General features: G+C 40.2%; 83 protein-coding genes and 1 other annotated feature (1 of these 84 running past the window's edge). Of the genes, 43 read left to right on the top strand and 40 right to left on the bottom strand.

Translation table 11 applies throughout. The features are described 5' to 3' along the window. Window positions 1–37: 37 nt before the first annotated feature. From I585_RS15455 to I585_RS15315, 29 genes are all read right to left on the bottom strand, one after another. Window positions 38–1,162: an aminotransferase class V-fold PLP-dependent enzyme gene (locus I585_RS15455; RefSeq protein WP_010741602.1), complete on the bottom strand. Its 1,125-nt coding sequence runs from the start codon at window positions 1,160–1,162 to the stop codon at window positions 38–40. A 34-nt stretch (window positions 1,163–1,196) separates the two neighbouring features. Next, window positions 1,197–3,086 carry a selenocysteine-specific translation elongation factor gene (gene selB / locus I585_RS15450; RefSeq protein ID WP_010741601.1) on the bottom strand — a complete coding sequence of 630 codons (1,890 nt, stop codon included), beginning with the start codon at window positions 3,084–3,086 and terminating at the stop codon, window positions 1,197–1,199. A gap of 4 nt (window positions 3,087–3,090) precedes the next feature. Next, on the bottom strand, window positions 3,091–3,357 hold the full coding sequence (locus I585_RS15445) for a putative Se/S carrier protein (protein WP_010741600.1): 267 nt from the start codon (window positions 3,355–3,357) through the stop codon (window positions 3,091–3,093). 145 nt (window positions 3,358–3,502) lie between these two features. Further along, on the bottom strand, window positions 3,503–4,093 hold the full coding sequence (gene yedF, locus I585_RS15440) for a sulfurtransferase-like selenium metabolism protein YedF (RefSeq protein WP_010741599.1): 591 nt from the start codon (window positions 4,091–4,093) through the stop codon (window positions 3,503–3,505). Window positions 4,094–4,106: 13 nt separating this feature from the next. Beyond that, a complete protein-coding gene (selD, locus tag I585_RS15435; RefSeq protein WP_010741598.1) occupies window positions 4,107–5,129 on the bottom strand; it encodes a selenide, water dikinase SelD in 1,023 nt (340 codons plus the stop codon). Window positions 5,130–5,318: 189 nt separating this feature from the next. Then, a complete protein-coding gene (locus I585_RS15430; RefSeq protein WP_010741597.1) occupies window positions 5,319–6,902 on the bottom strand; it encodes a hydantoinase/oxoprolinase N-terminal domain-containing protein in 1,584 nt (527 codons plus the stop codon). After that, window positions 6,890–7,987, bottom strand: a complete 1,098-nt coding sequence (locus I585_RS15425; RefSeq protein ID WP_010741596.1) for a DUF917 domain-containing protein — start codon at window positions 7,985–7,987, stop codon at window positions 6,890–6,892. Before I585_RS15425 ends, I585_RS15430 begins: the two co-directional genes overlap by 13 nt. 3 nt (window positions 7,988–7,990) lie before the next feature. Beyond that, window positions 7,991–9,283: a cytosine permease gene (locus I585_RS15420; RefSeq protein ID WP_010741595.1), complete on the bottom strand. Its 1,293-nt coding sequence runs from the start codon at window positions 9,281–9,283 to the stop codon at window positions 7,991–7,993. Window positions 9,284–9,413: 130 nt separating this feature from the next. Continuing rightward, window positions 9,414–10,907, bottom strand: coding sequence for a PucR family transcriptional regulator (locus I585_RS15415; RefSeq protein ID WP_010741594.1), 1,494 nt, complete (start codon window positions 10,905–10,907; stop codon window positions 9,414–9,416). A gap of 302 nt (window positions 10,908–11,209) precedes the next feature. After that, a complete protein-coding gene (locus I585_RS15410; protein WP_010741593.1) occupies window positions 11,210–12,091 on the bottom strand; it encodes a sulfite exporter TauE/SafE family protein in 882 nt (293 codons plus the stop codon). 18 nt (window positions 12,092–12,109) lie between these two features. After that, entirely contained in the window at window positions 12,110–13,126 is a 1,017-nt protein-coding gene (locus I585_RS15405) for a proline racemase family protein (RefSeq protein ID WP_010741592.1), read from the bottom strand. A gap of 69 nt (window positions 13,127–13,195) precedes the next feature. Next, window positions 13,196–13,675, bottom strand: coding sequence for a glycine/sarcosine/betaine reductase component B subunit (locus I585_RS15400; protein ID WP_010741591.1), 480 nt, complete (start codon window positions 13,673–13,675; stop codon window positions 13,196–13,198). A gap of 26 nt (window positions 13,676–13,701) precedes the next feature. Beyond that, window positions 13,702–14,439 (bottom strand): proline reductase cluster protein PrdD, encoded by a 738-nt coding sequence (prdD, locus tag I585_RS15395; protein WP_010741590.1) that lies wholly within the window; start codon window positions 14,437–14,439, stop codon window positions 13,702–13,704. Window positions 14,440–14,587: 148 nt separating this feature from the next. Then, on the bottom strand, window positions 14,588–14,833 hold the full coding sequence (locus tag I585_RS24005) for a hypothetical protein (RefSeq protein ID WP_208855729.1): 246 nt from the start codon (window positions 14,831–14,833) through the stop codon (window positions 14,588–14,590). A 27-nt stretch (window positions 14,834–14,860) separates the two neighbouring features. Continuing rightward, the gene (locus I585_RS24000) at window positions 14,861–15,313 is read right to left on the bottom strand and encodes a glycine/sarcosine/betaine reductase selenoprotein B family protein (RefSeq protein WP_010741588.1); all 453 of its coding nucleotides are present in this window, start codon (window positions 15,311–15,313) and stop codon (window positions 14,861–14,863) included. A gap of 3 nt (window positions 15,314–15,316) precedes the next feature. Continuing rightward, complete coding sequence (locus tag I585_RS15380) at window positions 15,317–15,622, bottom strand: CBO2463/CBO2479 domain-containing protein (protein WP_010741587.1); 306 nt, start codon at window positions 15,620–15,622, stop codon at window positions 15,317–15,319. 10 nt (window positions 15,623–15,632) lie between these two features. Continuing rightward, on the bottom strand, window positions 15,633–17,534 hold the full coding sequence (gene prdA / locus I585_RS15375) for a D-proline reductase (dithiol) proprotein PrdA (RefSeq protein WP_010741586.1): 1,902 nt from the start codon (window positions 17,532–17,534) through the stop codon (window positions 15,633–15,635). A gap of 26 nt (window positions 17,535–17,560) precedes the next feature. Then, complete coding sequence (gene prdC, locus I585_RS15370) at window positions 17,561–18,850, bottom strand: proline reductase-associated electron transfer protein PrdC (RefSeq protein WP_172463192.1); 1,290 nt, start codon at window positions 18,848–18,850, stop codon at window positions 17,561–17,563. 585 nt (window positions 18,851–19,435) lie between these two features. Continuing rightward, the gene (locus tag I585_RS15365) at window positions 19,436–20,797 is read right to left on the bottom strand and encodes a peptide MFS transporter (protein WP_010741584.1); all 1,362 of its coding nucleotides are present in this window, start codon (window positions 20,795–20,797) and stop codon (window positions 19,436–19,438) included. 27 nt (window positions 20,798–20,824) lie between these two features. Beyond that, complete coding sequence (gene pepI, locus I585_RS15360) at window positions 20,825–21,706, bottom strand: proline iminopeptidase (protein ID WP_010741583.1); 882 nt, start codon at window positions 21,704–21,706, stop codon at window positions 20,825–20,827. Window positions 21,707–21,721: 15 nt separating this feature from the next. Then, window positions 21,722–22,798, bottom strand: a complete 1,077-nt coding sequence (locus I585_RS15355) for a M24 family metallopeptidase (RefSeq protein ID WP_010741582.1) — start codon at window positions 22,796–22,798, stop codon at window positions 21,722–21,724. Between the two features lie 513 nt (window positions 22,799–23,311). Beyond that, the gene (locus tag I585_RS15350; protein WP_010741581.1) at window positions 23,312–23,776 is read right to left on the bottom strand and encodes a threonine/serine exporter family protein; all 465 of its coding nucleotides are present in this window, start codon (window positions 23,774–23,776) and stop codon (window positions 23,312–23,314) included. Between the two features lie 58 nt (window positions 23,777–23,834). Beyond that, a complete protein-coding gene (locus I585_RS15345) occupies window positions 23,835–24,593 on the bottom strand; it encodes a threonine/serine exporter family protein (protein ID WP_010741580.1) in 759 nt (252 codons plus the stop codon). 174 nt (window positions 24,594–24,767) lie between these two features. After that, the gene (locus tag I585_RS15340; protein ID WP_010741579.1) at window positions 24,768–25,838 is read right to left on the bottom strand and encodes a M24 family metallopeptidase; all 1,071 of its coding nucleotides are present in this window, start codon (window positions 25,836–25,838) and stop codon (window positions 24,768–24,770) included. A gap of 137 nt (window positions 25,839–25,975) precedes the next feature. Beyond that, window positions 25,976–27,496 carry a chloride channel protein gene (locus tag I585_RS15335; RefSeq protein ID WP_010741578.1) on the bottom strand — a complete coding sequence of 507 codons (1,521 nt, stop codon included), beginning with the start codon at window positions 27,494–27,496 and terminating at the stop codon, window positions 25,976–25,978. A gap of 54 nt (window positions 27,497–27,550) precedes the next feature. Next, window positions 27,551–28,636 carry a replication initiator protein A gene (locus I585_RS15330; RefSeq protein WP_010741577.1) on the bottom strand — a complete coding sequence of 362 codons (1,086 nt, stop codon included), beginning with the start codon at window positions 28,634–28,636 and terminating at the stop codon, window positions 27,551–27,553. A 653-nt stretch (window positions 28,637–29,289) separates the two neighbouring features. Next, entirely contained in the window at window positions 29,290–29,829 is a 540-nt protein-coding gene (locus I585_RS15325; RefSeq protein ID WP_010741576.1) for a hypothetical protein, read from the bottom strand. A gap of 12 nt (window positions 29,830–29,841) precedes the next feature. Continuing rightward, a complete protein-coding gene (locus I585_RS15320; RefSeq protein ID WP_010741575.1) occupies window positions 29,842–30,690 on the bottom strand; it encodes a ParA family protein in 849 nt (282 codons plus the stop codon). 1,088 nt (window positions 30,691–31,778) lie between these two features. Next, on the bottom strand, window positions 31,779–32,846 hold the full coding sequence (locus I585_RS15315; RefSeq protein ID WP_010741574.1) for an iron-containing alcohol dehydrogenase family protein: 1,068 nt from the start codon (window positions 32,844–32,846) through the stop codon (window positions 31,779–31,781). Window positions 32,847–32,984: 138 nt separating this feature from the next. Further along, window positions 32,985–33,219: a binding site (T-box leader), on the top strand. Window positions 33,220–33,359: 140 nt separating this feature from the next. On the opposite strand from I585_RS15315, the gene I585_RS15310 reads away from it, so the two are divergent. The 5 genes from I585_RS15310 (at window position 33,360) to trhA (ending at window position 37,191) form a co-directional block, all read left to right on the top strand. Next, the gene (locus tag I585_RS15310) at window positions 33,360–34,184 is read left to right on the top strand and encodes a MetQ/NlpA family ABC transporter substrate-binding protein (protein WP_010741573.1); all 825 of its coding nucleotides are present in this window, start codon (window positions 33,360–33,362) and stop codon (window positions 34,182–34,184) included. A gap of 112 nt (window positions 34,185–34,296) precedes the next feature. Further along, the gene (locus tag I585_RS15305) at window positions 34,297–35,340 is read left to right on the top strand and encodes a methionine ABC transporter ATP-binding protein (RefSeq protein WP_010741572.1); all 1,044 of its coding nucleotides are present in this window, start codon (window positions 34,297–34,299) and stop codon (window positions 35,338–35,340) included. Between the two features lie 80 nt (window positions 35,341–35,420). Further along, entirely contained in the window at window positions 35,421–36,083 is a 663-nt protein-coding gene (locus I585_RS15300; protein ID WP_010741571.1) for a methionine ABC transporter permease, read from the top strand. A gap of 96 nt (window positions 36,084–36,179) precedes the next feature. Beyond that, complete coding sequence (locus I585_RS15295) at window positions 36,180–36,467, top strand: hypothetical protein (protein WP_010741570.1); 288 nt, start codon at window positions 36,180–36,182, stop codon at window positions 36,465–36,467. Between the two features lie 88 nt (window positions 36,468–36,555). Beyond that, the gene (trhA, locus tag I585_RS15290; RefSeq protein WP_010741569.1) at window positions 36,556–37,191 is read left to right on the top strand and encodes a PAQR family membrane homeostasis protein TrhA; all 636 of its coding nucleotides are present in this window, start codon (window positions 36,556–36,558) and stop codon (window positions 37,189–37,191) included. Between the two features lie 66 nt (window positions 37,192–37,257). On the opposite strand, the gene I585_RS15285 is transcribed toward trhA, so the two are convergent. Continuing rightward, on the bottom strand, window positions 37,258–38,433 hold the full coding sequence (locus I585_RS15285; RefSeq protein ID WP_010741568.1) for an AI-2E family transporter: 1,176 nt from the start codon (window positions 38,431–38,433) through the stop codon (window positions 37,258–37,260). A gap of 139 nt (window positions 38,434–38,572) precedes the next feature. Here I585_RS15285 and I585_RS15280 point away from each other — a divergent pair, with 139 nt between their 5' ends. The 3 genes from I585_RS15280 (at window position 38,573) to I585_RS15265 (ending at window position 40,923) form a co-directional block, all read left to right on the top strand. Further along, a complete protein-coding gene (locus tag I585_RS15280) occupies window positions 38,573–39,115 on the top strand; it encodes an acyl-CoA thioesterase (RefSeq protein ID WP_034709075.1) in 543 nt (180 codons plus the stop codon). Between the two features lie 175 nt (window positions 39,116–39,290). After that, window positions 39,291–39,572 (top strand): metal-sensing transcriptional repressor, encoded by a 282-nt coding sequence (locus tag I585_RS15270; protein WP_010741566.1) that lies wholly within the window; start codon window positions 39,291–39,293, stop codon window positions 39,570–39,572. Between the two features lie 13 nt (window positions 39,573–39,585). Further along, window positions 39,586–40,923, top strand: coding sequence for an MATE family efflux transporter (locus I585_RS15265; RefSeq protein ID WP_010741565.1), 1,338 nt, complete (start codon window positions 39,586–39,588; stop codon window positions 40,921–40,923). A gap of 35 nt (window positions 40,924–40,958) precedes the next feature. Here the strand turns inward: I585_RS15265 and I585_RS15260 are convergent, their stop codons facing one another. Then, a complete protein-coding gene (locus I585_RS15260; protein WP_010741564.1) occupies window positions 40,959–41,831 on the bottom strand; it encodes a cation diffusion facilitator family transporter in 873 nt (290 codons plus the stop codon). A gap of 467 nt (window positions 41,832–42,298) precedes the next feature. Here I585_RS15260 and I585_RS15255 point away from each other — a divergent pair, with 467 nt between their 5' ends. From I585_RS15255 to I585_RS15245, 4 genes are all read left to right on the top strand, one after another. Beyond that, complete coding sequence (locus tag I585_RS15255; RefSeq protein WP_010741563.1) at window positions 42,299–42,997, top strand: MarR family winged helix-turn-helix transcriptional regulator; 699 nt, start codon at window positions 42,299–42,301, stop codon at window positions 42,995–42,997. A gap of 87 nt (window positions 42,998–43,084) precedes the next feature. Then, entirely contained in the window at window positions 43,085–43,525 is a 441-nt protein-coding gene (locus I585_RS15250) for a GNAT family N-acetyltransferase (RefSeq protein WP_010741562.1), read from the top strand. Between the two features lie 43 nt (window positions 43,526–43,568). Beyond that, window positions 43,569–43,733 carry a hypothetical protein gene (locus I585_RS23445; RefSeq protein WP_010741561.1) on the top strand — a complete coding sequence of 55 codons (165 nt, stop codon included), beginning with the start codon at window positions 43,569–43,571 and terminating at the stop codon, window positions 43,731–43,733. A gap of 268 nt (window positions 43,734–44,001) precedes the next feature. Continuing rightward, complete coding sequence (locus I585_RS15245; RefSeq protein WP_010741560.1) at window positions 44,002–45,147, top strand: Fic family protein; 1,146 nt, start codon at window positions 44,002–44,004, stop codon at window positions 45,145–45,147. A gap of 73 nt (window positions 45,148–45,220) precedes the next feature. Here the strand turns inward: I585_RS15245 and I585_RS23440 are convergent, their stop codons facing one another. Then, the gene (locus tag I585_RS23440; RefSeq protein ID WP_010741559.1) at window positions 45,221–45,367 is read right to left on the bottom strand and encodes a hypothetical protein; all 147 of its coding nucleotides are present in this window, start codon (window positions 45,365–45,367) and stop codon (window positions 45,221–45,223) included. A 213-nt stretch (window positions 45,368–45,580) separates the two neighbouring features. On the opposite strand from I585_RS23440, the gene I585_RS15240 reads away from it, so the two are divergent. The 15 genes from I585_RS15240 (at window position 45,581) to I585_RS15170 (ending at window position 68,883) form a co-directional block, all read left to right on the top strand. Next, window positions 45,581–46,411 (top strand): PRD domain-containing protein, encoded by an 831-nt coding sequence (locus tag I585_RS15240; protein WP_010741558.1) that lies wholly within the window; start codon window positions 45,581–45,583, stop codon window positions 46,409–46,411. Between the two features lie 102 nt (window positions 46,412–46,513). Then, entirely contained in the window at window positions 46,514–48,439 is a 1,926-nt protein-coding gene (locus I585_RS15235) for a beta-glucoside-specific PTS transporter subunit IIABC (protein ID WP_010741557.1), read from the top strand. Between the two features lies 1 nt (window position 48,440). After that, window positions 48,441–49,424, top strand: coding sequence for an ADP-ribosylglycohydrolase family protein (locus I585_RS15230; RefSeq protein WP_010741556.1), 984 nt, complete (start codon window positions 48,441–48,443; stop codon window positions 49,422–49,424). A gap of 531 nt (window positions 49,425–49,955) precedes the next feature. After that, window positions 49,956–51,059 carry a tyrosine-type recombinase/integrase gene (locus tag I585_RS15225; RefSeq protein WP_010741555.1) on the top strand — a complete coding sequence of 368 codons (1,104 nt, stop codon included), beginning with the start codon at window positions 49,956–49,958 and terminating at the stop codon, window positions 51,057–51,059. A 503-nt stretch (window positions 51,060–51,562) separates the two neighbouring features. Continuing rightward, complete coding sequence (locus tag I585_RS22970) at window positions 51,563–53,368, top strand: SpaH/EbpB family LPXTG-anchored major pilin (RefSeq protein ID WP_010741554.1); 1,806 nt, start codon at window positions 51,563–51,565, stop codon at window positions 53,366–53,368. A gap of 27 nt (window positions 53,369–53,395) precedes the next feature. Then, on the top strand, window positions 53,396–58,348 hold the full coding sequence (locus I585_RS15215; RefSeq protein WP_010741553.1) for a SpaA isopeptide-forming pilin-related protein: 4,953 nt from the start codon (window positions 53,396–53,398) through the stop codon (window positions 58,346–58,348). Window position 58,349: 1 nt separating this feature from the next. Continuing rightward, the gene (locus I585_RS15210; RefSeq protein WP_010741552.1) at window positions 58,350–59,087 is read left to right on the top strand and encodes a pilin N-terminal domain-containing protein; all 738 of its coding nucleotides are present in this window, start codon (window positions 58,350–58,352) and stop codon (window positions 59,085–59,087) included. A gap of 109 nt (window positions 59,088–59,196) precedes the next feature. Continuing rightward, window positions 59,197–60,942: a sortase family protein gene (locus I585_RS15205; RefSeq protein WP_010741551.1), complete on the top strand. Its 1,746-nt coding sequence runs from the start codon at window positions 59,197–59,199 to the stop codon at window positions 60,940–60,942. 14 nt (window positions 60,943–60,956) lie between these two features. Continuing rightward, the gene (locus I585_RS15200) at window positions 60,957–63,164 is read left to right on the top strand and encodes a glucosaminidase domain-containing protein (protein WP_010741550.1); all 2,208 of its coding nucleotides are present in this window, start codon (window positions 60,957–60,959) and stop codon (window positions 63,162–63,164) included. A gap of 17 nt (window positions 63,165–63,181) precedes the next feature. Beyond that, window positions 63,182–63,760 carry a signal peptidase I gene (gene lepB / locus I585_RS15195; RefSeq protein ID WP_010741549.1) on the top strand — a complete coding sequence of 193 codons (579 nt, stop codon included), beginning with the start codon at window positions 63,182–63,184 and terminating at the stop codon, window positions 63,758–63,760. Further along, window positions 63,757–64,530: a hypothetical protein gene (locus tag I585_RS15190; protein WP_010741548.1), complete on the top strand. Its 774-nt coding sequence runs from the start codon at window positions 63,757–63,759 to the stop codon at window positions 64,528–64,530. Before lepB ends, I585_RS15190 begins: the two co-directional genes overlap by 4 nt. Further along, a complete protein-coding gene (locus tag I585_RS15185; RefSeq protein WP_010741547.1) occupies window positions 64,530–66,071 on the top strand; it encodes a coiled-coil domain-containing protein in 1,542 nt (513 codons plus the stop codon). The genes I585_RS15190 and I585_RS15185 overlap by 1 nt, the downstream gene beginning before the upstream one ends. 48 nt (window positions 66,072–66,119) lie before the next feature. Then, window positions 66,120–66,854 (top strand): hypothetical protein, encoded by a 735-nt coding sequence (locus I585_RS15180; protein ID WP_244266011.1) that lies wholly within the window; start codon window positions 66,120–66,122, stop codon window positions 66,852–66,854. A 21-nt stretch (window positions 66,855–66,875) separates the two neighbouring features. Beyond that, complete coding sequence (locus tag I585_RS15175) at window positions 66,876–67,973, top strand: coiled-coil domain-containing protein (RefSeq protein ID WP_010741545.1); 1,098 nt, start codon at window positions 66,876–66,878, stop codon at window positions 67,971–67,973. 115 nt (window positions 67,974–68,088) lie between these two features. Beyond that, window positions 68,089–68,883 carry a helix-turn-helix domain-containing protein gene (locus I585_RS15170; protein ID WP_010741544.1) on the top strand — a complete coding sequence of 265 codons (795 nt, stop codon included), beginning with the start codon at window positions 68,089–68,091 and terminating at the stop codon, window positions 68,881–68,883. A gap of 345 nt (window positions 68,884–69,228) precedes the next feature. On the opposite strand, the gene I585_RS15165 is transcribed toward I585_RS15170, so the two are convergent. Beyond that, entirely contained in the window at window positions 69,229–70,215 is a 987-nt protein-coding gene (locus tag I585_RS15165) for a choloylglycine hydrolase family protein (protein ID WP_010741543.1), read from the bottom strand. 367 nt (window positions 70,216–70,582) lie between these two features. Between I585_RS15165 and I585_RS15160 the strand changes: the two genes are divergently transcribed. The 8 genes from I585_RS15160 to I585_RS15125 all read left to right on the top strand — a co-directional run bounded on the left by I585_RS15160 (window position 70,583) and on the right by I585_RS15125 (window position 81,042). Beyond that, window positions 70,583–71,122 carry a hypothetical protein gene (locus tag I585_RS15160; RefSeq protein WP_010741542.1) on the top strand — a complete coding sequence of 180 codons (540 nt, stop codon included), beginning with the start codon at window positions 70,583–70,585 and terminating at the stop codon, window positions 71,120–71,122. Window positions 71,123–71,963: 841 nt separating this feature from the next. Continuing rightward, a complete protein-coding gene (locus I585_RS15155) occupies window positions 71,964–73,070 on the top strand; it encodes a tyrosine-type recombinase/integrase (protein ID WP_010741541.1) in 1,107 nt (368 codons plus the stop codon). Between the two features lie 369 nt (window positions 73,071–73,439). Further along, the gene (locus I585_RS15150) at window positions 73,440–74,123 is read left to right on the top strand and encodes a WxL domain-containing protein (RefSeq protein WP_010741540.1); all 684 of its coding nucleotides are present in this window, start codon (window positions 73,440–73,442) and stop codon (window positions 74,121–74,123) included. A gap of 67 nt (window positions 74,124–74,190) precedes the next feature. Beyond that, window positions 74,191–75,270, top strand: a complete 1,080-nt coding sequence (locus I585_RS15145; protein WP_010741539.1) for a WxLIP family cell surface protein — start codon at window positions 74,191–74,193, stop codon at window positions 75,268–75,270. A gap of 24 nt (window positions 75,271–75,294) precedes the next feature. Beyond that, on the top strand, window positions 75,295–75,660 hold the full coding sequence (locus tag I585_RS15140; protein WP_010741538.1) for a hypothetical protein: 366 nt from the start codon (window positions 75,295–75,297) through the stop codon (window positions 75,658–75,660). Further along, a complete protein-coding gene (locus I585_RS15135; RefSeq protein ID WP_010741537.1) occupies window positions 75,653–80,014 on the top strand; it encodes a WxL domain-containing protein in 4,362 nt (1,453 codons plus the stop codon). Before I585_RS15140 ends, I585_RS15135 begins: the two co-directional genes overlap by 8 nt. Before the next feature lie 96 nt (window positions 80,015–80,110). Then, window positions 80,111–80,344 (top strand): hypothetical protein, encoded by a 234-nt coding sequence (locus I585_RS15130; RefSeq protein ID WP_010741536.1) that lies wholly within the window; start codon window positions 80,111–80,113, stop codon window positions 80,342–80,344. Between the two features lie 56 nt (window positions 80,345–80,400). After that, window positions 80,401–81,042 (top strand): winged helix-turn-helix domain-containing protein, encoded by a 642-nt coding sequence (locus tag I585_RS15125; RefSeq protein ID WP_010741535.1) that lies wholly within the window; start codon window positions 80,401–80,403, stop codon window positions 81,040–81,042. 137 nt (window positions 81,043–81,179) lie between these two features. Here I585_RS15125 and I585_RS23880 read toward each other — a convergent pair whose 3' ends face one another. Then, a complete protein-coding gene (locus I585_RS23880; protein ID WP_111945258.1) occupies window positions 81,180–81,272 on the bottom strand; it encodes a type I toxin-antitoxin system Fst family toxin in 93 nt (30 codons plus the stop codon). Window positions 81,273–81,617: 345 nt separating this feature from the next. Here I585_RS23880 and I585_RS15120 point away from each other — a divergent pair, with 345 nt between their 5' ends. Together I585_RS15120 and I585_RS15115 are read left to right on the top strand one after the other, a co-directional pair. Next, window positions 81,618–81,881, top strand: coding sequence for a hypothetical protein (locus I585_RS15120; RefSeq protein WP_010741533.1), 264 nt, complete (start codon window positions 81,618–81,620; stop codon window positions 81,879–81,881). Beyond that, entirely contained in the window at window positions 81,874–82,398 is a 525-nt protein-coding gene (locus tag I585_RS15115) for a DUF6036 family nucleotidyltransferase (protein ID WP_010741532.1), read from the top strand. Before I585_RS15120 ends, I585_RS15115 begins: the two co-directional genes overlap by 8 nt. A gap of 187 nt (window positions 82,399–82,585) precedes the next feature. Here I585_RS15115 and I585_RS23875 read toward each other — a convergent pair whose 3' ends face one another. The 6 genes from I585_RS23875 to I585_RS15090 all read right to left on the bottom strand — a co-directional run bounded on the left by I585_RS23875 (window position 82,586) and on the right by I585_RS15090 (window position 85,343). Then, window positions 82,586–82,678 (bottom strand): type I toxin-antitoxin system Fst family toxin, encoded by a 93-nt coding sequence (locus I585_RS23875; protein WP_111945260.1) that lies wholly within the window; start codon window positions 82,676–82,678, stop codon window positions 82,586–82,588. Window positions 82,679–82,796: 118 nt separating this feature from the next. Then, complete coding sequence (locus I585_RS15110) at window positions 82,797–83,411, bottom strand: DUF2922 domain-containing protein (RefSeq protein ID WP_010741531.1); 615 nt, start codon at window positions 83,409–83,411, stop codon at window positions 82,797–82,799. Window positions 83,412–83,461: 50 nt separating this feature from the next. Further along, window positions 83,462–83,845: a hypothetical protein gene (locus I585_RS15105; protein WP_010741530.1), complete on the bottom strand. Its 384-nt coding sequence runs from the start codon at window positions 83,843–83,845 to the stop codon at window positions 83,462–83,464. Window positions 83,846–83,905: 60 nt separating this feature from the next. Continuing rightward, on the bottom strand, window positions 83,906–84,118 hold the full coding sequence (locus tag I585_RS15100) for a DUF2922 family protein (protein ID WP_010741529.1): 213 nt from the start codon (window positions 84,116–84,118) through the stop codon (window positions 83,906–83,908). Window positions 84,119–84,141: 23 nt separating this feature from the next. Then, on the bottom strand, window positions 84,142–84,348 hold the full coding sequence (locus I585_RS15095; protein WP_010741528.1) for a hypothetical protein: 207 nt from the start codon (window positions 84,346–84,348) through the stop codon (window positions 84,142–84,144). A 269-nt stretch (window positions 84,349–84,617) separates the two neighbouring features. Beyond that, entirely contained in the window at window positions 84,618–85,343 is a 726-nt protein-coding gene (locus tag I585_RS15090) for a hypothetical protein (RefSeq protein ID WP_010741527.1), read from the bottom strand. A gap of 544 nt (window positions 85,344–85,887) precedes the next feature. Between I585_RS15090 and I585_RS15085 the strand changes: the two genes are divergently transcribed. The 6 genes from I585_RS15085 to I585_RS15060 all read left to right on the top strand — a co-directional run. Continuing rightward, entirely contained in the window at window positions 85,888–87,003 is a 1,116-nt protein-coding gene (locus I585_RS15085) for a tyrosine-type recombinase/integrase (protein ID WP_010741526.1), read from the top strand. Window positions 87,004–87,355: 352 nt separating this feature from the next. After that, window positions 87,356–88,135, top strand: coding sequence for a WxL domain-containing protein (locus I585_RS15080; protein WP_010741525.1), 780 nt, complete (start codon window positions 87,356–87,358; stop codon window positions 88,133–88,135). A gap of 66 nt (window positions 88,136–88,201) precedes the next feature. After that, window positions 88,202–89,272 carry a WxLIP family cell surface protein gene (locus tag I585_RS15075; protein ID WP_010741524.1) on the top strand — a complete coding sequence of 357 codons (1,071 nt, stop codon included), beginning with the start codon at window positions 88,202–88,204 and terminating at the stop codon, window positions 89,270–89,272. Beyond that, window positions 89,259–89,702: an LPXTG cell wall anchor domain-containing protein gene (locus I585_RS15070; protein WP_010741523.1), complete on the top strand. Its 444-nt coding sequence runs from the start codon at window positions 89,259–89,261 to the stop codon at window positions 89,700–89,702. The genes I585_RS15075 and I585_RS15070 overlap by 14 nt, the downstream gene beginning before the upstream one ends. After that, complete coding sequence (locus I585_RS15065; protein WP_010741522.1) at window positions 89,695–92,154, top strand: WxL domain-containing protein; 2,460 nt, start codon at window positions 89,695–89,697, stop codon at window positions 92,152–92,154. Before I585_RS15070 ends, I585_RS15065 begins: the two co-directional genes overlap by 8 nt. A 22-nt stretch (window positions 92,155–92,176) precedes the next feature. Continuing rightward, window positions 92,177–92,281: the beginning of a hypothetical protein gene (locus I585_RS15060; protein ID WP_010741521.1), read on the top strand. 111 nt of this gene lie beyond the right edge of the window; only the first 105 of its 216 coding nucleotides appear in the window; it begins with the start codon at window positions 92,177–92,179; its stop codon lies beyond the right edge, outside the window.

Raw genomic sequence — 92,281 nt, 5'->3', positions numbered from 1 at the left:
TTTTTTGAATCTCTTTTGACATGTGCCACCTGCTTTCTTAGCGTAACGCCAGATTTCTTAGTGCTGCCAAAACTTCGTCGACCTCAGCCTTGGTAGTAAAACTTGAAAAAGAGATGCGGACCGTTCCGCGATCAGCCGTTCCTAACGCATTGTGCATCAACGGAGCGCAATGATATCCGGGGCGAGTAGCAATACTAAACTCCTCCCACAAAAGATCACTGACGATCGCCGATTCGGCATCTTTGATATTGATAGAAAAAACATCTACCCGTGCACCAGTAAAATCCCCATAAATCGTCAAGCCGGCTATTTCCTCTAATCCTTGATAAAAATACTCACCCAGCTCCGGCCTTGCTTCTTTTGCTTGCAGCCACTGAATACTAGCAGTTAATCCAGCCAATCCAGGGATGTTCAATGTGCCTGCTTCTAATAAAGTCGGTAATTCCTTAGGCTGCACTTTTGAGAAAGACTGCATGCCGTCTCCGCCAGTCAAAACAGGTTCTATGGGCAGATTTTTTCGCAGACAAACACCGCCCGTCCCTTGCGGACCATAGAGAGATTTGTGACCGGTAAAACACACCGCTGAAATTTTCCCATCACTAAGATCGATTGGAACAACCCCGGCTGTTTGTGAGGCATCAATGATTAGATACAACTGATGCTTCTCGCAAAAATCTTTGACCCATTCAAGATCTAATAGATTGCCCGTAACATTGCTGGCATGATTGCAGATTACAGCCTTCGTTTCCGGGCGGAGATATTCCACAAACTCCCCATAATTCAAACGACCAGTCACAGCCTCGCTGGATATCACGTCAAAACTAGCACCCTGCTTCTCCAGCTGATACAACGGGCGTAAAACTGAGTTATGCTCCCAATCAGTGGTAATCACATGATCCCCTGCTTGAATCAAGCCTTTTAACACTTCATTCAATGCAACGGTAGCATTATTGGTAAAAGCCGCTTCATAACGTTGATCTGCTTGAAATAATTTTTTTACCTGTTCACGAGCCTCTTCAGCGACGCGAAAACCGGCTAAAGAATACCCATGCGCCCCCCGAGAAGGATTGCCGTACTCGCCTTGTAAAATTTTCGTCATCGCCTCTGCCACATCCGCAGGTTTTTGAGCCGTCGTGGCAGCATTATCCATATAAATCCCCATTTAATTTCCCTCCTTTCCTAATTCTATTATTGATTTAATTGGATCGATTCCCTAAAACACGATAGTTTTCTACTCGTTTTGTGATTTCTTGCTTATCCATATATTCCAAAATCAACATCGATGCTTTTCTACTAGAGTTGGTCAAATCACGAAAATCGCCTAAAGTCATCTGCTCATGTTCTGCGATATAGTCCTGAATCATTTTTACCGCTTGATCGAATACTTTGCCTAATAAAACATACTCGTGGGTCAAGAAGACAACCGTATCACCATCCAAAGCTTCTAACACTTCCTCGGCATTTTTATCCAGATCGAATAATTCTTCTTTTTTAACCGGGGTGAAGCTGTTTTTAGCTAAAACCTTTTCGATTTTTTCTTTCGCTTCCTGCTGGTATTTATTAAAGGTAACCTCGAAATCTACTAAAGCGATTTTGTCATTCGCTTCTTTGACTAAGTCCTCTTTCATCAACCCGATCAAAGCTGAAATTTCTTTTTCGGCAAGAACACTGCGCATCCGCGAACGGAATTCTTCCAAAGGCATTCCATAACGTAAACGATATTGCTTATGATAAGCAGCCAAAATTTCTGTTGAACGATCCGCTAATTTCTTGTAGCTTGCTTGTGCCAAATACCCTACTTTGGTTTCGATCACGCGACCTTCAGTAACCATCTCGGCTACAATCGGCTGCAATTCCTCTTTAGCTGTCCCCAAATATTCAAGTAATTCTTTTTCCTTCGTGAAAGGCTGTTTCTTATTGATCATGAAATCAATAATTAATTCATCCAAGCTGCCTTCTTCTTTCGCTTTTAGACTCTCAAGAATCTCAACTTTAAAGCGACGATGTTTGTGCGGTGCGGCATCTAATACCTCACCCCCAGCAATTGTGCGCATCGGTGAATACGATCGTAAGATGAATCGGTCGCGTTCCTTAACTGCGACTTGCTCTTCTAGACGCAGCTGCAAGAACCCCTCTTCACCTGGTCCAATCCAATCGACTCCTAACGGGACCGTTCGCGCCATCACTTCGCGCGTGCCAACTAATAAGCGGACACGATCCCATAAACCTATTCCGCCCTCTACTTCAGACAGGCAGGTGACTTTCACATCCAACATCCAAGTATCTTCCAGTTTTTCCGACACCGATAAAACATCGCCCCGTTGAACTTCATCAGTAGCAATATTTGCCAAATTCAAGGCCGTTCGTTGTCCCGATTGAGCACTTTTTACATCCGTCTCGTGAACTTGAATATTCCGTACCCGCGTTTTTTTCTGACTTGGATAAAGATATAGATCATCGCCTGCATTGATTGAGCCATCCAATAGCGTTCCTGTAACGACCGTACCAAAACCTTTGACGCTAAAAACGCGATCAACATTCAGGCGGGCCGAGCCGCTCCCAGAACGTTCCTTTACTTCCTCTGAATGCTCTTGAATTTTCTCCAGCAACTCCTTGATTCCGGTTCCAGTTACCGCATCTGTCTCAATCAAATCCGCCTCAGCCAACGGTGTATCCGCCAACTGCTCACGAATATCCTCAACAACCAATTCTTTCAAATCAGGATCGACCGTATCGACTTTAGTCAAAACGATCAAGAAATCGCGAATCCCCAGCAAAGTTAAAATATCTATATGTTCCTTCGTTTGCGGCATGATTCCTTCCGCCGCATCAATCACTAACAAAACCAGATTAATTCCTGGCAATCCTGCCACCATATTTTTGATAAATTTTTCGTGACCCGGTACATCAACAATCCCGACACGTTTATTGTTAGGCAGATCTAAATACGCGAAACCTAAATTGATTGACATCCCGCGCTTCTTTTCTTCGCTGGTCGTATCTGTCTCGATTCCGGTCAAGGCCTTGATCAAAGTTGTTTTTCCATGATCAATATGCCCGGCCGTTCCAATCACAATATTTGCCATTTATTTATCCTTTCTGAATCAACGTATATTCTGTCTTCAAGCCCTCTTGGATCGCATGATAAAATCCCTCTGAAGCAATCTCTCCCTCAGCGAGCAATGAGGATAAAGAGTCCTCCTCATTCAGCGGATATTTCAAAGAAAAGCCGCAACTAGCATGAATCTTTTCCGGTGTGGGAATGATTCGAACGGCAAGTTGGGCTTCCTTCGCAATTTTCTCAGCTTTCATGGCCTCCCGGGTTGAATAAAACAATGCAACTCCGTATGTCTGCATAAAAACTGCTCCTTTTTCATGATGAAGTATTAATTTCTCTTGGGAAAAATTAACCTTATTTTCAAGCCATCTAAAATTTAGTTTGCTCATAAATAATGAGCGGTTTTTCTATCTATCAGCCTGCTGCAGCGCGAAAAAGAACGTTTTATGGTTTAACAATTTTTGGCGCTTGGCGCATCATCTCTACGATGCGATACATATTAGTGACTTCACCAACCGCAGCGGTCAGCTCATAAAAGTTCAAACAAGCACCGCACGCGTAAATTTCCACCCCTTGCTCTGACAATCCTTTCAAGTCTTCCAAAGAGTCAGAATCGGCTACAACTGAATGCACACCGCCATTATAGAAAATAACCTTTTCCGGCAATACGTCTTGTTCTGTTAACGAATAAATAAAGCCTTTCAAAAGGTTTTTCCCTAATTCATCGGAACCGCGTCCCATAACATTGGTGTCCACTACTACGATATAATCGTCCACCGTAGCTGCGGGTTCAGATACTTGCAGCGTTTCGTCAGTCAGATCCGCATTCCCTTTTGAAATAACCACGATATAATGATTTGGCGCATCCTGATCCATTTGGTAAATATAGCCAAGCTGTTCCGCCATTTTCCTTAAATTTTGCGTAGCAATTTCATTATCCACTAACGTTTGCACCACTTCATGTTCCCGCAGTGCTTTTTTCGTTTCAATTACTGGTAACGGACAAGCCTTACCTAAAGCATCAATTTTAAACATATTATCCACCTTTCTAGTAAACAATTAGTTCTTTTTCTTGTTTTTCAACAACCTTACCAAAATCTTGCGCCGGAATATCAGCCGCTTGTAATTCTTGGAGTAAGGCCTCCACTTCCTCCGCCGGCACACTTACTAAAAGACCGCCTGAAGTTTGCGGATCAAACAATAATTCTTCAATACCAAAATCATCAATCTGAAAATCCATTTTATCTTCCATATAATTCCGATTCCGTTGCCCACCCGCAGTTAAGATAAACTCTTTCGCGCCTTGATAAGCTTCCGGGAAATAAGGAAGATTCTTTGATTGAATTTCTGCACTGAAACGACCATTCGTCATCTCATGTAAATGTCCAGCCAAACCAAAACCAGTCACATCCGTGCAGCTGTTAATCGAATATTTGCGAATGATATCCATCGCATACTTGTTTAATGTTTCCATGCTCGTGGTTGCTTTCACAAATGCCTCTTCACTGATTTCTTCTGCACTGTAGCCCACGGTAATGATGCTCACACCCAATGGTTTGGTTAAAATCAGATGGTCTCCCAACTGACAAGTATTATTTTGATAAATCTTATTTGGATCAATCGTACCAGTAACGGATAATCCGTACTTCACCGACTGATCATGAATTGAGTGTCCACCTGCCAAAATTGCACCGGCTTCCTGTACCTTTTCAGCGCCACCGCGTAAAATTTCCTTTAAAATATTTAAATCCTTTTCTTCTGGAAAAGCGACAATATTAAGTGCTGACAACACTTCGCCGCCCATCGCATACACATCGCTTAGAGCATTTGCGGCTGCAATTTTTCCAAAAAGATAGGGATCAGTTACCATTGTTGGGAAAAAATCTAGTGTTTGAATAATCGCTAAATCATCTCTTAATTTAATAACAGCAGCATCATCGGTCGAATCAAATCCCACCAACAAATTCTTATTCGTTGATTTTGGCAAATCTGCCAATAAATCGCCAAGATTTCCTGGCCCAATTTTTGCATTACATCCGCCGCAGACGATCAATTGTTGGACTGTCTCCATACGTTCCACCATCCTTCACGGTTTCTATTATAACAGTTTACTTTTTGTTTCTCCACGTATATTTCTACTCAATTTATAACGATTCTACTGCTTCATAAAACCGTTTTAAATACCTCTGTTCGGTTCAAGACCGATCTATCATAAAAAGCATCTCCTAAATGTTAGGAAATGCTTTTTGACTACTACATATTAAGTGAAACTTTTAACACGGTCCTTGGTTGTTGGCATTTTTGAAAAACTTAACTTACCTGCCACTTTTACTTTGATATTTACCGCTTGTTTTGGCAAATACGCCAATGGAATAACTTCCACAAAAACTGTTTTCAACGTTTCTTGTGCTGCACCAGAATGAATCGCTTCTTGTCTAGCAGAATCAATAGCAATCGCTACTACCTCTTCTTGTGTCTGTTTCTCCAATGAATACACAGAGTTCACCTCACCGGAAACTTCCCCAAGAGCTGCACCAATAGCGTTGGCAGCATCATAATTGTCTGGAATGATCACCTCAGATACTCCATCCATCGTTTGAGGCAGTATAATACTTCCTCCTCCAACTAAAATAACCGGTATTTCTTGGCTGTCCGTTTTCATTTGGTCAATCGCATCTTCGATCATTTCTTTAATTGTTTGCTTGGCATCGCAAACGATCGTTTCATCTAAACTCTGCGAAACCGCTCCGTTTACTGGGTGACTGTTCTGATTAGCAATCGCAATATCCGTCGTACACAAGACCTCTCCACCGAAAGATAGGCTTTCTTCCAGTATGCGATAGCCTAAACTATCTGGCCCGACTTTCAGCCCACCCTCTGTATGAATAATGGTTCCCCCACCTAAACCGATGGAAAGAACATCTGGCATTCGAAAATTTGTTCTAATTCCGCCAATGGTCGTCGCCAATGAGGATTCGCGTGGAAATCCTTTTTTCAATACACCGATGTCTGTTGTCGTGCCACCAACATCGACTACTAGAGCATCATCTAGAGAACTCAAATGTGCAGCGCCACGAATAGAGTTTGTTGGGCCGCATCCGATCGTGAGCACTGGATAATTTAAGGCCTTTTCCAAGTCCATCAATGTCCCATCATTTTGACAGATGAACACATCTACTTCGAGTTTATTATTTTTCAAAGCCTGTTTTAACCCGTTGATCATCTTGGAAATCGTTTGTGTAAGAGCTGCGTTTAAAATACTCGCATTTTCTCTTTCTAACAGTCCAACTGATCCAATTTCACTTGATAAAGTTACCGGAACAGACAGTTCTTCTTCCACGATTGCTGCAACTTGATTTTCCTGCACATTGCTCACTGGAGAGAAAACTCCTACAACGGCTACGGCTTCAACTCTTCCTCGCATCTGCCGGCAAATTTCGCGAATTTCATTTTCATCAACTTCAGCAATCTGTTTCCCATTATATTCATAACCGCCAGAAGCGATAAATATTTGTGTGTTCATTTGAGTCGAAAGTTCCTCAGGCCATCCCACCATCGGAGCAACCGCAGTTGTTGCCGGTTTTGCTAAACGAATGATCCCAATTTTACTTAATTCTTTTCGCTGGACAATCGCATTTGTGCAATGAGTGGTTCCTAACATCACAACATCAATTTTTTCTGTTGAAATTTTGGTTTCTTTCAAAATCTTTTTTATCGCTACATTAATTCCTTGACTAACATCCTCCATCGTAGGACTTTTGGTTTTTCCTATACAATTTAAATTCTCATCTAGAATCGCACAATCTGTGTTTGTGCCACCAACATCTATGCCTAATCGATACATATACTTTTTTCTCCCATCAATTCTTCCACAGGTTTGAACTCTATGTCGTAACCAAAGTATTTCGGACCTGCAACATCAATTCCTTTTTCAGTTCGCCATTTAGGATCACTAGGTAACGCAATAACATGAATCCGCGAACCATAGCGTAATGTCTCTGTAGTAATGGGCCGCCCTGTTTCATAATCCAATGCACAAATCAAATCTGGTGTCGAAGCAAGAACGGCACCATCCTTCTTGGCAAGTAGCAACTCATTTTGAAAAAGCAGCTCTAATGTTTCATTTTTGTTTCCGCTTATTCCGGCAAGCGTAGCTCTTCCCTTGGTAAATCCGCCCTCTACATTTCGTTCAATATGATTGATTTTTCCCTCAAATAATGAAAAACCATTCAAAATTGTTAACAGTCGATTTACAGGAGACGTGGTTTCGCTGAAACTTGTTAATTCTTCACCAATTTTTTTTGCCAATGTTAACGTTCCACCGATTCCACATTCTTTAACGATTTTCCCGGGGAAAACATTATCTACCATATTGGCACTGCCGCCCATAACGTCTGTGATCGAGCGTGCGATTTTTTCCGACCACTCTCCGTCCTTCGGATAGTAAACAATGCGATTGCCTTGACTGTCCGCCATCGCGACAATTTCCGGCTGATAGCCTTTCAAAAAGAACGTCACCATTTGTGACTCTGGAAAGGCGCGCCCCATTGCATCAGCATCAACGATCGGCAGGCCCATTTTGGCCGCACAGGCAATCGGCAACAACGAATTTCCACCACCAATTTCAATCGGCATAATCGCTTGTGTCCGTTCAGGGAAAAACTCTTTTAATACCTCTGCAGGAGCATATATTTCTTCCTCTGATGCAATTTTTTCATTGGATACAGAAGGCGCACCTATTGAGCCAACAGGCATGACTAAATCATCATCATTCAGCTCGTCTAATTGTAAAACCTTGACCGGTCCATATTTTTGAATCGCCTGTAACGCCATTAATTTGCCAACAAAGGGATCGCCCCCTCCACCGGTTCCCAACAAGGTAGCCCCAATTGAAATATTCTCTAAATCTTCTACTGTTATCCATTTCATGAACTATTTCCGTCCTTTATTCAGTTTTGTCAAAACAAAATAGCTAATTCCAGCTACTAAAATGCCATCCAGTGCAGAGACGTTCGTCAAAGTAAACAGACCAAAACCTGCAGGAGGCTGACTTGTCATAAACGCAATGGTACTGCCAATCACCCAAGAGATAATTGATATTGGATAATAATCTTGTAATTTTTCCTCATAAGAGAATTCATACTTTTCCTTATAAAAGAAATAGTCAATCATGTAGATTCCAGCAATCGGAGAAACTAAAACTGTAACAATCGACAAGAAATTTTCAAACATGCCATAAATCCCAAACATCGCCATCAAAATGCCTAAGGAACCACAAGTAACAGTAATGATTTTAGGGTTCACTCGTTTGAATACGATCGAAAAATCCAAAGATGCAGAATAAAGATTGTTTGTGTTAGTTGTCCATTGTGCCAAGGTCAAAACCAAAATAGACGGAATTCCCAGTCCTAAAGTAAAGAATACAGCTGTAAGATCAGAAGTATTCATTACTTTCACTAAGATCAATGAAATAATGATCATGAAACTATTCCCAATCGTGAAACCAACAAAGCCCGCAATCATCGCTTGTTTTGGATTTTGTGCCCAACGAGCAACATCCGGAGCCATCACCACGCCTACCATATACACCCCAATTACAAGAGAGACCGCCAGACCAAAGGAAGTAGTAGACCCCTGCGGTGGAATAGCCAAGCCTGCTGCACCGTTTTTATTTATCGACATGATTGTCGCAATAATGATCAGCGCCGCTAACAACGGAACTGAATAAGTACAAAGCTTTTCAATCGCTTGATAACCCCAAAATGCCGAAAGCATCATTAAACTGCCGCCAATCAAAGATAATAGCCAAGAGGGGACTGCCGTATTCGTCAATTGACTAATCGCAGAGCCGATGTTTTCCGCAAAGAAACCGATCTGGACACCAAACCAACCCAATGAAGAAATCCCCATAATCGCGCCCATCAATGAAGCCCCTTTTTTCCCGAAAGAAATTCTGGATATCATTCCTGTAGATAAGCCCGCTTTGGCACCGATATAGGTCGTTCCGACTGCCAAAACTCCTAGAATAATCGATCCTATCGCCACTGCGGATATCGCTGTCCAAAAGGCCATTCCTTGTGACAACGCCACCCCCATAAACATCCCAGATAAATCAATCCCAATCGCGATCCAAACCATGCTGATAGACAACCAGCGTTTTCGATCTTTCTCAGGTACCCGCTCTCTTTCATAATTTCCCGAATTTGTTTCTGCTACTTCCTCCATATATCCCCCTCATTTCTGAATATTCTGATAAATAAATATTTTATCATTATAACCAAATGAGAAAACCATGGCTATGTTATTAAGACAAAAGAAAAGAAGCTGTTTTGTCACTATTGACAAAACTAGCCTCCTATAGCCGTTTTTGGGGATATTTTCGAAAATAAATCAAGTTTTTAATCAGCAGATAGCGTGAAGCTGTATGAGAGAAAGACACTTTTAATCGCTCTTGTGCACGTTTTAAACGATATTTGATCGTATTATTATGCAAAAAAAGTACATTGGACGTCTCGTTTATATTCTCGTCGCAGTCTAAAAAATATACTGCCAGTGTCTCAATCAATTCTTCTTCCAGATAACGTTCTAAGTAAATCAGCTCTGTATCTAATGTCACATCTTGCAGTAAATATAGATCTTCTGGATAAAAGCAGTGCTTTTTGGGAAAGACCCTTTTACTGTCATCAATTTGCTTTTTTATGACCGTCATCTGAGTTGAAATAGAAATAAGACCTGTAAATTCTCCACTGATAAAGAAAAAGTCAGAATTCAACTCATTTGTAGAAAAAATGTTCTGGAGTGATTGCTCCTCAACATTTCCAACTATCCATTCTAAATCCTGCTCCTTATAATAAATTCCATTTAACTGAGAAATCCGTCCACTCCTTTTTACCTTTTCCCTTTGCATGCAATACAGTTTCAAAGGTTTACTTATGTCGATGCCTTCCTTCTGAGCCAATAAAGCGGCCGTATGATAATCACCTGTTTGGCATGCTGAAAAAAATTGTTGCCCTGTATTCAGCAGCTGCTCTTCTCCAAAGTATTTAATCGTTTTTTCAATAATCGTCTTTATTCCTGCATGCTGCTTTTCCGCTAAAGGCTCCTTTTTGAAAATGGCTAAATAATAGTGTGTTTCTAATGCGGCAAGTGCTAACCTAGTATTGGTTTGAAAATAGTAGATCTGATTTAGTTCTATCGGTGAATTTTTCGTCGCATCGCTCTCACTCTTGTCAGCAATAATCTCCCTTAAACTTTGATCTAAGCTTCTAGGCCATGCCTTCGATAATAAGACCTCATTCTCACGGCTTTTAATGAATAGACTACATTTAAATTTGTCTGACAGAATGCTCAAGGCGGTCTCAATTTGATTAGGAGCCGGCAATTGCCGAATCGTCTCAAGTAAAATATCCTGCTGAGGATCGAGCTCATTTTCTTCCCCATTGATATAGGATAAAGCCTCAGAAATAACCTCGCTATATCTTAAATCAATTCGATTAACCGGCATCAAGATCAAAATCATTTTCAGCTCATTCATCTTAGTCAATAATTCATCGGAAACCTTCGGCATGATGAGTCCGACATAATATAGAATAATGCCTAATTGGTTATGCTGGTGCAAAATAGAAACAATCTCAAGTTGCTTCTCTACATTTTCTGCAATCTGAGCAAAGGATGTAAGTACCAGTTCATTCCCGGAATACTCACCCTTAATAGGCATTTGACTATATAAGCTGGGTTCAGATACTTCTAGAACAGAGATCGTGGTGACTAAACGATGTTTTTGCGGCTCGCCAGCAATTATTTGGGCCCCTTTCATTGACGGCAATCTCAATATATCTTGAACATTCAAATGTATTCCTCCATTCTTGAAAACGTTTGGCTTATTCTATCAAAAAATGAATAAAATTTCATTGAAATCTAAATGTTTTGTTAAAATAAATCCATTCGAAAAATACATAACTCAAACCGTTTCAAGTTGTTGAGCGATGAAAATAACTACTTTGAAAAAATTATCTTGGATGAATCATGACAACTGTGAGAATCGTTTTTCTCGCTGAAATTTCTACTGAACCACTGGCTCGGCCTATGTTTATCAAAACATACAAAAAAACTATCAACTCAATTGAGTTGATAGTTTTCAAATTATTTTTTTTACGCTTTTGCTGCTGACGGCTTCATACTCTTACGAATATAAGTGATACCAGTGTAAATAATTACTAAAATGATGATATAAGTTAGAATTTCTAAATCTAAGCCAGTTACGAATTTCGCAGCAATAATTACCCCGATAATCCCACCGACAGTGATCGCTAAACTAACTTTACGCGCGTAATCACCTGTCTTAACAAAGTTCAAACTTGCGATTGGCATCAAACCTGCACATGAACCCATCATTACTGGGAAAGCAACTAGCGGGCTCAAACCTAACATATAAACCATTGCCATACATGGCGCATACAAACCAACACCGATCGTCATCAATGCTCCTAAGAAGAAGTTAATCACAACACCAATGATCAATTTAATTCCTGTCAATGCAGTCGCTGTATTATCTGCACCTAAGATATCGATCCAACCTTGTTGACGTGCGAACATCAATATAGCCGTAACAATCAATGCCCAGCCCATCCAAAGTTGAACTTTCTTTTCCGGCAAACCAGTTACAAATCTTGAACCAATAAACGCGCCGATCGTTGCAGAACCAACTAAAGCAAATAGGGTTACTGGCGATACATCAACTACCTGAGTGAAGATAAATGCTTCAACCAATACCGGAATCCCATGACCCACATTTAAAGTTCCAGGTAACAAACGGTCAGAACTTAATTGTTTTGTAAAGTCCAAAAGCAACGTTGTTGGTGCAAAACTTCCGATCCCTAACGTATCTAAAAAATCTGTAATGAAACCAATGATTCCTGAAACAAACCAATTTCCATGTCCCAAGTCATCTTTATTTTTGACCAAATCGCGTCCCATATTTGCCGTGTGTAATAAGATCAAACCAATATAAATCGCTAATAGTACTGTTACCATATTACCCCTCCTTCATCTTTATCCCAGAAGGAAACCATCCTTCAAGGAGTCTTTCGGATCAACCAAGAATGAGTTGTATCCAGTGACATACGCCGAACCTGTTACGCGAGGAATAATTGCTTTATATCCCCCAACTTCCGCTTCTTCAACAATTTCACCTTTAAACTTCGTGCATAAGATACTTTCATACACGAACGTGTCGCCAACTTTCATTTCGCCTTTGCCGTATAATGTCGCAAGTTTTGCACTTGTACCTGTGCCGCAAGGAGAACGGTCAACTTGTCCATCACCAAAGACCACAACATTTTGATATGTCGCATCTGGACTTGTTGCTGGACCATAAAATTCGACCAAATCGACAGTTTTGATGTGATCCAATGTCGGATGTTGAATTTCGATTTGTTCATTCACTGCATCGCGAATAATCATACCTAAGTCGTTAAATTTTGACGCATTTTCTGGTTTAATTTCTAAACCAACTGATTTTGCCGGCAAGATAGCAAAGAAACTGCCGCCAAAAGAGATGTCCATTGCGATCTCACCAAGTTCAGGAACGTTTACTTTCACGTTCTCTTTATAAAGGAATGATTCCACATTCTCAAATGACACTGACTCTGCTGAGTAGTCTTCATCTAAATGTACTGTACCGTGTACGATTCCCGCTGGTGTATCCTGAACAACTTTTACTTCACGGCCGCCTTCTTTAACATCAACCCAGCCTTGTTCCACTGCTGAAGTCATTGCTGCAATCGTGTTGTGACCACACATATTCAAGTAGCCGCCTGAATCCATAAAGATAATTCCGTAATCCGCTTCTTTATGGACAGGTTCAGTAATAAAGGCACCAAACATATCACGATGCCCACGTGGTTCCAGCATCAACATTCTCCGCAGGTCGTCTGCTTCTGTTTCCAAATAAGCTCTTTTATCTGCCATTGTTTCGCCAGGGAATTTAGGAATTCCACCAATAATTAAACGAGCAGCTTCACCTGCTGTGTGAGTGTCGATTGCTGAGATCATTTTTGATACTTTCATGATTATCCTCCTTGTTTCCTACTTAATTAAAAATAGTACTTTGGTGATTCATATTCATAAAAAATTACTTTAACGTAGTTGTTGATTATCTTTTCGCATTTTTAATTTGATTGACGCAAGCGCTTTTACTGCATCCCGTTGATTGATCGTATTTTCACCAACCACTTCCGTCTCGATACCGGCGGCCGATTTATTAAAGTCTAAAACGTGCTTCGTAAAGTCATTTTCCACGACAAATTTAGCTTGTGTACCAATGAACTTGAGACCGATCACGCTAATATTTCGACGGCCTATTTCCTCTAAGGTGTTCGCAAAGTCTACATCTGAATTTCCCCAGCCATCGGTTGCAGCAATCACACCGTTCGTGCGCATTCCTTCCAACCATGCAGCAGTACGCTGTCCGACTAGATATTTCATTGCGTTGCTCTGCGGGGTCCCAACTACTACGACTCCTTGAAAGTCGATATCAGGGTCCTTGCCTAAAAGGTCAACGAGCGGATCTTGAAAATGATGCAGTGATGTTTCTTTTGTTGATGGGCCAATTCCCATAACGCCACCACCTATCCGTTATTCAGTTAAACCATGGAACGAATCGCTCCATCGCGATACTCATTTGCTGATAAAAAGACAGGCATATTGTTCATGTCGATAATGGAACAGCCGCCCTTAAAACCACTCGGTTCATTTGGATAAAGCAGCATATCATACATTGCTCCCTGACCAGCCACTTGCTTAACCAAAGCAACTTTGGGTTTTCCTGGATTGCTACTCTCTTCATAGACATGAGACTCGCAAGCATCTTTTCCTTCCAGCATCTTCATTCTTTCGCGAATTTCTTGAACAAAATCATCCACGATTGCAAACATTTTGAGACAAAGCTCACGATTAAAAGGGGTCCCCTTTTTCGCTAAAAGATCCACTAAAATAATGTAATCCTCGGCTTTAGGCGTCCCTGCTTGATTCAATACTAAATGATCACGCAAAACACCCTCAGAAGAACCAAATTCATGCATTTGTTCTCCTTCTTCGATGGCTCCGGTCATAACGATCGAAACCCCTGTAAGTGTATGCGTGATCCCTGTACCCAACACACCCAACACCTTCGTAGAGATCGGAATGATATCCATGATGGTGTTGGTTTCAACATTATGTTGCTGTGGTGGGAGTAATCGAATCGTCAGCTTCTGAATAACGGCGTCCTTGCAATCAAAGTCTTGCTTGATTTTTAAACGAGTTGGTTCGACATGGAAGTCGCTACCTATGGTGACTTCTTCCATATGAAAAACTTTGATCTTTAAAGTTTCGCCTCGCATTATTCACACCTACTTTCAATGTAAACGGTGATTAAGATAAGTAGCGTCTTCAGAAATAAGCCGAAAATTCATAAAAAATTTGAAAATAATTTTAGGAATCTCCGTCTTATTTCTCGACGCTAAGCACTTATTAAATCAGCCTCTTGATCTAGACGTGGGCAATGTATTCATAAGGTAAAGGAACAATTTTCCCTGGCGTTTCGATTGATACTAGTGCTTCCAAAGTATCTTTCATGATACCTGTCTGCATTTCAATGTTGTTTGGTTCACCAGCATTGGCACCCATTGGTACGCGCGGTGCAACAGCACGTGGAGTACCGTTTTGGCGTACAACTGGTGGTAATGCTGCGATTAAAATAGTAGGAATCCCTGCTTCCTCAATAGCTCTCTGCACGATCACGGCAGTTCTATGACAGGTTCCTCAGCCAGCGGTTAAGATAACTGCGTCGACTTCTTCTTCTACTAATTTTTGTGCGATTTCAGGACCAGTCACATCGTGGAATGCATCTTGGTCTCCACCACCACCCATAAATGCGTAGTGTACAGGGGCAGATTCTTTGATGAATCCTTCCGCTGCTAATTCGTGTAGGCGATCTAATGGGAACATCGCGTTAATGTCGCGGTTCGCATCGGCATTATCGTATCCTCCATGAGAAACCATCAATTCATCTACTGATGCAGTATCTGGTACTTCACGGTAAGTAGTATCACCCGCTAGGTTAAACCGTTTATCTGTTTTCAAATGTACGCCGGCTGCAGTTGCTAATGCCACGCGCATTTCTTTAAGCTCTTTTTTAACAGGGGTAAAGACAGATTTTGGCGTAATCGGCACAAAAATTTCTGACTGTAACCCTTCAAAGACTGTTAAGCCCATGTGTTAATTCTCCTCTCTTGCTTCTTCACGTTTTTTTCTGGCCTCGGCCCGACGACGTTCATGCTCATAAATAGCAGTTTTATAATGTTCATCCGGCTCTTCTGCCAAAACTTCTGGATAAGTCATTAAAAACCCAACTTCTTGACCGATTTCTAGATTGTACTCAGAAATGATCATTCGACGAGGTATTTTAAGCTGACCCAATCGACCTTTTAAGTCAATCGTCACGCTGGCATCATGAAGTTCAACGATGATCCCTTCAAACATCTGTTCCGTCGAAATATATTTGAGTTTGTTCATTCCATCCATTACTTCACCTTTATTCTACTTCGTAAATTTCTTGGCGTTTTTTACTCTTAGGTAAGACTTGTTCGTTATCTACTAGGTCAATCTTCTTGCCTGTAGTTTTTTCAATGATTTCAATGTTGTTTGCTTTAACATTTGGATTCCATTTACGTTCGGCCGCTTTGATTGTACCGCCGCCCATCAATGTCTTCAGCATTGCTAAATCACGAATTGCGTCTTCTTTACATAGTGTGTTATTAGACAAGATCTCGTTTTCGATCCCTTGCATTGATTTGTTGTTGTCTACCATTGCAACCATTTCTGTGTTACCGACAACTAACGCACCTTGTACTGCTGAGTAAGAATCCCCGACAACTTTAATGCCGCGTTTGCCGATTTCTTCAATATGTGAAGCAAAGTCGATATGGTTGTTACCAAATCCTTCAGTCGTAACAATCGCGCCATCAACATCCATCGCTTCGATTGTCATACCTAAACGTTTAGAAACATAGTATTTTTCAGTATTCGCTTGTGGAGAACCAACAAACATAACACCGACTAAATCGATTTCTTCGTCTTCCATTGCTTCGCGCACTAATGGTTCTCTCCAGTAGTGACGAGAAGTTTCTTTTGATGCTGGTCCAATACATGTCAATGCATGAATCCCACCATCTAATACTTCAGTCGGAGCTAAAATAATTGGTAAGTTTCCTAAGTCAACGTTAGGTTTTGCTCCCAATGTTCCAACTGGTTCGATTGGCATAATCAAGTTATCGTGCATTGCACCTTGACCCATGATCTCTTTAACGACGATCACACGTTTGTTACCAATACGACGTTTTTGTACGATTTCATCTTGTTCTACAACTAAAGATTCATCCGCTTTTTTCACTGCTTCGCGAATTTCTTGAGTAATGTAGTCAGATGCTTTATGAGCGGCTAATGGTCCAGGACGTTCCATATTCGCGCCTTCTTTGATCGTTACTTGTGTTTTGATGAAGATTTCGCCTTTATCTGGTGCACCAGGACGTCCCCACATGATGTTGCGGTCTAATTCGCCTTCAGACGAACCGAATTCACCGATTTGAACACCATTTGCGTCTGTACCTGTAAGAACCATTACAACGCCATCTAGCACACGAGTAACACCATGGCCGATATCCGCGCCATCAACTTTAGCAGCGATTGGTTGTACGTCCATGATCGTTTCACTATATTCGTTGTATTTATCTGGTGTAATGATTTCAAAAGTAACACTTTCAACTAGTTCTTCTAGTTCCGCTGCTTCTGCACACATATCTTCCATTTTGCGTAGAACTAAAGTTGTTCCATCGATTTTCGTTTCATCACCAAAGATGACTTTTTCGATCTTCATGTGGTCACGACGAACCGAACGAACTACTTTTTCTTCGACTTTAGCTTCTGGAGCCGCAACTTCACCCGCTGGTGCTGCTGGGGCTTGTGCCGCTTCAACTGGAGCCATTGGTGCTGCTGGAGCTACGCCCATTTGGCCTGCGATAGACATTGGTACTTCTAAATCAATGCCGCGTCCTTCAGCAATATGGATTTTAATTGTTTGTCCGCCGACTGGCGCAACTGGTGCTACCGGAGCAATAGGAGCAACTGGAGTCGGAGCTGCTTCTTCAACAGGAGCTTCCTCTTCCGCTACTTCTTCAGTGTCTTCAGAAACACCATCTAATAATACTCTTGTTAATGGAACCAACGCATCCGTTGTTTCTTTCAATGTCGTACCAAGTACTTGTTCGATTGTTAGAGTGTTTTCAGGCAATTCTAATAGGCCTGAATCCTCTAAATCGGGGAAGATCGCTGGATCTTCTAAATCATCTGGTGCAATTACTTTGCCTGCTTCTGCACGGCAACATAGTACTGCAGGGTCTTTGGCATGTTCTTTAGCAGTTTCTGCTGTAATAGACATTCGTTAAATCCTCCTAAAATTTTAAATTAGTTTGTAGGTAATTTACGATATAGTCTGTGACCATCTGCCCGCAGTACATGATCTGTATGATGATAAACCGGAACTCCTAACCTAGGAGCTACACCCATTACGGTGTTCGTTCAATCGGAACAAGATCCAGTCATCACTACTTCTGCTCCTTGTTTCTTCAAGGACATAACAGTTGCAGCTTGACCTGGACAAATACCTGGCAGGGCACATCTATATCTTCCATTTACTTCTACCATTCGCTTGCATCTTTCAGCAGCGACAACTTCTGCGCCCATGTTGTTGGCAATCTCGGTCATACGTTCAGCAGAACCACCACATTCGCAAATTAAAAGACCGACTTTCCGACTTTCTTGCGGGAATGGCATTGCGACTAACACACCGCCACTAGTTTTAGTGATTGGTGTCATTTCATCGCCGCTTCTTCCTGTCATTGGCCCACCAACTACGATTTCACCATGAGGTTCAACGTATCCGCCAACATTGTTAATCAATGTTTTAACTGGTGTACCGATTGGCACATCAACAAATACAGTTTCTTTTTGTTTTACGCGACCCGATACGGTCACATCTTTGTCAATGAACGGTTTGCGATCTTCAATTGCTTCCGCGATACGTTTGATCGTTTCCACATTATCAATCACTGCACCAACCTCTGTTGGTAATTGACCCGGTTCTAAAACAATGTCCATTACTTCACGAACGATCATTCGCTCATCCCCAGCTGGATAGATATCCGGCAGTTGATAAACATCGAGTGTTGGTTCGTTGTCCACTGCTTTTAATAAACGTGTAACTAACATACGGTGTTTGCCTTTTACAGCGATCACACCTTTTGGAGCATTAGTCATCTCCATACAATATTTCATCCCGCGGATCAATTGATCGATGTGCTCACTCATTTGTTTCACGTTATGAGCTAGCAACGCTTCACACTCTGCACCGTTTGCGATAAATGTTCCTTCTGGAATATCACAAGCAAGTTTCAAGAATGTTGGGAAACCTGCTCCCCCAGCACCGACAATCCCGGCAGCTTCGACAGCTTTTGCATTCGATTCTGTCTCAGGGATAGGCAGATACTTAGAGAAATCTTGTTCATCATCAATCGTCAGAACAATATTGTCACCATCCACATCTACTACTTTTCCAGAAAAACTTGCATGGATATTTGCACCTAAGCCATTTGGTTCAGCAATCAGTTGTCCTCGTTGGACTTGATCACCTGCCTTCACGATTCCTTTACAAGGAGCGCCGACATGTTGTTTTAATGGTATAAGAATTTGTGTCAAATTATTTCACCTCCTCGCTTCTTCGTTTGTTCGAACTTGAGCAAATCAGCCACCCGTAGTTCAAGTAAATAATAGCATAATCACACCTCATGTAAAAGGTCGTTTCTCGATAATTTTGATATTTTCTGACAAAAAAATATAGAATAACCATATTTTTTTGAATTCTCTAATTAAATTTTCATCAAAAGCTACAATTATCCAAAAAACGTTTGCAAATGCCTTTTTTACAATATTTATACCCTTTGTATACAATCGACAATGCGATCTTTTTCTACAAATCACTGAGAACATACTGCGTTATTTCACAAATTATCTTAGAGATAATTTCCGTTATTTAATTGATAGGCGTTATCAATTAAACCCCACGACTATAAATGCATTTTATCAATTTGCAGCTCACTATTAATTTAGATTTATATGTATACCAGTTCACATTAAATAGTTAAACGAGCAGATAGAAATCAGATAGTGATAACGTTGTCTCTATTTTCTGATTTAAACTATTCGTTCATACACAAACAGGCTTATAATTATTTCTACAAAAAAAGCTCTCACCTCATTGAGGTGAGAGCTTTGATAAACAAGTTACTCAGCTGTTTCCAATTTGTCCAAAGTTTTACTACCAATCCATAACACTAATCCTAGGACAATAACGATTGCCCCAAGAACACCGTAGCCCATTTGGAAGTCGCCCGGTACATCTGTTTCTAATCTCGCATAAATGATCGGATAGAGCAATTGTGAGAAAAATACTGCAATCGTCCAGAAACCTAACAGCATTCCCATGAATTTGGCTGGTGCCAATTTTGAAATGAAGGAGTTCCCTAATGGAGAAAAGACCATTTCGCCGACTGACATCAATAAGCTGACAAGGACTAACCACAAGATACTTGCATGCCCTTTACCAACCACATCACCTAATACCATTGCAAGGTAAGAAACACCTACTAACATCATACCTAATGCTGTTTTCTTGAACATACTCATGTCACCCTTAGGACGAGCAGCTAATTTTGTCCATAAGCGTCCTAAAATTGGACCTAAGATGATACAAGTTAAGGCATTCATTGAGTCAAAATAAGAAGTTGGCACTTTGAAACTGCCCACTACCCAGTTCGCGCGCTCTAAGAATCCAGCACCATCGCCATAACCAAAATAGTAGTACGCTGGCATATATGCCATATACCACACCATCCAGAAGATTACAGAGAACATCGTTACTAAGAAAATTGCAATCATCCGTTTTTTATCGCCCGAAGTTAATTTCGTATCCGCGCCTTCTGCTTTTTTACCAGCAGATTCGAATTTACGTTGGTCAACTTTAAATGGTTTCTTCCCTGCATCTCCTAAAGAGCGTCCATTCGCAACAAACCAAATAGCATCGAAAATTAATAATAGACCACAAATCAAAAATACAAAGTTAAAGCCAAATTTAGGAATTAACAATACCAAGAACGTTGTTCCGATGAATGATCCGATATTTACGAATGAATACTGAATGGAAAAGGCTTCGTTTAAAGCTTTCTCATCATCAAAAAGTAGCCCATTGACCCCTGATAGATTTCCTTTAAATAATCCTGTTCCAAGAGCCACTAAAACAGTCATCAAAATTACCATGCTCATGGAATTTGCCCAAAAGGCTAAGGAATAGCCGGCACCCATCATTAACATTCCCACCGGTACACAAATCCGAGGACTTATCCAATAATCGGCGATAATTCCACCGATTGTCGGCGTGATGTATGTTGCTGCTACGAAATAGGCAGAAATCATTGCCCCTTGTGCTGTTGTCATTCCCAGTCCGCCAGTTGAAGCCGTTGTCCGTGTAGCGATCCAGATCGCCAACATGTATTTCGCTGTGTAAAAGGCCATACGTTCGAAGGTGAAGCCCATTGCGCAGACATAAAACCCAAAAGGTTTTTTAGTTTTTACTGGAGTTGTTTCCACTATCATTCCTTCTCTCTTTAAAAAATATTAATCGTTTGCTGCTAACCATTCTTCCAATAGTTTCATGTATTTTTCACGTTCTTCAACAAATGGCATATGTCTGCTGTAGGCAAACAATTCCCATTTCGCTCCCGGAATCGCGTCATACATGGTTTTCGCTACTAAAGGCGTACACAAATCATTTGTGCCGCTTGTAACAAGTGTTGGGATAGTGACATCAGCCAATTTATCTGTGTAGTCATACCCGTGTAAAGTACCTTCAGGTGAATACTCATTTGGTCCCCAAGCCGTTACGTAGCTTTCTGTTCCTGCAACTTTTTTACGGCGCAAAGGTTCAGGATCATCTTCGGTAAATACAGGTGCTGCATGGCGTACCATAAAGCGATCATTTGCTGCAAGATAAGCGGGATCATCATAAATGCCGGTTTTTTCGGCTTTTGCGATGGCTGCTTGATCTTCTTCCGACATGAATTTGATCATACGGTGTTGCTCCTGTGCCCACAATTTTGCAGAAGGTAACGTACTTGAAAGTACCATACTCTTAACGCCTTTCGGTGCATAGTCACAAACATAAATAATCTCTAGCATGCCGCCCCAAGATTGTCCTAATAGATGAACTTCGTCCAAACCTAGATGCTCTCTTAAAGCAATCAGTTCATTGACCCATGTTTCAGCCGTCCAAAGATCCGGCTGTGAAGGTACCGCGGATTTTCCACAACCCAGTTGATCATACATGATGATCTGGCGGCCATCGACCGCCATTTCATCTAGTACCTCAAAATAGTTATGAGTTGATCCAGGTCCGCCGTGCATGACAATCAATGGCTTTTTATTACCTGCTTGTTCACCAACAATCCGATAATAAGTTTGATGCCCTAGATAAGGCATATATCCTTCTTCGATTTTCATACGTTGCGCGGCCTCCTAACCGATTACTTCTAAGTCTTTAGGGTAATGATTCAAGTTTTCGCAACCGTCTTCTGTTACGATCACCAAGTCTTCAATCCGTACACCAACTTCTCCTGGAATATAAATTCCTGGTTCGATTGAAAATACGTTGTCAACTTCTGCAACATTGTCGTTTGCGCCGGAAACATCTCCGGTTTCATGACAATCAATTCCGATGAAGTGTCCAAGACGATGAGTGAAATATTCGCCATAGCCCTTCTCAGTGATATAATCACGAGCTGCTGCATCGATATCAGACAATTTCACGCCCGGTTTCACAGTATCAATCGCGCGTTGGTTGGCTTCCTTTACGATTTCATAAACTTCACGGCCCTTGTCAGACACTTCTTTATAGAAGAACGTCCGAGTCATGTCTGATGCATATGAGTTCTTAATCCCGCCGATATCCAAGATGACAGAATCGCCCGGTTTTACTTTTGAATCATCTGTTTCGTGATGAGGATCTGCCGCATTTGCTCCATAACCTACGATTGGATCAAATGAGAACCCCGTGTTGCCTAGGTCTTTATAGATCTCACCTAATTTGTCTGCCATTTCAGCTTCAGTTAATTCTTGCGGTAATAATTTCTTCAAACGATCGATAGCAATCTCATTATCCGCTTGTGCATCACGCATCAATTGCTTTTCTTCTTCGTCTTTAATAGCACGTACAGCATCGGTAACTTCTGAACCGTTACCTAGTTTTGCATTTGGAGCAAGTTCCAGCAGGTGCAATAAGAAATGAGCTGGCCAATTCTTATCAATACCAATTTTTTGGTCAGTATCAACATACTCAAGTACCTTCTTCACAGCGTCGTCGGTATCATCAATAAATACTTTTTCCACGCCCAAATCTTCTTCTATTGGGAATAATTTGTTAACGATCAATGTGTTTTTGTTATCCGGAGTAATCACTAATACTAACAACCGTTCACCAGGATGAATCCAGCGACCAGTTAGATAGAAAATAGTTGTTGGATCTGAAACTAACAGTTGGCCATAACCTTGTTCCTTCATTTTTTCAATTACTCTTTCAACGCGACGTTCTTTCAAAATGTTTCACTCCTTTTGATTGATATTATTTGCCTGTTGGCATTATTAAAAACAGCTCTGCTTTCACGTAGCTGTTAGTAATCTTTTTCCGCGGAGACAAACTGCTATGCAACAGTTTGAAATTAGCAATAAAAATTGTGCAACTATTCACCTATCACTAGTTTTAAAATAACCATAAAACCATTTGAATTTCAAGCCTTTCACAGAAAAAAATCAAATTTAATTATTCGTATCCGCTTCCACTAGTTTACTATATCTTTCGGCTTATTTAAATAATTCTTTAATTTTTTTTTCCAAATCGGCGCTTATTTGGAATAATTCTCAAAAAAAACGGCGCTTATTCTATTATATCTCGCGTAATTTAGCTTCCTTATTTTTTTCTCATGAATTTATTTTTCTATTAAAATAATGAGATTTTCAATAACACCTTTGAAAGCGACCATTGATTTTTTAATTGCTTCCATAAAAATAAAAAACAGCTCTGTTATACAACAAGGCTGTTTATCGTTTTATTCATGAGAGTGAATTTTTATTCTTTTTCATTTTATGGTAGGAATAGAAAAATTTGGGTGATAGCTCGTACCCTACCGTAATCCCAACTGCAATCGCAATCGCAATTTTCAAAACTTGAACACCAAGGTGAGCTGCTTTCAAAGAGTCACCAATAAAAAAATTATAGGTAAAGTTGTAAATTCCCATTCCCGGAACCAAACAGAAAATACCGCAAATTAAGAAAATCGTCACCGGCGCCTTCAAAGCAAACGATGCTTCTCGTGAAAGATAAATCAGGACCAACGAAGCAATAAAAGTTGCCGCTACCGGTGCTACCCAAAATTGCATGATTAATAAATAGATGAACCAGCCGCAGGCACCGATCATTCCGCAATGGACATAATATCGACGCGGAACTTCAAACAGCACTGCAAAAGAGATCGTTCCTAAAAAACCGGCCAAAATCTGAAACAAAATATTGATCATTGACTTCACACCTTTCACAACTTGATAGAATTTATATACTTTTCATACACCTAGTAATTTACAACATGCTAAACACTCGTAAAACTAAACCTACTCCAACCGACACACAAAGTGCCGTTATCAGAGCGTTGATCATCTGTCCCCAGCCAGAACTGTAGTCACCATCAAACAAGTAGCGAATCCCATTGACAATAGCCACCCCCGGTAAAAGCGAGATGATCCCTCCGGTAATCAAACTAGTCAACTGCAAGACTGGAACAAAATGAACAAATATGCAAGCCAAAATACTGACAAAACCACTACTAGTAATCGTAGAAATAATGTCCGACATGTTAAATTTCGGTAATAAGTATATTGAGAAACAAGCCAATAAAACGCCTAAAACGAGGGCCCCTATTGTGTCCCACAGACTTCCGCCAAAAATGAAACAAAAGCTGGCGCTCCCAAAAGCATAGGCAAAAATCTTTAACGGGTTCGATGCAAAAGTTTCGTGTTTTATTTCTTGCAGCCACTCGTTAGCATCTTCTGGACTCAATCGTTTTTCCGTTAACCTGCGTGATAAAGTATTAATCTGTTCAATCCGTCCTAGATTGATTGGGGAGATTGGAATGTCTCTTACTCGAGCCTGAACGGTTTGATCCTTCAGCCTTGCCGTCATAAATATGCCATTAATCAATACAAAGCTATCGAATTCTTTTAACTCCAAAGCCTCTGCAATGTGGCGAATAGTCGTCTCAATTCGCTTAATTTCTGCACCATTTTTCAATAATGTTTCACCAATATCATAGACGAAGTCAAAAGCTTCCCGTTCATTCATCCGTTTCCACCTCTTTTTAAATCTTTAGAATTTTTTTAGTAAAAATATGACCAGATCATAAAACTGAATATCCGTGATACGGACAAAATTTTTTATTTGAAACGGTATTACTCAACTGCTAAAAAACGACGACAGCTTTCTGCCGTCGTCGTCTTAGTATAGCCTATCTCACGCTTATAATTCAATCAAATCATGAGAAATACTGATCATATTTTCATAGCCGTCATCTGTGATCAAAACTTGATCTTCAATCCGCACGCCGCCCCAATCCGGAATGTAGATTCCTGGTTCGATGGTCATTACCATACCTGTTTCTAAAACATCGTCATATTGTTCATCGATGTACGGTAATTCATGTACGAACAAACCGATACTATGCCCAATATTACGGTAGGTGTATTGCGGATATTCTGTTCCTTCCAACGGTTTCAATGATGCTTGATAAATATCTTTTACCGCGGCACCATTTTTCATTACAGCTTCAGCCGCTTCTAAACTTTGTTTTTCTAGTTCATAGACTTCCCGCTGTTTATCGGATGCCTTGCCGACAACGACTGTTCGAGTCATATCCGACATATAGCCTTCATATTGACAACCAAAATCCATTAAGACGAAGTCACCATATTCAATTGATTTTTTCGATGGAATCCCATGCAACAAAGAAGTATTTGCTCCAGAGATCAATATGTTTCCATACGGCTGTGTATCCGCACCCTCTTGTACCATGTACATCGAAAGTCTGGCAGCCAGATCTTTTTCGGTCATTCCAACACGGATATCCTCTAAAATTCGGTTAAAAGCACGACAAGAAATCTCGCAGGCATTGCGCATGTATTGAATTTCCTGTGGAGATTTAATTGCTCGCATGCGATCAATCACGCCGCCTGCCTGTACGAATTCCGCGTTTGTTTTCGAGGTAAAATCAGAATACATATCGTAAGTTAAATAATCAGCTTCAAAAGCGATTGTTTTTATGTTCTTTTCACTAGCTAAGCGTGCCACTGTATCTCCAACAGTCCGTCCAGGCAAGCGCCAATTGATAATTTCATAATCTGATACTTCAATATCCGCTTGTTCGGTATAGCGCGGATCGGTCAAAAAGTATTGTCCCTCTTGTGTGAGCAAAATGAATGAATCGTCTCCTGTCCAACCGCTAGTAAAACGAACATTCACTCTTTTGGCAATAAAAAAAGCATCCAGTTTTTCTTTTTCCAAATACGCACGGATCTTTCCTTCGTTTAACATTGTCACACGTTCCTTTCTGTTTTGAAGATCTAGCCTTCTAATCAATAGAGTAGCAGTCAGCAGAACTTTGGTCAACGCTTTCAAAAAAATCTAAAAAAAAAGAAGGGAAAAAGTTTTTCAACTTCGTCCCCTCAATCTTATTTACGTCGATGCCGACTCATTCGAGTCATTGGTGCATCGGACGTTTTTTGATCTGTCTTTGTTTCAACTTGACTAGCTTGATCACGCTGTTTTCTAACTTCTTTACGAGCCAATATTTCTCTCTTCGGTTCAGCAACTCGTGGTTGTGATTCCATTTCTGCTGCTTTTTTACGATCAGCTGCTTTTCTTAACTCAGAAACATCTCGAGTTGCCGCCAAGTCTTCATTTTTAACTGTTGGCTTTTTCGGACGTTTCGGTAATTCAGGAAATTTGAATGATTTGATTGTTTGCTCTTCCTGGAAAAAAGGAACTCGTTGTAAAAATAGATTTCCTAAATATCCGGCTAACCAGATCCATAGGAATAATTCCACCGGAAACAATAATAAGAACAAACAGGCTGTCGCAAATGGCTGCTTCAAAATTACTGCACAAGCACTAGCCGTAAAAACTGCTACAAGTAGTCCTGGCGAATAGGGCAACAAATTAGCAAAAGCCAAGGCCACTGCAATACTGGAGAAAATCATTGGAAAGATTGTTCCTCCACGCCAGTTACAGGCCAAACAAATCATCGTAATCGCAAGTTTGCCAAAACCAATCAACAGTAGGATGAAAAAGTTCATTGTCTCTGCTTGTCTAGTAAATGATAGTAAGTTATGTTCACCAGAGAATAAGAAATACGGCGAGATAATTCCTAATACACCTAAAATGATTCCGGCAAAAATAGCTAATGGCAGAGGATTTCGAATTCGTTGGTTCAATTTCTCGCCTCTGTCTTGCAACACTAAGAAAAGCTTCCCAAAAAGTGCACCAAGCAGAATCATAGGAATAACTAATAGAAGACCCTGCCATGTAAAGCTGCTTTCCATTCTCCGAATTGCGAAGACTTGCTCTTGATTTGGAAAAACACTATAGGTTAAAAGATATCCGATAAATCCAGTAAAAGTAGTAAAAATATACAAAACATATTTCTTAAGTTTGCTTTCCGTTACAACTTGCCAATCGTCTCGTTCAACCGACCTTCCGACACCGAACAGCGGGGTCATAAAAATAACTCCAAGCGACGTACCAATTCCAAATTCAATCAAATCGGCGCGCTGCTCATCTGCGATTTTTCTTCGATCCGCAATATAGGTCACCAAACCGCCAAGAATTGCGACTAGTGCCGCTTCAGGTCCCAAACTTGCACCAAAAAGCAATACAATCAAGGAGCCTAATAAATTTCGAATCAGCTTGCCGTCATGGTAATCAATCCGCTGAGTTTCTTGATATTCCGTAAACGATTCTTGCAATGTTCGGGGATAACGCCCAAAGTTTTTTACAAAGAACCCGATGGCCACGCCCCCAATTGTACAGACGATTAAGGGATAAAAACGAGGATCCCCCAGTGCCCTTGGCAAGACCTGCCATAGAAGCTGATGCCCCAATTCCGCCAGTCCCATAAATAAAGCTACAATGATCCCAACGCCTAGACCTAAAAGTCCACTGTAGCCAAAAAATGCTAGTTTAAACTTATTCATAAAATTAACCTTTCTCTGTTAGACTCCGCTACATTATAACAAAGGTTCGGGTTCTTAGGAGACCTTTTTAGCGACTTTTTGCGTTTTTAGCGACTTTGATTGCGTATTTTTTTGTTGAATAATCAATTGAACACATGAAAGCGTTTGTTGTAATTCAGCTGTCAATTGATAATGATCTACTAGATATTGACGTGTTTTTTCAGTAAAGAAGCCCTTCATGAAGGCATAAAAGAACCCCTCAGGATTTTTTACTGTTTTAAAACGATACATTTGTTCGATCGCTTTAGCAATCGCATCTCCGATATCTGCTTTGAAATACTCATTATGCTCAAATGTTAAAACTTCTGCCTCTGCTGGTAATCCAGCTTGAATATATTGCTGAGTACTGGCATATTTTGCTTTAAAAATCGTATCAACAAACCAACGAGCCTTTTGATAATTTCCGTTACAAAATGGTAAAAAACGCTGAAAGGCTTGTTCAGGTAATAAATGTGCATAACGAGCACTTAGGCCATCAATGAGGCTCATATCTTGAGTTGATGCGGTTGGTTCAGGCAGCGTTGTTGTTACTCTTGTTGCTCTTGTGTTTTGTTTAGCTAAATTTTTGTGTGTACTTGTAAGCAAATTTTGCGCGTTCGAAGACGCAGATTCTGCTTCTCTATCCACAGTGGATAACTCCGGCAATTGTTCTTTGCTTTCTTTTTCCACAGTTTTTAGGGATTTAGTACTAGTATAATTTTTGAAAGCCAATCGCACGACGCTATTTTTTTCTGGAGCTTTGGGATTCGCGACATAGATACGATAATTTTTTAATCCATGACGAGCAACTTGAATCAAGTCAGCTTCAATCAAATTATTTTTCAAATTTGTAACTTTTCGTTCAGATACCCGCAATAAAGCTGCCGCTTCTTCGTTAGAAAAATAGATAAATGGAAGGCCAGTTTCATCTAGCCAGCTGCCATCTTTTTGAGCATTGTAAATACTACAAGTCATACGCATGGTATACAAGGCATGAAGCATCATCGCTTCAATAGAAAGAGTTTCATACTGTGGATTGTTAATTAAATTCAAATCGATCGGAATATAATTTCCGTTGGGTAAGTTAGTTGCAGTCATAATATTATCTAAGTTTGTGGACATAACAAAAAAACCTCCTTATTTATACTTTCAAAATAGTTCACGAAAGTTTTAAAGGAATGCTTACTGTCACAGGATATCTGATTGAGAAAGTAACCAAAATATGGTATACTTAATAAAGGTTAGGCAAACACCAATTTTTCTAACCCCAATAAGTTTATCTATATGTGACAGGCTAATTCGCCAAAATTAGCTCAAACCTTTGAGTTTAAAGATCGCCAAATCTTTAAACTCTTTTTTTCGCTTTTTTTCTACATGTATAGAATAATTGATTGAAAGCCTGTTGTAAAGCGATTTCCGACCAACTTTTTTTAGAGTAAACTTTTAATTTGTTTATAAAACGATTTTAGGTTTACCACAATAACGAAATAAAATCAAATAGGGTATACTTTATTAAAGGATATAAAAGTATTTTTGGTAAACTCTAATTAAAGTAATCTCTCTTTTGTTTCTAATCAAGGATGTGGATAAAAAGTAAGGTGGATAAGGGGTCTTTCAGTTATCCACAGCTTATAAAAGGACGCATCAAACTTTTCAAAAGTATACTTTTAAAGATAATTAACAATAATAAAGGTAAACTGAATTATAGGATAAACAAAAAAAAAGTAAACCGTAATGACGAGTATATCTTCCATTACGGTTTACTTTTTTTATCTTTATTTCTCATCGTTTTCTAATTCTTTGAATAATTTTTGATACTTTGGCTTCTCTTTGTACTCTTCCATAGAGGCTTCTTCTAACTGATTTAAGAAGTTTCGATCGTCTCTAGATAGTCCTTTTTCAATATAATAGTCGTATAAGAAGTCAATCATCTTATCCGGTGTATAGCCATCAAACTTAGCATTGATTAAATTTTGTATCCGAATTTTAGTGCGTGCCGAGATTTTTTGCATTTCAAGAGCTTTCAAGCGAGGATCATAATACTGACGCTTTCTTCCCCTCTTCCCTGCCTCATTCTCTTGCGATTGAAAAGTGTTTTCTTGGATAGGAGTCCGTTCATTTAAATGCCTGGGTTCTTCATGAATGGAAGAACGCCGAAAATCTGTTTCAGGACTCAATGTTCTGTTTGCTAAAAGGTCTTGAGAACTGGGCTTCTTCTCTTCTTTATCTTGATTAGAGTACTCAGACATTTTTTCAATGCCTTTATTCTTCTTATTCGCCGTTAAAAGCGAATCTAGCTTCATTTTTTTCGCCATTTAACGTCTCCCCTACTCTTCACCGCTTAATATGAGGCGATGTTCATCAATTTCGTCCAAAATATTAACGAAAACCTCGTGTGCACGCTTATCCCATTGCTCAACTTTGCCGTTTTTGTTGATATCATAGGTAATTCCAGAGCCATCGTAACGTTTTAAACGGCTTTGATTTAAAACAACTGTATCTAATAGATGTGCCCCATAGATCTCTTTCGCAGCAGTATAAATCTCTTGGTCAACGGAATCCCGCTTTTGCATCATAAAAGGAACAATCCCAACTACTTCTAAGTCAGTATCATATTGTTCAATGAAGAAACTCATGTAATCAATGTAATTTTGTGCCCCTTTTAAAGCTTTTACTTGCGTTTGCAAAATGACAATAACGTATTCTGCTACATACATGGCTGCATTTGAATAAGTACTGATTGTAGGAGGAACATCAATGTAAATTACATCATAAATATCCTTTAGTGGTTCGATAAGTTTTTCCATATATTTAAACTGGGATAGTTTATCGCTAGGATATTTTTCAATCATATAATCTGGAAAATCTGAAAAAGAAATATTTGCTGGAATTAAGTCAAGGTTTGGCATGATCTGATAGATGGAAGATTGAATGTTTCCTGATCGAACAGCTTCCCAAATTGTTGAATCAAATTCTTCTGGCAAATTCTCGTTTCCAAAATTTTCTGCAGTTAGTGACAAGACATCACTAGTGTTCCCTTGGGGGTCCAAATCGATCACTAAGGTTTTGCGATTTTTTCGGAAGGCACTCTCAAATGAAAGCATTTGAACCGTGGTCGATTTACCAACGCCACCTTTAAAATTTCCTACTACATAGGTTTCAGCTTTTTTTGGCATAAAGATTCTCCAATCATAATTTCTCAATTAAAGTTTACTATAAAGCTTTCGAAATATCAATAAGGTTTACTACAAATATTTAAAATAGGGTAAACTATAAAAAAATACTAATTTAGAGTATACCTGAATTAACAAAAATAAAGTCTACTTCAATTATTGCAATAAGGTTTACTTAAATGAGATATAAAAAGTTTACTCTAAAAGCTTAAAGGTGAACTCTTATTCTTTTGGAGGTAAACGGATATTTTTATAAAAGTCTACCTCAATTTAAGAAAGGTTTACTTTAATTAGATTTAAATTGCTTTATATCAGCAATTAACTCTTATAAAGGTATACTTTAAATAAATATAAGTTTACCTATTACTTATTAAAAGTATACTTCAATTATTCCAATATCTATTTTAAGTAAACTTTTAATTTGAGGTAAACTTTTATACAAAAATAAAAAAGTAAACTGTATACTAATAAAGTTTACCCATTTAATAAGGTTTAATTAAGGTAAACTAAATTGATTAGTATCATATAAGTAAACCTTTTATGCCTACAAAAAGTAAACTGAATATACATTTATTGAGGTAAACCTCTAAAAATACGGTATACTTTAATGAAGTATACCGTATCATATCATATTGAGGTAAACTTCATTTATCTGAATAATATGATCTACATAGAAGTCTACTTCATTTTAATTTATTAAGGTAAACTTTTTTTGCGAGCATTTGCTTTTTGAGGTATACCATAATGAAAACGTTGCTAGATAAGCATTTTGTAGAAAGTAGAATGAAGTAAACTTTAGGATAAAATAGAATTAAGGTAAACTATTTAAAATTTGATTTGAATGTTTTGACAGCAAAAAAGTATACCTTAAATACACATTTAAGGTATACTTTTTTGCTGGAGAAGTTGAATTCATGTATAAAGGTATACTTTAAATAAATACTGTAAAATACAGGTTAATTGAAGTAAACTGTTAATAGTTATTCGGAATATCGTTCATATAAAGGTAAACCTTTAGTGCTTGGTAAGAAGTAAACTTTAAAGCAAATAAAAAAACCATTGAGGTATACCTCAATGGTTAAAAGTAAACTTTATAATGACTCGACCTTTTGAATTGCTTGATAGACTTGATCTGGAGTTATTTTAGGGTCAACCATAATAAATGTTTCATTTGAGGAAGCAGCATGGTTGATTACAGGAGCCAGTGTTTCTTTAGAAATGTCTAAAACATTCAACTCTTCTAACTTCAGCGGTAGGCCTGTTGCTTGATAAAAAGGTCGTATCTTTTGTATTTCAGGTATGTCTTTTGTATGTGCTAATTGAACCAAGATACCATAGGCAACTTTTTTACCATGTAGTTGATTGTGGGTGGATTCCAGATAGGATAGTCCATCATGAACGGCATGAGCACCAGCTGATCGACCAAAGGAGGCCGCAAATCCACCAGTTTCGCCAGCCAAACCAATAATCGTGTCTGTGACCCTGCTAAAGGCGGGAGTCGCTTTATCATTCTTAAGATCTTCGATGGCAGGAATTGCGTCTTTTAGCAGGATTTCCTGAATGGCCTTGGCACTAGCGATTCCGAGACGAACATAAGCAGACTTTTCATCGTCTTGGAGGTTGCGTGTGATGCCCTCGATTTCGTACCATTTTGCTAATGTATCACCAATGCCGGCAACAAAGTAATCTTTTGGAGTTGCTAACAAAAACTTCGAATCGACTAAGGTTAGCAAAGGGGCGCGTTTCATAAAACCCATTTCCTTGAAAGTACGGTTAGGATGATAAACTGCGACGATTGGTGTGAATGGTGCACAATTAGAAATCAAAGTTGGAATCACCATTAATTCAGCGTTTAATTCTTCTGCAACCATTTTTGCAGTATCGATCACTCGTCCTGCACCAATAGCAAGAATTAGCTCGGCTTGTTCAATTTTAGCAGCTATTTCAACCGCATTTTCATGACTAGAGCTGCCATCATATCGATAGGTAGGGTAGTGAAGCTCTTTACGATAATATTTTTTAAATGCTTCAGATGATTTTTCTCCTGTGATAACAGAGATCTTTTTAAAACCAACTAAATAGCTAGGTAAATCTTGGAGGATATTTTCTCCGCTGACGTAGCGATTTGCGCCAGGACGTACTTCTGTTGTGATGTCCATTGAACTCAGCTCCTTAAGTGAGATTTCAACTAGTTTATTCTTAGTTAAAATTAAAGTCAACTGTGTTTTTAGTGATAAAAAAATGTTGACAGCTTTTGTTTTGAAGTGTAAGATACGATTTATCAATTTGCTAAACGAAGAAACGTGATGAAGAGAAAAGTATAGATTGCGAAGCATCAAAGAGAGTCCGGGCAGGTGAGAGCGGATATGTGGATGGATCTAGAAAATGGTCTCTGAATGGCATTGCCGATAAGTAGGCAGTGACGGGGCAGCGCTCGTTAACAATGCTCAAGTATGAATGCGTACTTGTTAAGGCAATAGTTGTGAGATTATTGCAAATGAAGGTGGTATCGCGAGTGAGCTCGTCCTTTTCCAACACGAATAGTGTGGAAAAGGGCGGGCTTTTTTTCTTGTTCAACTAGCACTTTGAAGAATCAATTGTATTTGCGTGAGCGACTCGTTTTACGATCACGTTAGTGCACGAAAACGAATAAAAAGCAGGAGGAAATGACAATGAAAAAAATAGGTAAAGGGATTTTATTAAGTGTAGCGGCGTTAGCAGTGAGTGGATTATTAGCAGGTTGCGGAAGCAAAAGCGAGGCTAAACCGTTGGATGAGAAGAAGGTAACTATCGGAGTAACATCAGGACCGCATCAAGAAATTTTAGAAGAGGTCGCTAAACAAGCAAAAAAGGATGGTATTGAGATTAAGGTGAAAAGCTTCGATGATTACAACACGCCCAATACTGCTTTAAATGATGGGGATTTAGACGGAAACAGCTATCAAACACTGTCTTTCTTGGAGCAGCAAGTAAAAGATAAGGACTACAAGATCGAAACAGCCTTTAAAACGGTCGCATTTCCATTAGGGGTTTACTCTAAAAAACTTTCGAATTTAAGTAAACTTCAATCCGGAGATAAAATTGGTGTGCCCAACGATCCAACGAATGAGTACCGAGCATTGAAATTACTGGAAAAAGCAGGCGTGATCAAATTAAAAGACGGTGTTGAAGTTAAGGCTACAAAAAATGATATTGATGAAAATCCAAAAAATATTGAAATTGTTGAGTTAGAGGCTTCACAGATTCCTTCACAATTAAATGAACTAGCTGCTGCTGCGATCAATACCAATTTTGCCTTCGGTGCAGGACTGACGATCAATGACAACGCGATCTACCATGAACCACTGAAAGACAATCCAAATTACAATGTATTTGCGGTTCGGACAGAAAACAAGGACGACAAGATCGTAAAAGAGATCAAAAAGTATTATCAATCGGATGAAACAAAGAAATTTATCGAAGAAAAGTTCAAAGGCTCCGTTGTTCCGGCGTTTTAAGCAAAAAATATCAAAAGAAAATGATGGGAATGTTTCGTTGAATGGTACGTGGCCTGAAAGTCGGAGGTATTCTTCTGGAAAGCATCCATACGAATGAGAAGGGATAATTCACATGATTGAACTTAAAAATGTTTCAAAAGTTTACCAACAAAAGAAACGGCGAATCGAAGCAGTCAAAGAGGTCAGTTTAACGATCGAAAAAGGGGAAATCTTTGGCGTCGTGGGGTACTCTGGTGCTGGGAAGTCTACCTTAATCCGTATGATCAATTTTTTAGAGCCGCCTACGACGGGGGAAATTTCGATCAACGGTCAGAATTTAAAGGAACTAAACAAAAAAGAATTATTGTTAACTAGACGGAAGATTGGGATGATCTTTCAAGGCTATAATTTATTATCAACAGCGACGGTTTATGAAAATATTGCCAAACCGTTGAAGCTGGAAGGTGTTTCGAAAGAGGTCATCGCAAAACGTGTTGATAAATATTTGGATTTGGTTGGTTTAACAGACCGCAAGGATAATTATCCGGCGCAATTATCCGGCGGTCAACGGCAGCGGGTAGCGATTGCGCGAGCATTAGCCCACGAACCAGAGATTTTGTTGTCGGATGAGGCGACAAGTGCGCTGGACCCGGAGACGACAGAGTCAATCTTGGCTTTATTAACAAAGATCAATCAAGAGTTAGGAATCACGATTTTTCTAATTACTCATGAAATTGATGTGGTGCAGCGGATCTGTGATCGAGTGGCGGTTATGGAGGATGGGAAGATTGTGGAGGCAGGGCCTGTGATCGATCTGTTCACCCGTCCTGAAGAGGAAACGACTAAACGGTTCATTGGAGCAAATGATGGATACAACGTCCCAGAAGACGTTTTAGCGGCGTATAAAGGGACAGGACGTCTGGTTCAACTGCAATTTATTGGGGACGATGCTACAGAGCCAGTTTTAGCAAAAGTTGCAAAGGATTTTCCACTATGTCCAAATATTCTCAGCGGCAATATCGGATACTTGAAGGAAAAACGCCATGGTCAATTATTAGTGCAATTTGCCGGAGGAACAGAACAGGATTTCCAAGCGGCCAAAGAATACATCAAAAGCCAAGGCGTTATTATCGAGGATATCAGCGGAGATTTAGGTACCGGCTCTTCAGTCAGATAGAACGTTCGGTATGATGAGAGTTAGAATCATTTATTTAGTTTGAAGAAGGATTGATTCAATACGAATTAGGAGGTCGTTTAATGAGCGAATTTTGGAATCAATGGGGAAACGTCGTGATTGAAGGCTTAGGTCAGACGCTCGTGATGGTCTGCGTAGCATTAGCGCTATCCATCATTATTGGAATCCCCTTAGGAGTGCTTTTAGTCATCGCTCGCCCGGGCGGTTTGAACAGTAACTTTACCTTATACTCTATCTTGAATAGTGTGATCAACGTGCTGCGTTCTTTGCCATTTATCATTTTATTATTTTTGATTTTGCCTTTGACAAAACTGATCATGGGAACCACGATTGGTGTGCAGGGCGTATTATTGCCGTTGATCATTTATACTGCGCCTTACTTGGCCCGGTTGGTGGAAACGTCGCTCTTAGAAGTTGATGGCGGCGTGATTGAAGCCTATCAGGCAATGGGGATCAGTCATTTTCATATAATCCGCAGCGTTTTATTGAGAGAAGCCCGAGGAGGAATTATTCGCGGGTTGACGATTGCGATGATCGGACTGATCGGTGCAACAGCGATGGCTGGTTTAGTTGGAGCAGGTGGTCTAGGCAGTATTGCCTATCAATACGGCTTTTTGCGAAATGAGCCGGCAGTGATGTATACAACCATTATTTTATTGATCGTATTGGTCCAGATCGTCCAGTCATTAGGAAATACGATCGCAAAAAGTTTAGACCGAAGTTGAGTGATTAACGATGAACCGGGAAGCATCCGAGCCCGATTCATCGTTTTCTTTTTGCTATAATGAAAGTACAAATGGGAATTAAGTGAGGTGAGAAGGGTGAGGGCCAAGGATTTATTGACGGCAATCCAAGTGGATGCAGCAGGGGAAATGAAGACATTGTCCTCTTATACCTACGTTTTTGTGAATGATGGCGAAAAGCAGACCAATCATTTAGCGGTCCAGGCAGAGGCAGAAAAAATCATTTTAAGGAAACAGTACGACCAGCTTTTAACACTGAACGAGCTAATAAAGGTGCTGAATGAGGCTAAAGAAGCGGAGCTTTTCGTGGAAGATGAGTTGGTTTTTGGCTATAAACTTGTTAAGCAAGGGATTGTCTTAGACTAAATTTATCATCTGGTTTTAAAAACTAGATTGAATTATTTCGTTAACCGTGATATATTATCTTTAATAAATAATTCGAGGTGATATGTGAATGGAAAGACAGTTTAGCCGGAAGTACTTAATCACAAATGAAGTGTTGAATGCGGTGACGCATGGTGTGGGTGTGTTGTTGAGTATTGTGGGATTCATTTTTCTGTTGAAGAAGGCCGATAGCGGGTTGCATTATGTTTCATTTATTATTTATGGTGTTTCGCTCCTGCTCTTGTTTTTAGCGTCGACCTTGTATCACAGCTTGATTTTTACCAAGGCGAAAAAGGTTTTTCAAGTCTTCGATCACTGCTCGATCTACTTATTGATCGCAGGGACCTACACGCCTTATTGCTTATTGTATATTCGCGGAACGATTGGGATCGTATTGTTAAGTATCATTTGGCTGGCAGCGATCATTGGCATCGTTTATAAAAGCTTGACGTTAAGCAAAGTAAAATCGGTCTCTAAATTGTCCACGATCATTTATAATGTGATGGGCTGGGCGGTCGTTATTGCTTTGCCAAGTCTATATCAAAGTGTGGGATTAAAGGGCTTGCTGCTGCTAGTCGGCGGTGGGGTCGCTTATACTGTGGGTTCTGTTTTTTACAGTATGAAAAACAGACGATACATGCATGTCGTGTGGCATTTGTTTGTCATGCTGGGTGCTATGCTGATGTTCTTTTCGATCTATTTATAAGAAACGTTCAGTTTATAAAATGCCAAAATGGAGCTGTATCCGATTGGATACAGCTCCATTTTTAGGTTACAAGTAATCATCCTCTGAGAACCCGGTATTGCGATAGGCCCCCTCGTCGGAAAAATATTTGTTGTAGCGTTGTTTGAATTTTCGGAAGGTGAAAACCACCAATAATTTGATCATAGAATAGATCGGAATACCGAAAATCACGCCGACCAGACCTAAAAGATCCCCCATAACCAATAAGACGATCAGGATCGTGATAGGATGAATCTTCAATTTGTCGCCCATGACGCGGGGAACGACCAAATCACCGTGAAGTAATTGAACCACAAACCAAGCGATTACGAATTTGACCACCATAAAGGTAGAATCTTGGAAGGCGATGAACAGGCCTGGTAAGAAGGCCAAGAACGATCCAATATAAGGAATAATACTCAATATTCCGGCGGCCAGTGCGATCACCGTCGCAAATTGCAACCCTAGCAGCAAGAACACGACCCAATAGATCAAACCGAGTAGTAAAGACGCAATGACTTGTCCTTTTAAAAAGGCGCCTAATTGCTGGTTGGCGATCTTGATCAAAGAACTTGAATCCTTTCTAAAGCGCGGCGGAATCAAATCAATGATTGCATTGTAGAGTTTATGGGGACTTTGGATCAAAAAGAAGGCGATGATCGGTCCGGTAAACAACGTAATTGCAGTACTAGAAACCGCTGAAAAGATCGTACCTAATCCTTTTGCACCATCTTGCCAGTTATTTCCTAAATAGTTCAGGGCTTCTTTCGTCAGCTTGTCCAATGAACTCAACGCTTGATCAGAAGATGCGGCGAAAGGAGTCGCGTCAAGAATATTTTTGATCGCATTTTGAAAATCATCGACATACTCAGGGAATTGTTTGATCAAATCCTGCGCCTGATCCTGAATCACCGGTACGAGCCTAGCTCCGCCAAAGAAAAGCAGACCGAAAATCACGACATAGGTGAGCACGATGCTGATTGTTCGCGGAATGCCTTTTTTACTTAGAAAATTGACTACTGGATTCAATAAATAGTATAGCAGCAGTGCAAAAATCATTGGCGGCAAAACGGTTGTGATGATAACCACGATCGGTCTGAATATAAATGAGACAGTATTCAATAAATAGATAGCTAAAGCACTTAGAATAATCAGCCCGATAATGTAATACGATGTTTTACCGCCAAAAAATTGAATAATTTTTGAGGGTTTTTCTTTTTCCATAGGGTAGACCTCCTTTATGAATCAAGTATACCGAATGTCCGTAAACCTGTATACTTTTCCGAATTTTTGAAAAAAAGCCAGGAAGATGGCATAATCTGTACGAAACACAGAAAAATAATGTTTAGAAAGAGTGAACTGTTTGACTGAAACAAAAACTTGCCGCGAATCTCGTGTGATTCAAACGCACCGAATTTTTCCTTTTGATTTAAATCCTTTTGGCTACTTATTTGGCGGAAAGCTGATGACGTTGATCGATGATGCCGCTTCAATCTCGATCTCACGCCATTGCCGCAGAGGTGCGGTGACTGCTTCGCTAGATAATTTGAACTTTTTGAAACCACTCCACGCCAATCATTCCGTATGTGTGAAGTGCTACGTTTCCGGCAGTCATAATAAATCGATGGAGGTCTTTGTGAAGGTAATTGGAGAGGATCTAACCACCGGCGAACGATATTTGGCGGCGACTTGCTTTACATCTTTTGTAGCGGTGCCTTCGCATATGAACGAAGAAACTGAATTTACTGTGCCGGCAGTCGTTCCAGAAACGGCAGAGGAGAAAATGGTCTGTGGCGGGTATGAAAAGCGACGTAATCATCGGCTGAAGGAACGCGATGAATACAAGAACTTTGCTGCTTTGCTATCGACGGATCTGCCTTGGTCAGATGAAGGTACAGGAGATTAATAAATGAAGATAGGGCCCATGGCAGTTCGATTGCTGTGGGTCTTTTTGTCTGTCGGATTGACTTCTTTATTGAAAAGGATTAGTCTTTTTGTATGGGGTATAGGGGTATACTCCATAAGAGAAATAAATTCGACTCTTAAAAAGGGTTTTTTAGTACGGAGAAGGAGGAAAAATTATGTCACATAGACCGGATCATCAGGTAGATAATCTTGTAAAACGGATCAATCGCATTGAAGGACAAGTCGGCGGAATCAAGAAAATGATCGCGGATGAAAAGCCGTTTGATGAGGTAATCATTCAATTAAATTCAGCGAAATCAGCGATTCAAAAGATTTCTCAAATATTGTTAGAGGCGCACGCTGACCACATGTTTATGGATGCAGCAGAAAGTGGTCAGACGGATAAGGAATTAGAAAGTTTGCGGCGGGCGATTCATCAATACAGCAAGATGCTTTAAGTGGGGTGAGCAGATGATTTCACTTAAAGAAAATAAAATTCTAGCTTTAGCAATCCCTGCGACGATCGAAAATATCTTACAGACAGCGGTGGGCTTCATCGATGCGCTGATGATCTCAAAAATCGGATTGGTGGCTGTGACAGCGGTTGGGATCGCCAACACGATTTTGAATGTTTACTTGGCTCTTTTTATCGCATTAGGTGTCGGAGCTTCTGCACTGATCGCGCAAAAAATCGGGGCAAAACAGACGGATGAAGCACAAAGAGTGACAAATCAAGCGGTTATCCTGACACTGGCGGTCAGCTTGCTGCTGGGTGTTGTTTCTATCTTTTTTGGCGAATCATTATTGCATGTAATGGGCGCTTCAGAAGCGGTTTTACAGGAGTCGCTGCAGTTCTTTACCGTTGTAGGCGGTGGGGCTGTCTTTATGGGGCTGATGACAATCTTTGGCAGTATCCTGCGAGCAACAGGGGATACGAAATCACCGATGAAAATCAGCGTAGTGGTCAATATTGGGAATATCGTGATTGATTACATTCTGATTTTTGGATTGGGTCCCATTCCTGCTTTAGGAGTTTTAGGGACAGCCATCGGGACTGTGTTGTCACGCTTGTTGGGCTGCTGGCTGCTTTATCGCAAGGTTCAGCAATCAAAAAGTCCTGTGGATCGGGCGACTCTATTCGCGTCGGGAAGTTATCGTCCATTGGTTAATTTATCGATTCCAGCGACTTTAGAACGATTGGTGATGCGGTTAGGTCAAGTGCTTTATTTCGGATTAATCGTCAGTATTAGCGCCAAAACCTTTGCGGCGCATTCAATCGCGGGAAACATCGAAAGCTTTACCTATATGCCAGCCTATGGTTTGGCAACAGCCGCTACGACATTGGTGGGAAATGCGATCGGTGCTCGTGACAGTCAACTAGCCAAGAGCTATGGTTATTCCGCCGCAAAATATGGGGTGATCTTCATGTCGCTGCTGGGAGTCATTTTGTTCTTCGGAGCCCCATTTTTTGCTTCAATGTTTACTTCGGATCAAGAAGCACTGCGTCAGATCGTAGTTGCTCTGCGCATTGATGCCTTTGCCCAACCGGGTCTGGCAATCAGCTTAATCACGACAGGTGCTTTGCAGGGGATGGGTGATACCAAGTCACCGCTGTATAGTACGGCATTCGGAATGTGGGGGATTCGAGTGGTCGGTGTGATGGTCCTGTCTAAATATCTGGGACTAGGAATTGCCGGTATCTGGCTATCCATCGCGATTGATCTGTATCTTCGGTCACTGTTCTTGGTCTATAAATTTAACCATAATCTTAGTGAACAAACGATGACGATAAAAGAGCCCTCTGAGTGACTACTCAGAGGGCTCTTTGCGGGTTGATTCATTTGCTATTCACCTGGTTCAACGTGCACATCCGTTTCGAAAATTTGAAATTTTTCCTGCAGCAGATGCTCGATTTGATCAGCGATGTCATGGCTTTCCTTGACCGTTAAATCCGGGCGCATGGTTACGGTGACATCGAGATAAATATTAGCGCCATAGTTGCGGCCTTTGATACTCTTGACCGATTGGATCTGTTTGATGCGGCGGATGGCCTGATTGTATTGATCCAATTGCTCTTGATCGAAACCATCAGAAAGGGTGAAAACACTGTCTTTAAAAATATCGATGGCGGTTTTCAAAATCAATAAAGCGACGACGATGGCAGCGAGGCTATCGAGCCAACCCAAATTGAAGGAGGCCGCAAAAACCGCGATGGCCGTTCCGATACTGGTCCAAGCGTCGCTGCGGTTATCCTTAGCGGCGGCCAGCAGACCGGGACTTTTGACTTCTTCGGAGAGTCGTTTATTGAAGAAATAGACACCATACATAATAACAGCAGAGACGATTCCTACGATGGCTGCAGTCATATCGGGCGATTCGGTCTTTTTATTGATAACGGACAGAATCGAACTATATAGAACCTGCAATCCCACCAGCAGCATGATAAAGGAAGTCACTAGACTAGCGACGTTTTCCGCCTTCCAATGTCCGTAGCGGTGTTCTTCATCGGCAGGTTTTTGCGCAATTCGCAGGCCAATCAAGACTGCAACTGAGGCTAAGATATCGGTGAAATTATTCAGTCCATCTGCTCGTAACGCTTCGGAATTTGCCAGGTTTCCTACGGTTAGTTTCATGGCAGAGACGGCAATATAAGCAACAATACTGATTACTGCCCCTAACTCTGCTTTCTTCAATTGTTCATAACGGTTATTTACCATTTTTTACACCCCAAAAAATAAAATGTTTTATCACTATACACTGTATTTCAGAAGGAAAACAAGCGTTTTTCTAAACTGTAATTATTTTGGGTCGGCTAAAATAATTAGTCAGATTTCCCCTGAAAAAACATGTTTGGAAAACTAATTTTTATTCCTAAGGACTCCCTTGCAGGAGATTCAGGAGTACGCAATACAGTAATGAAAAAAAATTTTTGCTAAAAGGACTCTTTAACAGGCTGTTGTTAAAGGTTTTTTTTGTGTTCTGTAAAATTAATAAAACATTTTTTATTTTATTTATTGACAATGATTAGGTACCGAAGTATACTGAATTCAGATAAAGGTTAGGTACCTAAAATATAGGTGCCTAAATAAACAGTGATTGATTGCAAGAGTTACTTCTTATATGAGCAGAGACCGGTAAATAGATTGAAATAGACTACTTTAAAACGAAAAAGGGGAGAAATACAATGAGCGAATACACAAAAGAATTATTAAAACGCCTGTCTTATGTGGGCAGCGCCAGTCGTCGTTTGATGGATATGGGCAATTGTCAGAAAAGTGCACCGACTCAACAGTTGGTTTTGGATATTTTAGCAGAAGAAGATGGTGTGACCTCTGGGGTTTTAGCAGAGATTTTGGATATGCGTCCAAGTTCAGTCACCGAGATTTTGAATAAATTGGAGAGCCGCGATGAGATCGAACGTCGAGAAGACGAACAGGATAAACGGATCAAACGAATCTATATCACAGAAATCGGTCGTGAAAAAGCGAATCTGAATAAACCGCAAGAACGTTCAGAAGAATTTTTTGCTGGTCTAACGGATGAAGAGCGTCAAACATTGGATCAATTGCTGAATAAAGTGATTGATGGCTGGAGTGAAGATTTTGGCGGTCGCCCTGAATTTCCTAGTGACCCATTTGAAGCAATCGAGGCACTAAAGGCGATGAAGATGCAGTTCGATCCTCATATGAAAGATTTCGGCCGTATGTCGCCAACCGAACGCCGTCAAATGAAGCGAGCATGGAAAGAACAGATGCGCAACCAATTTGGCAGAGGCGGCTTTGGCCCTGGTCCTTTTGGTCCTGGACCGATTGATCCGAAAGACGATCCGCGGAAAAAAGGCCCGCAAGATCAACCCCATGACAGTGATTGGGAAAATTGGTAAGAGATAAGAATTAAAATAGATGCCGGACTACCATGAGTATACGGCTTGAAAATCAATACAGAAATAGGAAAAAGGAGGTCGTTGACAATGAAAATTGAAATGGCTGAATTATTTAGTAAAGAACATACAGGCGCAGTGAAATTGCGCAAACAAGTATTAGGTGGAAAAATTGATTGGGATAACGAGAAAAACTTATCCGTTTTTGTTGCAGTGGAAAACGATGAAGTCGTAGGAACTGCAGCGATTCAGTTGTACCCCTTTGGTATCGCGCGTGTTCGCCAAGTGGCGGTTTCACCAGACTATCAAGGACAACATATCGGAGATCAATTGATGAGCAGCCTAGAAGAATTTGCCCAAGAACAAGGACATTTTCGAATCATCTTAACCGGACGTAAAACGGCGCAGCTGTTTTATATGAAACGTGACTATCATCGTGTATTGGGATACTTTACCAAACATGATATTGAATTTATATGGATGACAAAAGTGTTGCCAGCTGTAGAAGTCCCAGTATTTTCAGAAAATTAATGTAAAATTTGTCCGCCTCTCAGTGTTAAAGGAGGAATTGATTATGAAGGAGCTATTTGATCCAAAAAGAAAAGAAGAACCTAAAAAACATACAGCAAAAGAATTTGAAAAATTACGCATCGAACTCGAAGCGAAGTCGCGGTTATTTACCACGTCGCTAGGGATGCTGAGTTATCAAAAATACCACGATCTTTACGATCTTAATTAACAAACAGGAACGTCCGCCATCTCCTAAATATTAAAGGAGACGGTGGACGATTTTTTGTATACCCAGTTCATTTATGGTTGGCTATTTTTAAGTAACGGAATTCATTTTCTATCGATAATATAGAAGAGTATCCTCCTCCATATTATAGCTTTAATGATTTTAGGTATAATATGGATGTTTTTTTCTTTTTATATTATACTTAAATAAGAATTTTATATAATAAATCGAATAAGCGTATTCTATATTATAGAGAAAGGTCGCTGAAAAAATGGGAAGATCAGGACGTTATGAGGAAACGAGAGAAAGACACTCTTATAGGTATTTTGCACCATCACCGTTACCACCAAATCCAGAATTAAATATGAATGAATTAAGTAATACGTTGGCGGAGGCCAGTGAAGCATTAGGAAGATTAAATATGTTAAGTGAATATATCCCTGATATGTCGATATTCCTTTATCAGTATATTAGAAAGGAAGCTGTGCTGTCTTCACAAATTGAAGGGACACAGGCGACTTTAGAAGATATTCTAGACCCTGAAATTGCTGAAAATAAGGAAAAACTAAAGGATGTAGAAGAGGTAGTCAATTATATTACTGCGACCAATTTCGCTTTGGAGCTAGCAGAACAACTTCCTCTTTCCAGTAGATTTCTAAAGGAGGTCCATAAAGAGTTAATGGCAGGGGTCAGGGGGCAAGAAAAAAATCCAGGCGAATTTAGACATTCTCAAAATTGGATCGGACCTCAAGGAAGCACAGTCGCGACTGCCAAATACGTTCCTCCGACTGTTCAAGAGATGGAGAAGGCTTTAAGTGAGTTAGAATCCTATATTCATGGAACGGATACATTGCATCCGCTTGTTCAGGCAGCATTGATTCATTATCAATTTGAGACGATTCATCCATTTTTGGATGGAAATGGTCGCGTGGGTAGATTGTTAATTATTTTATTTCTTTTAGAAAAAGAGGTGATTAAGACGCCCGTTCTCTATATCAGCCTCGAGTTGAAAAGAAATCAATTTGAATACTATGATCGTATGATGGCCGTGAGAACTACTGGCAATTATGAACAGTGGGTAAAATTCTTTTTGGAAGTCGTCACGCATACAGCAAAGAATGCGACTAAAAAAATTGAACAGCTTTCAAAATTAATTGACGTGGATCGGGCAAAAATTGGTGAAAAAAGGTATCGATCAAATACCGTTAAAAATATCTATGAATTTTTATTAAAGCATCCTCTGGTTACTGTTAATGGGCTAGCGGAGTACTTTGATCTAGGCTTCGTCAGCATTAATAATGCTATCAGACAATTAGAAGAACTGGGTATAGTCATTCAAACCACACGTGGAAAACGGAACCGAGTGTTTAGTTATGCGAAGTATTTAGAGATTCTGGAGGATGATACTTTAGTGTAACTAGTGGGTTCAGCGCCAACACATTCGTAAAAATAAGTTGTCATACTAGACAACTTATTTTTACTTTTGAACACTATCTGGCATGCAGCACATGGTGCAGTAGTTGAGAAATAATGATGATAACTACGACTCCGATGATCGCTGTTAATAACGAGTGCTGACCGAACAGCAGCCAAAGGATGATTGCGATGATTTCTAATCCGAAAATAACGTATTTCATTTTGCTTCTCCTCTTTCTAGGTAAGGCAGAGACGATTTTTTATAATACCCAAAGAATAATCGCTTAATGGGATTTGCGTCAAATGGTCTGCTTCTATGAGAAAAGCAAAAAATAACGAATCGAATGTTTTACGTTACGCTTTGGCTTCTTGACAAAAGGAAAAGAACCTGTACTATAGCTTATGAATGTTCACTGGAGGAAGGGGGATGGGACTTGCTTAGAATAAAGAAGATTTTTAACAACAATGTCGTTTTGGTGATCGATACAAAAGGTCTGGAACGGATCTTGATTGGCCGAGGCATCGCGTTTCGTAAAAAGGTTGGCGAAACAGTTGAAAAAGATAAAATCGAAAAAACGTTTGTTGTGGATTCACCGAATGTCGCAGATCGTTTTGTCCAATTGATCGAAGAAGTTCCTATCAACCGACTTGAGATGGTGACATTGATCATCAAGAATGCGGAAGTTGAATTACAGAAAACTTTTGATGGCAACACCTATATCGGCTTGGCAGATCATATCAATTATGCGGTCAATCGGTTTCGAAATGGCGAGCATATTCGCAATGCTTTACTGTTGGAGATCAAGAAGTTTTATCCAAGGGAATACACCGCAGGCATGAATGCGCTAGAAAAGATTACGTATTATGAGGGCATCGAGCTGAATGAGGACGAAGCCGGCTTTATCGCGCTGCACTTCATCAACGGTGGAATGAACAATGATACTGCCCAGACTTTGCTGACGACTGAGATGCTGCAAAAGGTCGTATTGATCGTTGAAGACTGTTTGGGGATCCAGTTGGATACGGAATCGTTGAACTATGTGCGTTTCGTGACCCACTTGAAATTATTCATTCAACGTGTCATAATTAACGAACCGAGACGAGAAGCGGTGCCGGAGATGTTTGACCAGGTGGTTCAATTTTATCCGCGAGCGACGGAAAGTGTCGGTATCATCAAGCACTATTTGCAGGACAAATTGGCTTGTCAGATTTATCCGGAAGAGGAAATGTACTTAATTTTACATGTCCAACGGTTAATTAAATAAACGGGATTGTAACTGATTATGCAGGCAACACCCAAACAAGGGATGAAGAGTCTCTTGTTTGAGTGTTGCCTTTTTTATATTCCAAAAAAGGGGAGAAGCAAGATGGAAAAATATCAAGCACTCGTTTCATTCATTTTGAAAAATGTGGGAGGGAAGGAGAATGTGTTAAGTGTGACGCATTGCATGACCAGGCTGCGTTTTACATTGAAGGATGATTCCTTGGTACAAAAAGAAGAAGTCGTGAAGTCACCTGAAGTCATGAGCGCGCAGTTTGCCAGCGGCCGGTTTCAAGTTGTCGTAGGCACACATGTAGCGGACATTTTTCAAGTGGTGCAGGAACAACTGAACGGCAAATCGGTCGAGGCAGAAGAAGAAAAGAAAGGTTTAGTCAGTACACTGATAGACACGATTACAAAGGTCATTACACCTGTTTTAGGAATTTTGACCGCCTCAGGTCTATTACAGGGTATTCTAGCATTATTAACCGCAACCCATGTTTTATCGATAGATGATGGTGCCTATATTATTTTGCACGCGATGGGACAAGCGGTCTTTTACTTCCTGCCTGTTACGTTAGGCTATACCAGTGCTAAAGCATTCAAAATGAATCCTTTTGTCGGCATGATGCTGGGGGCAACGTTGTTGATTCCAGAGTTGATGACGGGGCTGGTGAGTGGCGACGCATTATACACGTTGTTCAGTGGAACATTGTTCCAAACGCCTGTTTATAATACATTTTTTGGGATTCCGATCCTGTTTCCGGCAACGGGTTATCAATACACCGTGATCCCGATTATTTTTATCGTTTATGTGGGTTCGAAAATTGAAAAATGGCTGAAAAAGGTTGTTCCAGCAGTACTGGCGCACAATGTGAATTCCTTTTTGACGATCCTAATTACGGTTCCTTTAGCTATTTTGATCGTTGGTCCAATCACGAATGTACTTAGCTCATTGATCAGCGCAGGTGTGACAGGTCTATACACGATTTCGCCAGTAATTACCTCGTTAGTCGTGGCTCTACTGTATCAACCATTAGTAATTTTTGGCTTGCATTGGCCGATTTCGGCGATCGGGATTACCAATTTGGCTCAATCAGGGATGGATTACATTTTCCCGATGTCCTTTACAGCCAACTTTGCACAAACAGCCGTGGTATTAGCTGTCTTTTTACGGACACGTTCAAAGGATCAAAAAGCGCTGGCGGTTCCAGCGATGGTTTCAGGGCTGTTCTGCATTATCGAGCCAGCGATCTATGGCTTTAGTTTACCAGTTAAAAAACGCTTCGCTTTCTCTATGATCGGCGGGGCAGTCGGCTCATTGATTTTAGCATTTTCAGCGACAAAAATGTACGCGATGTCCTTTGGGATTCTAGGTTTTGCGGCCTTCATCAATCCTAAAACAGGGAGCATGAATGGTCTGATTCTTGCGATTATCGCCACGATCGCTACCTTTGCGGTGACCTTCATTTTGACCTACATGACCTTTAAAAAGAGCGACGATGTCGTGCAGCCAGAAGAAAAAGAATTAGTCAAAGCAGAAATCCTAGTTTCACCTTTAGAAGGACAAATCAAACCAATCGAAACAGCAGCCGATCCAAGCTTTGCATCAAAAGCATTAGGCAGCGGCTTCGTAGTTATTCCAGAAAAAGGCGACGTAGTTTCACCAGTCAACGGGACTATTGAAACGGTTTTTCCGAGCGGACATGCGATCGGAATCATTAGCGATACAGGAATAGAAGTGCTGATCCACATTGGGATCGATACTGTTGAGTTGGATGGGGCAGGCTTTACCCCATTAGTAGAAAAAGGTCAGAGCGTGGTTCAAGGGGAAAAAATCCTAGAGGTGGATTTGGAAAAAATTACCAAGGCCGGTTATTCTATTGAATCCTTTGTAACAGTGACTAACTCAGACCAATTTTTAGACGTTCTTTGCCAGCAAGACGGCAGTATAAAATTCAATGATAAAATATTAACAGTGATTCCATTTAACAATCAAACAGAGCTTAATAATTTAGCGGAGGTTCAATAAAATGAGAGAGAGAATTTGGGGCGTTTTAGCAGGCGGAGCATTAGGGGACGCGCTAGGAATGCCGACAGAATGCTGGTCGCAAGAAAAAATCCGCCAGCATTTTCCCAACGGAGTAACGGAATTAATCGCCTCAAACGAAAATGACGTCTTTGGTCGTAAAATGGCAGCAGGAGCAATCACCGATGACACATTGAACGTCTTGATGATCCTATCTATGATCAAGAAAAACCAGGGACAGATCCGAGTGGCAGATTACATCGCAGAGCTGCGGGAATGGAACGACCATTCTCCCGTTTCAGCCTTTGTCTCAGGACCGTCGACACTAAAAGCGTTAGAAAAAATCGCCCAAGGTGTGCCGATCGAGGAAACAGGTGTCACGGGAACAACGAATGGTGCTTCGATGAAAATTGCGCCCATCGGCTTAATCAGCGACTATCACGATTTGCCTGCACTAGTAAAAAATGTCGCGGAAATCTGTTTACCAACGCATAATACAAAGATCGCGATCGCCGGTGCCGGTGCGGTAGCAGCAGCCGTTAGCTACACCGTTCGAGGCGGCCAATCAATCGCAGAGATATGGTCGTTGGCCTTTGAAGCGATTAATACCGCCAAAGAATACGGGTATGATTTTCCAGCAGCGTCTTTAAGCTTCCGCATGAATCAAGCACGAAAGATCCTGCGTCAAGAAGAAGACGAACAACTGATTCTCCAACGCTTATATGAAGAGATCGGTACCGGAATGGAGACGATCGAAACAATTCCAAGCGCATTTGTCATCGTGGAATTAGCCAAAGGTGATCCATTAAAAGCCGCACAATTAAGTGCGTCAGTCGGTTGGGATACCGATACCATCGGAGCCATCAGCGCAGCGATTTGCGGAGGAATGAATCCAACTCTGCCAAAAGAAATGATCCAGCAAATTGAAGAGGTCAATCAGTTAGATTTTGATCAATTGACGGAAGAATTATTGCCGTATGTGAAGTAGAAATGAATAGTAAAAGAGACGTCCAAGAGGGGCGTCTTTTTTTATTCAAAAAAAACGATCGTTATCATTAAAACATAAAAATATAGTGATTATTTGATTGCAAAAGTGGAAATAAATTAATTGATTTATTTTGTGGTAAAAATGTTACTGTCATGTTATGAACATATAATAAAAAAGCATCTTTTCTGCCGTTGAAAGGATGCCTTTTGTCTGCCTTCTTTGAAGATAGTGGCTTATCTTCTTTGAAAAGTATTCAAATACTTACCTAGTCTTACAAAAAACTAGAAATGTTTGGAACTAATTGAAATATATTAACTTATTTGTTTGATATATAAAAATCATTTCATAAGGCAATTATATATTATTGGTTAATAATAGGCAATATGATTCATAAAAATAATTATTTTTAAATAAAGCGATGATAACAAACTAAGACGTATCTATTCATTACTGTATTATTGTAAAGATAAAAATGAAAAGAAACCTAGTATACGCCGTCTGTTACGCCGTCAAAAATTGGAGGAAATAGTAGTGCGAAAAGGTGAGAATATTTATCTGCGAAAAGATGGTCGCTGGGAAGGTCGTTTTCCAAAAGGAAGAAAAAGCGACGGGAGAATAAAGTACGGCTATATATATGGAAAGAATTATTCCGAAGTAAAAAGAAAGCTTTATCCGTTACGCATCCATTATCAATCTTTGCAGCAAATTCAAGGTCATTCAGCCGAAACCTTCGAGGAATGGACATCGGAATGGCTAATAGAGGTGCAGGATGAGGTAAAACCATCCACATTGTCTAGTTACTATTATAAGCTGACGAAATATATTTTTCCTACACTAAAAGATATCCCCTTGAATGAGTTATCAATTGAAATTGGAAAAAATGTGCTTAGTGAACTTCAGAAAAAATTGGCTAAATCAACTGTCCAAGTCGTCTTTCGAATCCTTAATAAATGTTTGAATCATGCAAAAAAATGCGGAAAGCTTACAATGAATCCATTTTCTGAATTAAAGATACCAAAGGCTAAACAGAATAAAATCCGAGCATTAACACGATCAGAACAAAAAAGAATGATGGAAACCGCCACCAAAGAAAAGAAAGGCCATGGAATTCCTGCCCTATTAGCCTTGTATTCTGGGATGCGCATTGGTGAAATTGCCGCTTTAAAATGGGAGAACATTGATTTTGAGGCCAATCTAATCTATGTCAATCACACGTATCAACGAATCTCCATGATAGGTCCGTCGAAAAAAACACAACTGCTTTTAGCAGATTCCAAAACAGAAGCGTCTATCCGGGTGATTCCAATCAGTAAGACGCTAAAAAAATTACTAGTAACTCATCGTAAGCAAACAAAAGGGCCTTTTGTCTTCTCAGTAAACGGGCAACCCTGTGAACCGCGCTTATTGACTCATCATTTTCATCGGATTCGCAAAAAAGCTGAACTTGTTAACATTCATTTTCATCAACTAAGACACACCTTTGCGACACGCTGTCTGGAAGCTAATAAAGATATTTCTTCTGTGAGCGCTCTTTTAGGGCACGCATCGACACAAATGACGCTAGATACGTATGTGGATGCAATGCTGGAGCAAAGACACCGGGTGATCAAGGAATTAGATCGTTTGATCAGTTGACGAAGGATGTAACTGGTTTCAAAAAAGAAATAATGAACTTTTGGTGTATTTCTTTTTCTTTTTCAGAGTAAGCGCTTACTTTGGGTGCTTTTTTTATCAAAAGAAAGAAATACTTTAAAAAGGAGGGTTCTCAATAAATATAAAGTACAAATAATAATCGTAAAAAATTTTAGCCGTCATTCGTCGTCAAAAAGTCCTCAAATCCTTTGATACAAAAAGGATTTGAGGGCTTTTCTAGTTTTTTGTAAGACTAAGAATAAAATACGTTAGTCATATGCTGGAAATAAAGGGTTTTAACTAGAATGATGAACTTATTGGAAATTTTGAAAGGAGGTATGTTTATCGAAGGACAGACATACTAATTTTTATTGGTTTCCATTACCAAGAAGAAAAATCTTCATTATAAGTAATGGAAAATAAATGATTGAAAAATGGCGGCAACCTTTTTCATCTATTTTAACTAATTTAGGAATAAAAAACAAAGAAGAGCAAAGGAGCTTATTATGAAAAATAAGAAAAAGTGGATAAGTAAAGCAGCAATGACTTTGGGGGTACTAACAGTATTGGGGTCAGCGGGTGCTGGATTAGGATCAGTTGCATATGCAACACCAGATATTCCATATGTAAGTACTAATGCGTTATCAGATAATACTTCTGATCGTACGATTACTCTTTGGAAATATGAAATTAAAAGTTCAGCTGAATTGGGAGAACGTGGAGACGGTGAAAAATTAGATCCGGCAACTGCTCCTGATCTAGTTGGAAAAAAACTAATGGGAGATGTTGAATTTGAAATAGTCCGCGTTATTCCTAAGAAAGATGGTTCGGGTAACTATTACAAATTAGATGATCCTACAAAGCAAGTAGAAGGAACACATTATGATGTAGACTCTAGTTTCGCAGCAGTTAAGCAAAAAACTGGAGATCATACAACAGGAGCTAATTTTGGTAAAACTACTTTTAATGTTGGTAATGGAAAAGCAACGGATGGCATCTATCTGATCCGTGAAGTTCCGAATGGCAGCGGGGATTATACCTATACTGATGAAAATGGTGATTCTAAAAAGGTTGCAACTCCGATGGCACCATTCTTTGCTTATTTACCACAAACCAAACGTGACAATGAAGACAAATTAATTTATGACGTACATGTTTATCCAAAGAATATTGTCAACGATACTTCTGCTGATAAAACAGTTGAAGGACAAAAAGGTTATTCCATTAAAGCTGGACAACCCTTCCAATGGGAAGCCTCTGTTAAGTTACCAACTGGGTTGTATTTCGAAGCTAAAGAAGATATGACAATCACAAACGTATATGACAAAGACGGCAATGCATTACCGGATAAAACAGTAAGTGCGGGTGATGAAGTTTATGCTAATCACTTCTATATTCATGATGCTCTTAACAAAGCCCTTCATTTAGATGATGTTGAGGTTGAAGTTTTTGATGGTACTAATTGGGTGAAACTAACATTAAATACAGATTATGAAGTGTTTAAAAATAGTAGTGCTACTGCTGAGGCGGCTCATCCTATCACTAATACGAATGGTGCGGTAACAGACATTCAGATTGAGTTAACAGAAGCCGGGATGAAGAAAGTTGAAGGAAACTATACGGATATTCGTGCCATCTATCATACACATACAGATGTAGATTTTAATGGAGTAATCGAAAATGAATTCAATACTGGTTATTTGATTCCTGGTCAAAAGCCAGTGGATACTCCAAGTGAAAATAATCCTGAATATTTTGATGGAGGATTCACGATTGATAAGACAGAAGAAGATAAGACTCAGAAATTAGCCGGTGCAGAATTCTATATTGCTACTAGTGAACAAAATGCAAAAGATAAAAAGTTCTTAGCATCGAATGGCGAATCGTATACCCTGAATGACGATGGTTCAGCCACTCCGGCATTACCAACAGGGGTGACATTCTTAACGGATACGACTGATGCTAGTGGTCATGCACAATTTGATGGGTTAGCACTGAACTGGTATACAGATACGAACACCAATGGAAAGCAAGACAAAGATGAACCAACTTGGTCACACGCAGATATTGAAAGAGATTACTGGTTAGTGGAAACAAAATCACCAGATGGCTTTGAATTATTAAAAGATCCAATCAAAGTGACGGTGAAAATTGACCCAGCAGATGTGACTGTGCACGTAGAAAATAAATCACAAACCAAACTACCATTCACTGGTGGCACTGGCACAATGTTAATGATCATCATCGCAATTGGCGCTATCACAATTGGTACAGCAGCAATTGCCATTGATAAAAAACGTCGTCACGCTTAAAAATGGGGCAGAAAGGAAGGACAGACCATGCGCGAGAAATTCAAACAAAAGCCAATAGTCGCAGTTCTTCTTCCCATGACTCTTCTTTTGGGAGTAGTGATACTGATTGCTACTTCCATTGGTCCATTATTGAATGCCGCGTTAGAAACACCGTTGGTACTATTGGAAAATGAAGAAGGGAACCGAGTAGAAAAGTTCAAAACGAAAGAAGAATCCGAAAATCTTAAGCTGATAGCTAAAGAGGATGGAATTTTTGAGTTGAAATATGATGAAAATTTTTTTGCTGTTCCACTCAATGACAAGAAGGAAGATATTTCGTTACCAATCTATCAGAAAGCAGATCTAGAATCGCAGACAGTAAAAGATATATTCAAAAAAATAGCCGATGATGCTGCAGAATTTTACGATGGAGAGGAAAATGAAGCTGAAAAAAAGGTTACTTGTATTCAAGTGATGGAGAGTGAAACAAAAGGATCCATATACTTTGAGTTTACAAAGGATCAGAAACAGTGGGTAAAGTTTCAAAGAAAAATTTCTTCAGCGATAGATATAAAAGTGATAAATGTTAGTAATCCGAATCAGGTACAACAACTTTTTCAATTTGAAGCGTTAGATCAAGCATTGGTTGAACCAGATACTAGTCTAGAAGTAGTAGAAACTAATTCTACCCAGAAAACTGAAGAAGTAAAAGAATCCAGCAAGAAAAAAGAACCAAAGAAAGAGACGGATTCCTCTAAAGAAAAGAAAGAAGTAGCCACACTCGAAAGTTCTGAAACTTCTGACTCGAAAGTACAGGAAGAGAAGAAAGAACAATCCGAAGAAAGTAAGCAGAAAGAGCCTGGAAAAGATAAAGAAGAAACAAAAAAAACAGACTCTCCAGAAGAAGTAGAGCTTCCAAAGATAGGAACAGCCAAGAGTTATGAAAAAATCTTGGCCGTTGAAACGGTTGAAACAAAATCTTCATTGGATAAGTTATTAAAGGCTAATTATGAATCAGATGATTCACTTAAAAAGCCAAAGTATCTAACTGATTCTAATAATGATAGTAGAACAAAATCAAAGTCTTCTAAAGCAAGTAAGCCAATTATCGTTCGTGATGTAAACATTTCTGTGAGGACAGGAACAGCATCTTTTGATTCAGATAATGTAGCGGGTCATGATTCATCGGAGACGAACGATATCGTTCGTTCATTTGACCAGGTCAGCTATCTAATCTCTTTTTCAATCCAAAATACAGAATTATTAACGAAATATAAAAATATTCGGTATCGAGTAATCAGTACATTGGATAATGCGATAGAAATCAAAGATGGCACACCAAAAAACAATGGAGAGATTGCTAACGGAACTTATATAGATAAACCTGGGGGGACCGGTGCTGAATATTCAGAAGGAGTTATGGAATCAGTTATTAGTGACACTGGACAGGTCTTTGTCCCAGTCATTATGAATGTCTATGGTGCTGAAAATGGTCAAAAGCTACGTCCTGAATTTAAATTAGAGATCGTTGATGCTACAAACGTAGAATCAGGTGATCTTGAAACGTTCAATAATCAATATGATTCATCCGCTCTTTCAAAATTGAAAGTAGCCGATACAATCGTTTCTGCAAAACCATCTGTGGGTGTTCAGATGGTCGCTGGAGAAGTTGTTTCTGGGACTACTGTAGGTGTAAGTGCAAGTAGTGTTAGTGGATATGATGTAGGTGTTACTACAGCATTGAAGCCTTTACCTGGACGGGCTTCTGGAGATTACAGAGGATCAACGTATCCTAAAGGTGCAATTACTTATACGATTAAGTTAAAAGGTACTTATCAAAGAAGCGGTACAACCTACACGATGAATACTAGCCAGTACACGCCAATGTATTGTCATGGTTATGCAGCAGCGTTAAAGACGAGATCAACGGCAGACTGGACCAAAATTTCGACTGTTCAAGAAGGGGACTTTAAGAAACCTCTTGCTATACCCCATGGAATAACAAAAGGACTCTATACTTCACAACCAACGGGAGATCTTTCTAAAATAGGGGTCTATGATTCAGGAAAATTCAGTGGAGGCAATACTACAACAAGTGGAACCCCGTTCTCTAATACGGGGTATGCAGGAGTATTAAATCCCTATACGTATAACATGACGGGAAATCGAACACAGAGTGCCACAGATAAGAGTTTTTCGAGTTTGGAAGTAGTTTATGCATGGGATAAAACAACCACTTACAATTTAGGAAGTGCTAATGGTTGGAATCGATATGATATGTCACTGTATATCGATTCTGTAAGTTACGATGGGCTCACAACAGCTACAGACACGAGTGTAACCTATCCTACAATTATTACAGGTGGAGGAGGTTATGTTGGAGGGCCTATATTTACTAAAGCCACCAATCCTGATAAAACTACGGGAATGATCAGTCTTGATTTGAATCATACATGGACAGGTGTCAATACAGGAAACTCCAGATTGAATCAAGGTGATTCAATCTATCTATCTAATTTTAATATGACAACTAACCCAAGTGTCCAAGAATTGAAAGCAATACTGATGTGGGATGCAAGCGCATTTGAATATGATCAAACCAGGAAGCCCTTTATCGATACAGGAGAAGAACAAAGTAATCTGGATATAACCTATCGTTATGGTGTCGCTCGTGCGGCAACGGATACTCCTCCATACACCATGAAAGTACTCCCCTATAATACAACGAGAGGTAAATACCTCTGGTATAGTTCACCTGTTACTGCAGCAAATGCGGCTGGTGGAATATCGGCTGTGGAGATATCTGTTAAAACGTACAAGGATTCAAACTCATTGCTAGCTTATCCAAGAATCCCCGTTACTGTAATCGGAACTCCGGGAAATAAAACTCCAAAAGGGAATCCAATAACAGTGTTACAAGCAAGCCAGTTTAATGATAGAAATGGGAGTATACATCATGATCCAGTAGGGGCTTCAGGAGCTACTTACCAACCAACTATCTACGATTCCAATGGTAATGCAACATCTATTCCAGAAGGTTATTGGAGTTGGACAGGAAATACTGCCTACATCGAAAAATTTAATATCACAACTAAAACAGATGTGGAGCAATCAGTTTATCAAACGCCAGATGAAATAAAAATAAAGGTGAATGGAGTTTTGTCTGGGAGCGATTCTGTTAAATATGATGGCGCACTAAATACTACTTTACCTAAAGGAATAAACTATAAACTTGGTTCTGCAAAAGATGCATATGGGGCCCCGTTACCAGATCCTGCAGCTACAACAAATGGCGATGGTACCACAACTTTACGGTGGTCATTTAAAGAGATGCCCCTGAGTACAGGCGTAGAGGTCAATTTCTCGGCGACCTCTGATTTTACACAACTAACGTTTAAAGACACTGGTTATACTGAAAATCTTACGGTAAAAACTGTTGGTGAGATGTGGGTTACTGGTTCACCAAGTAATAAGGACAAGGCGGCGGAAAGTGTTCGTTCATCGACTGATGTGTTTATAGAACATCTGATTCAGCAAGTTGTGCTTAGTAAAACAGCGAATAGGCCATCTATTGAAGTTGGCGAAAATGATCCGGTCGGAGTAGATGGGGTGTCAATTACCTATAAAATAAATTTAGTTAATGAGAGTGTCACTCCAATTCCCAATGCAAAGCTATTGGATGTATTACCTTATGATGGGGATTCTCGAGGGACTAATTTTCATGGGAAATATGTAGTAGAAGAAGTAAAGGTAAACGATTCAAAAGCTAAAATTACGTATACAAACAATTCAATTAATGAATCAACTGATCCAAACAGCATATCAGGTTGGAGCAGCTATACACCAGGTACTAGTTCCGTTTCTTCTATAAAGAATGCAAAAGCATTTTTAGTTACTTATTCAATGCTTGGTGTAGGAGACAATATAGAATTAACGGTTAGAATTCGACCTGAAAATCAAAAGGCAGGAGACGTATACATTAATAATGCTTCAATGAATTCTGATCTAAATCTACCTGTCAATTCTCAAACGGCTGTCACACGAGTATATGGTCGTGATCTCACAGGTTATGTTTGGTATGACGATGATTATGACGGGTTGATTGGCACAAAGAAAGATGGTACTCCAGAATCACCAACGGGAAATATCCCGGTGAAATTGTATCGAACGAGTCAGTTTGATAAGTCATACAAAAAGCAGTTGGTTAAGGAAAGCTTAACGGGTGAGAAATTTGTTGATAGTTCTGGAGACTCATTAATAAAAACCGATTCAAATGGGAAATACAAGTTTGAAAATCTGCCTGAAGGGGAATACCTCGCAGAATTCATGATAGGCGATTTAGTGGTTCAAAAAATCGTGATTGTCACCAAAGATCATATCGGAAGTGACCCGAAATTGAATTCTAAAGCGGATCAAACGACGTACAAAACGCCAGAATACAATCACCCTGAGTTGAAAGATTTGCCAACGCTTCTGACCGGAACGGACAAAGTGCGCCACGTCACCGATGTGAATGCTGGGTTAACACCGCTATCCAAAATCCGTGTATTTAAGTATGAAGAAGGCACGGCTGTTGACAGCGATGGGGATGGAAAATTGAGTGAGGCGGAAATTGAAGCGACTGGTAAGCCATTAAAGGATGCAGAATTTGACCTTTACGAAGGAAACAGTACAAATGCTACGAATAAGATTGGTTCTGCTAAGACAGATAAAAATGGTTGGTTAGAGTATATCGGACTTCCACCGGGAGACTATACGCTTGTCGAAACGAAAGCACCAGACGGTTTCGAGTTATTGAAGGATCCAATCAAGGTAACCATACCAACTTATAACTATATCGCAAAAGTTCATGTTTCCGATAACGGACAGACAAAATTACCATTCACTGGTGGAACCAAAGCGATGCGCATCATCTTGATCGTATCGGCGAGTCTACTAGTGATTGGGATGACCGGAGTATTCTTGCATTTTCGACCGATCAAAGTAAGAGGAGGAAGATAAAATGAAAAAACTACGTCGTTTGTTGTTCTGTTTGTTTGTTTTCTCCCTGAGCTTTGGTGGGGTGGTGTCTGCTCATACCGAAGCAGAGACTGCGGAAAGTGTCGGAACGACTGAAAATACCGGCTCCGGGTATTCGATCTTTATCCAAAAATACAAGATCGTGGATTTTGCGAAGATCGCAGAAACAATGCCGCTTGATGGAACCAAAGTTGACCAAGTGAAAGATGCCGATGGCAAGAACCTTGATCCGCTGCCCGGAATGTCTTATGAGATTACTCGGGTGACACCGATCCAAGGCGCTTCCGGCTTTGAACCTGTTCAAGGGGATGGCGCGTTTCACACGACCATCACGACCGATGAAAAAGGGCTCGCCCATGCGGGGGAGCTGGCTCAAGGGATGTACCAGATTGTTGAGAAAGAGCACGAACAGCTCAAAGATGTGATGGAACCCGTGATCGTCGAGCTGCCCTTTCCCCAACAGACTGGTGAACCGTTGAATGAAGTTTATATCTATCCGAAATCCAGTGTCTTAGGTACGACCCCTAAATTACCTGTGACGAAAGGACCGGATGGCAAGCCGATACCTGTAGTGGTCGACGAAAAAGGCGAGATCAAGAAATTGCCGCAAACCAGTGGAAACATTGGCACGGCTCAAGTTTTATTATGGATCTTGGCGATGATTGTGACTATGGGCGGAGTTGGAATGGTGAGTATTCACCGCAAGAAAGATGTTTTTTAAGAATTAGATCATGCATCATCAGTGAAGAAAGAATCTTGGATGCGTAAGTAGTGGTGTCCTTGATTCTTTCTTTCAAATTGTAAATCTCTATTGGAAAGAAGGCCCTGTCATGAAGAAAACGAAAAGAAAGCATTCCTTTTTGAAGATTTTCGCGATCCTCATGATCGTAGGCGGCGTCTTAACCTTGCTTTATCCTATCGTAGGGAACTATTTAGCCAATCGCGAACGTAGTGAAGCGGTATCTGAATACGACGACACCATGAAAAAAATGTCGCAAAAAGAAAAAGATAAACAATGGAATTTGGCCAAGGCCTATAACGAATTTATCTACAACAAGCAAGAGGGCTCGCCTAAAGGGGAACCCGTTGTTTACAACAAAATCATGAAGCAGGGCGATGTGATGGGAACCGTCGATATTCCTGCGATTGATATCAAACAAATGCCTTTTTTTCACGGCACCTCCTTCAAAACATTGGAAAAAGGTTTGGGGCATTTTGAACCAACCTCGATCCCAGTGGGAGGAAAGAATACGCATTCGGTGATTACTGGACACAGTGGAGTTAAGAACCAAGTGCTCTTTACTGATATCCGTAATTTAAAAGAAGGCGATTTGTTTTTTATCAATATTTTAGGCAAACGCTTGGCCTATGAGATCGATTCCTTTGAAGAAATCCTGCCGAGTGATGTCGATAAGGTCAAGATCCATAAAGGCAAAGATAAAGTCACGTTACTGACCTGTACTCCGCCGGGAATTAATACCTTTCGGTTGTTAGTGACCGGGCATCGAGTGAGCTATAACGCGGCGGTTCAGAAGAAAGTCAAGAAACGCAATACGTGGAGTTATCAAAATATTGTTTTAGCGACACTGGGATTAAATGTTGCGATCTTTGCATTATTGATGGGACTATATCGACGATTCATCAAACGCTTCCGCTCCGATGATCCGGAAGTCGTTCGTAAAGCTAGGAAAAATCTGAAACGACTGTTCTTTGTTACAAAAACTCTCTTCATCCTTCTCTTTGTCACTATGATGGCAGTGATGATGACGTCAATCTATGGCTATCTGCATATGGAACAAGAGCCTGCTTCCGCGGCCGTCAATATCGGGCAAAAAGAAGAATTGAACGCTTACAATATCGACAAGATTGATGAGGCAAACTATGGCGAGAAACAAATCGCCAGTGTCAAAATCGCTGACTATGCCAAAGCCAAATCAGTCGTCCAAAATACCACCAACAATTGGGGTATCGGGAAGATTGTGATTCCTGATGTGTCGATTGATCTGCCAATCCTTGCAGGAATGGCGAATGAAAATCTGTTAACCGGAGCGGCAACTTATCGCTCCGACCAACAATTGGGACGGGGAAACTATGTTGTCTTAGCCCATAACATCTTTGATAAAGATGTTTTACTGCTTCGTATCGAAGACTTGAAAAAGGGTCAGTTGATCTATGCGACGGATTTCAAAAACGTGTATGTTTACGAGGTTTCTTTGAACAAGATTATTGAAGAAACAGAGATTTCGTATGTTGAAAAGGAGCCGAAAAACGGCATTGCCAAACTGACCCTCTTACGCTGTGAAGGCGATATTGGGACAATCTATCGGCGTCTTGTTCAAGGAAATCTCAAGAGTGTGCAGCCCTTGCATGATGCCAAAGAAGATCTGTTCAAGGAAATGAAACTCAAACGAGACGATGGAAAAATCGATGGCACGATCTTGAAAGACGACCCCGTCTCTGAACCCGAACGGGTAAGTATGACCTTGGCAGCCAAGATCATTTCTGATCCGATGCAGACCGTCGTTCCCTTGTTCTTATTATTTTTATTACCGATTTTATTCTTTAGTTTGATTTAGAAAGGAACCAGTGCATGAAAAAGATAGTGATAGGTGTTTGTGGGATTCTCGTTTTTATTGGCGGACTTGCTGGTCTGCGCAGTGGTGTATTGAAAGCGGGAGAACTCACCCAAGAATCCTCTTTAATAGTAGAAACAGGAACGGCAGAGAGTGCAGTTTCCGTTCCAGAAAGCAGTGAAATGCCTGCGAATGAAGGCGTGGTACCGGATTCTGAAGTTGTAGCACCAGTTGAGGAGAAATCAGAAGTAGCAGAAGAAGAACCGCCAGTACCAGTGGAACCATCGGTAAGTTCAGAATCAACACCCTCGACTTCGTCAGAACCTGATTCTTCTGAAAGCAGTACAGAAGAATCATCAAGCAGTACAAGTTCATCGGTTTCTTCGTCTAACACAAGTACATCAAGTTCGACGAAGCCTTCAAGTAGTTCGTCAACGTCGAGTAGCACAAAACCGAGCAGTACGCCATCAACTAGTACGAAGCCAAGCAATACTAAACCGAGTGCAACAACGCCAAGCAGCTCTGTGCCGACACAACCGTTTACCAGTCCTAGTAAGGAAGAACCAAAACCGCCGAGTACGCTGGTACCCGTGTTTCCAAGCTCACCTGCGGCAACAGCTCCTGCCACACCGGCGTATTCAAGTGTTCAGGAATATTCCTTTGTTGCACCGAGTGCACCGGAGGCATTCTCGGAAACGAGTAATTTGAAGCTGCCAAGTGAGTTGAAGACAACGGAAGTTGCGCAATCAGATTTGAAAGGGTTCGAGCTGCCGTTACTAAGCAGTTTCAAAAATAAAGCTCATGCGGCAGTGATCTATGAAGGGATCAAACAGCTAGGCACAGAACAAGAAGAAAACTATGACGCAAAACAATTAGCGACAGATATGTATCAGAACTTATTCGATTTGGAAATCACAGGAACACCCGAAAAAATGCCGGAAGAAATCACTGTCGGGAGTCTGTTGTATCAAAAGAAGAAGGACAAGAATGTTCTACTAGGTGTCTACATTGGTGAGGACTATTACTTAGCCGTTGATGATGTAGAGATTGATGAGGAAGAAACGACAAAGAACTCTTCAACTGAGGCAGCCACAACTGAAGAATCAACTAAAACCTCTAACTCAGAATCAACAGAAGAAACAAAAAAAGAAACTCAACGTCAAGTAGTCGTTGAATCGATCGATTTAGAAGACGATCTCTTCGTCCAAGAGTTACCTGAGAAAACCACCTTGACCGAACACGGCGAACAAGTCTTAGCGGAGTATCCAGCTTCAATGAACTTCACCAAAAATGAAGGAGCGAAAAAATTCATCGAGACAGTCGGAGAAGATGCGCAGAAGTTGGGACAAGAATACGATGTCTTTGCGTCCGTGATGATTGCTCAAGCGTTGTTGGAAAGCGGTTCTGGAACAAGCAGTTTGTCTTTAGCGCCGAATCATAATTTGTTTGGGATCAAAGGCACCTACCAAGGCCAATCGGTTTCGATGGCGACCCAAGAAGATCGCGGGAATGGGGAATTGTATTCCATCAACTCCGCCTTCAGAAAATATCCGAATTTCGCGGCTTCCTTAGGCGATTACGTCGAACTATTACGTGGTGGGATTTCGGGAAATAACAGCTATTACCAACAAACATGGCGTTCGACTGCCAAGAATTATCTTCGGTCGACGAATGCTTTAACAGGGACTTACGCGACCGATACCACTTATGGGCAGAAGCTGAACTCGATTATCGCTCTGTATCATTTGACCCAATACGATCAAGTAAAAAACGATGGAAATTCTGGTGTCTTTATTAAGGGTAAGGAAGAAATTCCAGAAGAATATAAAAGCAGGATGAAATACCCAGACTACAATGGCGTAGATTACAACCGTTCCGGTTCTTATCCGGTGGGTCAATGTACGTGGTATGCCTTCAATCGGGTAAATCAATTGGGCAAAACAGTCGATGACTACATGGGCAATGGTGGAGAATGGGCAACCAAAGGTAAAGCACTGGGGTATGAAGTTAGTCAAAAACCGAAAGCCGGTTGGTTGATTTCCTTCAAGCCAGGCACGGCTGGATCAGATCCGAGATACGGGCATGTGGCATTCGTGGAAGTGGTACGGCCAGAAGGTATCTTGATTTCTGAAGGAAATGTCTACGGCGGAACAGTCATCTCGTATCGTGTAATCGATACAGCGTTAGCGACTTCAGATCAAGTTTCGTATATCAAAGCAAAGTAAAAGGAGCACCGTAACTTATGGCAACTGTTCAATCACGTCAAACGAAAAAAGAAGAAAATCCGCCAACGCGTTCCATAGGAAAAAGTCTCGTACTCACGATCTTAACGCTCTTATTGTTGGTTGTGATGTTCATATCGGGACAACTGGTGCGCAAAGAATATAGTTTTCATCCGATTTCTGGGACGTCCATGAATCCGACGTTGACGGAAAAAGACATGGTCTTGGTAAAAAAAAGAGATCCGATTCAACGCTATGACGTGATTGCTTTTTCGGTCAAAGGCGAAGAAGGAAAATTTGTGAAGCGCGTGATTGGGATGCCGGGAGATACGATGTTTATCCGAAATGATCGCATGGTCTTAAACATCGGGGAACATGGAGATTTCGAGACGACCTATACATTTCAGTTATCGCCGGCGGTGGCTGAAGAATTTCAAGAATTAACGAAAATCCCAAAGGGATTGTACTTCACCACGGGTGATCATATTGATGTATCGAAGGACAGCCGAACGTTTGGCTTTGTTTATAAAAAGGAAGTCGAGGGCACGGTTCAGATGCATCTTCCATCGTTGATCAGAAAGCAGGCGGTTAGCGAATGATGATAATAGGAATGTTCAGCGCCGGCTTAACCGTCTTAGCCATTATTTTTATTCTTCTAAGAGTGGTGTTTGACTTGCGGTTTTCAGCCATTCAAAAAGAACCGGATCAAACGCCCTTGTTTCGAAGAAAAATGAATCATCTTAGAAAAATTGAACAAGCCAGGCATATTCGTTACTTACTGTTTAGTGGTCTGATGGTTGGCTGTGCGTTACTCGTTTTTATCGGTTCTTTTCTATTCCTAGTGGATGATCATCAAAAAATGAAAGCAAAAAATACTCATTTAGAAGATCGAGTCGAACGTTTGGAACAACAACAGAAGCAACTACTCGCGAGTATTCCCTTAAAGAACTATCCCGAAAACGGGATCGGACTCAATGAGTACGATTGGGGAAAGTTGTCCGGGGAAGCGAGAGATTCCGACGTACAAAAAGAGATCGAAACAGGGCTTGCTCAAAAGACCGTTTCCTATTTTGGTTCTTCCGATACGACAATTTCATTAGCCGTTCCGAAAACAATGACTCTTCAGTTAAAAGGACAAACGGAAGACGATAAAAGCATGGAAACGATTCGAAAGAATCTCGATGCGTTTGCGAAAGAAGCCGAAGGGATACTCAATTTGACGGAACTTCATGTTCGAATGGTCACTTCCATGGATAAAGAAAAGAAAGTGGTTTATAGCGTGAGTTACTCTCGTGAAAACGGGGAAGAGGAGTTTCATAAGAAAAATATTTCTGAGCAGAATCTAAAGAATGATGGTGGGAAAGGCTAATGGCAGAGAACAAGAAAAAGCGAAAATGGCTCTCAACGAATGCGTTGAAAGAGTTCATCAACGATATTACTGAAGAAGAACTCCAAGCAGAAGAGCTTTATAACGAAACAAGAAGTGTTGATGAACTATTGGATGATCAGGAGCTTTCTGAAGTAATCGAACCGGATAACGAAAAAATAATAACTAACCAAACGAGGAAAGAACCTTCCGAAGAAATTGTCGAAATCCAACAGCTTCAAACGGAATTAAAGAGTCTAAAAGAAGAAGCAGAAAATCGTGTCCGCGAGTTAGAGCGAGAAAACGATGAGCTAAAAGAAAAATTGGACTTCGAACGTACCCGTTTGGAAGACGAGTTAACAGAACGCGACGAAGATTGGCAGGAAAAACTTGTCGAAATAGAAGAAAAGAAGAACGAAACAGAAGCTACAATCACACATCTCCAACAACAGTTAGAGGAAAAACAAAAAGAACTAACGGAAACAAACGAGCGAATCAGGAATGAAGCGTCAGAAAAAGAGACTAAAACAGTCAATCTAAAAGAACTGACTCAACAGCTTGCGGAATACAAAAAGAATTATCAAGAGATGCAAGAGGAAAATAGCGCCAATAAAAAAAAGTTGGCTCAGATCAAGACGGCACGTGAAAAAGAACGCGAACAATTTGATCAACTGAAAAGACAACATCACGAATTGGAACTAGAAACCCAACAGTTACATACGATCAATCAAAAAAATGAAACAAAACTAATCGAGCTTCAAGCGGAAAACGATGTGTTGGATGAAATGCTTGAAGAAAAAGAACAAGAAATTACTACAGAACTGCAACAACTAAAAGAAGACAACGCGAAGTACAAACGAACGATTCAACAGCTAGAGGAGCGGGTCGCTCAAAAGCTGAAACATGCATTGGAGGAATCACAAATGGCGATTGATGAACAAGGACACGTGCCGGAAGAACAAGAAGAAATAGTGGAAGAAATGGAACAGCTTGCGGCGGAAAAAGAAGCCCTTAACAGCGCCTTGTTCGATGCCCATGAAGAGATTGCGAAATTAGAAGAGAAAACCACTAATCTTGAACAGTTGGAAGCCGAAAAAGAACGTCTAGCCAGTCGGTTAGCCGATGCACAAATCGAGTTAAGCAAGTTGAAGGAACAAAAAGCGTCTGAGGAAAGCCTTGAATTGATCCAAGCCAAGAAACAAGTCGACGACTTGATGGAAAAGAATGAACAGCTCAAAAAAGAGGTTGTTCAATCCCAACAGGAAATCGGTGAAGTGCTGATCTCTGCGAAAAAACAAGCGAATCGCACCGTTGAAGACGCACAAGTAGAGGCGAAACATATGATTAGTTCTGCGGAATTGGAATTAGAAAACATCAGTAACCGGGCGAAAAAAATCTTGATCGAAGTGTCGGAATCACGGAAAAGCGTGCTTTCCATCTATGATGATTTGGAGTATAAGGTCGAGGCCCTTTCGAACGGGACGCTGCTAAAAGAGATCAAGAAAAAGAAACAGGACCAAAGTTTATCGAATTATTTTGATTAACCACGAAACGAAACTAGAGAGAGAAAAGGGGATACACACATTTTGATCATGAATTGGATTAGCGTAGGGCTGGTCATTTTGATACTCATTATTTGGTTTCGACGGATGATCATCAAGGTGCAGCTGCAGCGGCTAAATGTCCCACCCAATACACCGTTGCCCTTCCGAAAAAAGCTGGAAGTGGTCAAACAAGCGGAACAGGGGAAACATGTTTCTGCCTTGCTTTACTTGACGATCCTCTTGGCTTTGGGATTGCTTTTAACCACTTACGGCTTGTTTCAAATGGAGGATCAGTTGCACGTGGTCACGGAACGAACCAATCAATTAAAAGACGAGCTCTATACGCTGAAAAAAGAACAGAAACAAATCATCACCAAACTACCGATTAAAGCCTATCCCAAAAAGGGTATTGGCTTGAAAGACTATCAATGGGATGACTTGTTTGCCGAAGAAAATAGAGAGAAGCAATACGAAATTGAGAGTGATCTATCTACGAAAGTCAGTCCGTATTTTGGCTTATCAACGACGTTGATCGTCTTGGATGTGCCAACACAGACCTTAAACATTGCTTTAGCTGGGGATTCTGGCAGTGAAGAAAACCGCCAACAGATCAAAGATAACGTGAAAGCCTTCGCCAAAGAAGCGAAAGACGTGACGAAGCTGACTCAGATCACGTTCCAAATGAACTTGATGAATGACAAAGAGAAGAAAAAGACCTATAGCTGTACATTTTCTCGTGAGAAAACCGACGAAGAATTTTCATTGATCCAAGAAGAAGAGTAAAGAAAGAGGAGAGAGCGAATTATGACTGCACAACAAAAAAAGAACGGCTGGTTTTTCAATAAAAATATCATTGATGAGATCAATTCAGTGCCTGAAGAAGAGATCATGATCGAAGAACGACCAAGCCCGTCGTTAGAACGACCAGCTCCGAAAAAAATCGATGAGCTCACCGAACTGAAACGCCAAGTGACGGAAAAAGACGAATTGATTGAACAAGTCAAACGGGACACTGCATTAGAAAAGCAGCGCTTAATGAAGGAAAATGACAAGTACAAACAAGCGCTATTACGAACCGGCGAAGAAAAGGCCGAAAACCGGCGTCAAATCCAAGATTTGGAGGCTGAAACGCGCCGAAATCGGCAAGAGATTCAACGCCTGCAAGAGAATAAAGAGACGGGCTATTTGAAGGAACAATTGGATCAAGCGGAAGAAGAAATTAACACATTGAAAGCCGCATTGGAAAATACTCAAACCTTAGAAACCGAGCTGCAAGAAGCACGGCAACAGATTCGTGAATTCACCGTCAATCAAAAAGATGACGCGTATCAACATCATGAGGAGCTTCAAAAAGTTGAGCGGCAAATGGACAGCGTCGTCAATGAACTGCAGGAAAAAGAAGAACTGGTCGCTCAATTGGATCAATTGATCGTAGAGAAGGATCAACTGATTTTAGAAAAAGACGAGCTTGTTCAACAAGTGATTCAGGATCAGAAGCAACAAGAATCTATCGTAGAGACCGAGTTGGTGTCGGAATTACAACATCAAATTACCACCCTGCAAACCGAAAATGAACAGCTAAAACAAGAAGCGATCCATTCTCAACATGAAATCGGCGAAGTGTTGATCTCTGCTCGTCGACAAGCAAATCGGATGGTGGAAAAAGCCAAGTTGGATGCCCAACGAATCGTCAAAGATTCAGAAGCAGAACTTCAAACGATCCATGATCGGGCCAAAGAAATTTCTTGTGAAGTTGATGAATCGCGTCAAACAATCATGAGCATTTATGAAGAACTGAAAAGCCGGGTCGATCAATTGGCTCAAAGCAATGTGCCAAATCTAGAAGAAATCAAAGAACGATATGAGTACCCGAAGGTTTCGGTGTTATCCCGTAAGGAATAGAAAGATGTAGAGAACATTGTCGCCGTCTGTTTACATTGTTCTCCCTACATAGTGCTTCAGGAATTTCGATGAATCATTATAGTGTGAGGGTTTTAACTAAAAAGGAGAGATTACAATGAATCAAGTCTTGATTCTGACAAGAAATATTTTAGCCGAGCAAGAAATGCAGCAAAAATTACAGGCATTGAATTATGAGGTGTATTGTTCAACCAAATTTTTTGAGCGGTGCAGCCAACGAGTAAACACTGTGGATTTCTTTCAATATTTTCAATACGTCATGTTAAGTGAAACGATTTGTGAATCTGAGGTAATGGAGTTGGTTCCGCTGATAGAGAATCCATCTACCCGCATTATTCGCAAAGTGGAAACACAGGCAACCGAGATGGATCATAAACTTTTGGAAGAAGGCCTTCTAAATGCGATTATCTCAAGGGAGGATTCGGTGGATGAATTAAGAGAATGCCTTTATACCTTGAAAAGAGAATTGGGTGGGAAGGAACAACTTGATAAGGGTGCAAAGGTCGTACAATTGTCGGAGAAAGTTTCCCTAATGCGCACGAATTCACTGCAAAAAATGTCTCTATCAACAGAAGATAATTACAAGTTATTAGATGTCATGCATCATTTGTCACAGACCGAAACTCGGATTTTATATCTATTGATCCAAGCCGGCAGCCAAGTGGTGACGAGAGAAGCGATCTGTCATGAGATTTGGAATGAAGAAGTTAACAAATCCCATTTAGCGTCGCTTTCAAGCACAGTTACACGAATCAAGGGCAAGTTTGAACAGACAAGTTTATCACACAAAGCCATCCAAACCTTGTGGGGCAAAGGATATCGGATTAATCCAGAGTTGTTGGATCGGATTCAAAAGAGTGAGGCATTGAATAATGTCGTTTCAAATGGGTGAGTTGATTAGATTCATCTATGCTTGACTATATTCTTGAAAAATACCTTTGCGACTCTATGCCGCAAGGGTATTTTTGTATGTTTGCTACGTGAGTGGTTCCGGAGAGCCTTCAGCGGGGTATTAAAAGACCTCCCAAATTGATAAACGGATGTTGGTTTCTCGACCGCATCACAATCAAATTTAGGAGGACCCTTTATGAAAAAGCATACTAAAAGTTTAGCACATAAAAATGGAGATGTAAGTCTCACATTGCGTATATGATAATGCTATTTTTGTTCTTGATTCAAGCGATTCCTTTTACATCCACTTTGAATAATAGTTTGGAAATCGCCAGCATCTAATCTCTTATCTTCTACTCAAATCAGTCATTTTAAAACTTGAATCATAATCAAATTCAAGTGGCTGCTTTTCATTCAATAATGTATCGTTCAACGTGATTTTGAATATTTCTTGAGATTCATAAGGATTAAAACAATAGGTCAAATCAGTCACATCCAGAACTGCACGGTACTGAGTAAAATCTATTGAACCATCGTTTTTGATATTAACACCCTTAGGAATTGTCACGTTATCCAGAATTTTAAATACGGAGTTTATTCCTTCTCCAACCGTCTCACCAGTATCAACTAATGCACGTAAATAGGCTGCTCGAACAAAACGTTCCGGCGAAGTATACCCTCCAGGTAACCCAAATGTTCCTGCTCCTTGTCCAAAGGGTTTGATCTCATAGTTACCAATTTTTTTATTCGTGAAATTATTAGGTTGAAGACTCAAATAATTATTTAGATTCTTTAAGTGCCAATCAAAGTCAGGGCTATTGGTCATTACTCCCACAGGATTATCTTTCACGAGCATTTCTCCACTGTCGGATTCTAATACGACAGTTTCCCCTGTTTTATCTGTGACAATGAAATGTAAGGGAGGAACAAAACCTAGCATTGGAATCGCTTCTTCGATCAAATGAACCTCAGTAATTCTTTCTCTTAATTCAGAAATATCCTTCATCTGGCCCAACAACCACATAATAAACTCATGGGGAGCCAGATTTACTTTATTCTCTTGCTCAGTATCGCCATATTTAGCCTCATTTAAAAAGTACAATTCTGCAACAGCGAACCCATTTTCATTTACACCATCCGCTAAAAAATATTCTCCTAGATTTCTACCGGTACCTATAAATCCATACTTTGTTTTTTGTTCCACCTTCTGATGTTTCCACGTATAATTCCGTGGAATAACAACTGGCTTCCCTTCAAGTTGGAACCCAAAGTCCATTGTTCTAGCTAAAAAATGATGTTGCGCATTACTGGTTAATGTTAAGCTCGTACACATTTTACCACTCCTTCTATATGATCGATGATTATTAAAAGGTTGTTGTAGGAGTCCCTTTTCTTAAGAATATACACCTAAGAACGATAAAATTGAAACAAAACGGGATTGAATAAAATCAAGATCATTAATAAGAATGTCCGCTCAAAAGGATAAGTTGGATCAATTTGGATGCTAAACAATTCAGTGATAAAAGTGTGATTTTTGCGATAAGTATAATGAACACATTCTCGGCAAGGTAAAAAAATTTTGCGTCGGATAGTCGATTTATTTAAAAAATATCTTTTATTATGATTATTTTATCTATAATTAGTGTAAACTGTAACGTAGGGTTGAAAAAAATTACTTGTTTGTAAGTAGGAGGATTTTAATGAAAAAGAAAATAGGGTTGTTTGTATTTGGGGTATTAGTATGCACGAGTTTAGCAGGATGTAAAGGTGGAGGAGGATCTGCCGCTGCACCTGAAGTATCATCTAAGGAATCCTCGTCTGAGGTCAAAAAGGTAAAAGAAGAGTCTTCATCTTCTGAAACAAAAGAATCAGAAGAGCTTCCAAAAACAGGGGAAGGCGATTCCTTCTATTTTGATCTGATGATTGAGGCCGCACAATCGCAGCTTCCAAGCGTAAAAGAGCAGATGGGGGACATGTACTCCGATATTACAATTACTGGCGGCGAAGGTCACACAATCGTTTATACGTATACTTTTACAAATGATCCCGGATTAGATATGGATGTAGAGGCTCTAAAACCAGTTATGGTCAAAGGAATGAAACCCGTACTGGATTCTGTAAAAGGAACGATACCGGATGCGAAAGTTCAAATCATTTATTTAAGACCCGATCAATCTGAATTGGGCAATATGATCATTACCCAAGAAGATATAGATATGATTCCAGAAGAAACGATATAGCAACGAACGAGGATTGGTGCGTATTCCAATCCTTTTTTTTGTTTTGCGAAAACTATGAATTGAGATTTGGTGATTAAATCTTTTAACCCGTGATATAGGCCCCCAAATCAACCCCTGCGACCGCAAAATCGCAGGGGTATTCAGCGTCCAGTCGTCATGGATCACGTCCACGCAACCAATGGTTGACAAGGGCGATGATCAATCCCACACAGAGCGGGAAAATGTATTTAGTATAGAGAAAAAAAGAATTTAGAGTGAGGATCGGAGAATTTTCCGATCCCTTTTTTTGTTTTTTTGAGAATACTGATGTGTGGCTTCCTTCAAAAACAGTACTTAGATAGCTTGGGTTTTGATAATTGGCATCAGATTTCTTATGTTAATGTTCATCTCGTTGGATGAGAATCCTTCTCAACATAAGTTTTATTTGTACTGTAAAAAAAAGTGAAAGGTCAGTTTCGAAAAGTAGTTATGGAGCTGTCTGAAATACAAATCGTTAGAAGGGAAAACGTCAATACACATAAAAAACATCTCTTCAATTTGAAGAGATGTTTTTTAATGAGATCACGAAAATGGAATATTAAATATAACCTTAAATTTACTTAGTATTGTGAAAACCAAGTTAATTTTAATCGCTAAATAAAAATTAATAACCTTAAAATTAACCACTAACATCATTATAATTTATTTTAAATGATAATTCAATGTTTTTTTGACCAAAATGACGCGGGTTTCTATTTTTGAAAGTTCGAAATTAATGACACAAAAGTACGAGATGAAAAATCTGGCAAATGACAATCTGTTTAGAACGTCATTTTCGCCGTCAATCAGAAGGAGAATTTCTATGCGCAGAGGAGAAAATATTTATCAAAGAAAAGATGGTCGATGGGAAGGGCGGTATAAGAAAGGCCGAAAGACAAATGGTCAGGTAAAGTACGGGTATATTTATGGAAAATCCCTGCACGAGGTACGGATGAAGCTCTATCCATTAAAGGTTCAGTATCAGAGCATTCAAAGTACCCGTGGAAGTTTTTGTATTCCGCTTGAGGAATGGGGGTATCAATGGTTAAAGAGGATACAAGGGGAGGTCAAACCTTCTACCTATGCAAATTATCAATACAAACTAACGAAATATGTCTTTCCATTTATCGGAGAAAACCTGTTAAATGAATTAACACCGGAAATCGGGAAAGAACTGATCAAGCAGTGGATGCGGTATGGCCTAAGAGGATCTACGATAAAAGTCACGTTGCGAATTTTATGCCAATGCATCAATCAGGCTAAGAAACTGGATTATTTAAAGGAAAACCCCTTTTCTTCCATTCGATTGCCCAAGGATGAAAAGAGAAAAATCCGCGCATTGTCACAAAAGGAGCAGCAGACTCTAGAGAAGGCTGCGTTAAAAGAAGGCGGAGTTCGCGGATTACCTGCTTATTTAGCTTTATACACGGGCTTGCGAATCGGAGAGATCTCAGCGTTATGCTGGTCGGATATTGATTTTGAGAGAAACATCATCCATGTTTCTCATACATACCAGAGACTAGCACTTGCAGATGGCACACATAAAACGCAGCTAGTTTATGACACAGCCAAAACAGATGCAGCGATACGGATCGTGCCCTTTGGCAGCAAATTGAGAAGGCTGCTACTTCAGCTAAAGAAAAAAACAAGCAGTCACTATGTTTTTTCATGCAATAGCAGGCCGATAGAACCACGCTTACTGACGTATCATTTCCATCGGTTGCGGGAAAAGGCCGGTATCAAGGATATTCACTTTCATCAATTACGACATACATTTGCGACAAGGTGCTTAGAGGCACAAGGAGATATCTTATCCGTGAGTGCGATGCTGGGACATACGTCAACGCAGTTAACCTTAGATACCTATGCGGATTCCATGATTGAGCAACGTATTCAGGTCATTTATCAAATGGAAAAAATACTACAATAAAACACTATTCGAAATCAAAAAAAATTTGAGAGAGAATTTTGGGCTCTTCCTTTTTTTAATTTTAAGTAAGCGCTCTCTTTATATGGGAGGGTTTTTGTTTCCAATTTATTGCCGGACAAGGTTGAAAAAGATCTGGAGAATTCTATTTATCAATTGTATATGCCGTCAGTTTTAGTCAAGAACAGTCTGGAAAGGTTGATGGATCAATGGTTTTCCTGTCCTCCTTGGTTTTCACAATACTAAGTAAAAAACATTCGACTTTCTTTGGCTATTTTGTACCAGATTTATTGATTTTACCAGAAAGTCGTCCCAATGCTAAAACAGAAAGTTCTTTTTCTGTTTAGAATATAAAATAAGGAGAGAATTATTATGAAGGATTTAAAAGGAAAGTTACTATTATGCATAGCCAGTTTATCTATTTTAGGGATGGCTTTTGCGGGAAGTATTGGTGGGTTTGCGGATACGTTGGATACACCAGTAAGAGTCCAATTTGAAGCGGATGGTCATGTTCCTAACCCGAACCCTGATCCTGACGAGCTGCAATTACGTTTTGTTCCTAATCTCGTTGACTTCGGCAATGCACACACTGCAGGAAATGCGGTGACGCAATCGATTGGAACGAGTGGGAAATATGTAGCATTGTACGATGGAAGAGACAGCAACGAGTCAAATAATGAATGGACATTATCTGCCAGTGCTTCTAGCCTGACGAACCCAGTAGCACCGGCCCAAGTAATCAACTCAGGAAAAATTAAGGTTGCGGTAGGAACAATGAAAGATTGGACTGCTCCTAGCGAACCGACTGCAGCGACTGCCACTGCTGACGCTGCAGATATTACCGTAGGTTCTGGTGTTACAGCGGGTGTTGCGGAGTTATCACTAGATGGAACTTCTGCAGAATTAGCGAAAACAGATGCAAGTATTAGCGATCATGGATATGCATTGCCGATTGATTCAATGACATTGGAATTAGCAGCAGGGGATTCAAACACAAACTTTGCTGGACAAACGTTCCATGGCAATATCACTTGGGCACTAACTGATTCATTCTAATAATTTTTATTGAGTGAAAGGGAAGAGGATTGTTCTCTTCTCTTTCTTTTATTAAGGAGAACGACTGATGGAAAAACAGTTTGCCAAAAAGGATGTCTTCTCCCTAATAAGGAGAAGTCTTTGTTGTCTATTGCTCATATCTGGCTGCATTTTTTATAGTTCCTATGGCTATGCGGATGAAACTAAAAATACAAGCGTGAAGGAAGAACAGCCAGAAAATGACGTGGGATTTGCTGTTGAACCAGTTAAAACAGCGACTCAAATCGACTCGCAAAAGGGCTTTTATTTCATCAAGGCAGAACCGAATAAGCCGCAAGAGCTGACGATAAAAATTCGAAGCACGAATGTGAAGCCAGCAAAGGTCAACATCTATGTAAAAAATGCCCACACAAATCAAAATGGTGTGATCGATTACGACAATGACGAGTATAGAAGAGATTCCACTTTGAAAAATTCAATCGAAGAAATTACCTCAATCTCCGAGAGCACGGTCACGGTTGAAAATTATGAAGAAAAAGTCGTCACCCTCACAGTCACACCTCCTAAAGAAACCTTTGAAGGTGTAAAGGGCGGAACGATTTGTATCATGAAAGCTGATTCGTCAGAAGCGGCTGAGGGCTTGAGCTCTACCTTTGGTTATCGGATCGGCCTTTTGGTCACTGAGGATTCAGAGGTATATGATGATGGCTCCTCGCTCAATCTTCTAAAAGTACAACCAACGGTCCATCAAGGAAAACGAGTGATTCAAGCTCGAATGCAAAATCCCGAAGCAAAAGTTTTAGACGACCTGACGATTGAAACCAAGTTGTATAAAAAGGGCAGCCGTGAAATCTTAAAGAAACGTACAGCGAACACCATGCGTATGGCCCCGAATTCTCAGTTTGATTTCGCGACCAATTGGGGAATCGATCCGATTAAAAGCGGTACCTACACGCTGCATGTTCGGGCACAATCAGGAGAGCATACCTGGGAATGGAAGAAAGATTTTACCGTTGGAGAGAAACAAGCCAAGAAGATCAATGAAGAGGCTAGCTTCACGATTACGTATCAAGAATGGGTGCCCTTAGTGGTTATCTTAATCGGAGTTGCGAGTGTCATTCTAATAGGGTGTCTCTATGTACGCAGAAAAAAATGGGAGGCACTATAAATATCTCAGAAGGAAGGTGAAGAGATGAATAAAAAGAGACCAGCAGCCTTCGTATTATTAGGGGTAGTGAGCAGCGCCTTTCTGCTGCTAACTCCTATCTATTCTTGTGCAGCTAGCACCACATCAACCTCTTTAGCTATCACATTTTCTAATCAAGAACAAGAAAAGGAAATCGATCCTTCGATTGATCTCCCGGTAATCAAAACGACGAAAACCGAAAGAGGGTATGAAACTTCTTATCTCACTAAATCAGATCAACGACGTTTGCCAATGACTGGCGAGGAATACAGCTTTGCCCTTTATTGTTTAGGATGGGCAACCCTGCTATTTGTTTTCCTTTTTTTCTTCATCGGTATTTACGAACGAGAAGGGAGAGAGAACAGTGAGTAAAAAATGGCTTTCCTGTTTCCTTATTACAAGCATCGTATCGAGTATGGTGATTCAGCCTTTGATCAGTGTGGCAATCGAACAAAACTCAGAAGAGACAAGCCTAACAGAAGCGTCTTCTGGGGAACTTACGACAATGTCTAGTGATGTATTAGGCGTTTCAAACGAAACAACAACTTCAGAGGAAGAACCGGTCAAGGAAGAACAAGACGAAGAGATTCTTGCTGAACAAGCATATGATGAGCGTGACTTATCGAAAGAAGACGAGGCAAACGCTTCGCATCCGGTCATGCAAGCACAGATAGAGCAAGAGAAACTGACTGGAGAAATTAACTTAGGATCTGATCCGAATGAGGATTCAATAACGACGATTCAAGCAGTCGCTTTGCAGGCAAAAGATGCAGATGGTGGTTGGTTTGAGGTGAATGTCTTTGAGGATGGTGAGGATCACATACTAAATGACGCTCCTTTCAAATTTGAAACCGATGATATTTTGGATGAACAAAATTATCGACTGGTTTTAGATTATGTCATAGAGGAGTCCGATGATGAACAATCAATAGTAAGAACACTTCATAAAGGCCAGTATCTATTTGAGCAGGACGATACCGCAGATACTCCTGCGGAACCAGAAAAAAATAATGAAGAGCCTCAATCAACTGAAGAAAGTACGGAAGAGGAGGACCCTCAAAGGGATATCACACCAAGGGCTGTTAGTGATGTTGTGTATAACGGACAATACTATAACAAGGCGTATGCAAATGTAACTATAGCTGGAATAAAGAGGAGAGAAGCCACCATTAGCTACCTTCGTCATAAGTATGAACGCCCTCAATACACTCAATACGCGGTATGGAGTACTGATCCTACTCGTATTACTAGACTTTGTGCTAATTTAACTAATGCTTCAAAAATACCAAATAATTTGTGGCTACAGTTGAAGGCTGAAGGTACCAATGTGGTAACACCTTGGAAAAACAACCATACCGGAGCTGCATCTATGCCGTCTGCTTACTTTGGCGGAGTAATGACAAATTTAAAACCGAATACAACTTACTATGTCTGGCTTTTTGAAATTTATGAGGGCGGAACATTTTCCGCGGAATTTTTCCATCCGCAAGAAACCTCTTCTGTTGATTCAAAAGGTATCCATTCACCATATGTATTCACTACCGATTCCGCAGTTGCTTTATCCATCACAACCCCGACGTTCACCCAAGCGAGTGCTGCAGCCACGACTATTCCGATGGTAGGGAAAGCATATACTGGAGATGTTTTTCAAACAAGTGGGCAAGGAAAAGTTCAGGTAACGTCCAATGATGGAACGACTGTCCAAGATAGAGTAACGAATTTAGGTCATACAATAACGGAAGGCGGTACCTATAATAGTACGACTGTATCAGGACTAACCGCGGGAACACGTTATAGAGGACGAGTGGCAATCAAGGACTATGGAGGGACTTGGAGGTATTCCGGGTGGAGTGACTATTTTTATACACCTAATACCGCTAACCAGCCCGCGGCTCCTACATTGAATACACCGACAGCCTCAAATAATGCGACAGCAAATGTGAGTGCTACCTATAATGCGGGGGATGTGGCGGCACACCCCACCTCAACTGACATACAGATAAGTACGAATAATTCGACGTGGTCTACCATCACCGCGGATACAACGCCGGCAATCACCAATCGAGTATTCAATACTGGAAGTAAGAATGTGACATTTACATTATCAAAACTCAATGCCAAAACGAGGTATTACGTTCGCTATCGTGTTCGAAATGCCAGTAATGTCTGGTCCGGCTATTCAACTGCACGTGAATTTACTACCGGAGCCATGTCGTTAACGATTACTGCACCGACATTTACTCAAGCAAGTGCGACAACGACAAGTATTCCAATGGTTGGAAAAGCATATACCGGTGATATTTATCAAACGAATTCACAAGGAAAAGTACAAGTAACCTCAAATGATGGAACGACGCTTCAGGACAGGATTACTAATTTAGGTCATACACAGACTCAAGGAGGAACCTACAATAGTGCGACTATATCAGGATTGTTCGCAGGAACACGATATAGAGGACGAGTCGTAATAATGGACTATGGTGGGACTTGGAGATACTCCGCTTGGAGTGACTATTTTTATACACCTAATACCGTTAATCAACCAGCGACGCCTACATTGAATACACCGACAGCTGCGAATAATGCGACAGCCGCTGTAAGTGCGACGTATAATACTGGCGAAGTCGCAGCGCATGCTTCAACAGCTGAAGTACAGATAAGTACAAACAACTCTACGTGGACGACTCTTAGCACAAGCACGACTCCAGCAACGACGACGCCAAGTATTGCTACTGGAAGTAAAACTGTGAGCTTTTCTTTATCAAAGCTCAATTCAAGGACAAGATACTATGTTCGGTATCGTGCCAGAAACAGCAGTAATGTATGGTCAGACTTTTCAGCTTCACGAGAGTTTACGACCAATTCAGTGGCATTAGCTCTCACGGCACCAACGTTTACTCAAGGAAGTGCAACAGCTACGAGTATTCCCTTGGTTGGGAAAGCCTATACAGGAGACATTTTTCAAACTACTACACAAGGAATCGTACAAGTAACACCTAATGATGGGACAACGATTCAAGATAAAGTAACGAATTTAGGCCACACGAATACTACTGGAGGAAGTTACAACAGTGCGACTGTAGGAAGTTTAGCTGCCGGCACACGCTATCGAGGACGAGTAGCAATCAAGGATTACGGCGGCACATTGAGATACTCTGGCTGGAGTGATTATTTCTATACACCAAATACAGTTAATCAGCCAGCTATTTCGACATTGGGTGCACCAACAGCTGCGGCGGATGCGACAGCGGACGTGAGTGCCACTTACAATGCAGGAGATACGGCAGCTCACCCGACGTCAACGGATATCCAAATCAGTACCGATAACTCGACGTGGTCTACCATTACCGCAGAAACCACACCGGCAATCACAGATCGAGTCTTTAATACGGGGACCAAGGGTGTAACCTTTAAACTATCGAAGCTTAATGCCAAAACACGGTATTATCTTCGTTACCGTGTTCGAAACAGCAGTAATGTTTGGTCGGAATTTTCGACCTCTCGCGAGTTTACAACATTAGGCGTTCCACTGGATATTTCCCCGCCGGTTTTTGATCAAGCAACTGCGACGGCAACAGGTATTCAATTGAAACAAGGGACATATACTGGAGATATCTCGCAAAATGCAAACGACGGGATCGTTTACACGGAATCCTACAAAAATGAAGAAGCAAATGAAAACGACTGGACGCAGCGTGTGAGCAATTTACAACATACAATAACTAGAAACGGCACCTATTCTTCGACGATGATTAACGGGCTGACTCCCGGGACACGATACAGAGGCTGGGTAAAATTTAAAAATGCAGAAGGAACGGATGTCGGTCCTATCGGTCAGCCAGAAGGATCAGACAACTACTACTTCTACACTAAAAATATTGTATCTAACCTTAGTGAGCCGACGCTGAATTCACCAGTTGCGGAGAATGGTGCCACCGCGGAGTTTTCTGTTGATTATCAAGCAGCAGGGGATCATCCCGATCAACCAGCCGCACATCCGAGTGATGTAAAAATCTATTTAAGTACGGACGGTACAACTTTTTCTGAGATTAACGCTAGTCCGAATAGTCCTTCAATAGAAGACTTCACGATTGATCCGACAGCAAAAAAGGCGACCGTGAAAATCAAAACCTTGAATGCTGGGCAAACGTATCATGTGAAATGTAGTGTGGTCAATCAAGGTGGAGAGTCTGAGCAAACATCTGCACGGACGTTCACAACCAATCAACGACAACCAGGACTGTATATTTCAGACACACCGAATTTCCATTTTGGAGTTCAAGCGGTCAGTCCAAGTACAACGATTGCACGCCTATCTGATCATCAGGGAACAAATGACATTGGAATCAAACTAGAAAATATTGGGATAAATTCGAACTGGTCCTTCGCTGCACGGCTGTCGCCGTTACAAACACCAGAAGGCAGTAATCAACAGTTGACCGGAGCCCAAATCTCTTTCAATAAACAGCTGGAACAAACAACAGACGGTGACTCTTGGCAGCCAGTGACGCAAGATTTTGAAGGGTTATCGGATGCAACGACCCTGCTTCCGTCAGATAATTCGACCATACAATTATGGCGATCGACTAGCGTAGCTGCTGGGCAAGGAAAGTTTAAAACAAACATCGGGTTTGATTCAGTAAACCTGCTGGTTCCAGGGAACATCGCCCAAAAAGGAGCGTATTACGACGGGAAAATCGAGTGGTTAATGGTGAATGAGCCTTAATAGTCGGATAAAAACCAAGTACAACGGCTCTTCAAGATAGAAAATAAGAATGTCGGGAAACGGTCGTTTCCCGACATTTCTGAAAGGATGACAGACATGGAACGGTATAGTTGGATGCTTATTGTAGCAGCTATAGGAATCATAAGCTTGATCGCTTTTTTTTATTTTATCTTTAATGATATGACTAAAATCAACACATTGAATCTGCCCAAAAGAACCTACGTATTAAATTATTCATTATTGATGATTGTTGTAGTGTGTATCATATTGGCTGTCTATCTATATTTTGATGTACAGAAGCAGGTCAATTTGCTAGAGAAAATGGTGTGAGGTGATAGAGTATTAGAATTTTAATATTAACCCATAATATTTTGAACGAGTGTTCAATGCAAGAAGGCTTGCAGAAGTTTAACTTCGAGGTATTTGTATCAAAAACAATGCTTGATATGATGCTGCACACGAATGATCAGTGGGACATTGAGTTTTATCCGATCATTATTCTTAGTGAATCACTGTCCAATAAAGAGTTAGAGGCGATTATTCCCAGATTGAAGGAAAAACAGGCAGTGATCTTCAGAAAATATCTGAGTCAACCGCTTGGAGAAGAAAAGGATGCTTTAAAGGACTGTGACATTGATGAATGGATCGATAGAACTCTACCGACAGATGTCTTGCGAGAATTGATAAGCAAGCACGCTGCGAAAGCAAGGAATCGTGATAAGAATAAACAACAAATCTCCGAACCCTTTGAACAGCTAGTCATGAATTTTACGAAGAATCAAAGGAAATGTTTTCAAAAATTATACAATTCCAACGCGCCGATCATATCGCGAGAAGAGCTTTGCAAGCATATCTGGGGGGCTCAACCAACCAAGTCGAATCTGGCTCAATTGTCTGTTTTGATAAAATCACTGCGCCGAAAGCTTACGGAAAAAGGCTTTCCGCCAGATATTATTGAGACCGTTTGGGGAAAAGGGTATCTGTTAAAAAGAGAATTTTATAGCCTCTATAAAGAAACCTCCAAATAAAACAATTAAAAGAAAACTACTAGTTGAAGTGTACAAGATTACTGTGCGCTTCTTTTTTACACCCAATTTCGAGAGAATAATGTACAACACAAATACCCTGCGACTATAAAATCGCAGGGGTATTCAGCGTCCAGTCGTCATGGATCACGCCCGCTCAGCCAATGGTTGACGATGGCGATGATCAATCCCACAAAGAGCGGTGCAAGGACATATCGAATAAGCTCACTCAACGTTGCATCACCTTTGAACAGAATGCAATACGAATCAATCGTGATCCCGATTGTCCTTACAGGCAGTCAACACTTTGCGGCTTAGAGCACCGATATTCACCATATTAAGTCGGTACCTTAGATATTTTTGAATGTAAAAAAGTTGTTGCGGTACTTCTAGAAGCAGTTTTATCGTTAACAACGAGGCTTCAAAGAATGGATATATTCAATTTTGAAACTACTGGAATCTATCTTTATCAATTAAGAAAAAGACAAAGTATCTATAAATTTAAAGATAGACAACTGATAGTTTTTTTAGGTTTAAAAATCGTGTTATACTATTGTAAGCCGTAAGGAGGGGAGAACATGTTCAGATTAAAAGTAGCTTTTCGTAAATTACGCTTACAAAGAAAACAACTGAAAAATTTGCGCACAGACAAGAATCATGCTAGATACTCTGAACAGCAAGAGGTTCTTCGTTTGTTACTAGGACATCCGTCTGTACTGTTCAGTACGGAACGAAAGGACACTTCTTCCAATCATTTATATAAATATGTAAACGGACTTTTAGTGACAGCGAAAAACGACAAAATGTATCGTTATACTTTGAGGTTGTTAGAAAATGAGTAATAATTTGGAGTATCTAAATGAACGCCTAGAAATGTTGAATGAACAAATGAAACAGCAGGACATTTATTCGGAGGTTTACTTGATTGGTGGATTTGCTGGTAGAATTTTGTTGACTGAATTTAGATCAACTTTTGACATTGATTTCATTTTAGAAGAAATCAATGACAATCAGAAGCTTAGTATTTTTAATGATCTGATGGCTGAAAATAATATTGAAGGGGTCACTGTAGTAGAAGTTCCACCGCTTGAAGAAATGGAATTTTCTAGTAAGTTGGAATACAGTAACTTGGTTGTAAAAATACCAACAATAGAGTTTTACGCGATTACAAAGATTTTTAGTGATCGACAAAAAGACGAAGACGATTTAGTTCATCAAAAAATTATAGCAGCTTGTGATCCTGAAAAACTTAGTCAATTAATCAAGCTATACAAAGGCGATATTTTAAATCCAGATAATGCGAATTACAATTTTCACACATTAAAGGATTATTTAAAGAAATACAATATCGAAGCATGACAACAACTTGCGACTAATGATGATGAGATATAAGAAAACAATTCTCTTCATTTTCATAAATAGACAGTAGAAATAATTAAACATACTGAACCAGTATCCACGACATAAGTTCATCTATAATAAGAAATCAATATATCCAACCAACCCCTGCGACCGCAAAATCGCAGGGGTATTCAGCGTCCAGTCGTCATGGATCACGCCCGCTCAACCAATGGTTGACGAGGGCGATGATCAATCCCACAAAGAGCGGTGCAAGGACATATCGAATAAGCTCACTCAACGTTGCATCACCTCCTCTCCGAAGTGGGAGGCTGACGATTGACTGTAACAGATTTACCTACGCATAGTTAGTTAGAGAAAGGCAGAATTTAATTGTTTTTATTTCTATCGGACATTCTTCAAGAAGGGTCTTCTTTATTTTTCCCTTTCTTACCCCAGAGTCGGGCGAGCCTTCGTTTGAAGCCTACATCATCTTTCTCTGACGATGATTGAGTCGGTGGCTGTGGAACCTTGTCAGTAATTAGATTGTTCACTTTTTCTGTACTTACTGATTTCGAATCACTATCACTAACTTGTGGCAAACGAGTAGAAAACTGTGAATTTGGCAGTGAGACAGAAGGGAAACTAGCAGAATTATTCTCATATTTCAACGTGCTTAGTTCTCCGATTTGCGGTGCATTTTTTGTTAATAAATAGGGACCAATTTTCGGTTCTGCATGTACTCCTTCGTTCGCTGTTTTTACTTTTTCACAAGGTTCTTTCTCCTCAGTTTTCGGATCATTTTTCACATCAAAAATCTCTGTTTCTTTGGTAGTTACAATCTTTGCCGTCACAACAGAATCAAATAGTTTTACGCCATCTTGTTCAAAAATATCTAATGTCGTTAGGAGTTCGCAAGCTTCTTTGATCGCTGGTGCTGGCAGATCGGCATTCACATCTTTGTACGTCCAGTTGTGTTCTTTTCCAAGACCATTCGTAAATGTCGCAACTAAATCTTTTTTTACCTGTATCATTTTAGTTTTCCTTTCTCCATTTTTTTTTTTGCGTAGGTAAGTAGTTATTCTCAAGGTTCGTTGGTTTCATCAGGACGGACAAATGATAGTAAGGAACGGCCAATGGACAAGGCTTTTTCGCCAAAGCTTCTTACAGGAAACACTTTTGACGTTAGTGTACGCCATTCAGGTGCCATGAAATAATCCTGAAAATAATAAAAGAAGCGTTTCATCGTGCGTGTTGCCTTGGTATTCATGAAAATCTTTCGGACAAGATCCTTCAGAAAATGAGCAAACTCTTCTGCACCGAGCTGATATCTAACTCTTAGTGCTAGGATGTATTTGATCGTTAAGCTGCTGTTTTGTGTATCGTAATAGTAGTCGGTAATTCTTTTTTCAAGTGTTTTTGATTTCAAATTGAAAAGCTGTCGGTGAGACAAAGTTTGTTCATTCATGGGATTCTTATCCTCCTTTTTCTTAATAGAGGAGTGCGAGCACTCCTCAAGTTTCTGTGATTAGAAAATAATTGTTTCTACTGTTTCGACATATTTTGCGCCGACGATTTCGTTAAAAAGTTTTTCGTCGTCTTTTTCAAATAGGTGAAGCAGGGTGAATCTTTCTAAGATACCGCGGATTTCTTCGGTGGATTTTCCTTCACCAGGATCGGTATAGCTCCATGTTTGAGAACGACCACCGCTGGTTTTAAAGATTGATACGATTTTTTTCATGTACATTTTCTCCTTTTTACTGTTTATTTAGTGACTCTCGATTGACTCGTAATGATCACGCCATCGAGCAGGGTGCCGTCTTTGTCTAAATCCCGCATGATCTCACCTAATTGGATGATTTCATTTTCATCGGGATCATCAACAACATTTGGGAAGGTAATTTTCTTCAATTTCTGTACACCCAATTGAGATAGGTGAACTTGTAATTTGGTGCCAAGCTTTTGTAACATTTGAACGCCTCCATGTTTTATATTTTGTTCCGGCCGGTGACTAAAGAATAGCGGAATCCCAAAAAAGGCACGATGTGGGAATTCGATGCAGCACCCTCAATTTCGAACTTTTACACCTCAGAAACGTTGAGTTACCGTTTGAAACCCCAATATTTGGAAGAAAAAGTTGGAAATAGCACTTTGTAAAAAAAGACAACCTGTGATTCAGCACTATCAATAATGACAAAAAAAGGAGACCGAACGATTTCTCGTTCAGTCTCCTTTTTTGTTTAGCTCCAATTCTCCCAAGAGAGGTTCTCTGGGTTGTCGACTAATTGATCATAATAGTGGAGGAAGCGTGCGCGTTGGTATCGTCGATTGATTTCACAAGTTCGGGTGACGAATTGATTCAACAGTGTTCGCTTACCAAGACTAATGGAAAAAGTCGTATTCGACAGAGGAACATAGTCACTAGGACAAGTACCTAGCATCGAATAATGAAACGCGTCTTGGCGAATCGCCGCTAAAATACCACAGGCAATCTCTGCACGTAACAAAATGTAGTAACGACTAATCGGCACATAAATATCCGGCCCATCAATCACTCTCGCGTAATACTGATTCTCTACAGTATAGATATCCTCGATTTTGAGCGGATTGATCCAGATCGTATGGTGAATCGTTTCTAGTGGAAATAGGGTGAAGTAAGGACAAGCCCAAGGAAACTTGTATTTCCCGAACTCCCCGATGTCCTTAAGAACCGAAGCAAGGATGCTGTACTCCGGAAAACAGTGGGCAAAGGCGAAATGCTGCAAGGTCTTTAAGGCGCTTTGCGAGCTGCAAAAGATCCCATTCGTGGTAAATAGGATAACACCAGAACGCCCAGGAATCGGCACGATACAGGTGATCTCGTGAGCCTTCAGCGGATCAAAAACAGTCGCCGCTCTGAGGTACCGTTCCCATAACGGTGACCAGTTCCTATCATCTAAAATAGTTGTTCTACGTACTTTTTTCATATATAACTCCCCTTTCTTTTGGAAGCGTTTTATAACGCCTCTAATAAAAAAATATAGGAAAAAAATTAAAAGTGGAAGAACGAGTTTATGCGATGTAATAAAGAAAAATGGAAAAAACGATTTTATTTGTTATTTATCAAAAATGAAGAAATAAGACTTGAACATTATTTTTTAAAAGGGTGCATATTTTTTTTCGACATAAAAAAAGGTATATTCTCAACGTTCTGGAGAAGATACCCTCAGTTATTTAGGTGATATTGATTTGCTATAGATGTTATTTTCATTTAAATTATTACATAGTTTAGTTAAAACTAGGAATAAAATTCTTTCTAAAAAACAATTATCTAATAAAAAGATGAATTGATTTGATTTAATTATATGATAATGCCTAGGAATAATCAATATATAGTTTTAATTTATTAAAAAAAGACATATTTAATATTCTGTTAACAGAGAATCACATTAAAAAGAAGTTGATTAAGGCGGAAATCGTTTAAAGTAACGAAATATTTACCGTCAATTAAGCCGTCAGGAGGAAAGAATTATGCGCAAAGGTGAAAATATCTACAAAAGAAAAGATGGACGATGGGAAGGACGATACAAAAAGGGGTACAAGGCCAACGGACAGATTAAATATGGTTATATCTATGGAAAAGCTTTCCAAGAGGTACGGATCAAGCTGTATTCCTTGAAGGCACACTACCATACACATCGTGAAATTTATGGGGATGCCTGTATTCCATTGGAGGAATGGGGAAAAGAGTGGCTGCAAGAAATTCAAAATGAGATAAAACCTTCTACTTATAGTTCCTATCGATACAAGTTGGCGAAGTATGTTTTTCCTTTTATCGGGCACCATTATTTGAATGAACTAACACCAGATATCGGGAAAAAGTTGGTCACCAAATGGTCTGAGAAAGGATTACATCTGTCTACGATGAAAGTAATTCTGCGAATAACAGGCAAATGTTTAAACGCCGCAAAAGAAAATAAAAAGATCAAAGATAATCCGTTCTCGGAGTTAAAATTACCAAAATCTCGTAAACCAATCATTCGTGCATTAACGAAAAAGGAACAGTTCAATCTTGAAAAGACTGCTTTAAAAGAAAAAACTGGTAAGGGATTACCGACTTACTTAGCACTATATACAGGTCTGCGCATTGGAGAAATCGCTGCATTAAAATGGAGCGATATTGATTTTGAACGCAATCTGATTCAGGTGAATCAGACATATCAACGAATCGCCTTAAAATTAAAAGATCAAAAGACACAACTGGTCATTGGTTCAACGAAAACCGATTCAGGTATCCGCTCAGTTCCACTTAGCAAATCTCTTCGGAAGGAATTAATGAAGTATCGCCGCAAATCCAAAGGAATTTTTGTCTTCTCTACGAACAACCATCCGATGGAGCCACGGTTACTAACTTATCACTTTCATCGAATCCGAAAGAAATGTGGATTAGAAGATATCCACTTTCATCAACTACGCCATACGTTTGCGACTCGTTGCTTGGAAGTACAAGGCGATATCTTATCCGTTAGTGCACTGTTGGGACACGCTTCGACAAAACTAACATTAGATACTTATGCGGACTCAATGTTGGAACAAAGAGTAGAGGTCATTTACCAAATGGAAACCGCAAATAGAAATTATAGTTAAATAGCTGGCGTTTTTTTAAAGATATTCAGCTATTTGGTGAGTCTTTTTTGCTCCATCGAAGTAAGCGCTTACTTAGGTTTGTTAAGCAAATATTTATTTTTTTACCGAAAAGTTATTAAAAAGAATAAAGTGAAATTCACAAACATACGTAAAAGCCGTCAGGTACCGTCATCCATCGCTTGTAAACGTTGGTATGACGGTGTTTTTAGTCTGATTCCTAGTTTTAACTAAACCCAGATAAAATTCTTGATTTGTCATTAAAAGTTAGGCCCATTGCACTTATTTTAGTATCGAATGTACTGTATGTACATTTTTGATATACAAAATTAAATTATTTTAAGGAGAGAAAGAGATGAATAAGAAGAAATTAGTGACAGGTTTGTTAAGTACGGCATTTTTAGGGGGCGTATTAGTGACTACTGCATTACCGGCAGATGCGGCGACTTATGGTAGTCAATCAAATGGTTCGGTGTCATTTAAGAAGGGGACATTGGTAACACCTCCAATCACACCACCCGTTGTTCCACCAGTGACACCGCCAGCTTCTGATTTTGGCTTAATTTATGTACCAAAAGAATTTAACTTTGCGGAAACTGCCGTACCTTCAACTGTGCAAACTACCCCTACAACAATTACAATTGATGCGAACTGGGAAGGTAGTCCAGCAACGAATACTGGTGGAGTAGGAACAACAAACCCGGCAACCAAACACTTCTTGGTCGGTGATGTGCGTGGTACGCGTGCTGCTGGTTGGAAATTAGAAGCGAAATTAACAGCTGATTTGCAAGATAGTGGATCAAGTAAAACATTAGCAGGAGCAACAATTACCATGTCTCAAAGTATTAATGAAATGAATCCGACTGGTTGGGTTGCAACACCGACTACAGCTAGTGCAACCGTTCATACACCTGACACAGTAACTTCAGCAGTGACATTAAGTACGACTAGTTCAACAATCATGAGTGCTTCTGGCGAAACTGCAGCAAGTGCGGCTGACGGTCGTGGTGAAGGGTACTGGCAAGGAGAATTTACTAGTATCAATCTAAATGTTCCAGCAGCAGCGATGAATGCGGTCGCAGCAGGTGAACAATACGAAGGTACAGTGGATTGGACATTGACTGATTCAATTTAAATAGGAAAAACGACAGGCTGAAGTTGCACCGCAGCTTCAACCTGTTCTTGTCTAAAGGAGCCAAACATGAAACGACTACTCCCGATTTTAAGCTTAGTAGTATTGATTCTATTTCCCAGCATCACTTTTGCGGAAGAAGGAAAAGAGTCAAAAGGGATTACAGAAAATGAAAAACGTGCCGGCTTCACGGTACAAGCGGTCTTACCAGATAATCAGATCAATGATCGGATAAGTTTTTACCATCTATTGATGAAGCCAGAACAAAGCCAAACGATTCAAGTGAAAATCATGAACACTTCTCCGGAGAAACAAACGTATAAAGTAGAAGTGATCAATGCGGCAACGAATCGTAACGGCTTGATTACTTATGATAAACGCGAAAAAAAACCGGATAAAAGTATGAAGCTTCCGATCACAGACGTAGCAAAACCAAAGAATAAGGAAGCAACTGTGGATGCTTTTTCAGAAGGTCAAGCTGAAATAGATATTCAGACTCCCGCAGAGCCATTTCAAGGAATCCTTCTTGGCGGTATAAGAATCTCATTGAAATCGGAAGGAAAAGAAGATGATTCCAAAGGGATGTCAGTGAAAAATACGTATGGTTATGCAATTGGACTTGTCTTAACTGAACAGGATTTTGCGCCTGTGTATGGAGAAACGGACTTAAAGCTGACAAAACTTCAACCAGAAATTGATTATGGCAGTAAGGTTCTAGAAGCAAGTATTCAAAATCCTCATCCAGAAGCCATGCAAAAGCTAACCGCAGAAGGGAAAATCGTTCGTAAAGGTCAAAAAAGTACGTTGGCGAAGAACAGTCTCGAAGACGTAAAAATCGCACCGAATTCAGTTTTTCCATTTCAAATTGATTGGGGAATGCAGGAAGTTTCGGCAGGTGAATATACCTTTATCGGAAAGATCAAAGGCAAAACGAAGACATGGAATTTCAAAGAAGATTTCACCATTACTCGTGAAATGGCCGAAAAGATGAACAAGCAGACCGCTTTCCGTATTTTCATTCCAAGCTGGTGGATGGTCAGTTTTTACGTCGTTGGTACATTGACCGCTGTCGTGACCGCTTGGCTCATCATTCGCCTAATCAAACGAAAGAAAGGAAGGGAGATGCATGAAAAAGAATAGATTATGGGTTGTGTTTGTCGGGTTGTTTTGTTTGGGAACTAGTGGCGCTACAGTTGTATATGCAGCAAGTCAGACAACGCAGAATCATGTAGGAGTCGGATTTGTGGGCTCTACCAGTTCGAGTAGTACAACCTCTTCTACAAGCAGTTCAAGTTCTACATCTAGTTCAAGCACATCCAGTTCAACTAGTTCGAGCAGTATTGTACAAAGTTCCACTTCATTGCCAGATACTAACAAAAAGGAAAATGGCTTTTTGTGGTTAGGGAATGGTGGTGGGGGATCAAGTGGTACGACTCGGTATTATGCAGATGATAAATTGTTGCCCAGTACAGGGGAAATGGTTCATTTAGCGTTACCATTTGCGGGTGTTTTCTTACTTATGTTGATTTTCTTCTATCTTAAAAGAGAGAGGAGAAAAGTGCATGAATAAAGTATTGAAAATAGTTATGGCATTTCTAACTTTCTTAGGAGTGGTTATTGAAGTTGCAATTGGGCCAGAGGTGAATGCTGCTGTATCCGTAAATGTACCTGAGAAAGATGTTGGAATCAAGATCTTAGCAAAAGATGGGACAGAGCTATCCACTCCACTAGATATTTCAGCAGATTTGGTCGAAATATTGACTTATTCAGATGGATATGGCTATGCGACTTTTTCTTTCCTTAGTAATACGTCAGCAAATATAAGTAAAGCAAATCCTTTAATGAATGACTTTTCTATAAAATTACCTGCATATAGCAGGAGTACTTCCTATCCAGTTATGAATGGGGCGCGAACTATTAATAGATATCTTTCAAATATCAAAATAACAGGTGTGAATGCTCGGCATATTAAATCATTCGTCTGTCAAGGTGGGAATACATTTAATTATTATACGTGGTCTCAAAGGAATAGCAACCTCCCTGTAGAATCAACGGCAAGTTATTCTGAAAATAAGGTGACTGATCTTTTTGTTAAACAAAATGATGATTCATATTTATATGACTCTAGTTTTGGGTACACTGTTAATGGGATAAAATACAAACGTCTGGGCCTTGGGGCCATAGAATTAGGTGAACAGAGCGGAAATAATAATGCGACTATCGATAGAGCCTACACAATTTTTAGTGAGCAAGGAAATACAAATTATTACTATGCAAACCTTCATAGGGTAAAGGAAGTTTTTGAAAATCTCTCTGGAGGACTAATTAATCCGCCATCTGGATATACTCAAAATAGGACATCGGATGTTACGTCTGATCCGTTCAATTATACGATGTCTGGCGGAAGCACATTACCTAAGACCTATGTGAGTGGTTCAAACATTTATACTTATCAAGGTTGGTATAAAGGAGCGGGGAATCAAGCTTCTATTGATACCACATATCCACCGAATGTCTCTTTTGGATCTGAATTTGATGATTCCAAAGATGAAGTGCATATTGTTTATGATGTAAAAGCGGCACGAACTGTTACAGAACAATATATTGATGAAAGTAGTGTATTTGTTGATCCTTCTTGGAATGGAACGAGCTCCGTTCCTACGGGTTCAACTTTCACGCAGACTCCTGCTGATCCGAAAACCGATTCAGGTGGCGCGGATTGGGAGTATCAGGGCTGGAAATTAAGTACGGAACCGATGAGTGCGATGCGGCCTAAAACGACTCCTGTATCCCAAGTAATCAATGCACATACAACTATTCAATATGTCTATAGAAAGAAACAGCATACGTTAATAGAGAGAATTGTGGATGTTTCTGATGGAACGACCCTGATCGGGGTTACGCCAAATCCTAATACGGTATCTACGGATGATAATGATACCTATACGAAGACGCCAACTGCAACCCTGACGGATTCTTCTGGGGACGATTGGAACTATGATGGTTGGGAAAATGTCACTGATGCACTAGGAACCGTGAATTCTGCGGCGACACCTGTTTCGATTGCTAATGTAAAAGGAAACAAAGAAATTAAGCACCACTATCGTTTGGCAAAAACTACGGCGACATTGGATTTGACACCAAACCCGCAATTAGTGGGGAATGGCGGTACTGTGAATTGGACATCTAGGTTAACCAATACTGGATTAACTGCACTTAAGGATTTGAAACTAAAAGCCACAAGCAACTGGGCTTCTGGTCTGTCTCATCCAACGCAAGTAACGATAACTCCGGCAGGTGGTTCACCTGTGAACTTTACGGTTTCACCAGGAGATTGGACAAGCGGATTTAACTTGACAGGGATCAGTATTCCAAGTAGCGGACCAAATAACTACGCGGGTATCACGTTTACAGATACCGCTACAGGTGCGGTGAACCAAGTCTTGCCAGCAGAGATCGAAATTGATGGGAATATGGCCAGTCCGATGACCGCTGAAAATTTTGTTCGAATTGATGATCCAGATGAACCAAATTTGAAGCCAACCGGTAATGCTGGATTGATCAATCTTCCTGATTTTCGCTTTGGCGCCGTGGAAGTGAAGCCATATGCACAGACGAAAGGGTTAGACAGCAGTTCGTATCAAGCTGGTTATAATCCATATATCCGTTATATGGATCAGGAAAGTTTAAGTGGCTGGTCATTAACAACTAAACTAGGTCAATTTATTAGTGGTTCAAAGACCTTACCAACAACGACTACTATTCAATTGAAAAATGGTGACTTGAAAGAAGTGCAAAATTACAACAAGCATAACGAATCATTATCTAGTATCAGTTCAGCAGGAAACAAGTCTATTCCTTCTGATAGTACCACTGTAGCACTAACAAGTGGTGCAACACAGGGCGTATATCAACTAGACTATTCGTTTAATGATGTTGAGTTGGATTTATTGGCTCATTCAGGTGTCGCTGGTTTAAGTTATACGGCAACGATGGATTGGACGCTAACTACCGCACCATAGAAACAAGGAGTGAGAGAGATCTATGTACAATTATGTCTGGCTATCGGCAGGAATGGGCGTCATTGTTTTGTTCCTAGCAGTCTTTTTCTTAGTCAAAGATCTGGCCTTTTGCGAGCAGACAGGACAA

Source organism: Enterococcus malodoratus ATCC 43197, from assembly GCF_000407185.1.
Lineage (GTDB): Bacteria > Bacillota > Bacilli > Lactobacillales > Enterococcaceae > Enterococcus_A > Enterococcus_A malodoratus.
Note: the sequence above shows the minus strand (reverse complement) of the source record. Positions and strands in the feature narration are given on the sequence as shown.

Bases quoted from the DNA above. Each gene is read 5' to 3' on its own strand.
- I585_RS15455 (WP_010741602.1), bottom strand. From the start codon at position 1,162: ATGGGGATTTATATGGATAATGCTGCCACGACGGCTCAAAAACCTGCG.
- selB (WP_010741601.1), bottom strand. From the start codon at position 3,086: ATGGCAAATATTGTGATTGGAACGGCCGGGCATATTGATCATGGAAAA.
- I585_RS15445 (WP_010741600.1), bottom strand. From the start codon at position 3,357: ATGCAGACATACGGAGTTGCATTGTTTTATTCAACCCGGGAGGCCATG.
- yedF (WP_010741599.1), bottom strand. From the start codon at position 4,093: ATGTTTAAAATTGATGCTTTAGGTAAGGCTTGTCCGTTACCAGTAATT.
- selD (WP_010741598.1), bottom strand. From the start codon at position 5,129: ATGGAGACAGTCCAACAATTGATCGTCTGCGGCGGATGTAATGCAAAA.
- I585_RS15430 (WP_010741597.1), bottom strand. From the start codon at position 6,902: ATGTATCGATTAGGCATAGATGTTGGTGGCACAAACACAGATTGTGCG.
- I585_RS15425 (WP_010741596.1), bottom strand. From the start codon at position 7,987: ATGAAATGGATAACAGTAGAAGATTTAGAGAATATTTCAATTGGGGCT.
- I585_RS15420 (WP_010741595.1), bottom strand. From the start codon at position 9,283: ATGGAGGAAGTAGCAGAAACAAATTCGGGAAATTATGAAAGAGAGCGG.
- I585_RS15410 (WP_010741593.1), bottom strand. From the start codon at position 12,091: ATGGTAACAGTACTATTAGCGATTTATATTGGTTTGATCTTATTACAC.
- I585_RS15405 (WP_010741592.1), bottom strand. From the start codon at position 13,126: ATGAAAGTATCAAAAATGATCTCAGCAATCGACACTCACACAGCAGGT.
- I585_RS15400 (WP_010741591.1), bottom strand. From the start codon at position 13,675: ATGGGAATTGGCCCATCAACAAAAGAAACATCACTGCATCATTTTCAA.
- prdD (WP_010741590.1), bottom strand. From the start codon at position 14,439: ATGCGAGGCGAAACTTTAAAGATCAAAGTTTTTCATATGGAAGAAGTC.
- I585_RS24000 (WP_010741588.1), bottom strand. From the start codon at position 15,313: ATGGGCTTAACAGTCTTTGAAGGGTTACAGTCAGAAATTTTTGTGCCG.
- I585_RS15380 (WP_010741587.1), bottom strand. From the start codon at position 15,622: ATGGATGGAATGAACAAACTCAAATATATTTCGACGGAACAGATGTTT.
- prdA (WP_010741586.1), bottom strand. From the start codon at position 17,534: ATGTCTATTACAGCAGAAACTGCTAAAGAACATGCCAAAGACCCTGCA.
- pepI (WP_010741583.1), bottom strand. From the start codon at position 21,706: ATGAAAATCGAAGAAGGATATATGCCTTATCTAGGGCATCAAACTTAT.
- I585_RS15350 (WP_010741581.1), bottom strand. From the start codon at position 23,776: ATGATCAATATTTTGTTTCAGATTTTGGCCGGTTTTTTAGGAACGATC.
- I585_RS15345 (WP_010741580.1), bottom strand. From the start codon at position 24,593: ATGAATGAACGGGAAGCTTTTGACTTCGTCTATGATATTGGTGAAACA.
- I585_RS15340 (WP_010741579.1), bottom strand. From the start codon at position 25,838: ATGTTAAACGAAGGAAAGATCCGTGCGTATTTGGAAAAAGAAAAACTG.
- I585_RS15335 (WP_010741578.1), bottom strand. From the start codon at position 27,496: ATGAATAAGTTTAAACTAGCATTTTTTGGCTACAGTGGACTTTTAGGT.
- I585_RS15330 (WP_010741577.1), bottom strand. From the start codon at position 28,636: ATGTCCACAAACTTAGATAATATTATGACTGCAACTAACTTACCCAAC.
- I585_RS15325 (WP_010741576.1), bottom strand. From the start codon at position 29,829: ATGGCGAAAAAAATGAAGCTAGATTCGCTTTTAACGGCGAATAAGAAG.
- I585_RS15320 (WP_010741575.1), bottom strand. From the start codon at position 30,690: ATGCCAAAAAAAGCTGAAACCTATGTAGTAGGAAATTTTAAAGGTGGC.
- I585_RS15315 (WP_010741574.1), bottom strand. From the start codon at position 32,846: ATGGACATCACAACAGAAGTACGTCCTGGCGCAAATCGCTACGTCAGC.
- I585_RS15310 (WP_010741573.1), top strand. From the start codon at position 33,360: ATGAAAAAAATAGGTAAAGGGATTTTATTAAGTGTAGCGGCGTTAGCA.
- I585_RS15305 (WP_010741572.1), top strand. From the start codon at position 34,297: ATGATTGAACTTAAAAATGTTTCAAAAGTTTACCAACAAAAGAAACGG.
- I585_RS15300 (WP_010741571.1), top strand. From the start codon at position 35,421: ATGAGCGAATTTTGGAATCAATGGGGAAACGTCGTGATTGAAGGCTTA.
- trhA (WP_010741569.1), top strand. From the start codon at position 36,556: ATGGAAAGACAGTTTAGCCGGAAGTACTTAATCACAAATGAAGTGTTG.
- I585_RS15285 (WP_010741568.1), bottom strand. From the start codon at position 38,433: ATGGAAAAAGAAAAACCCTCAAAAATTATTCAATTTTTTGGCGGTAAA.
- I585_RS15270 (WP_010741566.1), top strand. From the start codon at position 39,291: ATGTCACATAGACCGGATCATCAGGTAGATAATCTTGTAAAACGGATC.
- I585_RS15265 (WP_010741565.1), top strand. From the start codon at position 39,586: ATGATTTCACTTAAAGAAAATAAAATTCTAGCTTTAGCAATCCCTGCG.
- I585_RS15260 (WP_010741564.1), bottom strand. From the start codon at position 41,831: ATGGTAAATAACCGTTATGAACAATTGAAGAAAGCAGAGTTAGGGGCA.
- I585_RS15255 (WP_010741563.1), top strand. From the start codon at position 42,299: ATGAGCGAATACACAAAAGAATTATTAAAACGCCTGTCTTATGTGGGC.
- I585_RS15250 (WP_010741562.1), top strand. From the start codon at position 43,085: ATGAAAATTGAAATGGCTGAATTATTTAGTAAAGAACATACAGGCGCA.
- I585_RS23445 (WP_010741561.1), top strand. From the start codon at position 43,569: ATGAAGGAGCTATTTGATCCAAAAAGAAAAGAAGAACCTAAAAAACAT.
- I585_RS15245 (WP_010741560.1), top strand. From the start codon at position 44,002: ATGGGAAGATCAGGACGTTATGAGGAAACGAGAGAAAGACACTCTTAT.
- I585_RS23440 (WP_010741559.1), bottom strand. From the start codon at position 45,367: ATGAAATACGTTATTTTCGGATTAGAAATCATCGCAATCATCCTTTGG.
- I585_RS15235 (WP_010741557.1), top strand. From the start codon at position 46,514: ATGGAAAAATATCAAGCACTCGTTTCATTCATTTTGAAAAATGTGGGA.
- I585_RS15230 (WP_010741556.1), top strand. From the start codon at position 48,441: ATGAGAGAGAGAATTTGGGGCGTTTTAGCAGGCGGAGCATTAGGGGAC.
- I585_RS22970 (WP_010741554.1), top strand. From the start codon at position 51,563: ATGAAAAATAAGAAAAAGTGGATAAGTAAAGCAGCAATGACTTTGGGG.
- I585_RS15215 (WP_010741553.1), top strand. From the start codon at position 53,396: ATGCGCGAGAAATTCAAACAAAAGCCAATAGTCGCAGTTCTTCTTCCC.
- I585_RS15210 (WP_010741552.1), top strand. From the start codon at position 58,350: ATGAAAAAACTACGTCGTTTGTTGTTCTGTTTGTTTGTTTTCTCCCTG.
- I585_RS15205 (WP_010741551.1), top strand. From the start codon at position 59,197: ATGAAGAAAACGAAAAGAAAGCATTCCTTTTTGAAGATTTTCGCGATC.
- I585_RS15200 (WP_010741550.1), top strand. From the start codon at position 60,957: ATGAAAAAGATAGTGATAGGTGTTTGTGGGATTCTCGTTTTTATTGGC.
- lepB (WP_010741549.1), top strand. From the start codon at position 63,182: ATGGCAACTGTTCAATCACGTCAAACGAAAAAAGAAGAAAATCCGCCA.
- I585_RS15190 (WP_010741548.1), top strand. From the start codon at position 63,757: ATGATGATAATAGGAATGTTCAGCGCCGGCTTAACCGTCTTAGCCATT.
- I585_RS15185 (WP_010741547.1), top strand. From the start codon at position 64,530: ATGGCAGAGAACAAGAAAAAGCGAAAATGGCTCTCAACGAATGCGTTG.
- I585_RS15180 (WP_244266011.1), top strand. From the start codon at position 66,120: ATGAATTGGATTAGCGTAGGGCTGGTCATTTTGATACTCATTATTTGG.
- I585_RS15175 (WP_010741545.1), top strand. From the start codon at position 66,876: ATGACTGCACAACAAAAAAAGAACGGCTGGTTTTTCAATAAAAATATC.
- I585_RS15170 (WP_010741544.1), top strand. From the start codon at position 68,089: ATGAATCAAGTCTTGATTCTGACAAGAAATATTTTAGCCGAGCAAGAA.
- I585_RS15165 (WP_010741543.1), bottom strand. From the start codon at position 70,215: ATGTGTACGAGCTTAACATTAACCAGTAATGCGCAACATCATTTTTTA.
- I585_RS15160 (WP_010741542.1), top strand. From the start codon at position 70,583: ATGAAAAAGAAAATAGGGTTGTTTGTATTTGGGGTATTAGTATGCACG.
- I585_RS15155 (WP_010741541.1), top strand. From the start codon at position 71,964: ATGCGCAGAGGAGAAAATATTTATCAAAGAAAAGATGGTCGATGGGAA.
- I585_RS15150 (WP_010741540.1), top strand. From the start codon at position 73,440: ATGAAGGATTTAAAAGGAAAGTTACTATTATGCATAGCCAGTTTATCT.
- I585_RS15145 (WP_010741539.1), top strand. From the start codon at position 74,191: ATGGAAAAACAGTTTGCCAAAAAGGATGTCTTCTCCCTAATAAGGAGA.
- I585_RS15140 (WP_010741538.1), top strand. From the start codon at position 75,295: ATGAATAAAAAGAGACCAGCAGCCTTCGTATTATTAGGGGTAGTGAGC.
- I585_RS15130 (WP_010741536.1), top strand. From the start codon at position 80,111: ATGGAACGGTATAGTTGGATGCTTATTGTAGCAGCTATAGGAATCATA.
- I585_RS15125 (WP_010741535.1), top strand. From the start codon at position 80,401: ATGCAAGAAGGCTTGCAGAAGTTTAACTTCGAGGTATTTGTATCAAAA.
- I585_RS15120 (WP_010741533.1), top strand. From the start codon at position 81,618: ATGTTCAGATTAAAAGTAGCTTTTCGTAAATTACGCTTACAAAGAAAA.
- I585_RS15115 (WP_010741532.1), top strand. From the start codon at position 81,874: ATGAGTAATAATTTGGAGTATCTAAATGAACGCCTAGAAATGTTGAAT.
- I585_RS15110 (WP_010741531.1), bottom strand. From the start codon at position 83,411: ATGATACAGGTAAAAAAAGATTTAGTTGCGACATTTACGAATGGTCTT.
- I585_RS15105 (WP_010741530.1), bottom strand. From the start codon at position 83,845: ATGAATGAACAAACTTTGTCTCACCGACAGCTTTTCAATTTGAAATCA.
- I585_RS15100 (WP_010741529.1), bottom strand. From the start codon at position 84,118: ATGAAAAAAATCGTATCAATCTTTAAAACCAGCGGTGGTCGTTCTCAA.
- I585_RS15095 (WP_010741528.1), bottom strand. From the start codon at position 84,348: ATGTTACAAAAGCTTGGCACCAAATTACAAGTTCACCTATCTCAATTG.
- I585_RS15090 (WP_010741527.1), bottom strand. From the start codon at position 85,343: ATGAAAAAAGTACGTAGAACAACTATTTTAGATGATAGGAACTGGTCA.
- I585_RS15085 (WP_010741526.1), top strand. From the start codon at position 85,888: ATGCGCAAAGGTGAAAATATCTACAAAAGAAAAGATGGACGATGGGAA.
- I585_RS15080 (WP_010741525.1), top strand. From the start codon at position 87,356: ATGAATAAGAAGAAATTAGTGACAGGTTTGTTAAGTACGGCATTTTTA.
- I585_RS15075 (WP_010741524.1), top strand. From the start codon at position 88,202: ATGAAACGACTACTCCCGATTTTAAGCTTAGTAGTATTGATTCTATTT.
- I585_RS15070 (WP_010741523.1), top strand. From the start codon at position 89,259: ATGAAAAAGAATAGATTATGGGTTGTGTTTGTCGGGTTGTTTTGTTTG.
- I585_RS15065 (WP_010741522.1), top strand. From the start codon at position 89,695: ATGAATAAAGTATTGAAAATAGTTATGGCATTTCTAACTTTCTTAGGA.